Below are 115,343 nucleotides of genomic sequence, written 5' to 3'. Positions count from 1 at the left end.
CAAATGATTATCGGTATGTTGATGAATGCAAGAGTGATCGTTCTGCATTTAAAGCAATGAAAATTTTAGATAAATTGAATAAAATCAAATACCTTAACAAGGAACTTTCAAATTCGGCTATGTAGTTCTTTAAAATAATCGAAAGCTTTAAGAACTCTACTGCCATACCAAGAAAACATTTCTCCGTCAACAAAAACGACTCTTACATTTTTAAAATGTTCTCTTATTTCAAATATATGTTTGTTTCTAAACGGATAGGGCTCTGAAGACAGTAAAATAAGATCAGGAGACTCTTGTTGTTCACTTATTTCTTTCAAATTTATTTGGGGATATCTTGATATGTGTGCAAATATATTTTGAAAATTATTTAGGTCTAATAAATGATTAATGAAGTTGTCATTTCCAGCAACCATCCATGGATCCCGCCATATGAAGTAAATTACTTTTTTTTGAGGTACCCCTGATATAAACTTTTTAAACGTTTCTATTTTAGTATTTAGTCTGTTAATTATTTTACGGCTAGCTATGTCGCAAGCAAATATTTTACCATATTGATTAATTAAGTTTTTGAGGTCATTTAATGAATAGATGTTTGAAACATGTGTGGTGGTAATATAATTGCATAATTTAACAATTTCTTCAGTGTTTTCTTCTTTATTACAGATAATTATATCTGGGTTTAATGATTTGATTTTCTCTAACTTTATATTTTTTGTACCCCCAACGACAGCGACTGTTTTTTTTATATGTTCTGGATGTACACAAAATTTAGTCACTCCAACTAAAAAATTCTCTAAGCCAAGATCAATAAGTAACTCTGTTTGACTTGGGACTAATGAAATTATTCTTCTTATGGGCTTTGAAATAGTAATATTTTGACCAATTTGATCTATTATTTTTATCACTTTTATCTTTTTTATTAAGTTATTTAAAGATTAAGTTTAATATTTTCTTTTCTAAATAGAATAAACCCGAGATGCTTTTAGGAAGTGTGTCATATTTCAAATATCTGTAAGCGAGATAGGTGCCATGAGTAAAAATTAGTAAAAAAGTAAACTAATACTATATCGATAAAAAGAGTTCCATTTGTTGTTGCAGAAGTTTGGCTTTGTCTCTGGCTTTTTTTGCAAAATCAATATTATGACCAGCATATATAACATCTCTTGAAGAGTTGATTAATAATCCAATTTGTTCATTGAGTCCAAACTTACAAACTTCTTTTAAGTTTCCTCCTTGAGCTCCAACACCAGGAACTAATAAAAAATTATCAGGTATTATCTTTCTTATTTCTTTTATATATTCAGTTTTTGTAGCGCCAACTACATACATAAGATTTTGAGAATTTTCCCAGCTTTTTGATGTTTCTAATACTTGTTTGTATAATTCTTTAGTATCAATTTTTTTCGTTTGAAAATCAAAAGCACCCTCATTTGAGGTCAAGGCTAATAGTATCGTATGTTTCTTCTTAAAATTAAGAAATGGTTCTATCGAGTCTTTACCCATATAGGGAGCTACAGTAATACTATCAAATGCGAGGTCTTCAAAAAAAGCTTTGGCATACATTGCTGAGGTATTACCAATATCACCTCTTTTAGCATCGGCAATAGTGAAAATAGTAGGATATTTATCGTTAAGATATTTTATTGTCTTTTCAAGAGCGTTCCACCCTTTCAATCCATAGGCTTCATAGAATGCAGTATTAGGTTTGTAAGCTACACACAATTCATTAGTTGCATCTATAATTTCTTTATTAAAAGCAAATATTGGATCTTCTTCATTAAGAAGGTGTGGTGGGATTCTACTTAAATCTACATCCAGCCCTATACACAAAAAAGTTTTTTTTCTTTTAATTTCAGCTACAAGTTGTTGCGTTGTCATAAGTTTTAATAAAAGTTAGACAAAAATAATCAAATTTGAGAGTTTATTTTATATTTGTTTTTAATGTTTCAATATATAATTAGTAAGTTATTTTATGGTATTCTTACTCTTTTTGGAGTAGCTACTGTTATTTTTTTTCTTTTTCATATCCTTCCAGGAGATCCTGCACGAATGATGTTAGATCAACGTGAGAATACTGAGCAATTGAAAAATATTCGAAAAAAGTATGGGTTTGATCAGCCTTTTCTTAAACAATATGTTTATTACATAAATGATATTTCTCCTTTATCTGTTCATAGTGCTTCAGATAGTAGCTATTTTTTTTTAGATCCAAAAAAGTATAATTCTTTTTTTGTTATAAATTTTGGAGAGATAAAAGTTGTTTTGAAAGCACCGTACTTGAGACAATCTTTTCAAAAAAATGGTAAAAATGTCTCAGAGGTTCTTGAGGAAACACTACCTAATACTTTTGTGCTGGCTTTTTCAGCAATAACCATAGCAATAATTATCGGAATATTTTTGGGGATTCTATGTGCAATTTTTAAAGATTCAATTTATGATAAATTAGTCGCAGTTTTAAGTACTCTTGGTATGAGTGTTCCATCTTTTTTCTCAGCAATTTTAGTTGCTTGGGTTTTTGGCTTTGTTTTACATGACTTAACTGGTTTAAAAATGACTGGAAGTCTTTATGAAGTTGATGATTTTGGAGAAAATGTTTACATTAATTGGCGTAATTTAATATTACCGTCTTTTGTGTTGGGAATAAGACCTTTGGCTGTTATCATTCAACTGATGAGAAATTCATTATTAGAGGTTCTAAACGAAGATTACATAAGAACAGCGAGAGCAAAAGGACTTTCTGAATTTAAAATAATTAAGAGTCACGCTTTAAAAAATTCTTTAAATCCTGTAATAACTGCAATTTCTGGATGGTTTGCTTCAATGCTAGCAGGAGCTGTATTTGTAGAATATATTTTTAATTGGAACGGCTTAGGAAAGGAAATTGTAAATTCTTTAAATACTTTAGATCTTCCCGTTATAATGGGAAGCGTGCTTACAATAGCCTTATTTTTTGTAATTATTAACATATTTGTTGATGTTATTTATAAATGGCTAGACCCAAGAGTTAATTTTAGATAATATATTTATTTTTTTACGTTTATTTATTGATGTTAATTTTTAAAAATGAAAAGTTTATTATTTTTATTTCTATTACTAACTAGTTGTGGTGTATTTCACCCCATTAAATTCAATAATCTCTCATTAAATGAGAAATTAGTAGATGTGAAACGTGAATCAATCCAATTCTCTGAAGTCTTAAAGGAAGCTGAAAATCAAAAGAAAACATTAATTCATATATATGCAAGCTACTGTCCTTTTAGTCAAAAAAGCCGGGAAGACGTGGTTAAATTACAATCAGAAAGCAACAATTTTAATTATATTTCATTGTCTGTTGATCATTCTTATCATGACTGGAAAAGAGAATTAAAAAATATACCTATTAAAGGAAAGCATTATTATCTGTCAAGTAAAGATAAGGGAGCTTTAGGAAATTTCTTAAAGCTTAAAAAAGTTCCCAGATTTTTGATTTTAGATGAAGAGGATGATATTTTAATCTTTAAATCTTCAAATCTTTCAAGGTTAAAACGGAAATTAAAATAATATTGATTTTATATGATACTTTACTTATACATTTCTTTCATTATTTATAGAGAAAACGTTTTAGAAAATACCTAAAAAAAATGATGTACTTTTGCTTAATAACAAACTTCAATAACAATAAAACTTATAATAGTGAGAAAAAACATTATTGCAGGTAACTGGAAAATGAATAAAAATCTTAGTGAGGCTAAGGAATTAATCAAGGGAATTAAGGAAGGAGTATTGTTAGAAAAGATAAACAATACAAGGATTATTGTTGCACCGAGTTTTGTGAATCTACTTTCTGTTGTAAAAGTTACAGAAGAGTCGATTATCGAAGTGGCCGCTCAGAACGTGCATGAATTAAATAGTGGGGCTTTTACAGGAGAGGTATCAGCAAACATGTTATCGGGAATAGGTGTTAAATCTGTTATAGTTGGACATTCTGAACGAAGAAGTATCTATGCAGAGTCGAATGAGTTACTAGCTAAGAAGATTGATGGAGCGTTAGCTAATAAAATGGAAGTCATATTTTGTTTTGGAGAGTCACTAGAAGATAGAACGTTAGGAAAACAATTTCAAGTAATAGAGGAACAGTTAAAAAGCAGTCTGTTTCACTTACCAGAAGAGGTTTTTGCTAGTATTATTTTAGCGTACGAACCTGTTTGGGCAATTGGTACAGGAGAAACAGCAACGCCAGAACAAGCTCAAGAAATGCATTTGTATATAAGGAATCTATTAAAGAAAAATTACAACGAAAAACTGTCTGATAATATTTCGATATTGTATGGAGGTAGTGTTAAACCCTCAAATGCAAAAGAAATTTTTTCAAAACCTGATGTTGATGGGGGATTAATTGGAGGAGCGTCATTGAATTCAAGTGATTTTTTAAAAATAATTGAATCTATTTAAACTAAAATGGACAACGTTTATACAGAATATAACTTTAAAATAGTGCCCAAAGATCCTGGTACTGAAATTTTAATAGCAGAACTAGGTGCTGTTGGTTTTGAGAGCTTTGTTGAGAATGAAAATGGATGTATTGCTTACATCCAACAGAATCATTGGCAAGAAAATATACTTAATGATATCTATATTTTAAACTCAGGAGAATTCAAAATAGAGTATTCTTTCCAGAAAATAAAGCAAACGAATTGGAATGAAGAGTGGGAGAAAAACTTTAGTCCTATTATTGTAGAAGACAAAATAAGCATAAGAGCTCCTTTTCATGATAGTTTAAATTGCGAATTTGATATAGTTATAGAGCCTAAAATGAGCTTTGGAACAGGTCATCATGAAACAACATATATGATGCTTCAACACCTGTTAAAACAGGATGTTACCAATAAAAAAGTGTTAGATATGGGGTGTGGTACAGGAATTTTAGCGATATTTGCTGAAATGAGAGGGGCAAAACCAATTGACGCTATTGATATAGATTCTTGGTGTTACTTAAATTCTTTAGAAAACGTTGAACGAAATAACTGTAAAAATATTTCAGTTTTTGAAGGAGATTCAAATCTAATTAAAGAAAAAAAATACGATCTAATTATAGCTAACATTAATAGAAATATTTTATTAAATGATATAGGTATTTACTTACAGTGTTTGAATGATGAAGGAAATATATTATTGAGTGGGTTTTACAAAGAAGATGTATCAATCCTAGATGGTGAACTTACAAAAAGAAATTTATCTTTGATCAAACAAATAGAAAGAAATAATTGGGTTGCCTTACATTATAAAAAATAGTATAAGATGAGTACAGTTGAAAAAATTCAAGAAGAATTAGATCTTCTTATGCAGGAGGATAATAAATATGAAATTATTTTATATAATGACGATATTAACACATTTGATTTTGTAATTGATAGTTTGATTAGTGTTTGTGATCATACACTTGAACAGGCGGAACAATGTACAATACTTGTTCATTATAAAGGAAAATGTACTGTTAAAACAGGAGAATATAAAGAGTTGAAGTCAAAGTGTTCTAAGTTATTAGACTTAGGGCTTTCTGCTGAAATAGTTTAAAATGGAGAATGTTTTTAAATATTATGAGTTTTCCAGTTTTTTTGAGGATAAATCAGAAACATTTTTAGAATCTTCAATAAGCTATACTGAATTAAACGAACAATATTTCTTAATTTTTGAGAAAAAAAAAATAGTAGAAAGGGAAGTATATAATTTATATGTTTCAAAATATAAATCAAAGAAAAGTATAGGAGCTGAGAAGCCTGAAATATTAGAATTATTAGTTGAAAATTATGATAAATCTATACCAGAGCATAGAATAATTATAAAAAAATATATGTATTAAGAAAAAAAATATTTTTTTTTGTGACTAAATAAATAATTTTGTGTCAAATAAATGTAATAATTAATAAAAAAACATAGTGAAAACTATAAATTAAAAAAAAAACAGAAATAATTAGTAATAGTTTGTTTTCACTAAATAAGAAATTCCTATTTTAGCGTTATGGATTTCATTACCAAAGGATTCGATTTAAAAACGAATCATCAAATGATACTCATGTTAGAATAAAAGCAATTTTTTTAAAAATATATACAATAGTAGTAGTTAGTTTTTATACTAAGTTTGGTTAGACGAAAAGGCCTTGAATGTTTATTCAAGGTCTTTTTAATTAGTTCAGAAAGTAAAGTAGTCAAAAGAAGCCTTTTTTATTTAGAAACTTGTAAATTTTACTTTATAGAATAATTAAAAACTAAAATTAGTTTTTGTGTGTATTACACAATATTGCTAATAAGCAATATTATAACAAGAAAACACCTTATATTTAATTTAGAAAGATGCTTGAACGATCATTTATTTTGCAATAATTTTAAATCGTGAAATGATATAAATTCTATATTGAGTATTTATTTAGAGTTCTTAATAATTCTGATTTTGAAAGAAGATATTTATACTCTGTATCAATAAATTTTAATTGATTTTCTATTAGTTTTACTTCTCTGTAGTTAACTAAAAAGAGAGAACCTTCTCCTAGGCTAAATTTACGCTCTTCACTTTTTACTAAACTTTCGTAGTCAGTAATAAGTTCATTTAGTATAATATACTGTTGCTCATATGACTCTATTTGTTTTACTGTAGCATTTATTTTGTTTTTTAAATTGACTTTATTCGTAGCAATATCAAAATTTAGTTCCTTGATTTTAAGTTTTATTAATTTTAATTCTCCTCGCTCTTTTCTTAAAAACAAGGGGAAATTCATTTTAATGCCACCTTTATAATTAGACGTGTTAAATGAGTTTATACTTCTGTATTTAGATGAAAGAAAGTTGTATTGAATATCAAGTTTAGGAAGCAAATTGTTTAATCTTAATTTTTTTTCAACGATCATACTTTTCTTTTTTAGTTCGAGTTTAATTAGTTTGGGGTGATATTCTATATTAAATTGATTAGCATTTTTAATTGATGAGTTTAATACTTGATCGATAATTTTAATAGTTTTGTTGTCGGGGTATATTTCTTCTTTTAGTTCAAGAGGTGTATTCCCGACAGTCCATAAAAAATTACTCGTTTCTAATTTTATTTTAATGTAATTAATTTTTGCTTTTTCAAGGTCTAATTTTCTGTTTTTTAAATTAATACTAGCCTCTAGTGTGTCAATGGCTGGTTTATCTCCAGATTCAAAGCTTTTTTTGATATTTAGTAATCTTGTTTGAGCATTTGATAGATAGTTTAGATAGATTTCTTTCGAACGATAAGATTTTAACCATTTAAAATACGTTTTTGTAGCTTCGTAAATAATTTTATTTATTAAAATTTTTTGCTCTTGTTTAGTTTGTAAATTAAATAATTTTGCTTTTTTCAAAGCGGCCATTCTATCATTTATGAGAAGCCCTCTCATAAGAGACATGGACACACCAGCACTTAAAAGTCCTTCTTTAGGCGTTTTTAGTTCTGGATTTAAGTATATTCCATCATTTGTTTCATAATTAGCCTTAATTTCGACTCCATACCATGTAGGAATTTTAAAAGTATTACTTAGTTTATTATAGTATCTAGTTTGTTTGAATAATTTTTTATCAAAATCAATTTCAATTTTAGGGTCAAAACCGCCACGAGCTTTCATTAATTTGACTTCACCTTCAGAGGAGATTAATTTAGCTTGCTTTACAATTGGATGAAATTTTTTTACATATCCTAAGTATTCTTCTAAGGATAGCATGTCTGAATTTTTTTGGGAAAAAAGAGAGAGACTTATAAGGTAAAAAAAGAATAAAAGCTTTTTCATTAATTTACAAGTTTATGTTCTAGAGGGGTTGCTTAATTTATTTTTTATTCGTAGTTATTGGCTTTTTTTGTGGTTGGTAAAAATTAGGTGGAAAACTGTTTATCTGACGCCATAATTCATACCAAATAGGAACATTTTCTAATAAGGCTATTGTCCTAGCACCAGAGCCAATCCTTATAGCAGTTGGCCAAGACGCAGTATTGTCATCAGGAATCAATAGTACTCGAAACATCCCATTACTGCTTATAAAGTTTTCAATAGCTACAACTTTAGCTCCATAGGTACCATAGGATAGATTTGGCCACCCACTAAACACAATCGCTGGCCATCCGTCAAATTGAACTCTTACTTTTTCTTCAAGATGAATAAGAGGAAGGTCAATAGGTCTAACAAACATTTCTACTGCTAAGTCATAATTGGCAGGCATAATACTTACAAGTTCTTCTCCTGCTTTAAAAGTTTCACCTAAGCCAGATTTAATAGCTTTATTAATGAAGCCATCCTGAGGTGCAGTTATAAACATTAAGCTACCTCTTTTTTTATAATTAGCAAAGTTGGTTTCTAATTTAGATACTTGAACTTCTGCATCAAAACTATTTGATTGTGCAGTGAAAAGACTACTTTTAGCTTTAGCAATTTTATCTGCATAAGTTGTCATTAAAGTTGAAATTGCCAGCTCGGCATTTATAACTTTATTTTTTGAGGATAGAAGCTTGTTTTGTTGAGAAATTAATTTAGCATTCGCTTCTAATTGCTTAGCTTTTTTCTCTTCAACATCTTTTACAGCTTTGAGCCCTTCTTTTTGAAGAGATACTGTTCTTTCAAATTGAATTTTAGCAATATCATTTTTTGTTTTTATAGCTTCTAAATCGATACTATCGCTTTTAACAGTCAGAAGAGCCTGGGTAAGTTTATTTTTAACTTGATCTAATTTTAAAATTCGTTCTTGATTTAAGGCTTTTATTTGATTTTGAAGAGCAAAAATTTTGTTTTTATATGCTGTAACGGATAAGGATTTAGCACTAAGCTGAGACCCCGTTCTTTCCGTTAATTTCTTATCAAAATAATCACTTTTTATTTCTGAAATTCTAAGTATAGTGTCACCTTTTTTTACTAAATCTCCCTCTTGAACAAACCATTCTTCAATTCTTCCAGGTATTTGAGACTGTAATGTTTGGGGTCTTTGACTTGGTTTTAATGTAGTTACATTACCTTTCCCTGAAATATTTTGAGTCCAAGGAAGAAATAATATTACAAAAAGAATTAAAATGAAAATAAGTAAAAAATTTTTAAACTTTTTATGATACTCTCTTGTAAAAATCTCTTGGCCCGATTTAAGAGAGGTCAAATCTATATTTTTAGAGATATTATTTTTTGAAATGTTTAGCATAAAGACGTGCTTTAATTTTTTATGTTTCCTTTTTCTAATACAATATTTTTATTGCATTTGTCTTTCCAGTTAGGGTTACTACTAACAACAACTAAACTCCAAGGTTGTTTAGGGCTTGTTAGAAAGTCTATTATTTTTTTTGTTTCATCTCCTTTAAATTGATCAAGTGGGTCTTCCAATATTAAAACTTTTGGTTTTTTAGCTATTGCTCTAGCTAAAACAATTTTTTTTGAAATTGTGAAAGCTATTTGTTGTCCCTCTGGTTTAAGTATTGTATTGAGCCCTTTTGGTTGTGTTTTTATGTAGTCTGTTAGTCCTACTTTGTCAAGTATCGAAAAAATAATTTCATCGGTAATTTCTGTATTTCCAAAAGAAATATTTTCTCTAATAGTTCCTTTAAAAGGAGTTTCTTCTGATAGAGAAAGCCCTAGTTTACCTCTGTATTTTTTAATAAAAAGACTTTCAATGGATAAATTATTGATGAAGATACTTCCCGATGTTGGTAAGTTAACTCCAGAAATTAATTGTAATAAGCTAGATTTACCACTTCCACTTTCACCTTCAATAAGAATTCTATCATTAGGATTTATAGTTAATGAAATTTTATTAAGAATAGGCCTATTGAGTTCTTTTACTACATAGCTTGCTTCATGTAGTTCTATGGTAAGATTATTTTCATTTTCTATTACCTCTCCCTCTTGTGGTTCAAGAGGCTTATCGTTAACTTGACCAATTTTTTCTATTGATGTTAAAACATCATAATAAGATTCTAGTCCTAAGATTAATTTTTCAACAGAGTTAATAATTAATAAAATTATAATTTCAGCTGCTACAAATTGACCAATGTTCATTTTTTGATTTAACACAAGAAACCCCCCCATAAAGAGTAAACCAAAAGTTACTACTACCTTGAATCCAATCATTTTTTTATATTGTAGTACTAATATTTTAAAATGATTTTCCCTTGCGTTTAAATAATCTGCAACAAGGTCGTCACATTTTTGAAGTGCTAAATTAGTTTTACCAGAAACTTTAAAGCTAACAACAGCTCTAGCTACTTCTTGAAGCCAATGTGCAACTTTATATTTGTTTTTTGATTCTTCTAGACTTGTATCTAATCCTTTTTGAGCTGTGTACTTGAAAACGGCAAAAATTAACAAAACCAATAGAAGACCAAAGATTATAAAGAAAGGGTGGTAAAAAGACAAAAGAACAAGTGCAAATATGATTTGTAAAAATGCAGAAGGAACATCTATTAACAATTTAGCAAGACTTTTCTGTATCGTGAGAGTGTCAAAAAAACGATTGGCTAATTCAGGCAGGTAATAGTTGCGTAACTCACTCATTTTAATTTTGGGAAAACGATAGCTTAACTCAATAGAAGCTCTTGTGAAAATCCGTTGTTGAATTGTTTCTATTATTCGGATCTGCATCAGTTTTAAGATGCCAGAAAAAGCGACGCCACCAGTAACAAGTATAATTAAGATTATCCACGAAGCTGAAACTTGTGCTCCTTGAATTAAATTTATAATAGCTTGTATTCCTAATGGTAAAGATAGGGCAACTAAACCCTCAAAGATAGCAAAATAGGCAATCTGTAAAATATCTTTCCTTTCCAATTTAATTAATCCAAGAAACCGTTTCCAAGGAGTAAGTACATTATTTGCCATTTCGTAAAGTGTTAAGGGTTAAATTTGTTAAAAACTCTGTAGGACTTAATAACTCACTACAACTAGTTACTGAAGGGAAATGTAATTTCATGTAGTGCTGATGAAGTGCACTCTCGGTAATAGTTCCTGCTAAACTCAGTGCATATTTATAGGATTTGTCATATAGAGAGATTATTTCTGCTAGTCTTTTTATTACACGTTTATATGCTTTGAAATAACCAACTTTATTTTCGTTGTCTACCTCTTTTGTTAGGTAGCATTTTGAGTTTTCATGGATTATTATCTTATTTAGAATAACCTCGTTAATATGACCATAATTATTATCCTGCTTCGTTTTTCTAGTTACAACATCTATAGCTCGAATTAATTTATTTTTTGAGTCATTGATGCTATATGTTTCTAACACTAATTGATATTCTATCCATCCCCAATACCAAGAAGTTAGATAAATTAAAAGCTCATGCTTACTTTCAAAATATCGGTATATAGAACTTTCATTGGAACCTATTTCTTTTCCAAGCTTTTTGAAGTTAAAGTTTTCAAAACCTATTTTCTCAATTATAACGATGCTGTTTTCTATAATTCTTTTGCCCAAATTAGATGACTCAGGATCTTTAATATAGGTTCCTTCTGGAATGAAAATTTTTATATTAGAAAGTAAACCCTTCATTTTTAAGATTATTTCCTGCAAAATTAATAGTATTACTTTTGATTTTAATCGTATATTGTGTTAAAATAAAGTAAAATTTATACAAAATCTCTCTTTATTAGACGTTTATTAATATTGGTTTGATTGTTATAAAACCATAACTTCTAAAATCTACATGGTCATAATTAAAAATTTTATAAAATTGAATTTGATTTACACTTTTTAATAGGAAAGAAAAAGGTAACGATTACGTTGTATTATAAGTTATTTCGAATAGACCTCTATTTAAAGAAAAATTGTAAATTCGCGAATCAAGATATGATGCAATGTTAGATAAATTACAAATTGTTAAGCAACGTTATGATGAAGTGTCTGATTTGATTATTCAGCCTGATATTATTTCAGATCAAAAACGTTATGTTCAATTAAATAAGGAATATAAAGACCTAGGTAAGGTTGTTGAGAAAGCAAATGAATACGAAGGTTTGTTGGCAAATATAGACGAAGCTAAAGAAATTATTGCTGAAGGAAGTGATGTTGAAATGGTAGAAATGGCTAAAGCAGAAATGGATGAGGCGAAGACTCGTATTCCTCAATTAGAGGATGAAATTAAGTTTTTATTAATTCCTAAAGATCCAGAAGATGCTAAAAATGCTGTAGTTGAATTAAGAGCAGGAACAGGCGGAGATGAGGCGAGTATCTTTGCAGGAGATTTATATAGAATGTATTCAAAGTATTGTGAAAGTAGAGGGTGGAGCGTTTCAATAGTTGATTTCAGTGAGGGTACAAATGGAGGATTTAAAGAAATACAATTTGAAGTTACTGGTGAAGATGTTTACGGGACGTTAAAATTTGAAGCTGGTGTACACCGTGTTCAAAGAGTTCCTCAGACAGAGACGCAAGGACGAGTACATACATCAGCGGCTACATGTATGGTTTTCCCAGAGGCAGAAGAGTTTGATGTAGAGATTAACCCTAAAGACGTAAGAATTGACTATTTCTGTTCTTCAGGTCCTGGAGGACAATCTGTCAATACAACTTACTCGGCTGTTAGGTTAACTCATATACCAACCGGATTGGTAGCTCAGTGTCAAGATCAAAAATCACAACATAAGAATAAAGAAAAGGCATTTAGAGTATTACGCTCACGGTTATATGATCTAGAATTAGCTAAAAAGCAAGCGGAAGACGCGGCTAAAAGAGGTTCAATGGTAACTTCTGGAGATCGTTCCGCAAAAATTAGGACATATAATTATCCTCAGGGCAGAGTAACAGATCATAGAATAGGCTTGACTTTATATGATTTACAAAATATTATAAATGGGGATATTCAGAAGATTATCGAAGAATTAATGCTGGCTGAAAATACATCAAAATTAAAAGAACTTGGCGAAACAATATAAAAAGGAATTGAGTTTTGTTCCTTTTTATATGTTATTTAATTTTAGATGTCAATAAAATTTCATAAATTGCGAAACTATTTGTGTTCTATCTCAAATTAAAAAATATTTTAGAGTTATATATTCTTCTGGAGAACAAACAAATTTTTCGAAGTACATTTTAATTTCTTTTTTATTTAGAATAAAATCTTTTGATTTTACCTATTTAAGGATAATCAAAAGAGACGGACTTTCTGGCTATATGATTTATTATACTGTTGAATGTTTTTAGAACTCAAATAAATAATTATTGTATAATAAAATTATAGACATATGTTAAAAATATTAGTAAAAGAAGGTGAAAATATTGATAGAGCCTTAAAACGTTACAAGAAAAAATTCAGAGATGTAAAAGTTCTGCAACAATTAAGAGAAAGAAAGCAGTATGTTAAACCTTCTGTTTTGAGAAGAGCAGAGGTTAAAAAGGCAGCCTATAAGGAACAACTTTTTAAAGAAGATTAATAAATAAAAAAAACTCAATCAAATTTTGATTGAGTTTTTTTTATTTATTAATCTTTTTAGATTAGGCGGTAAATAAGTTGTCTATTTTTTCTCGCTCTTCAGCTGCAAGAGCTGCGTCTACCAGTATTCTACCACTATGCTCATCTATTGTTATTTTTTTTCGATTGGCAATTTCTAATTGAACTTGAGGAGGTATCGTAAAAAATGAACCGCCTGCAGCACCTCTTTCTATAGAAACTACAGCTAAACCATTTTTAACTTTTTTTCGGATTCTTGAGTATGCTTTTAATAAATGATCATCTATTGACTCAGAAAACTCCTCAGATTTTTGCTTTAATAATTCTTCTTCTTTTTCTGTTTCTTTTAAAATAGCATCTAATTCATTTTTCTTATGAGACAAATGGTTTTCTTGCTGAGTTAACTTTGACTTTGTATTGTTAATAACCTCATTCTTTTGAGTGATTTTAACTTTAAATTCTTTGATGCGTTTCTCAGATAATTGAATTTCAAGTTCCTGATATTCGACTTCCTTTGTTAAAGAGTCAAATTCACGGTTGTTTCTTACATTTTTTTGCTGTTCTTCGTATTTAGAAATCAATGCTTTTGCTTCAGTAATTGCTTGTTTTTTTGCAGAAATATCACTTTCTAAACTCGTTACATCATTGGCAAGATTAGAAAGTCTTGTGTTTAATCCGGCAACTTCATCTTCTAAATCTTCAACTTCTAAAGGTAATTCACCTCGAACGTTTCTAATTTCATCAATTCTTGAGTCAATTAGCTGTAAATCATATAACGCTCTTAATTTTTCTTCTACCGTTATGTCTTTTTTTGCCATCTTTTATAAATAGTATATTGGATTTGTACTTTCTTCACTTAAAATAATCGCAAAAGTACTAAATTTTTTGCTAAGATAATCAACCAATAAATTTTTTGTAAAACGTTCACTTTCGTAATGACCAACATCAATTAGCAAAATTTTTTCTTCTGATTTAAAAAAATCATGGTATTTGAAGTCAGCACTAATATAAGCGTCTGCTTTTGCTTTTATAGCATTGTTGATGGCAAAACTACCTGATCCACCAAGTACTGCAATGTTTTTAATAGACTTCCCAAGTGGTTTTGTATGCCTTACACACTTAGACTTAAAAGTTTTCTTTACAAAATTAAGAAAACTACCTTCATCTAGTGCATTTTGAAGCTCACCTGACATGCCCATTCCTATATTTTGATTTTTATTGTCAAGGGTAACTAATTCGTAGGCAACTTCCTCATAAGGGTGATGTCTGAATAAAGATTCTAAAATAGTATTCTCTTGATAGTCGTTGTATGTAACCGAAATACATGTTTCTGGACTAAAAGTTAGTTCACCTTTTTTACCAACTACAGGGTTTGAAAGATTTCCTCCTTTGAAACTGCCAGTACCTTCAATATTGAATGAACAATGATCATAGTTTCCAATATTTCCAGCCCCGGCTTTAAATAATTTACTCCGTAAAGCAGCTGCATTTTCTCTAGGTACGTACGTTGTAAGCTTTTTAATTAATCCCTTTTTGGGAATTAATGTTTTTAGATTTTTTAATCCAAGCATTTCACACATTTTCCCAGAAACTCCATATTTTACATTATCTAATGCGGTATGGATAGCATAAATAGCTATATCGTTTTTAACTGCACTCAGTACAACTTTTTCTACATAATTATTTCCATTTAATCGTTTTAATCCAGAGAAAATGATAGGATGAAAGCTAATAATTAAGTTGCATTTTTTTTCAATTGCTTCATTTACTGTTTTTTCTAAAGTATCAAGGGTAATTAATATACCTGTGACTATTGTATTAGAGTTCCCAACAAGTAGTCCAACATTATCAAAATCTTCTGCATAGGATAGAGGAGCAAGTTTCTCTATATGGTCAGTGATATCCTTTATTTTCATAATGGTTTTAATGATTTATAGATCACCAAAGTTAAGATTTTTAATTATTTTCGTTGAAATGAAATTAATTCGATTTTTACTTTTTCCGATAGCCGTCTTATTTGATTTAATTACATCAATCAGGAACTTATTTTTTGATTGGGAGTTTTTTAAGCAGCATAGATTTAAATTACCAGTAATAGTTGTGGGAAATTTAAATGTTGGGGGAACAGGGAAATCTCCGCAAGTAGAGTATTTAATTCGTCTTTTAAAAGATGAGTATAAGATTGCAATTTTAAGTAGGGGCTATAAAAGAAAAACAAAAGATTTTCAAATAATAGACATCAATCATTCTTCTGAAGATGTTGGAGATGAACCTTTGCAATTTTATAAAAAATTTGAAGAAGTTGATGTAGCTGTTGATTTTAATAGAGTCAATGGCATCAACCAACTTATAAAAAAAGTTAAACCACAGCTTATTCTACTAGATGATGCATTTCAGCATAGAAAAGTGAAGGGGAGTCTTTATATTCTATTAACAAAATATAATGATTTGTATTCCGATGATTTTGTTTTACCGACAGGTAATTTAAGAGAAAGTAAGAGAGGTGCTAAGAGAGCAGATATTATTATTATTACCAAATGCCCTCAAAATATGACAAAGGAAAAACGATCTTCCATAGTTAATAGGCTTAAATTACTAGATAAACAACAGATCTATTTTTCAAGTATTAAATATGATAAATTCATTTATTCAAATAATAATAAATTGTGTTTAAGTAATCTTAAAAATACAGAGATTATAGTTGTAACAGGCATAGCTAATCCATTGCCACTACTGGATTATTTAAGTCAGAATAATATAAAATATAATCATATAAAATTTCCAGATCATCATAATTTTTCGGAACAAGATTTTAACAAAATAAAAAAAATGCAAAGTAGTTTAAACACAGAAACAAAAATTGTATTGACAACTGAGAAGGATTTTGTTAGATTTGGAGCCTCGTTAAACAATCTCTTCTACTTGCCAATTCAAACAGTTTTTTTAGAGAAGGAAAAGCAGTTTAATGATTCTATCATAAATCACATTAAAAATAAAATCAATTAATTTGGTATCGTTTTTGTGCTAACTCTTTTTAATTTTAAGATTATGAAATCCGTTTTATTTGTTTTCTTTGCTTCTGTTTCATTAACACTTTTTTCACAAAATGAAGATGTAGTCATGAAACTTCATGAACTGCCAAAATGGGAACAGACATTTCAAATTGCTAAAAACAAAGCTAAAAAAGAAAATAAACCAATACTCATCTATTTTTCTGGCTCCGATTGGTGCGGACCTTGTATTAAGTTAGATAAAGAATTATTTCACACCAAAGAGTTTGTCGATTTTTCGAAAAACAAATTTATTTTGTATTTGGCTGATTTTCCGAGAAATAAAGATTTAGTTTCAGAAGAAACTAGAAAAATAAATGCAAAACTAGCTAGAAAGTATAAAAACTCTTTTCCATCGGTCGTAATAATTAATAGGAAAGGAAAGGTGCTAGGTGAAAGAAAAGGAAGCTATTTGTCAAGTTCGTATTATTCATTTTTTGAATCAGTTTTACATTAGCTTTTAAACTCTTTAATTGAGTTTGCCGCTATTTCTTTAATTTCTTGTTCATTTTCTCTCGGGCAAATTAAAAGAATATCATCTTTTTCGATAATTATAAAATTGTCTAGTCCTTTAATAATTACTTTCTTATTGTTCTCTGTTCTAATCATATTGCCATGAGAACTGTTTAATATTGTTTTTGCGCCAACTACAGCATTATTGTTGTCATCTTTGTCAAGTTTATGATAAAGAGATCCCCAAGTACCAATATCATTCCAACCAAAATTAGCAGGAAGAACAAACACATTCTGAGCGTGTTCCATTACACCAAAGTCTATTGATATATTTTGACATTTTTCGTAATTATCCTTTATGAAAGTTTTTTCTAATTCAGTATTGTAAATGTTGGGAACATCAAGAACTTTGACTATTTCAGGGAGGTGTTCATTAAATGCTTTAATAATACTTTTTACAGACCAGACAAATATTCCTGCATTCCATAGAAAATCTCCACTTTTTAAAAATTGTCTCGCCTTTTTTATATCTGGCTTCTCCGTAAAGTTTTTAACTTTCTTAACGGTTAAAGTATCATTTTCGAATTGAATATATCCATAGCCTGTATTTGGAGATTCAGGTTGAATACCGAGTGTCATTAAAATATCTTTTTCTGTACATTCATCAAAAGACATTTGGATATTATCTAAAAAATCAGCCTCATTTTCAATCCAGTGATCGGAAGGAGCAACAAGCATTAAGGCATCTGGATTTTCATTATATATTTTAAGGGCTGCATATAAAATGCATGGAGCAGTATTCCTCATAACAGGTTCTAAAAGAACTTGATCTTTTTTTATTTTAGGTAAATGTTCTAGTACTAAACTTTCGTAATTTGTATTAGTAGCCACTAAAATATTTTGAGAGGGAATTAATTTATTAATTCTGTCGAAAGTATTTTGAATTAGAGACTCTCCAGTACCTAACATATCATGAAATTGTTTGGGGTATTTTTTTGTACTTACTGGCCAAAATCTTGAGCCAATCCCACCTGCCATAATAACTGCATAACAATTACTTTCCATAAGATAATTTAAATTGATTTAATCTTTTTTGGTATTACTTCGGTATTTTGATTGAAAAGATATACTTTATTGTTGTTAAGGTTAATACACTCATAACGAGTTCTCCTTTTTGAGCCCTTTTGATATGTAACATCTTTAAAGTTAAACAGACTACCTTCTGAAAGTCTAAAAACAAAAGTTTTGCCTTTACCAGCAATACCATAGCGCAAAGCTAATGATAAATTTACATCTGTGTCCGTACTTGCTTTAGGATTTTTTAAATATTTAGCAAGATGTGGTAGTATAGATAAAGGATAAATGTCAGGTCGTAGAAAAGGAAGCATTAAATGCTGAAATATAATTTTCCATTCTTTTCCATGAGCTTGAACTTTTCCAAATTTGACATGCGTTACATGATGTGCAATTTCATGAATAAGTGTTAGTAAAAACTGATGAGGATTTAAGTTATTGTTTACTGTAATTTGCATTTTTCCATTACCAAGAGCTCTGAAGTCACCATGTTTTGTTTGGCGCTGATTCACAATTTTAAGAGTAACTTTATGCTCTTCAATAAGAAATTGTACGAGTGGTAAAGCCTTTTTTGGTATATATTTTTCTATAGACAAAAGATTTTTATTTAAGGGGTTGAATTTGATACTTGTAGGACTTTGCCGTTATAGTATCTATTCCCATTGATAGAGAATTCCATTATGTAGTCAGCCATTTCTTCTGCAGACATTGGGGCTTTATATCCAGGAAAAGCTTCTTCTAACATTTCAGTTTGTACAGCTCCTAAAGCAAGTACATTAAAAGCAATTTGTTGTTCTTTATATTCTTCAGCAAGTAGCTCTGAAAGTGTGATTACCGCTCCTTTTGCGGAGCTGTAAGCAGCTAAACCAGGGAATTTGACGCTACCTTGTACTCCTCCCATACTACTAATTGTTACAACGTGACTTTTATCGGGCATAAAAGGAAGAATATTTTTAGTTAATTCAGCAACTGCAAAAACATTTATTTTGTAGACACCTAGAAAATCATCTGAAGAAAGTTCAGAAAAAGGTTTATTGATTAATTTACCAGCATTATTAATCAAAATATCAACCATTTTCAAATTGGAACTAATGTAGTCTACAGCCTTATGGATACTTTTTAAATCAGATAAATCTGTTGAAATAGAGGTTATGTTTTTGAAGTTAAGTGTTTCTGTAGGTTCTATATTTCTTGAGAGTGCCAGAACTTTGTGACCTTGCTTAGCAAGTTTTTTTACCAGTTCAAATCCGACGCCTCTACTCGTGCCAGTGACAACGATATTTTTTTTCATCTGTTAAGTTTTAATTTTTAAGACCCCTTTGTAGGATCCTTCTATGTTTAGAACAAAAAAATTATTTGATTAAACAAGTTTAAGATCAAGAAAATCGTCTTTAGACGTTGTTTTATAATTTGCTTGCTGAATTTTATTAATTTGAATTGAATCTTCTATTTGTATAAATGAAGCTAACGCCTTGTAGGTTCTTAGAATAACAAAAGGCATGGCTAAACCAAAAGAAAAAATGATCAAAGCAAAATTAATAATGGTTAACCTAAAAATATCTCCTGTCCGAACATCAAGTTGGAACCTAGTTTTTATTTCATTTTGGTTTACTTCAATATTGTTTATATAAAACTGTAATAACTCCTTGATAAACCAAAAACTGTAAATGCCAAATGTTGAAGGGAATAAGAAAATAAACTTAATTTGTATCCAGAATAATTGAGCTCCTTCACCTTTGAATTCAAACGAAAGATTGCCAAATCTTAAATGACTGATAATATATTTTCTTAATTCAGTAAAAAACCAAGGAGTGTATATTCCCAGAGTTAAGAAGGTAGTTAAAAGACCTGAAAGAAATTTCCAATAAAGCTCAGATTTTGATCCTAAATAATGAAATTGTATTCCTTTCCAAAGTGTATTTTTTGCTCTGTACTTTAATGTTCCATGAATTACCATAGGAATTATTGAAATAAAAATAAAATAAGAGATAGCAAAAAGAAAAGGATATAACCTATTATTGGGGGCAATAAAAGAAGTGAACAAAAAGAGAAAAGTAATAGCTATTATAACGAGTAATATCAAGTAACTTTTGAAAACATCCTTAGCCGTTCCAACAAAATTAAAGCTATTTTCTTGGAGGATCGTTGAACGACAATGGAATTTTAATAACGCTACTTTTGCCCAAGGATAATATAAACCAAACGTAACTATTGTTAGTAAAATACTTTTAAAATAAAGTAATATAAATTGAGATGTATTACTATAGTATTTCATGGTTTTTTTATTTGTGTTATCTCTTAAATTCATTTTTATTAGAAGTAAATTTAATCTAGTCAGTAAAATTACTGAAATTATTTTTCAGAATCTTGTTTTAAATTTTAGTAAATAAAAAAACCGTCTATTTTAGACGGTTTTTTTATTTACTAAAATTAGATATAAATTAATTAATGTCCCAAAATATATTTGAGTTCATCGTATCTCCGTCCGAAAGCTTTTTTCTTGCTTCATCCCAGTTAGTTCTATTTATTAATTGTTCTTTTTGAGGATATGTTATCCTACTAGGAATTTTATTTAATCCTGGAACAATAGGTTCAAAAGTATCACCATTAAAGGTATCTCCTGGAACGACTAAAGTCTTAGGGAATGCTGATTTTCTGTATTCTGTCCAAGCTTCTAAACCGTCCATGTAAAGTGCAATATACTTTTGTGTTAGCACATTTTCTTCAGATGAAGAAGGTAGTGAACTGATATATGTAGTTGCATCCGATGAAGCGATTCCCCAAAATTCCATAGAAGCTTTTATACCATTCACATAGTGATTTTGATCCCATGACTTAAATTCTGACCTGATAAATTCAATTTCAGAATAGGTAAGAAGTGGTTGATTATAATCAGCTTTTATTATTTGCTCATGAGGTCTTCCTTCATTTTTAACCGCGCGTGCTGCGCTATTACCAAATCCATAAGGCACACCTATAACTTCTGTGGTTTCTTTTGCTTTATCAAAATAATGATCAACTCTAGGATCTTTATCTGTTAGTGTAGCAAAAGGTCCAACATTATTGTATAATAATTCAGTAAAAGGTAAAGCAGGTGCAAAATCTTCTCTTTTATTAACATTAAAAGCAACATGCCATGGCCCTCCTGTTAAGTCGTTCCCACCAAATTTAAAAGTAGCATTATCCATATTACTGGTAAATGCTTTGTTATCAGATTCGTTAAACACGGAGTTAGCTAAAGCTTGATCAGATTTAATTATATGTGATGCTAGTCGAAGTCTTAAAGAGTGTGCAAATTTTGACCAAAGAGTAGGATCTCCCTTATAAATATTATCACTTTTTTCGTAGTCTTCAAAAAAGACTCTTTTACTTAAATCCATCTTATTAGCGGCATCAAGTAGTTCTGCTAGTATATCTTGGTATATAATTTTAGCATCTGTATAAACAGGGCTTGTTATACCTTCTTTTAGTCTTAAAGCTTGAAAAGAAGGGTTGTCTTTTTGCCCAAAACTCCAATATGGAACATCTCCAAACGTATCGACTAGTTTGGTAAAGGTAAAAGCCATCATAATTCTTGCAACCTGTATCTGATTGTTATTATTTCCAAGAATAGCCATGTTTGGAGCAGTTTCTGGATTACTATTTAAATTAATGATTTCTTTCAAATCAGTTAATATTCTATATGGCCACTCCCAAAAGGATTCTATTTGACTTGTTCTTAGTGCATATCTATTTTCATCGGTATAGAATGTTTGTGCCCAATATTGAGAGAAACCTAAAAAACCTCTTCCTCCAGTCCATTGGTCATTCAATTCATAAGCTAAGTCAAATTGAGCGTTGGTTAGTAATGAGTTAGAAGTTGCAACAACAGGTTGATCAGGATTGTCTATATAATCGGTGTCACAAGCATGAAACAAAGTCATAAAAGCAAAACCTAACAGAGTATATTTTATTTTTTTCATCATTTTAATTTTTAGAAAGATAAGTTTAAGTTCATTCCGTATGATCTAACAGAAGGTTGTAATCCTCCTTCTAGACCTTGAATGTTGCCTGAACCAGTTGATACAGTTTCAGGATCAATACCATCATAATCAAGTCCCCATGTATATAAATTTCTACCGAAGAAGCTAATTCTTGCTTTTTCGAAAATTTTTAAGAAATCGCCTTTGAAAGTATATCCTAAAGAAACTTCTCTTAGCTTATAGAAACTGGCATCGAAAACATTTTGAGCATCTGGGCCGCCATAATGATTTGTCGCCCAGGCTTGCGCTCCTATGGTTTTTGTGTTAGGCGCTGTATTGGTAACTGTATATTTACCATTATTATCAAATGTAACGGTACCAGTTACGCCAGGTAAGGTTACGCCTGTTTCACGAATATTATTCGCAGCAGTTTCATATAACATTCCTGAAAACATTCCCCATTGATGAGTTGTAGAAAAGTATTTACCCCCTTGACTAGTTTCAAGCAAGATACCCAAATCAAAATTTTTGTATTTAAACGTGTTTTTTAGTCCTGCTGTAAAATCTGGGTTAACAGATCCTAAAGGAACTAAATCTCTTGTAGCTGCATATTTTCCTGAATCATTGATTACCTTATTACCGTTATTATCGTAGATAAAATTAGTACCCATTATTGTACCATACTGCTCGCCAACTACAGCTGTGATTTGAGTTCTAAAGGGAGCACTTGATAGTAAAATAGAATTTAAACCTTCTTTAAGTTCTACTAATTCATTTTCATTTTTTGCAAAATTCAGATCGACGTCCCACGTAAAGTTATTATTGGTTACAGGTTTAATACCTAATTGTACCTCTATACCTTTATTCGTCATTTTACCAGCATTGATTAGCTGAGAACCATAACCAGTGGAATAAGAAAGGTCAAGTGGTATAATTTGATCAGTAGTTTCATTGTTGTAATACGTGAAATCTATATTTAAACGTCTATTCCAAAAACTTAATTCAGTACCTACTTCCCATGTAGTGGTAGTTTCATTTTTAAGATTAGGATTTAACAATCTATTAGCCGCAGAAACCCTACCTACTGAATTAAAAGGATCTCGTATTAAAAAAGTATTAATAACTCTGTAAGGAGCAGTATCGTTACCCACTTGTGCCCAACCAGCTCTCAATTTACCATAATTAAACCAAGAGGAATCTTCGAATAAAAGATTGTTAAATACCCATGCAAGAGAAGCAGAAGGGTAGAAGTACGAATTATTATCTTCAGGAAGCGTTGATGACCAATCGTTTCTCGCAGTTAAATCTATAAATAGCTGGTTGTCAAAAGATAAATTTAAACTTCCAAAAATACTGTTTACTTTTTTAACACTTTCGTTAGAAGTTCTGGCAAGCGGGCCTCTTCCATTATTGATATTGTAAATATTTGGTATGCCTAAACCTCCTGTTGTAGAAATTGCTCTAGAACTTAAACGGTTGTCTCTTATATTACCTCCAAGTAAAGTAGAAAACTTAAATTTGTCAGATAGTTCTTTGTTGTATGCGGCTGTAAATTCATAATTGTATTCTTTAAAGTCATAGGTTCTTTCTAAATAAGAAGACTGTGATTGAGAACCAATAGCTGTTCTTTCTGAATTTCTAAAATTATAGGTGTCAGCATAAATACTACCTTTTAAAGTTAAATTGTCCGTAACACTATAAGCTAAACTTCCAGCTCCATATATACGAGTTCTTTTGTCTTCAGGTGTATTCTCGTAAATTGTCCAGTATAGGTTGTCCGAGTAATTAGGTTCGGCTTCGTTCCAAGCTTTCCTATTCCAAGTTCTTTGAGTACCATCTAGATTTTTGTAATTTTTGAGTCTCTCATAGTCTAACTGTCTGTGTCCCCATTGAAATAGTTTTTGAGTAACGCTATTGTCAGTGTAGCCTATAACAGGACGTTGTCCTTTCGTTTCAACATAATTTAAGGAAGAAGTAGCTGTTAAATTACTAGCAAGTCTTTGCGTTAAGCTTAATTTGGCAAAATGTTTGCTAATTTTTGTATTAGGTATAATACCAGTTTGTTTTTGATGCCCTAAAGAGAATAAAAAGTTTCCTTTGTCAGTAGCGGTAGTTAAGCTTATCACATTATTGGTAGCAATACCCGTTTGAAAAAAGCTATCGACATCGTTTTCAGGAGCTACCCATGGTCTAGTTTTTAAATAGTCATTAGGAAAACTTTTTTGATCAAATGCATCCCAATGTAAAACATTTAAGTTAGGATCATACTTAGGTCCCCAACTTTCATCTGTAGCATAGTCCACGAGCATGTATTCCGTACCATTTATAGTTTCTGTAGCAAAACCATTTTTACCTCCATTAGACGTTGATACTATACCACCACCACCATATTCTCTTTGAAGTTTAGGTAAGATGGCTACATCGGATAAAGTAATTGTAGAATTTATGTTGATCCCCAGTTTTTTAGAGTTCTTTCCCTTTTTGGTAGTTATTAAAATAACACCGTTTGATGCTCTTGATCCATAAAGTGCAGCAGCCGGACCTTTTAAAACTGTTAAAGACTCAATGTTACTTGGGTCTATGTCATTTATGGTACTACCAAAATCAACACCTCCTGAACCTCTTTGCGTATCATTCGTATTAAAATTTGAATTATCCATAGGAATTCCATCAATAATAAAAAGTGGTTGATTTTCACCTGTGACAGAATTAGTTCCTCGGATAAGGATGCGTTGCGAGCCACCTAGATTTCCTGATGGAGAATTAATTTTTAAACCAGCTACTTTTCCAGAAAGGGCGCTGATAGCATTATCGTTTTGCGCAGCTGTTAAGTCAGAAGATTTTACCTTAGGCGCCGAGTAGGCTAAAGATCTTTCTTGTCTGTTTTGACCAAAGGCTGTAACAACAACTTCATCTAATACATTGTCATTGGCCATTATTACATTCATTTTATTGGAGTTTCCAACAGTTTTTTCAATAGTTTTCATTCCAATGAAACTGAATACTAAAATATCTCCTGAATTTGCTTTTATGGTATAATTACCATCAAAATCAGTTTCTGTTCCTTGAGTAGATCCTTTTTTCAATATAGAAACCCCGGGAAGTGGTCCTGAATCATCTGATACAGTTCCTGAAATCGTTTTTTCTTGTGCAAAAATTACTTGCACACCTAATACTAGGAGCAGTATTAGTGTTCCAATAAACTTTGTTTTCATTGCGTAATTGATTGAATTAATTCTTTCAAAATTCTTAAATTAAACTTTAATAAGCAAAGAAATAAGTTGAGAATTGAGAATTTTAACGCTCCAATTATTTATGTAAAATGCTAGTTTGTTGTAATTGAGTGTTTTATTTGAATGTTGTTTTTTTTTTACTTTTTGTTAGATAAATTGTTGTTTAGTATGTGGAATATTTCTTTATCAATTATTTAATTAGCATTCAACTGTTGTACCAGAAAGAATTTATTTTTTTAAATAAAAGCTTTTTGTTAATTATTATTAATTGATATTTAATTGTTTATATGGTGTGAGTAAGTTTCGTGTTTAACGTAAGAGTTAATTATTTTCTTTAAACACAGTTGTCATAATTATAGCTGTTTTTTCCAAAAAAGAGGAGAGAATAGGTTTTATTGAATTACTTATTTTATAATCAATATTTTGTGTTGTGTTTTTATTTTTGGCAGGCTATGTTGGTTATACAGCTAGTTAATGGCAAAATAGGGATATAAAAATAAGTAAAATATCTTTTCGATCTTTTTTAGTGAAGTTCTATAAAATTAAACAACATATTCTAAAAATGTCAGATATTGAGGTGGAAGGAGTTGGGTAAATAAATGTTGTTATTAATCAAGCTAATAAAGTTTTAAAAAGGGGTTGTTGAAAAAAAGATAAGCGGAAGTGTATTAAAAAAAATGTCAGTTACTTAAAAAATATGGTGACCAACTACAAATAATAAGAAGAAGTAGCTATGGTAAGCTTATTTATTTGTTATCTAGATACTTTCGTAAGATGACTATATTTAGAATGGATAACTTAATCGTACTATTATTTAAATCTTCTAAAATAGCTAATAACTAATAAATTAAATATTTTTAAAAATCATAATAGAAGCTACATGTTTAAAATCTTGTATAAACAGTTATACAAAAAGACTATTCTGAAAGGTTGTAAAGTATTACCCTAGGTGCAGTTTATTATGGTAATGAAAATTATCTCGATTTAAAAATTATATACATTGGTACTTTTTGAAGCATAATTACTTCTATAAAAACCAAAATAAAAAAAATACGGTCTTTTTGGTCTAAATTAAGAATGAGGAGTCAGATACTTTTTACCAATTTATTAGACAGGAAACAGCAATGCTGATTGCTTTGAAAAAAGTTAAATATTATGCTTTACTAGGCAAAAAATAGTTATTTCTAATTGTTTAGGTACTCATACCATAAAAAAATAAATTTAGATAAATTAGACTTGTTGCAATGGTTTATAATCTTAAAAATTTCAGTTTAACTCTTAAATTTAATTATCCGATTTTATAATTATTACTCAATAAAACGACTTCAAAAGCGATATAAAATATATTAAAAAAAGAAAATCGTCTAAAATTATCTTTTAGACGATCTCTATATTTTTATTTATAACAATAACGTTATTTAAATAAAATTAGTTGATTAAATATTTAGTTATCCCATCCAACTCTTTTAAATAACAAGTCGTCATCTCTGCCGGGAGCATTATTGTTGAATAAATATTCATTTTCTGGATAATACCATCTTCTTGGTATAGAAGTACCTGTTACAGGTGTTAAAGAGGGAATACCAGTCCTTCTCCAATCGCTGAAGGCTTCTGGTTGAACAAACATTCCTATATATTTTTGAGTCATTATATGGTTCATGGTAAGGCTTCCGATACCTGGATTAACGGAAGTTTGAGCTACATAAGCATCATATTCTGTAGTAGATAAACCTATCTCTTCAAACGAGGCTCTAATTCCATTTAGGTAAGCTGTATGTTGTTCAGCTGGATTAGTCGAGGTTTCTGCAATTATAAATTGTATTTCTCTATATGAAATCAAATCTTCTCTCTGATTATTGGTGAAATATGGATGACTAGCATTGAAAGTAACACCTAAAACTCCTAATCTATCGGTGTCATTTAGACCTTGCATAATACTTCTTAATGTAGGGTGGAACTCAATATCTCCTTCTCTTTCAGTATTAAATCCATACCAAGGAGCATCATTGCCACTACCAGGATAAGTGAACCCCATATTATCGCTTCTGCTAGTAAAACCCATTTTTGCTTCTGAAAGAGCATTGGCATTATCACCTAAATGCAAGTAATATCTTGCTAAGATACTATGAGCAGCTAATTTCCATTTAGTAATATTTCCACCGTAGATTACATCATCATTTCCAGGAGCTATAGTTCCCGCTGGACTATCAAAAAGTGTAAAAGCGTCTGTCAATAATGTTTTGATAGCAGGGTATACGACACTACTTTGGCTATCGTAAATAGGGCTAGAATTCTCCTGTCCTAGACCAGCTTCAGTGTATGGAATATCTCCAAAAACATCAGTAACCATCATTAAGGTATAGGCTTCGAGGGTTTTTGATATTCCCAAATAGTGATTTAGCCCATTAGTTGATGCTTCGTTTTTTACAGCTTTTAGTTCGATAAAAACTTTTTCATAAAGTTGTGTCCAAGGTTGATTGAATCTTACAGGTTGAATATCATATTTGTTAAAAGATTCCCATTGTCTTTCAACACCTTCTACATGCTGAATAAACATTGTATTAAAGTTTGAAAATAATCCACCTTTAGAGTCAATAAGAGCTAATTCAATTGACGGTAAGGCAACATTAATAGGAATGCTTAGAGGTGCATTAGGATCTGAATTGTCTGTATCTTCAAAATAACTTTCACAAGAAGTTATAATAAAAGTAGATACAAAAAGAATGAATATATTTTTTAAGTTAATATCTTTAAGTTTCATTTTCTCAGTTTTTTAAAAGGTTAAACCCATTTTAAACATATATGATCTAGTTCCAGGGTTGTTGAAGTAGTCAAATCCCTGTCCATTACCATTACCAGTTAAACTAGTCTCAGGATCAACACCATTGTAATCAGTATCGATCCATAGATTTCTTCCTGTAAAAGTAAAGTATGCACTTTCGATTAATATATTTTCAAATAATTTCTTTGGTAATCTGTAAGAAAAAGAAAGTTCTCTTAATCTAATCCAACCGCCATCATCTACAAATTGTTCTCCTACTGATCCAAAGCCTCCAACATTAGAAGTCCAATAGTTGCGATCTCTTACAATGGCTATATTGTTTGGTGAACCATCAGGTAATAGTCCATCTAAAACTATTGGAGTTTCTTCCCTGGTATCAGCCGTTAATTGAGACCTTCCGAAGAAAGATAATGCCCATGCCGTACCATTCCAAACATCTCCCCCCTCTTTCCAGTCTAATAAGAAGCTAAGGGAAAAGTTTTTGTAGCTAAATGTGTTATTCCAACCCATTATAAAATCTGGGGTAGGATTACCTATAACACGTTGCTTATTATCTATACGTTGATAACCTGTATTTGGGTCTATCATAACAGCTCCACCTGGAATAGACAAGCTTGTGTCTGAAGCTGTACCAGCTTCTTCTCTTAGGTAGGCTCCTCCAACAATGGCTCCATAAGGTAAACCTTCAACTAAATAACTACCAGCAGTACCAAAACCAGCTAAGAATAATCTTTCTATTCCAGGGGCAAGTGTTTCTACAATAGTTTCGTTTTTACTCCAGTTAATCGTTGTATCCCAACTGAAATTTTCTGTAGAAATAGGTTTTGCGCCTAATGTAACTTCCCATCCATCACCTGTCATTGTACCAGCATTAACCCAAATATTTGTAAATCCTGATGAAGGGGCAAGTGATGCGTTTAAGATGGCATCCTCTGTTTTATTCTGAAAATAAGCAACGTCCAGGGTTAGTTTATTTCCAAAGAACCTCAAATCAACTCCATACTCTTTCGTAGTTGTTAATTCTGATTTTAAGTTACCATTACCAAGAATATTATTTTGTTCGAATGAAGTAAGTCCGTTAATAGGGAAATTTAGTCCATTACCCCAACCACCATTAATATTATCTCCATCACCTCCGCCATTTTGTGTATTTGTAGTAGAAGTTAAATATTCGAAAGGAGGTGGTGATCCAACCTGTGCCCAAGAAGCTCTTACTTTACCAAACGATAAAACATCGTTTTTAGGTAATACTTCTGTGAAGATAAAAGAACCCGATACAGAAGGATAGAAGAAGCTAATGTCAGAAGGATTATAATCTTTCACAGGTACACGTAATCTAGAATCATAATCTTGTCTTGCTGAAAAGTTAAGATAAGCCATTTTTTTCCATCCAATTTGGGAATTTATAAAAATACCAGTTGTTTTATATTTTACCAAATCTTCAGATGCTAAAATAGTTGACGCATTGCTAATATCTAAGAATCCTGGAAAAGCCAAGTTGTTTCCATCAATACTGTTAGTTTCTCTAGTATAGCTAAAGAAGTTAGTCCCTAGCATATAGTTGAATGAGAAATCACTAGAAAAATCAATGTCACCAGTAATAAAAGCATTCACATCAAATTGTCTGGTGAAATAATCATCTAATAGTATTCTACCGTTTCTATTTGCGTTGGAACCAATTTCAAATGATTGCTTTCTTTTATCGCTTGTAACATCAATACCAGCATTAAATCCAAAATTTAACCATTGACTATAATTGTAAGTTGTTTTGAAATTACCGAAAAACCTACTTACACCTTCGGTGCCAGGAATATTATTAGCAATCCAGTAAGGATTATCATAACCACCTCCACCACGGTAGCTTCTTTGAGATCTGTCTGCAAATTCATAAGCAGCAGTGTTATTTACAGCATCGGTAGTTCCTAAACCATTTGTGTTGTCAAAAGAAGCAGGAGTTCTATAAAGGCCCAATAATAAACCTGAAACATTTGAGCCTTGTTGTATTCTGTTGAAGTTTGATCTAGTAAAGTTCATGGCAGATTCAAAAGATAATTTATCATTAGCTTTCAAAGTACCACCAAGACTAAATGTTTGCCTTTTGTACATCTCATTCGGAACAATTCCTTTTTGTTCTAAGTCAGAAGCAGAGAATCTATAAGTAAGGTTTTGATTACTGCCTGATATTCCTATATTGTTTGTAATAGAAACACCAGTAGTAAAAAAGTCCTCACTATTGAGTTTATTGTAGTTATTGGCTGGTATTCCATTTCCTGATCCCTTAGGTACTAAAAAACCATTTCTATCCCACTTGTATACGCCATTTGAATCAAAAGCCGATAGGGCATAATTTCGAGTATTATCGTAAAATTGATTGTATTGAGGGTTTACAACAGCATTATAGTAATTGATGTCGTTAGAGTATTCCAATTCAGAAAGTTTTGGTCCCCAAGAACCAGATTGTCCAGTTTCGGGACCTATATAAATTGGATTTCCGTTCAGAACCCCTCCTTGAGCGTAGGTATCTTGTAATTTTGTTAATCTAGACACTCTATCGAAAGCTATTTGTGTACTTACATTTAACTTAAAGCTTTGACCTTTAGTACCCTTTTTAGTAGTAATAAGAACAACACCTGCAGAACCAGCAGTTCCATAAACGGCTGTTGCTGCAGCTCCTTTTAATACACTAATATTTTCAATATCTTCTGAATTTAAATCCATAAGTCTGTTCGAAGTAGCTGTACCAGCCGTGTTCGCTTGGGCGTTCAAAGTTTCGTTGTTTACCCTTACTCCATCAATAACGATGAGTGCTTGGTTGTTACCAACCATTGAGGTTGCACCTCTTATTACAATTCTTGATCCACCTCCTGCAGAGCCAGAAGCTCTAGTAATTTGTACACCAGATGATTTACCAGATAAAGCATCTAAAACGTTTGAAGCTCCTGATCTAGTAATAGTTTCAGCCTTAACTTCTTGCGTTGCGTATCCTACAGAACGTTTTTCTTTCTTTATACCAAAGGCTGTAACAACTACTTCATCAAGAATATTATCTCCTTTCATACTTACATTGATAGTGCTTGATGTTCCAACAGCTTTCTCTGTACTTTTCATTCCTACAAAACTAAAAACAAGAATATCACCTGCTTTAGCTTCAATTGAATAGTTTCCGTCAAAATCAGTTTCAGTACCTTGTGTTGTTCCTTTTTTTAAAACTGTAACCCCTGGAAGAGGGCCACTATCGTCTGAAACTGTACCTGAAATTGTTTTTTCTTGTGCATACGATATTTGCATGATTAATGCAAAGAGTAGCAATAGAAATCGATTGTACTTTGTTTTCATTCTATAAAATTATTTAAATTAGTTAGGGTTAAAATTCATAAATAAACGCTAAAAAAACAAGATAAAATTTAAAAAAAAGATATTTTTATTGTTTTTTTTATTATTTTAAGGTTGTTTTTTTGTGATTATAGGTATATTGTTGTTCTTATTGATAGCAGTGAGTTTCCATTAAAAAACTTTTGATTTTTATTACTTCCTAATACGTATTCGATACTTGTTAATGTATTATTCAAAAATTGTGAATAGCCTATTCCCATAGAAAAAATTGTGTTTTTTCTGTTATGCTTATATGTAGCAGTATCAAAAATGGTGTAAAGCAATTTATTTTTATTAATTAAGTGATTGTACTGTGTATTTACTATTCCGTATTTAGATGCTTCAATACTGTTTAGTAGAAATCCATGAATTGAATTAGAACCTCCAATTCTAAAAAGTTCGTTTTCTACGTAGGAGTCGGATATAAGGAAACCAGCTTCAAGTCCTACAGATACACTCTTTTTTTTTGAAAAATCATGAGTGTATTTTAATTTAGAGAGTAGTTTCATTTGATAATCTTTCTGATTGGCAGAATTCCTTGAGCCAAAAAATAAAGAGCTTTTGAAATAGGAATTGTTTGTAAAAATGGATTTTTTAGGTTTTAATAAGGTTTCAAAAGAAACACCAAGAAAGTGGCTTGAGAAAGAAGATATGTTTTTGGAATTCTGATTTAGGAGATAGGAAGATTTTGTTGAACTATAACAAAAGGAGTAAGAGGATTTGTAGGATGATTGATATGAAAGTTCTGAATAGACTTTCGAGGTAATAAAAGTTGAGTCTTGCTTGAAAATGTTAAAATTAATTTTGGGTGTTATGGGAGTATTGAACATAAAAGGATAATTAAGATTGATATTTAAAGAAGTATTGTTCTGATTGGATATCCAGTTGATTACGAAGTCTTCCCCTTTGTCCATTGTATTTAATAATTTTAATATCAGGTTACCGCTGACCTTCAATTTGTTTTTTGAAGGGATAGCAGATAAAAAACCATCAAAGCTACTTTGTTTTTTTTTACTGAGGTATAGAAAAAGAAAAGTAGAATCGTTGCTGAATAGAAATTCAGGTTTTTTGACTTCTCTTACAAAATTTAAAGTTTGTAATTGTTCAGAAATTAAATTTAGCTTCCTTTTATTGACGACCTTCTTTTTCTTAAGAAAAAGATAGTTTTTGAAGTAGGATTTAGGGAATTGTTGGTATCCTTTAACAACTACTTTGTTAATTGACCGAACGTTTTTTCTATGCGTTATTAACGTTGCATTTAAAGTGTCTTGTGTAATATTAATGTCTGTTAGTTTAATTTCAGTAAAAGATTCGCCTTTCGAATCTAATTCTTTTTTTTTGTGTTCAAGGTACTTTTTAAGTTGACAAAATTTTATTTGTATATACGCATTATCTCTTTTTATTTTTGCGACATTTATCTTCTTTCCCAATTGGAAGTAATAGGTAAAGGTAGAGTCTTGCTTGCTTAATTTATATGTAACCTTCAAGTAACCTTTCTTATTTAAGCTTTTTTTTATTTTTTTTACTTCAGAAAACACATTTTCTTTCGTTGAATGTCTTTTTTTGTAACTATAAGTATTAATGATATTTAAGTCTGGTTGAATATTGCTCGTAACTTGTAAAGTGAATTTTTGAGAAAACAAAATACAATGCATCGAAAGGAAAAGAATGGTTATTTGTTTAATTGTTTTTTGTATTAGAATTAGAAGTTAAAATACAATTAATTTAATGAATTAATAGCTTGATCAAAAATAACTTATTCGCATTTGAATAATAAGAAAATTATTGTACATTTGCGGACTCTTTAAGAAAAGAGAATTATTAAGTACAAACGAAAAATAGTAATTAATTAGTATGCCAACTATTCAACAATTAGTTCGTAAAGGAAGAGCCAAAATAACTAAGAAGAGTAAATCGGCTGCCTTGATGTCATGTCCTCAGAGACGTGGAGTTTGTACGCGTGTTTACACTACCACACCAAAAAAACCTAACTCAGCGATGCGTAAAGTAGCGCGTGTTAGATTAACTAATGGTAATGAAATCAACGCGTATATCCCAGGTGAAGGACATAATCTTCAAGAGCACTCGATAGTATTAGTTAGAGGTGGAAGGGTAAAAGATTTACCAGGTGTAAAATATCATATTGTACGTGGAGCATTAGATACTGCAGGAGTTGATGGAAGAACTCAGCGTAGGTCTAAGTATGGTGCAAAACGCCCAAAAGACAAAAAGTAAAATATAATTAGTAACTTTTTTAATGTAAAGACATGAGGAAAAGAAGAGCTAAAAAAAGAGTTTTGTTACCGGATCCAAGATTTAATGATCAGTTAGTAACACGTTTTGTGAATAACTTAATGTGGGACGGTAAAAAATCTGTAGCATTCAAAGTTTTTTACGATGCCATTGATATCGTAAACGAAAAGAAAACTGACGAGGAAAAGTCGGCTTTAGAAATATGGAAAGATGGTTTGTCAAATGTCATGCCACACGTAGAGGTTCGTTCTCGTCGTGTAGGAGGGGCTACATTTCAGATTCCAATGCAAATTCGTCCAGATCGTAAAGTGTCTATGGCGATAAAATGGATGATATCTTACGCAAGAAAGCGTAATGAAAAAACCATGGCGCAAAGATTAGCATCAGAGATTTTAGCGGCCGCTAAAGAAGAAGGTGCAGCAGTTAAGAAAAGAGTGGATACTCACAAGATGGCTGAAGCAAATAAAGCATTTTCACACTTTAGATTTTAATTATCATGAGTAGAAATTTAAAATACACAAGAAATATTGGTATTGCTGCGCACATTGATGCAGGGAAGACTACTACCACTGAGCGTATCCTTTTCTATACAGGAGTTTCGCATAAAATTGGAGAGGTTCATGATGGTGCTTCAACAATGGATTGGATGGAGCAAGAGGCGGAGAGAGGTATAACAATTACTTCTGCAGCTACAACTTGTACATGGCAGTTTCCTACGGAAAACGGAAAACCAACTGCTGATGCTAAAGGATATCATTTCAATATTATTGATACTCCGGGGCACGTTGATTTTACAGTTGAGGTAAATCGTTCTTTACGTGTATTAGACGGTTTAGTGTTTTTGTTTTCTGCAGTTGATGGTGTTGAGCCTCAATCAGAAACTAACTGGCGCTTAGCGGATAATTATAAGGTTCCTCGTATCGGTTTTGTTAATAAAATGGATCGTCAAGGAGCTAACTTTTTGGCTGTTTGTCAACAAGTAAAGGATATGTTAAAGTCAAACGCGGTGCCAATCGTTTTAAATATTGGTGATGAAGCTGACTTTAAGGGTATTGTTGATTTAGTAAAGAACCGTGCTATTGTATGGCATGATGATAACTATGGATCAACGTTTGATATCGTTGATATTCCTGAAGAATTAAAAGAGGAAGCAAGAGAGTTACGTGGTAAGTTAATCGAAGAGGTTGCTGCTTATGACGAAAACTTGTTAGAGAAATATATGGAAGATGAAGATTCTATTACTGAAGAAGAAGTGCATGCTGCACTTAGAGCTGCGGTAATGGACATGTCTATCATTCCTATGGTATGTGGATCTTCATTCAAAAATAAGGGAGTTCAGTTCTTATTAGATGCTGTATGTCGTTATTTACCTTCACCAGTAGATAGAGATAATATCATCGGAACGAACCCTAATACTGGTGACGAGGAAACTCGTAAGCCAGATGCAAAAGCACCATTTTCTGCTTTAGCGTTCAAAATTGCTACAGACCCTTTTGTAGGTCGTTTAGCATTCTTCCGTGCCTATTCGGGGCGTTTAGATGCTGGTTCTTATGTGTTAAATAATCGCTCTGGTAAAAAAGAACGTATATCACGTATTTATCAAATGCATTCTAATAAACAAAACGCTATTGAATATATTGAAGCAGGTGATATTGGAGCAGGTGTAGGTTTTAAAGACATTAAGACAGGTGATACTTTGTCTGATGAAAAGAACCCAATTGTTCTAGAATCTATGGATTTCCCAGATCCTGTAATTGGTATTGCTGTGGAGCCTAAAACAAAGGCAGATGTTGATAAATTAGGAATGTCATTAGCAAAATTAGCTGAGGAGGATCCTACCTTTACAGTTAGAACAGACGAGGCTTCAGGTCAAACTATTATTTCAGGTATGGGTGAATTACACCTTGATATCATCGTTGATCGTTTAAAGCGTGAGTTTAAAGTTGAAGTTAACGAAGGGCAACCGCAAGTTGAGTATAAAGAAGCTATCACAGCTTCTGCAGACCATAGAGAAGTTTACAAAAAACAATCTGGTGGTCGTGGTAAATTTGCTGACATTGTATTTACTATGGAACCTGCTGATGAAGGTACTCAAGGCTTACAATTTGAATCAATAATTAAGGGAGGTAATGTACCTAAAGAATTCGTTCCTTCAGTAGAAAAAGGATTCAAAGAGGCAATGAAAAATGGTCCTTTAGCGGGGTATGAAATGGATTCTATGAAGGTTACTTTAAAGGATGGTTCTTTTCACCCAGTAGATTCTGATCAATTATCATTTGAGCTAGCTGCTAAGATGGGATATAAAGCCGCTGCAAAAGCTGCAAGAGCGGTAATCATGGAGCCATTAATGAAGTTAGAGGTACTAACCCCTGAAGAAAATATGGGAGATATAGTAGGTGACTTAAACAGAAGAAGAGGACAGGTTAACGATATGAGTGATCGTGCTGGTTCTAAGGTGGTTAAAGCGATTGTTCCGTTATCTGAAATGTTTGGATATGTAACAGCTTTAAGAACAATGTCTTCTGGTAGAGCAACTTCTACCATGGAGTTTTCTCACTATGCAGAAACACCATCTAATATCGCGGAGGAAGTAATCGCTAATGCTAAAGGTTAATCAAAATGAGTCAAAAAATAAGAATAAAATTAAAATCTTACGATTACAACTTAGTAGATAAGTCTGCTGAGAAAATCGTAAAGACTGTAAAGAGTACCGGGGCAGTAGTAAACGGACCAATACCTTTACCAACACATAAAAAGATTTTTACTGTATTACGTTCGCCACACGTAAACAAAAAATCAAGAGAACAATTTCAATTATCTGCTTACAAGCGTTTGTTAGATATTTATAGTTCCTCTTCAAAAACTATTGATGCCTTAATGAAACTTGAATTACCAAGTGGAGTTGAAGTTGAAATAAAAGTATAACTAATTTATAACTTTCGGTTTAATTTTGTTAAATCGAAAGTTTTTTTTACTTTTGCGCACTGAATTGATGTTCTGTGCACAAAAAATAGACACTGAGTTATTAATTCAGTTAACATGTCCTGAGGGTTTCGCAAAGGAAAAACGGATTAACACTTACAAAGAGCAAGGTGTTATGCTCTTTTTTTTTTAGTGTATTCCAAGGGAGTATATGAAACTTTAGTTTCAAATAATTAATTATTAATTGACGCGCTGGATTTTAAATTTATCTATCGTCAGAAATCAAACAAATATGTCTGGGTTAATTGGAAGAAAAATAGGAATGACCAGCTTATTCGATGAAAATGGTAAAAATATACCATGTACTGTAATCGAAGCAGGTCCTTGCGTTGTTACCCAAGTCAGAACTGAAGAAGTGGATGGCTATAATGCACTACAATTAGGTTTCGATGACAAAAAAGAAAAAAGTTCTAACAAGGCTTTAGATGGTCACTTTAAAAAAGCAGGAACAACAGCCAAGCGAAGAGTTGTTGAGTTTCAGGATTTTGAGAGTGAGCATAAACTAGGTGACTTACTTACTGTTGAGTTGTTTACTGAGGGAGAATTCGTTGATGTTTCGGGTACTTCTAAAGGTAAAGGATTCCAAGGAGTTGTTAAGCGCCATGGATTTGCAGGGGTTGGGCAGGCTACACATGGTCAGCATAACCGTTTAAGAGCGCCTGGTTCTATTGGTGCAGCTTCATATCCTGCAAGAGTATTCAAAGGAATGCGTATGGCAGGCCGTATGGGGAATGATAAAGTTAAAGTTCAAAATTTAAGAGTGTTAAAAGTAGTGCCAGAAAAGAATCTTTTAGTTGTAAAAGGAGCTGTTCCAGGTCATAAGAACTCTTATGTAACTATCGAAAAATAATGAAAGTAGCAGTATTAGATATTACAGGTAAAGATACTGGTAGAAAAGTTGAACTTTCTAGCGAAGTATTCGGAATAGAGCCAAACGATCACGCTATCTATTTAGATGTAAAGCAATATTTGGCAAACCAAAGACAAGGTACTCATAAGGCTAAGGAAAGAGGTGAGATTACTGGTAGTACAAGAAAGATTAAAAAACAAAAAGGAACAGGTACGGCACGTGCGGGAAGTATTAAGTCTCCTGTTTTTAGAGGTGGAGGTCGTATTTTCGGTCCAAGACCAAGAAACTATTCTTTCAAATTAAATAAAAACTTAAAGCGTTTAGCTCGCAAATCAGCTTTAAGTATTCAAGCAAACGATAATAATTTAGTTGTTGTTGAAGATTTCAATTTTGAAGCTCCAAAAACAAAGGAATTTATTAATGTGTTAAAGGCTTTAGAATTGGATGCTAAGAAATCTTTATTTGTTTTAGGAAATGAAAACAAAAATGTATACTTATCGTCTCGTAATTTGAAAAATTCTAAAGTTGTTGATGCTACAGGGATTAATACATATAGTGTTCTTAACGCTAATAAAATTGTAATCTCTGAAAGCTCTTTAGAAGGAATTGAATCTAATTTAAGTAAATAGGGAAAGAAATGAGTATTTTAATAAAACCTATTATTACGGAAAAAGCGACAAAAGATAGCGAAATATTTAATCGTTATGCTTTCGTTGTAAATAAGCAAGCTAACAAGTTAGAAATCAAAGGTGCTGTAGAATCTACTTACGGTGTAGCAGTGAAATCTGTTAGAACTTTAATTCAACCAGCTGAAAGGAAAACTAAATATACCAAAAAAGGTTTAGTTACAGGATTAACAAGTGGATATAAAAAGGCCATTGTGCAATTAGCAGATGGTGAAGTAATTGATTTTTATAACAATATTTAAGACAATTTAGAATGTCAGTTAGAAAATTAAAACCAATAACACCAGGTCAGCGTTTTAGAGTTGTAAATGGGTTCGACACCATTACTACTGATAAGCCGGAGAAATCTTTAATAGCTTCGAAAAAACGATCTGGAGGTCGAAACAATCAGGGAAGAATGACAACCCGTAACATTGGAGGTGGTCATAAAAAGAAATATCGTATTATCGATTTTAAGAGAGATAAAGACGGTGTGCCTGCTACAGTAAAAACTATCGAATACGATCCAAATCGTACTGCTTTTATTGCTTTGGTAGTTTATGCTGATGGAGAAAAACGATATGTAATTGCTCAAAATGGATTAAAAGTGGGGCAAACTATTGTTTCTGGTAAAGAAGCATCCCCAGACCTAGGTAATGCAATGTATTTGAGTGATATTCCTTTAGGAACTACTATTTCATGTATTGAATTACGTCCAGGGCAAGGCGCTGTTATGGCTCGTTCTGCAGGATCTTTTGCTCAATTAATGGCAAGAGATGGGAAATATGCAACGGTTAAGTTGCCTTCAGGTGAAACAAGATTAATTCTATTAACTTGTAAAGCTACCATTGGGGTAGTATCTAATTCTGATCATCAATTAATTGTATCAGGTAAGGCTGGTAGAAGCAGATGGTTAGGAAGAAGACCAAGAACCAATGCAGTAAGAATGAACCCTGTTGATCATCCAATGGGTGGTGGTGAAGGACGTTCTTCGGGAGGACATCCAAGATCTAGAAACGGTATTCCAGCTAAAGGATTTAAGACTAGATCTAAAACTAAAGCTAGTAATAAGTATATCATAGAACGTAGAAAGAAATAATAAGTCATGGCAAGATCATTAAAAAAAGGACCTTACGTTCACTATAAATTAGAGAAAAAAGTTTTAGCTAACGTTGAAGCTGGAAGCAAATCAGTTATAAAAACTTGGTCTAGAGCAAGTATGATTACTCCTGACTTCGTTGGGCAAACAATTGCCGTTCATAACGGTCGTCAATTTGTTCCAGTATACGTTACTGAAAACATGGTAGGTCATAAATTAGGAGAATTTTCACCAACACGTTCATTTAGAGGACATGCCGGTGCAAAAAATAAAGGTAAAAAATAAGTAGGAAATTATGGGAAGTCGTAAAAAAAACATGGCAACGCAGTTAAAAGAAGCTAAAAAGCAAAGAGCTTTTGCTAAGCTTACTAACTGTCCTACATCACCAAGAAAAATGCGTTTAGTGGCGGATTTAGTAAGAGGAGTTGAGGTTGAAAAAGCTTTACAAATTTTAAAGTTTAGTCCTAAGGAAGCATCTCGTAACCTAGAAAAGTTATTACTATCAGCAATTGCTAACTGGCAAGCTAAGAATGAAGATGCTAGTATTGAGGATGCTGGTTTATTCGTAAAGACTATTTTCGTTGATAGTGCAGGAATGTTAAAAAGATTAAGACCTGCTCCACAAGGGCGTGCTCATAGAATTAGAAAACGTTCTAATCACGTTACCTTAGAGTTAGGAAGTAAAAATAAAAGTAATTAATCAAAGTAGAAATGGGACAAAAAACAAATCCGATAGGAAATCGTCTAGGAATCATCAGAGGTTGGGAGTCTAACTGGTATGGTGGTAATGACTACGGAGATAAAATTGCTGAAGATAATAAGATAAGAAAGTATATTGATGCTAGATTATCTAAAGCTAGTGTTTCGCGTATTATTATTGAGCGTACTTTAAAGCTTGTAACCGTTACTATCACTACGGCTAGACCAGGTATCATTATTGGTAAAGGTGGTCAAGAAGTAGACAAGTTAAAGGAGGAACTTAAGAAAATTACAGGAAAGGAAGTTCAAATCAATATATTTGAGATAAAACGACCTGAATTAGATGCCAATCTTGTAGCTGCTAGTGTAGCACGTCAAATCGAAAACAGAATTTCTTATAAGAGAGCCATAAAAATGGCTATCGCAGCTGCAATCAGAATGAATGCAGAAGGTATTAAAATTCAAATATCTGGTCGTTTAAACGGTGCTGAAATGGCGCGTTCAGAGCATTATAAAGAAGGGAGAATTCCACTTTCTACTTTCAGAGCAGATATCGATTACGCACTTAATGAAGCGCATACTACATACGGAAGAATCGGTGTGAAAGTATGGATTATGAAAGGTGAGGTTTATGGAAAACGTGAGTTATCTCCATTAGTTGGATTATCTAAGCAAAAGGGTAATAGTTCTAATAAAGGAGGAGGAAAACGTCAACCTCGCAGAAGAAAATAATTTTTAAAAGAAATTAGACATGTTACAGCCAAAAAGAGTAAAATTCCGTAGAGTTCAGAAAGGCAAGGGTAATATGAGTGGGAACTCTGGAAGAGGGACACAACTTTCAAATGGAATGTTTGGAATAAAGTCACTCGACCAAAACTTACTTACATCTCGTCAAATTGAAGCAGCTCGTATCGCGGCAACTCGTTATATGAAAAGGGAAGGACAATTATGGATTAAAATTTTTCCAGACAAACCTATAACAAAGAAGCCTTTAGAGGTTCGTATGGGTAAAGGTAAAGGTGCTCCTGATCATTTCGTTGCAGTTGTAAAACCAGGTAGAATATTGTTTGAAGTTGGAGGTGTTCCAATGGAAGTAGCGAAAGAAGCTTTACGTTTAGCAGCTCAAAAGCTACCTGTGAAAACGAAGTTTATCGTCGCAAGAGATTTTGATCATAACGCTTAATTCTAGAAACAATGAAACAATCTGAAATTAAAGAATTATCAACAGCTGATTTACAAGATAAGCTTGGAGCGTTGAAGAAAAATTATACTGATCTTAAGATGGCTCACGCCATAACTCCTTTGGAGAACCCATTAGAGTTACGTAGCTTAAGAAAAACTGTAGCAAGAATTGCTACAGAGTTAACAAAAAGAGAATTACAATAATTCTAGTCAGTTTTAAAGATGGAAAAAAGAAATCTTAGAAAAGAGAGAATAGGTGTTGTATCTAGCAATAAGATGGAGAAATCTATCGTCGTAAGCGAGGTAAAAAGAGTAAAACACCCAATGTACGGAAAATTCGTTTTGAAAACGAAAAAGTATGTTGCACATGACGAGAATAACGATTGCAACGAAGGTGATACTGTAAAAATCATGGAAACACGTCCGTTAAGCAAATCTAAACGTTGGAGATTAGTAGAAATCCTAGAAAGAGCTAAATAATTATGTTACAAACAGAATCAAGATTAAAAGTAGCTGATAATACTGGAGCTAAAGAAGTTTTAGTAATTAGAGTTTTAGGAGGAACAAAGAAGCGTTATGCTAGTGTTGGAGATAAAATTGTTGTAACTGTAAAGTCAGCCACTCCAAACGGTACTGTTAAAAAAGGTCAAGTGTCACGCGCAGTAGTTGTTCGTACCAAGAAAGAGGTTAGACGTAAAGATGGGTCATATATTAGATTTGATGATAATGCTTGTGTACTTTTAAATCCAACAGAGGAAATGAGAGGTACTCGTGTATTTGGTCCTGTAGCCCGTGAATTACGTGAGAAACAGTTTATGAAGATAGTATCATTAGCGCCTGAGGTGCTTTAAAATCATAGATAAGATGAAGAAATTTAAAATCAAATCTGGTGATACTGTTAAAGTTATCGCAGGTGATCATAAAGGATCGGAAGGTAAAGTTTTAACCATACTAAAAGATAAGGATAGGGTTTTAGTTGAAGGAGTTAATATGGTGTCAAAGCACACAAAACCTAGCGCTACCAATCCTCAAGGAGGTATAGTAAAAAAAGAGGCTCCATTGCACATATCTAATGTTTCGTTAATTGAAAATGGTGAAGCAGTTAGAGTTGGCTATAAAGTTGAAGGAGATAAGAAAATTAGATTTTCAAAGAAATCAGATAAAGCAATATAACCATGAGTTACGTACCAAGATTAAAAGAGGAGTACAAGAGCAAAGTTGTAAAAGCTCTTACTGAAGAATTCGGTTATAACAACGTTATGCAAGTTCCTAAATTACAGAAAATTGTAGTTAGTAAAGGTGTAGGTGCTGCTATAGCTGATAAGAAATTAATTGAATATGCTATTGACGAGTTAACTACAATTACTGGACAAAAAGCAGTACCAACTATTTCTAAAAAAGATGTTGCAAACTTTAAATTACGTAAAGGAATGCCGATAGGAGCTAAGGTTACGTTAAGAGGGGATGTAATGTATGAATTTTTAGATCGTTTAATTACTGCTTCATTACCTCGTGTAAGAGATTTTAGTGGTATAGCAAATGGCTTTGATGGTAGAGGTAATTACAATTTAGGAGTTACTGAACAAATCATCTTCCCAGAAATAAATATTGATCAAGTAAAAAAAATCAGTGGAATGGATATTACTTTTGTAACATCAGCTCAAACTGATAAAGAAGCAAAATCATTATTGGCAGAATTAGGTTTACCATTTAAAAAAAATTAAGAAGATGGCTAAAGAATCAATGAAAGCGCGTGAGCGCAAAAGAGCTAAAGCGGTTGAAAAGTATGCTGAAAAAAGAAAAGCTTTAAAGGAAGCTGGAGATTATGAAGGTTTACAAAAATTACCTAAGAATGCATCTCCTGTTAGAATGCATAATCGTTGTAAGTTAACAGGTCGTCCAAAAGGATATATGCGTCAATTTGGTATTTCACGTGTTACTTTCCGTGAAATGGCAAATCAGGGATTAATTCCTGGTGTTAAAAAAGCTAGCTGGTAAAATAACAGATTAGAAATAATTATAAGGACTTAAAGTATTAACTTTAGGTCTTTTTTTTTGCGATATTTATTCGTTAATTCCAGTTTATGCACAGGAATTTGTATTAGTTCAATATGTACTTATTCAAAAAAACAACATAAAAAGACAATAAATTAAGTGTCAAAACGATAATTATTAAAAAGGTTTTTTTTTAAAAAAGTTTATGTATATTTGCACACTGTTTTCATGGGGTAATTACGCCCTGTTGTGAATGCAACTAAAACTAAAGTCGTAAAGGCTTTAAATGAGAACAAAGAATGAATATTAACTGGTTTCAGGTTTAGTAATTACGATATTTCGTAGGAACCACAGAAATTACTGAAAACCAAAACCACAAATTAATTAATTATGTACACAGATCCAATCGCGGATTTTCTAACTCGAGTGAGAAATGCAATTGCTGCAGGTCATCGAGTAGTTGAAGTTCCAGCTTCAAAGCTGAAGAAGGAGATGACAAAAATTTTGTTTGATCAAGGGTACATTTTGAGTTATCAATTTAATGATGATTCTGTTCAGGGATCAATTAAGATAGCTTTAAAGTACGACAGAGGAACAAAAGAATCAGTAATCAGAAAGATTCAAAGAGTGTCAACTCCAGGGTTACGTAAATACGTTGCTTCTAAAGAAATGCCAAGAGTTTTAAATGGCCTAGGTATTGCTATTGTCTCTACATCTAAAGGTGTTATGACAAATAAGAAAGCTCGTCAAGAAAACGTAGGAGGAGAGGTATTATGTTACGTTTATTAAATTAACACTATTGTAAAATGAGTAGAATAGGAAAAAATCCAATCGCATTACCACAAGGTGTTGAAGTTAAAGTAAGCGACAACGTGGTTACCGTTAAAGGTAAATTAGGGGAATTAACACAAGAATTAACCTCTGGTATTACATTGAAAATTGAAGATGGCTCAATTGTACTTGATAGACCATCCGATAGTAAGGAGCATAAAGCTAAACACGGCCTATATCGTTCGTTACTGAAAAATATGATTGAAGGTGTTAGTACTGGATTTACTAAAGAATTAGAATTAGTCGGAGTAGGTTACAGGGCCTCGAATCAGGGACAAAAACTAGATTTAGCTTTGGGTTTCTCTCACAATATTTTGTTAGAGTTAGCTCCAGAAGTGAAAATAGAAACAGTATCTGAAAAGGGGAAAAATCCTATAGTTAAACTAACATCTCATGATAAGCAGTTAGTAGGTCAAGTAGCTGCTAAAATTAGATCTTTCCGTAAGCCAGAACCTTACAAAGGAAAAGGGATTAAGTTTGTAGGAGAGGTATTAAGAAGAAAAGCAGGTAAATCTGCATAATAAATTAAGATAAATATTATTATGGCATTATCAAAGCTTGAAAGAAGACAACGTATTAAGCACAGAATTAGAAAAATAGTTAAAGGGACTGCTGAGAAACCTAGACTGTCTGTGTTTAGAAGTAATAAAGAAATTTATGCTCAATTAATTGATGATGTTACTGGTGTAACATTAGTTTCTGCATCATCAAGAGATAAAGAAGTATCATCTAGCTCTAAAGCAGATTCTGCTACTGCGGTTGGAAAAAGTATCGCAGAAAAAGCTGTAAAAGCTGGAGTAGATTCTGTTGCTTTTGATCGTAACGGTTATTTATACCACGGTAGAGTAAAAGTATTAGCTGACGCTGCAAGAGAAGCTGGTTTAAAATTTTAAGAAATTATATTATGTTAGGATATAAAAACGTAGAAAGAGTAAAACCAAGCGGATTAGAGCTTGTTGATAGATTAGTAGGCGTTCAACGTGTTACTAAGGTAACCAAGGGGGGACGTGCATTTGGTTTTTCTGCTATTGTTGTTGTAGGTGATGGAAATGGAGTTGTAGGTCACGGATTAGGAAAGTCAAAAGATGTTTCATCTGCTATAGCTAAGGCAGTAGAAGAAGCTAAGAAAAATTTAGTTCGTATCCCTCTTTTAGATGGTACTTTACCTCATGAACAAAAAGGAAAGTATGGTGGAGCAAGGGTATTCATTAAGCCTGCATCACACGGTACCGGGGTTATTGCTGGTGGAGCTGTCCGTTCTGTTTTAGAATCAGTAGGTGTGAAAGACGTATTGTCAAAGTCTCAAGGATCTTCAAATCCTCACAATGTTGTAAAAGCTACATTCGATGCACTTTTGCAACTACGTAGTGCTGAAACAATCGCCAAACAGCGTGGAATTTCTTTAGAAAAAGTTTTTAATGGTTAAAATTTAAGACGATGAGTAAAATTAGAGTTACACAAGTAAAAAGTCAAATCGGTCGCCTTAAAAATCAAAAAAGAACTTTAGAGGCATTAGGTTTACGTAAAATTAACCAAACTGTAGAACATGAAGCATCAGCTACAATTTTGGGAATGGTAAATAAAGTTAAACACTTAATTTCTGTTGAAGAAATTAAATAAGATATTATAAGATGAGTTTACATAACTTAAAACCAGCATCAGGATCTACTAAAAGCGGTAAAAGAATTGCTCGTGGAGAAGGCTCTGGTCATGGAGGTACTTCTACAAGAGGTCACAAAGGGGCTAAATCTCGTTCAGGATATTCTCGTAAGGTAGGTTTCGAAGGCGGACAAATGCCCCTTCAAAGACGTGTGCCAAAATTTGGATTCACTAACAGAAATCGTGTAGAATATGTTGGTGTTAATTTAGATAAATTACAAAGTTTAGTCGACAAAGGAAGAGTAACTGATACAGTAAATCTAGAAGTATTAGTAGAGAATCGTTTAGCGCGTAAAAATGACTTAATTAAAATATTAGGGAATGGAGAGTTAAAAGCTAAATTAAATATTACCGTACATAAATTTACTGCATCTGCAAAGGCTGCTATTGAAGCAGCAGGTGGTGAAGCGGTTACCTTATAAGAAAACTGTAAATGATGAATTTTATAAATACTTTAAGAGACATTTTCAAGATTGAAGAGTTAAAGGAAAAAATTCTTTTAACCATTGGTTTAATTGCTGTATACCGATTTATGGCTGCTGTTCCTTTACCCGGAATAGACCCTACTCAGTTAGCAGCGTTAAAAGATCAAGCAGGAGGTGGTCTTTTAGGTTTATTAAACGCATTTACAGGAGGTGCATTTGCAAGAGCATCAGTTATGGCTCTTGGTATTATGCCTTATATTTCCGCTTCTATTGTAGTTCAATTAATGGGTATTGCGGTACCATATTTACAGAAACTTCAAAAAGATGGGGAGAGTGGTAGAAAAAAAATTACACAAATTACAAGGTGGTTAACAATTTTAATCACTTTAGTACAAGGTCCAACATACATTACAGCTATTAAGACCCAATTTGGATTACCTGATTCAGCTTTTTTAGTCTCTGGTGCTACATTTTGGATATCATCTATGATTTTACTTACAGCGGGAACTATTTTTGCTATGTGGTTGGGAGAGCGTATTACTGATAAGGGAGTTGGTAACGGAATATCGTTATTAATTACTGTTGGTATTATTGCAAATTTTCCAGTTGCATTTTTACAAGAAGTTGTTTCTAAAACAGGAAACCCCGGAGGAGGTGGTATCATGATGATACTTATTGAATTAATTATATGGTTTGTGGTAATTTTATTAACCGTGTTATTAGTTACAGCAGTAAGAAAGGTAGCAGTGCAATACGCACGTCGTTCAGCAGTAGCAAGTGTAAAGGATGTTGATTCAGCAAGACAATATATACCTTTAAAACTAAATGCAGCAGGGGTTATGCCTATTATATTTGCTCAAGCTATTATGTTTTTACCTGTAGCTCTTGGACAAAAATATCCTGCATTAAATAGTTTAGCAGATAACTTTGGTTTATGGTACAATATTATATTCGCTGTTTTAATTATTGTTTTTAGTTATTTCTATACGGCGATAACTATACCTACTAATAAGATGGCCGAAGATTTAAAAAGAAGTAATGGTTTTGTTCCTGGATATAAACCAGGAGAGGAAACTGCTAATTATTTAGATTCAGTGTTATCAAAAATAACATTCCCAGGATCTCTGTTTTTAGCAGCCTTATCTATATTGCCTGCAATTATTGTTAAGTTTGGGGTGACTCAAAACTGGGCAATGTTCTATGGAGGAACATCCTTAATCATTATGGTAGGAGTTGCTATTGATACAATTCAACAAATCAATTCATATTTATTGAACAGTCGTTATGACGGTTTAATGAAGTCAGGAAATAGTAGTAATAGAAAATCATTAAAGTAAATATGGCTAAACAAGCAGCAATCCAACAGGATGGAACTATAACAGAGGCTTTATCTAATGCTATGTTCAGGGTAGAATTAGAAAATGGTCATATTGTAACGGCACACATTTCAGGTAAAATGAGAATGCATTATATTAAAATATTACCAGGAGATAAGGTTAAGCTTGAAATGAGTCCTTATGATTTATCTAAGGCAAGAATTACATTCAGATATTAAAAAACAAAACTGATGAAAGTAAGAGCATCACTAAAGAAAAGAAGCGCCGACTGCAAAATTGTTCGCAGAAAAGGCAGATTATACGTAATAAATAAAAAGAATCCTAGATTTAAACAAAGACAAGGGTAGTTATGGCAAGAATCGCAGGTATTGATATTCCAAAGAATAAGAGAGGCGTTATCGCTTTAACATACATCTTTGGTATAGGAAGAAGCAGAGCTAAAGAAGTATTAGCAAATGCAAAAATAGACGAAGGTATCAAAGTTCAAGACTGGACAGACGACCAAATTGCAGCAATTCGTGAACAAGTTGGAACTTACACAATTGAGGGGGAATTACGCTCAGAGGTTCAATTAAGCATTAAACGTTTAATGGACATAGGTTGTCAAAGGGGTATACGCCACAGATTAGGTTTACCTTTAAGAGGCCAGAGAACTAAAAATAACTCTCGTACAAGAAAAGGTAAGAGAAAAACTGTAGCTAACAAGAAAAAATAATTTCTAATTATTTTTACTAATAGTAATGAATTATGGCAAAGTCTAAAGTAACAAAAAAACGTAAAGTTGTTATAGAATCAGTTGGAGAAGCTCACGTAACTGCATCATTTAACAATATCATTATATCTTTAACAAATAAAAAGGGAGATGTAATCTCTTGGTCATCTGCCGGTAAAATGGGGTTCAGAGGATCAAAAAAGAACACACCTTATGCAGCGCAATTAGCTGCAGAAGATTGCGCATCTGTCGCAAAAGAAGCTGGTTTACGTAAAGTTAAAGTATATGTTAAAGGTCCAGGTAATGGAAGAGAATCAGCTATACGATCTATTCACAACTCTGGTATAGAAGTAACAGAAATTATAGATGTAACTCCTATCCCACATAATGGATGTCGTCCTCCAAAAAGGAGAAGAGTATAATAAAATCGTTTATTTTATTTATACTGGTATTTAAATTTAACCTAGCAGGAATAGTACTATCGAAGGAGTTAGCCTTAATTCATGGTACCTGCTTAATTTTATAAGAAATGGCAAGATATACAGGACCAAAAACTAAAATTGCTCGTAAATTTGGAGAAGCAATTTTTGGTGAAGATAAAAGTTTTGAAAAAAGAAATTACCCTCCAGGGCAACACGGTTCTGGAAAAAGAAGAGGTAAAAAATCTGAATATGCTATTCAGTTAAGCGAAAAGCAAAAAGCAAAATATACTTACGGTATTTTGGAGCGCCAATTTAGTAATTTATTTAAGAAGGCATCTTCATCTAAAGGTATTACTGGTGAGGTATTATTACAGTTATGTGAATCGCGTCTAGATAACGTTGTGTATAGATTAGGAATGTCTAATTCTAGAAGAGGTGCTAGGCAATTAGTTTCTCATAGACATATTACTGTTAACGGTAATATCGTAAATATTCCATCATACAGATTACGCGCCGGTGATGTGGTTGCTGTAAGAGAAAAATCAAAGTCCTTAGATACAATCGAAAATGCTTTAGCATCGAACAGTAATGTTTACGAATGGTTGTCTTGGAATGCAGATCAAAAGGCAGGTACTTTTGTCAAAGTTCCAGAAAGACTACAAATTCCTGAAAATATTAAAGAGCAATTAATCGTAGAATTATATTCTAAGTAATAAATTAAACATATTGGGATAAAGCCAAAGGATTAGTTCGAATTTCTTCAACCTTATTAATCGCGCAACTTTATAACAATTAAAACGAAGAAAAATATGGCAATTTTAAACTTTCAGAAACCAGATAAGGTAATAATGATTGAATCTACTGATTTTACTGGTAGATTTGAATTTAGACCACTTGAACCAGGTTTCGGATTAACTGTTGGTAATGCTTTAAGAAGAGTTTTATTATCTTCTTTAGAAGGTTTTGCAATTACTTCATTACGTGTAGATGGAGTGGATCATGAATTTTCTACAATTGAAGGAGTTGTAGAAGATGTAACAGAGATCATATTAAATCTAAAACAAGTTAGATTTAAGAAACAAATTGAAGACTCAGATAGAGAAACTGTTTCTATCGCTATTTCTGGACAAGATCAGTTAAAAGCTGGTGATTTACAGAAATTTATATCTGGATTTCAAGTGTTAAATCCTGATTTGGTTATTTGTAATATGGACAAGTCTGTAACGTTAAATGCAGAATTGGCTATAGAAAAAGGACGTGGATTCGTTCCTGCAGAAGAAAACAAGCGAGCTGGTGCTCCATTGGGCACTATATTTACAGATGCAATATTTACACCTATTAAAAATGTAAAGTATGCTGTAGAAAACTTTCGTGTAGAGCAAAAGACAGATTATGAGAAACTAATATTTGACATAGATACTGATGGATCAATTAATCCTAAAGATGCTTTAACTGAAGCTGCAAAGATTTTGATTCACCATTTTATGTTATTCTCTGATGAGCGTATTACATTGGAAGCCGATGAAATTGCTCAAACAGAAACATACGATGAGGAATCTTTACATATGAGACAGCTATTAAAGACAAAGCTTGTTGATATGGATTTATCGGTTCGTGCCTTAAATTGTTTAAAAGCTGCTGAAGTTGATACTTTAGGAGATTTAGTATCATTTAATAAAAGTGACTTAATGAAGTTTAGAAACTTTGGGAAAAAATCATTAACTGAATTAGAAGAGTTGGTGCATAACAAAGGATTAAATTTTGGAATGGATTTAAGTAAATATAAGTTAGATAGAGATTAACCTTTCATAGTTTGCTCCCCATAAAGGGTTGTAGCAAGATGAAAGACAAACCCAAATGTCATGAGACACGGAAAAAAAATAAACCATTTAGGAAGAAAAACTGCGCATAGAAAGTCTATGTTAGCGAATATGGCATGTTCTTTAATTGAGCATAAACGAATAAATACGACTGAAGCCAAGGCCAAAGCGTTAAGAAAATTTGTTGAGCCATTAATAACTAAATCAAAAGCAGATACGACTCATAATCGTCGTGTTGTTTTTAGTTATTTGAGAAATAAGTTCGCTGTTACAGAACTTTTTAAGGAGGTTTCAGTAAAAGTAGCTGATAGACCGGGAGGTTATGTTCGTATTATTAAATTAGGAAATAGACAAGGAGATAATGCTCCAATGGCTATGGTTGAGTTAGTTGATTATAACGAATTGTATAATCCAAAAGGAACTAAGGCTAAAAAGACTACGCGTCGAAGTCGAAGAGGTGGAAAGAAAGTTTCAGATACTGCACCAGATGTAACGGAAGCAACACCTTCACAAGAAGAAGAATAAAAATGAAAATTTTTATATCATATTAAAAGAAAGGGATAAACATTTAATGTTTGTCCCTTTTTTTAAATAATTTTACAGCGAATTTATTACAACACACTAAATGAAATATCAATCTAGAAAAAAAGCCCTAATTTTATTAGCTGACGGAACAATCTTTTATGGGAATTCTATAGGAATTGAAGGAACTGCTACAGGTGAAATTTGTTTCAATACTGGGATGACCGGTTATCAAGAGATTTTCACAGATCCGTCTTACTTTGGACAACTAATGGTTACGACCAACGCTCATATTGGAAATTATGGAGTTAATGATCATGAAGTAGAGTCAGAAGGTATTAAAATTGCAGGATTAATTTGTAGAAATTTCAGTTTTACTCATTCTAGACCCGATTCAGATGGTAACTTAAAAGACTGGTTTGAAAAGCACAATTTAGTTGCTATCTCAAATGTTGATACAAGAGCACTAGTAGCCTATATAAGAGATAATGGCGCTATGAATGCAATTATTTCTACAGAAATTGAAAATATTGAAAAACTTAAAAAACAATTAGCACAAGTTCCAAGTATGGAAGGTCTAGAATTGGCTTCTAAGGTTTCAACAAAGGAACCTTATTTTGTTGGAGAAGAAGATGCACCAATTAAAATTTCTGCACTTGATATAGGTATTAAGAAAAATATATTGAGAAATCTTGCAAAAAGAGGGGCTTATATCAAAGTGTATCCATACAATTCAAGTTTTGATGATTTAAGTTCATTTAATCCTGATGGGTACTTCATATCTAATGGACCTGGAGATCCAAAACCGTTGTTAGAAGCACAAAACACAGCCAAAAAGATTATGGAAAAGGATTTACCTTTATTTGGTATTTGCTTAGGTCACCAAGTTATTGCATTGGCTAATGGTATTTCAACTTATAAAATGCATAATGGGCATAGAGGAATTAATCATCCAGTGAAAAACCTGGTAACAGGTAAAGGTGAAATAACTTCTCAAAATCATGGTTTTGCTGTTAATAAAGAAGAAGCAGAAACCCATACTGATATTGAAATTACACATATACATTTGAATGATAATACAGTTGCAGGAATAAAGATAAAAAATAAGAATACTTTTTCTGTCCAATATCATCCAGAGGCTAGTCCTGGACCTAACGATGCAGATTACTTATTCGATCAATTTATCGAAAATATTAAAAAAACAAAATAAGAAGAGTTCCCACTAAAAAGTGGGAATTTCAATTTGATAACGTTTTCGCAAAATCATTATTAATTAAAACAATTAAGGGTAGTATTTTGTAAATTGGCTATCTGAAATTACTAACACATAAACAGGATGAGTATTATAATTAACATTCAAGCACGTCAAATTTTTGATTCGAGAGGAAATCCTACAGTAGAGGTAGATGTGACTACAGAAAATGGAATTATTGGCAGAGCAGCAGTTCCATCAGGAGCATCAACTGGAGAACATGAAGCTGTTGAATTACGTGATGGAGGAGGTTTGTATATGGGGAAGGGTGTATTAAAAGCAGTTGAAAATGTAAATACACTAATTGCTCAAGAACTTTTAGGTGTTTCTGTTTTCGAACAAAATATGATTGATAAAATCATGATCGACTTAGACGGTACCGAAAATAAGTCTAATTTAGGAGCAAATGCGATTTTAGGAGTATCGCTTGCAGCCGCGAAGGCAGCAGCTAATGAGTTAGGGCTTCCTTTGTATCGTTATATAGGTGGAGTATCTGCAAATACTTTACCAGTGCCTATGATGAATATTATTAATGGTGGCTCTCACTCGGATGCGCCAATTGCTTTTCAAGAATTTATGATAATGCCTGTTAAGGCTAAGAATTTTACTGAGGCAATGCAAATAGGTTCTGAAATATTTCATAATTTAAAAAAGGTTCTTCATGATAGAAATTTATCAACAGCGGTAGGCGATGAGGGAGGTTTTGCTCCGTCGTTAGAGGGTACTGAAGATGCCATTGAAACGATAGCTTTAGCAACTAAAAATGCTGGATACAAGTTTGGAGACGAAGTAATGATCGCTTTAGATTGTGCATCTGCTGAATTTTACATAAATGGTAAGTATGACTACACGAAGTTTGAAGGAGATAAGGGAGCTATAAGAACCTCAGAAGAGCAAGCTTCTTATTTAGCTGAATTGGTAGAGAAATATCCAATTATTTCTATTGAGGACGGAATGGATGAGAATGACTGGGATGGATGGAAATTATTAACTCAGAAAGTTGGGAAAAAAGCTCAGCTAGTTGGTGATGATTTGTTTGTAACTAATGTAGAAAGGTTATATAGAGGAATTTCAAATGGAATAGCTAATTCGATTCTTATAAAAGTTAATCAAATAGGAACATTAACAGAGACCATTGCCGCCGTAAATATGGCACATAATGCTGGATATACATCTGTAATGAGCCATAGATCTGGTGAAACAGAGGATAATACTATTGCAGACCTAGCTGTAGCTTTAAATACAGGACAAATTAAGACAGGTTCTGCATCTCGTTCTGACAGGATGGCAAAGTATAATCAATTACTTCGAATTGAAGAGCAATTAGGTGATGTAGCTTACTACCCTCAAGAAAAAGCCTTTAAAATTAACAATAAAAACGAAGAAGAGCTTGTTAAATAAAATATTTAGTAAGTTTAACCATATTATTAAAACCTAGGAAAAATTTTTCTAGGTTTTTTTATTTTTGTGATTCTAGAAAATTTAATTTTGATAGAACTTTTTAATAGCAATTATTTTATTGCTGAGCCATTCTGTTTTTTTTGGTAAATATTCTAATTTTTTAGAGTAAAAAACTCTTTCTTACGGCTTTCAGAATTTTATAAAAAATGGTATCTTCGCCTGTGACTACAATTATAAAAAAACTAAGATACAAAATGTCAGATATAGCAAAATTACAAATTGGCGAAAGCACATATGAATTTCCTTTAGTAAAAGGTACAGAAAATGAAACTGCAATAGATTTAAAAAACCTAAGAGGTAATACTGGTGGTTTAGTAACTATTGATCCAGGTTTCAAGAATACGGGTTCTTGCCAAAGTGCTATAACATTTTTAGATGGTGAAAAAGGTATTTTAAGATATAGAGGGTATTCTATCGAAGAATTAGCTGAAAAGGCAGATTTCTTAGAAGTTGCTTATTTATTAATTTTTGGAGAATTACCTACCAAATTACAACTTGACAAATTTTATAATGATATTTTAGATAATGCCATTGTTGATGATGATATTAAAAAAATTATAGATGCATTTCCTAAAAATGCCCATCCTATGGGTATATTATCTTCTTTAACATCAGCATTAACTGCATTTAACCCTTCCTCAGTAAATGTGGATTCAGAAGAAGCAATGTACAATGCAATTGTGAAAATAATGGGTAAATTTCCTGTTTTAGTAGCATGGACTATGCGTAAAAAAACCGGTATGCCATTACACTATGGTTCACGTAAATTAGGATATGTTGAAAATATTCTAACCATGATGTTCCAAAAGCCAAATGATGAGTATGATATAAACCCAATATTATTAAATGCATTAGACAAACTTTTGATATTACATGCTGATCATGAACAAAATTGTTCTACATCAACAGTTAGAATAGTTGGTTCTTCACATGCTGGATTATTTGCTTCTTTATCAGCAGGGATTTCTGCTTTATGGGGGCCACTTCATGGAGGAGCTAATCAGGCTGTTTTAGAGATGCTAGAGGGGATTAGAACAGATGGAGGAGATACTAAAAAATACATGGCAAAAGCGAAGGATAAAGAAGATCCATTTCGTTTGATGGGATTCGGACATCGTGTTTATAAAAATTTCGATCCGAGAGCCAGAATTATAAAAAAGGCAGCAGATGAAGTACTTGGAGACTTAGGTGTTAATGATCCTGTTCTAGACATAGCTAAAGGTTTAGAAAAGGAAGCATTGAGTGATGATTATTTTGTGAATAGAAAATTATACCCAAATGTTGACTTCTATTCAGGTATAATTTATAGAGCGATGGGAATACCTGTGGAGATGTTTACTGTAATGTTTGCACTTGGGCGTTTACCAGGTTGGATAGCGCAATGGAGAGAAATGAGGTTGCGTAAAGAGCCTATTGGAAGACCTCGTCAAGTCTATACAGGAGCTAACGAAAGAGCATTTGTAGATTTAGAAAAAAGATAAAAGTTATTTAAATACTCAAGTATTGTTTATTAAAATCAATTATATTGTCTTCATTAGTTTTACAAACTTAAAATTTTAAAAATGAAGGAAATTAAGATAATTAAAAATCGATCTGATATTGGTGCGGGTACTCGAGGTTCTGACATGGGTATCGATGCGATCGAAATAGCTGCAATAAATGAAGAGAGTAATTATTTTGATAGATATCCGTTTGAAGATGTAATTACTGAAAATGAATCCATTTATAATAAAGAAAATAACTCATTTGCTAAGCGAATAGAAAATGTTTTCAATCAATGTAAACGACTTTCAAATCATGTAAAGGTGAATCTGCAGGAAGGGAAATTTCCCGTGGTTATATCTGGAGATCATTCTTCTGCTTTGGGAACTATTAGTGGAGTAAAGGCTGCGAATCCAACTAAAAGAGTTGGAGTCGTATGGATAGATGCTCACGGAGATCTACATTCACCATATACTTCACCGTCAGGTAATATACACGGGATGCCATTAGCAGCCGCAATAAGTGACGATAATATCGATAGCCAAATTAATGATGTTGATAGAGAAACGGCTGAATTTTGGGAGCGAATGAAAAACATAGCGACTCCTGGTCAAAAAGTATTAGGAGAAGATATTGTATTTTTTGGAGTACGTGACACTGAGCAACCAGAGGACAACCAAATTGAGAAATATGGAATAAAAAATTATATGGTTGCCGAAGTACGTCATAGAGGAGTAGAAGTTTGTGTGAATGAAACGATAGAAAAACTAAATGAATGCGATATTTTATATGTTTCTTTTGATGTAGATGCTATGGATTGTGACATGGTTTCATACGGTACAGGAACTCCAGTTCCAAAAGGATTTGATCAGTTTGAAGTAATAGAGATCATAAAATTACTTTTAGCAAGTAAAAAAGTGGTTTGTGTAGAGTTTGTAGAAGTGAACCCATTACTTGACATGAAAGGAAATAAGATGGCTAAAACAGCTTTTCAAATTCTAAATTCTATTACAGAAGACATAGAAAAATTATAAATTAAAAAAGCACAAGTATCTATAAAGTACTTGTGTCTTTTTTATTTTATTTTCCATTCAAACAATTTATTTTTAATTAGATCCATATAGTCATAGGATTTAAACATTTAGTACAGAAAACAATTAAAATTAGTTTTAGTTAAATCACGATAACAGTTATAATTTTTTTATAAGTTTTTCTTGTTTTACCCTCTTCTAATGGTATTTAAAACTTAATAAGTGACGTTGGATCTGGCTAGAATGTTAGTATAATTAAAATTCCCTTAGCTAATTTCAGTTACGTTTAGATCATAGAAATTATGTTGATTAATAATATCATGACTTGGCTTATTGAGATATTCATAACATCAAATATCTTGTTTCTATTAAATCTACCATTAACTTCAACAATGATGTATCCATAGATTTTAGAAGTACACCTAAAACGATATTTCATTCCATCTAATATTTTTTTTGAAACTTCATAAGGTTTGTCAAAATGATCAAAAGATTTTTTGACTTCATTCCAAACAATATTGTCTTCTTCTGTCAATTGTTTGAAAGGAGACCAATCTCCTATAATAAAATTAGTGTTTTTTTGATGACTCATATTAAATAAGGTTTATAGTTTATCTATTTTTGGCGTTTTTAAGTTTAATATTTCACATTATTTCGAATGGAAAATTTTCTCTATTAACAATTTTTTAAGTATCAAACCAAAGTCGAAAAAAAATGGATGTTTTTTTTAAAAAAAGGTGTTTTTGTTATTTTTTAAGGTGTGAGAGGCCATTAAATTAGAATAAAAGTAAGTAAGGATTTTACTAATTTTCCACTCAAGAATATTTTTCAAATGGTTGTATTAATTTTATTGTATCCGAAATTCGGAAAAATGAAGTAGAATATAATGTGTTTTTTTGAATAAAAATTTATATTTGTAATTGTAAACTTTAGGAGTAGCTAGTTCGCTAGTTTGAGAAATATCCTTAGAACCTGATATGGTTAATACCAGCGTAGGGAAAAGTTGAGATGCTACACTCAGAAAATAGGTCAAATTTAGCCTATTCGACTTCTATAGTTTGCTTAAATATTCATTCAATGATTATCAAAGTAAACGAAACGACAAAAAAAATCTCAGAAGACTTAACTGTAAGAGGACTGGTTAGAGAATTGGAAATCTCCGATAATGGAATTGCAGTTGCCATTAATAACAATATTGTTAAAAAAGATGACTGGAGTAATCATAAACTTCAGAATAACGACAATATTTTAATCATCCGATCTACGCAAGGAGGATAATTTTTTATTAAAATAAATTCGACAAAAACTAATAACCTTATAATGAAGAAAAAAGATACAGCACCAAAGCAAGACGGTGTAACTAGAAATCCGTTTCCGAATTCAAAAAAAATTTATGTTCCCGGAGAAATTCACCCGCATATTAATGTGGCGATGAGAGAGATTGAATTACACGATACAGTGGATTCAATGACTAAAAAAAGAATGCCAAATGAACCTGTAACTGTTTATGATACTTCAGGGCCATATACAGATCCGAATAAAGAGATAAACATTCACAACGGATTAGAACGGATTAGGGAAAAATGGATTTTAGATAGAGGTGATGTTGAAGAATTGGATGAATTTACTTCTCAATATTGTAACGAGCGATTAAATGATAAGAAGTTAGATCACTTACGATTTAACCTGAAGCATAAAGCTAAAAGAGCGAAGGAAGGGAAAAATGTAACGCAGTTACATTATGCAAAACAAGGAATTATTACTCCCGAAATGGAATATGTTGCTATTCGTGAGAATCAACGAATAGATGAAATGACACGTCTTTCAAAACAACATCCAGGGCAAGATTTTGGAGCAAGCATTCCAGAAAAAATAACACCTGAATTTGTAAGAGAAGAAGTGGCAAGAGGAAGAGCAGTAATACCTTCTAACATAAATCACCCTGAAGCAGAGCCTATGATTTTAGGAAGAAATTTCTTGGTGAAAATCAATGCGAATATTGGTAACTCGGCTACAACTTCATCTATTGAGGAAGAAGTAGAGAAAGCTGTTTGGGCTTGTCGTTGGGGAGCGGATAATATAATGGATTTATCTACAGGTAAAAATATTCATGAAACTAGAGAATGGATTGTTCGTAATTCGCCAGTACCAATCGGTACGGTCCCAATCTACCAGGCTTTAGAAAAAGTAAACGGAGTAGCAGAAGACTTAACATGGGAGATTTTTAGAGATACCTTAATTGAACAAGCTGAGCAAGGCGTTGATTATTTTACTATCCACGCCGGAGTAAGATTGGCTTACGTTCCAATGACAGCGAAACGTATTACAGGAATTGTTTCTCGTGGAGGATCTATTATGGCTAAATGGTGTTTGGCACATCACAAAGAAAGTTTCCTATATACTCATTTTGAGGAAATTTGTGAAATTCTTAAATCATACGACGTCGCTTTCTCTTTAGGAGATGGTTTACGTCCCGGTTGTATTGCAGATGCGAATGATGAAGCTCAATTTGCAGAATTAGAAACATTAGGAGAGTTAACGAAAATAGCATGGAAACATGAAGTTCAGTGCTTTATTGAAGGACCTGGTCATGTACCTATGCATATGATCAAAGCAAATATGGACAAGCAATTAGAAGCTTGTGGTGAAGCTCCTTTCTATACTTTGGGGCCTTTAACTACTGATATTGCTCCAGGATATGATCATATCACTTCAGGAATTGGTGCAGCAATAATTGGATGGTACGGAACAGCTATGTTATGTTATGTTACACCGAAAGAGCACTTAGGGTTACCAAACAGAGATGATGTGCGTACTGGGGTTGTTACCTATAAATTAGCAGCACATGCAGCTGATTTGGCAAAAGGCCATCCAGGAGCACAGCATAGAGATGATGCCTTAAGTAAAGCTCGTTTTGAATTCCGTTGGGAAGATCAATTTAACTTGAGTTTAGATCCAGAATTGGCAAGAGAATATCATGATGAAACACTACCAGCTGAGGGAGCTAAAATAGCGCACTTCTGTTCAATGTGTGGACCGAAATTCTGTTCAATGAAAATAAGTCAAGAAGTTCGTGATTATGCAGCCCAGAAAGAATTGGTGGCAGAAGATGCTATTTCAGAAGGAATGAAGGAAAAGTCTGAAGAATTTAAAACAAAAGGTTCGGAAGTTTATCTATAGAATATAAGATTATAATTATGAATTACGAATGTTACTATTTTTAAATTCGTAATTCATAATTTAAAGTGAAACATATGATTATTTTAATCGCCCCAGAAAAAGATGTAGAAAATGAAATCAAAATTTTACATCAACTCTTTGAGGCAGGCTTAACCCATTATCATTTAAGAAAACCATTTAAAGGATATGAGGAGCATTTTGCATATTTGAATGCTATTGGTGAACAATATCATAATAGAATTGTTGTACATTATTTTCATGAATTGCTAAATGAATTCAATTTAAAAGGAGTTCATTTACAGGAACAACCCAGAATTGATTTAAAAAATCGTTTACGAGAGTATGTTGAAAATTTTAGAAGTAAGGGAAAAACAGTGAGTAGTTCTTTTCATGATCCTGAAGTACTTGATTCATGTTTGGAATTTTTTGATTATTATCTATTAAGCCCTGTGTTTTCCTCTATATCTAAAGCAGGATACGAAGGAAGAGGATTTGACGTAAATCATATGAATAGAATAATTATAGGAATGGGAGGAATAAATGAATCGACAATAGCGGATACTTTGAAATTGGGATTTAGTGGGATTGGTGTTTTAGGAGGTGTTTGGAATGCTGAAAGTCCAGTAGAGAGTTTTAATAACATAAAAAGCGTTTTTAGTACAATTATTCATGGCTAACATATGGGTGAAAAACGATACATATTAACAATAGCAGGTTTTGACCCTTCCAGTGGAGCAGGAATTACGTCAGATATCAAAACATTTGAATCTTTTGGATTGTACGGACTATCAGTTTGTACTGCAATTACTGTTCAAAATGACATTGAATTTAAAAGTTGTACTTGGGTAAAAGATACGATAATACTTGAACAAATTGAAACTTTATTTGAAAGGTTTAAAATACCAATCGTTAAAATTGGTATCATTGAGTCATGGGAAATTCTATTAAAAGTTCAGCAAAAGCTTAGAAAGCTAAATCCTGAGATAGTTATTGTATTAGATCCTGTACTCAAAGCAAGTGCAGGTTATGATTTTCATACCAAGAAAAACTACGAAACATTTAATAAAATGTTGTCTTTATGTGATTTTATTACTCCAAATTATGATGAAATAAAGGCGTTGTTTCCTGAAAAAGATATAGAGGAAACTATTGAAAGTATTGCCGAAAGAACAAATATTTATTTGAAAGGAGGTCATAGAAAAGATAAGAAGGGCTGGGATGAGATTTACTATGGCAAAATTGTTAAATTAAATATTCCCCCGATTTCAGAAAAAGTATTTGATAAACATGGAAGTGGTTGCGTATTATCTGCAGCCCTTGCAGCGAACTTTTATAATAACTTGACAATAGAAGATAAAGGGAAGAGTGTAAAACGATATGTAGAAGAATATCTTAATTCAGACGTTTCCCTTTTAGGAAAACATTATTATGGCAGATGAAGTTAATTATTCTTCAATAAAAAAAGAAATTTAAAAAACAAATACAAAAACAACTATACTAAATTACATAAAACGAAATGATAAGTAAATTACAGTACATAACGCAAGGAAGCACTCCGGATGAACATATAGAAAACATTCAGAAGGCATGTTCTTATGGCGCTGAGTGGGTTCAACTTCGATTAAAGAATTTCGATGAAGACACTATTTTGAAAGTAGCGAAAGAAGCAAGAGCGATTACAAGTCATTTTCAAACAAGATTAATTGTAAACGACTTTTATAAAGTTGCAAGGGAAGTAAAGGCAGATGGAGTGCATTTAGGAAAGAGTGATACATGTCCTTTAGTAGCTAAAAAATACTTAGGAGATATGTATACTGTTGGAGGTACAGCCAATACGTTGGAAGATTGCAGAACACTGGTAGATAAAGGTGTTCATTATATTGGACTTGGACCTTTTAGATTTACTGAAACTAAGAAAAACTTGAGTCCAGTTCTAGGATTGGAAGGATACCAAGCAATTATTGAAGAATTAGCAAGAGAAGTTCCCATTATAGCTATTGGAGGAATTACATTAAAAGATGTTTCAGTCTTGTTAAAAACTGGAATTCATGGAATTGCAGTATCTTCTGAAATTACTCAAAGTTTCAGTGCCATTCCTGCGTTCCATACCTTGTTAAATGCTGGCAGTACATTAGAACAAGTGTATAAGATCAGTTAGATAAAATTTATTATAATACCATGACAACATTAAAAATAGCAGATAAAATATTTAACTCTCGATTGTTCACTGGAACTGGAAAGTTTAGTTCTTCTGAATTAATGCGAGAAGCTTTATTAGCTTCAGAAAGTGAGTTGATCACAGTAGCATTAAAGCGAGTAGATGTTCAAAATGAAGAGGACGATATATTGACTCATTTAGGACATTCACGCATTAATTTGTTACCTAATACTTCAGGAGTAAGAACAGCAAAAGAAGCAGTTTTCGCTGCGGAGTTATCGCGAGAAGCACTTGAAACAAATTGGATAAAGTTGGAAATTCACCCAGATCCGAGATATTTACTACCAGACCCAATTGAAACGTTAACCGCCGCAGAAGAATTGGTTAAAAAAGGTTTCGTTGTAATGCCTTATATCCATGCCGATCCTGTATTATGTAAGCGTTTGGAGGAAGTTGGAGTACAATGTGTAATGCCTTTAGGAGCTCCAATTGGTAGTAATAAAGGTTTAAAAACATTAGAGTTCTTAGAAATTATTGTAGAACAATCTAATGTTCCTGTGGTTGTAGATGCAGGTATTGGATCTCCTTCACATGCTGCTCATGCAATGGAATTGGGAGCTGATGCTGTATTAGTAAATACGGCAATAGCTGTATCCCAGAATCCAATAGAAATGGCAAAAGCTTTTAAAATGGCAGTAAAAGCTGGAAGAATGGCTTATGAAGCTAAGCTAGCCCCAATAAAAAAATATGCAGAAGCTAGTAGTCCATTAACGAGTTTTTTGAGTTAGATTAAACGATTCTTTTAAGTATGAATACTACTTTTAGAGATATATTCGAAAGCTATAACTGGGATGATACGCTTTCAAACATAATCAACAAAACTTCAACAGATGTTGAGTATGCTTTGGCGAAAGAAAAAAGAGATTTAGAAGATTTTAAAGCATTAATATCACCAGCTGCAAAACCTTACTTGGAGCAACTAGCTCAAATGAGTAGAATGCTTACCAAAAAACGATTTGGGAATACAATTCAAATGTATGCTCCCATGTATTTAAGTAATGAATGTCAGAATATTTGTACCTATTGTGGATTTAGTTTTACCAATAAAATTCCAAGACGAACCTTAACAGATAATGAAATTCTTGAGGAGGTGAGCTTTTTAAAGCAAAAGGGATATGACCATATTCTACTCGTCACAGGTGAGGCTAATAGGACTGTTGGAGTAGATTATATTAAGAATGCAATTGAACTTATTCGAACGAATTTTTCCAATATTACTATCGAAGTACAACCCTTAGACCAACATGAGTATGAGTCTCTTATTGAAAGTGGTTTATATGCAGTTTTAGTTTACCAAGAAACGTATCACGAACAGGAGTATAAAAAACATCATCCAAAGGGTAAAAAGTCGAATTTCTATTATCGGTTAGACACACCTGATAGGCTAGGAAAAGCGGGGATTCATAAAATTGGATTGGGAGCTTTATTTGGATTGGAAGATTGGAGAGTCGATAGTTTTTACACAGCGTTACACTTGAAATACTTGCAGAAAAACTATTGGAAAACAAAGTATTCTATTTCCTTCCCGAGACTTCGTCCTCATTCTGGCGGTATTGAGCCGAAAGTTGAAATGACAGATAATGATTTAGTTCAGTTGATTTGTGCTTTTCGTTTATTAGATGAAGATTTGGAATTGTCCATGTCGACAAGAGAAAGTGAAATCTTTAGAAATAATATTGTTAATTTAGGAGCTACCTCGATGAGTGCTGAGTCGAAAACAAATCCAGGAGGTTATAGTGTAGAGCCACAATCACTAGAGCAATTCGAAATTTCGGATGAAAGAAGTACAGAAGAGATTGTATTGATGTTGAAAGAGCAAGGTTTGGAAGTTGTTTGGAAAGACTGGGAGCATTTTAGTTAAATTTGTCATAAGCCAAAAGTTAAGAGCAATGTTAAATTCGGAAGAACTTAAACAATACAACCGACATCTAATTTTAGATAAAATAGGAGAAGAAGGACAGCTAAAACTTAAAAGATCAAAAGTTTTAGTAATTGGAGCTGGAGGTTTAGGTTGTTCAATTTTGCAATACTTAACAGCAGCAGGTGTTGGTACAATTGGTATTATTGATCATGATATCGTTGATCAGAGCAATTTGCAGAGGCAAATACTTTACACTATCGATGATATAGGAAAGTCAAAAGCAGAAACTGCCAAGAATCGACTTTTAAGGTTAAATCCGTTTATAGAGTTCAATGTTTACAAAGAACGATTAACGAACGAAAACGCATTTTATCTTTTTCAGATGTACGATGTAATCATTGATGGTAGTGATAATTTTGCAACGAGATATCTTGCAAATGATACGGCCGTTTTAACAAATAAGCCATTAGTTTATGGAGCTATTTTTAAGTTTGAAGGACAAGTAAGTGTATTTAACTTTAAAGGAAGCGCAACCTATCGATGTCTATATCCAACTCCTCCCAAACCAGATGAATCACCAAATTGTTCAGAAATTGGAGTTATTGGTGTTTTGCCTGGAATCATAGGTAGTTTACAAGCTAATGAAACCATAAAAATTATTTGTGATTTAGAAGGAGTTTTAGCAAACAAATTATTAATATTTGATACATTAAGTATGCGTCAAATTACATTAAAGTTTGAAAGAACGAAGAATGCTAAGCTTAACAAATTGGAAGAAGATTATGAGTTTTTTTGCGGGATAAAACCGATTGGAGAAGAAATTAGTTTAACCGATTTAGAATCTCATAAGGAAAAATACAATCTTTTAGATGTTAGAGAACATTGGGAGCGAGAAGAAAAAAATATTGGAGGTTTACATATTCCTCTTAGGGAACTATCCAATCGTTATCAGGAAGTAATTTCTGAGAAACCTTTAGTTGTTTATTGTCAATCTGGAATAAGGAGTAAAGCTGCAATTTCTTTATTGAAAGAGAAGCTGTCTAATGGTATAATTTTGGTGAACTTAAAAAGTGGAATAAGTTAATTTGCTATAACTAAAATTTGATAGTTTACCTTCGTAATCTTTATTCATTAAGAAAAACATAAGGTGCAATTAAAATATTTTTTCTTTTTATGATTCTTTCTTATCGTAAACGTAAATGATAAAAAAATCGAGAAACTAGTTTTCTCGACCTTTTTTACTATTCTTTTGGATATAATGTTTTTAAAGATTTAACATCATTGTTATTGAATTCCCCTGTCATTTCTTCATTAAAAGGACAGGCTAGCATAATAGAGGTATTGTCATAGTAGGATTCATTTGGAGTACCGTCAATATGATTAATACCGACACCAGCATCACCTTCATCTTCAAAATCACCCTTACAACTATTTCTGCCAAACCAATCTGTATGTCTCATTCCTATTGAATGACTAATCTCATGCATCAAAACATGTTGATTCTCTATTTGTGTATGTTGATCTAAATTAAAAATTTGTATTTCGTTGTAAGGTTTTCCTTTATAAGGAAAACCTGCTCGTCCTCCTTTTGAACTATTAAATCTAGACATGTCGTAAACAAAAATATCACCTGCACCCCATAATTTGGTTTCTTCAAAAATAAAAGTTAAAGATAAATTTAAATCGTTAAATTTTGCTACAGCATTTTTTAGAGCCTTTAATCCTTTCTCAGAAAGTTTAAAACTAGATCTACCGCCATTATATCCAGTAATTTTAATTATTTTTCCTTGGGTTACTAAATTATTGGTATAATATTGGTCAGTTCGATTATTTTTTAGATGCGTAAGTTCAATTAATTGGTTTTCAGTTGTCATTATATCGTTTTCGATGACTATTTTTTTTTCGAGTTTATTATTTACTGTTCGAATAAATTCATACCGAATTGTTGATGTATTAAAATTTAATTTGGTAGCAGCATCAATTACTTTTTGGGGAATGTCTGAATTTTGGTTATTATTCTCTATTTTATCATTAGTAGCACATGAAGATATAAAAAGCGTTACAAAAAGCCCATATATTAGAATGGATTTACTTTCTTTCATTTGATTAGTTTTTAGTTTAATTAATCATAATTTATAAAAAACAAATTAATTTTTTTGCTAAAAAATAGAATTAAGGAAAGAGTTTACCATAATATCTCTGATTCTTAGGACACCTTGAAGATGTTGCAATATTTTTAAAAGAAGTAATTTTTCTATTGAAAAGAATTGATAAAAAAGTATTTATGGATAGCATAGTTTATATTGATCAAATTATAGATGACTAATCATCAATAAGAGTAAATACTATATTAGTTTGGTATTGCTTAGCTGGAATAATAAGCGATCTACCAACTAGTTTAATTTGACAATTTATATTTAATATTTTTCCATTACCCTCAATAAATTGATTGTCGTAGTTATTGATTAATAAGTAATCTTCTCCACCACTTAAGTAATTATTATAGATATGTTCGCCATTATTGGTGCGCCTAATATTTATTTCTAGACTAGAGTCCCATTCTATATCTGATTTTTTAACATTAATGTGCCAGCTTCTATGTACATCATTTTGCATATTTTCAGGGAGGAAGTTCACACTAATTTTAATAATTTCGTGAGAAGATTCGAATTCAGAAATTATATCCTCTCCTGGAATTATCGAAATATTATTTGTTTCATTGAAAAGTTCTATTATTCCATATTCAACATTAAGTTGAGCGATCATTGATAGTCTACTAGTAAAAAATAAGCCCCAAAATAATAATAAACTAATTCTTTTCATAAATAAAATAATTTTCAGTCATCAGAAATAGTGTAGGAGATAAATAAGACATGATTTTCTTGAAAACTTAATAAGTCATAGTTTTTAATTTGTATACTATATGACAAAGAGTGTCCATTTTGGGGACCGACATTTGTAAAAGCACCACCAATACCAGTTAAAATTTTTTGAGGAGATTTTTTTAAAGTGATCTGTTCAGAAGGAATCCCAAATTGACCAGATCCGCTACCAACATAACTTCCTGTATTTAATGTAATTTCTGTTCCAGGGGGTGCTGTGCCAGATAATATTTCTACAGAAACATTTCTTGTTACGCCATCTTCTGCTATTGATGAGGAGTAATTTAGCCATTTATCATTATTGTTTTCAGATTTGGAAGTAATAGGATTTCCTGCTTCGGTAATTGTTTCAAGACTTATAATTACAGGCTCTATACTTGGTTGAATTTTTAAAATTGCAATTTCAGGAATTTCAAAAGATAAAGGAACCGTGTTAATCTGTGAAGTCTGAGCTTTGATTACCATAGAAAACAACAATATAAACATAAAAGTTTTACAATTAGTTATCATTTTAATTACTTGACTTTAGTTTAAATTTTTTGTTTTGCATTTTTATGCGTCTTAATTTTTCTGAGACCGAAAAAATAATTTCTTTTATCTCGCCTTCATTAACTGTTATTAGACGATGATTATCATTAAAAGTAAATTTTTTTTCGTAGTTCTTACTAACGATTCCTATTTTATATTTTCCAGGTTTTATCTGACTGAATAAGAATTCGTTTTTATTATTTGTTAGTGTGTATTTTATTTTATCGCCTTGTACTAATTTTATGATCAATTGAGGTAATTTATTTTTGAAAAGAGATGCTTGTGTTTGATTGTTTTTTTTAAAAGTTATTTTACCGCCTATTTTAGAAGGCTTAATAAGTGATAGCTTAACTTGCTTCTCTTCTTTTTTATTAACTGTAACCTCAAGAGGAATATCTTCATTTATTATACTATTGAATTTTAAACTAGATTGATCAACAGATAAATAATGTTTTCCTGTAGCTATGTCTTTAAACTTAAAATTTCCTTCGTCATCTGTTATTGAGGAATATCCATCTAGATTAAAGATAATACCACTTCTATCACTAATAGAGTTTGAATTTATAAATCCTACAACATCACCAATATTTTTATTTTTTGAAATAGGAATATTTAAATTTAAACGATAACCTATTGATAAAAAGAAATCTTTTGAATTAGTGTTTAGCGATGAATAACCAATATTTCCGGCGAAATTTAGATGATGATTTTTATTAAATTTAAACTTTCCTGTTAGGTTGAATAGGCTTCTTCTTTTGTATTGTTCAGACAACTCATAATCATTTCTAAAACCAACTCCTAAATCCCATGAGTTTTTAATTTTATAATTTAGACTTCCTCCATAAAATAATAGGTTTCTTTTGCTTTGTGAGTATCTATTTGTGTTTGAGTACTGTACGTTTGTGTTTAAAATTAAATTATTAGTTATAAAATAAACACCTATAACTGATGAATGTAAAGATGTTTTCCTTTTTTCATCGGATGATACAAGGTTATTGGTTGAAAGTCTGATTGCATTATCAAGAGCTAGAGAAAAGTTATTCTTTTTTATTTTGTACTGGTAATTTAATAAATATTCATGAAAATCAAATTTTATTCTTTCACTCCTATCTTTAACTGATAGGTAGCCAAGTTCAATACTATGTCTGTGACCTCTGTTTGGAACAAAGTAAAGTCTAGAAAAATACCTTTGATTAAATGGAGCTATTTGCTCTATGATTTCATCTAATCGGGGATTTAAAAGGTTGTAATTTATTTCATTAACGAGAGTAAAACGTTTTGAAAAAATCTTTTTAATTGAGGTAAAAATATTACTGCTATTATAAAAATATCCATCAAATTCAGGACTTGTATATAATATATCACTGAGAATTTCGTAATCGTTTATTTTTGCTTTTCCGGTAAACTGTAAACCAATTCGTTTTTTTTTTCCTAGCATAGTCATTGCTGTTTCAAGATAAAGGGAAGAGAAGGTGTTTTTAAAACTTTGAGTAATATTCAAAGTTGTTGTTTTTGAGTTATCGTAGGTTCTGTTTAATACGCCTAATGAAGTATTGTAGTTGTTAAATGGATTTAATTTTATGTACCCTCCTAATTGATCTTTAACTTCTTTGAAGAAAAGTGGAGTATTGTAAAAAAAAGCAAAATGGATTTTTTTAAAATATAATTTTGAATAACCGCCTCTACCTAACCTATTTTGCTCTAATAGCCTTGTGAAATTAAAAGAGAAATCGCCTAAATATAGTTCGTTTTTTTTGTACTTATACTTTATCCAATTTCTTTCTAAATTTTCATAACGAGTAGATTTATCTCCACCTGCTCTTATCGTACCAATGTTGAGGTGATGTTTTTTTTTTATGTCTAAAAACCCATTACCGTTCACATTGTAAATAAGAAATTGGCTTTTTTCCGCCTCATTTTTTAAAAAAGTATAGTTGACAATTGTCGTTATAGGATAATAAAAATAAAGGTCACTTCTACTAGAGGTATTAGGGTAGACTGTAAAGGAGCTTATTTTAGATATCGTATCAATATTTTTACCAGTTACCATAATGTCTGTTAGTTTCGTAGTTGGTTTTGTAAAGTCACCTTCTATATACTGCTCTAAAGAAACCATTTTGGAACTACTAATAGGAATATTAAGACTCTCTGTTCTTCCCTCAGAAAATCTAGACTCAACATTTATATTTTCTTCGGTATTACCTTTGTTCTCAATCAGGTATTTATAAAAGAATTTTTTTCCAGCTCTCACAAAGTTCGGTTTTTCAACTAGGTTTACTTCAATTTTATGGAGCTCTTTAATTTTGACATTTATCTCTTTTGTTTTAATTGTTTTATTGTTATTTTTTATTTTTACTGTTAATTTAGTAATACCACTCCGATAATTAATAGGAACGGATATAATAGAAAAAATCCTGATGTTCTTACTTTCTTTTTTTTTATTTATTGAAGGTTTGGTAATTAATCTCCAATTCTCTGGTAATATCCATTCGGCTTGAATAGATAAATTTTTAGATAATGAATTGGTTAGTTCCATAACAACGACATGATGTTTACCTGGTGTGAAGATGCTAGGAATTTTTATAACTCTTAAATCGGGATCATTCTTCCAAAGACTTAATATGGGGAAAGCAAGAATAATTAGCCTGAATATCATAAGATTTAATCCACCATTTAATTATCTGTAATATCAACGGTTAAATTTATTCCATATATATCTCCCCCATAGTCTGCTACGAGTACACCTTCGTACATCCCGGACGGGACATTGGTTAATTCAATAATGAAATCTTTACAGCCATTAGGGTATACTTTTTTAAACTGAGCTTCAGTTTTTAGAACACTTTCACCATTTTCATCTAATAACTCAAGAATAAGAGAAGGCTTTACCATAAAACGACCTTTATTTTGGAGTTTAACCTTTACTTGATATCGTTTATCATCTAGTTTGATTAGCTTAACATCATTAAATTCTATTTCGGGATCTATTTTTTGTCCAATATTTGTCACTAGTTGAATACCATATCGGATTTTTGAATTTATTTTCACACCTCTTTTTTCCTCCTCGCTAATTGGGTCCTCAACTTCTACCATGATCATACTCCAGAAAGAACCTTGTTTTTTCCCTTCTAGGTTTAATGTTTCAGGTATTTTTAATTGATAAGAAATAACAAAGCGCTCGTTGGGTAATAGAACTTTTTCCGTTGTGTTAAAAGTAACCCATTTTCCCAATGAATATTTACTCTCTCCAACATCTAAATAATTGGTCTTTTCATCACATAGCTGATAAAAGTCTTTTAGATATATGATTACTCTTTCTTCTTTTTCAGACGAGGTGTTTTTGAGGATAATTTCTCCATTGATAATGCTACCTACTTCAATATTATAGATATGAGTTAAGCCATTAAGTATGGTTACATTAGCATAAAAGGTAGCGCTAAATAGAATAAAAAAGAAGTTGATAAAAGATTTTTGAATATTCATAAAAATTTAAGTTAAATGGTTAGTTATTAAGAAGTAGCTTAACTTTAATAAGAATATAAGGTACATGTTTTTTATAATTAAAAAAAGGAGAAGATTCTCCTTTTTTTTAATTATCTGATAATGTATATAAGACGGTAAGAGTCGTTGAATCATTTGCATCTAAATTAGAATAAGCATCAGCATCATCAGACAAAGCAAGTGTATACGTTAGATTGTGTCCTGCAGAAACACCACTTCCAGTATAGGCACTACCAATATCAGTTACTAAATTTTGAGCAGAGGTGCTTAAATCAATTGAAGCAGTAGGTGTTCCCATTGTACCAGCTCCTCCTCCTGCATCAGATGCAGCTACTAAAGAGATTTTAGTTCCTGGTGGAATTGTACCATTACTAACGACTACAGTTACATTCCTAGACGAATCTTCTGTACCATTTACTATTGAAGAATAATTCATCCAAATGCTAGTGTCAGGATCAGGGAATGTAGCAGCTTCACCAGCTTCCGTAGGTGCAGTCACTTCAAGTGTTATAGAAGTACTTGTAGAAGATTCAAGATCTATTAAAGCCACTTCGGGAATTGTAACCGCCAAAGAATGTGAGTCTGTCGCACCGTCTTGAGCTTGAACAAGGTTAAGCCCGCCAATTAATAGTGAGCATGAGATTAAATATTTTAATGTTTTCATAATACATAGGGATTAGGCTAATAAAATTACTTTTAATACTTAAGAGACTGAATTATTTTCGTTTAAACCCAAAAAAAAGGAAGTTAAGTTGTCACTTTTTAAGGGTTACATGAAAAAGTAAACTCATAAAAAGCTATTCATACATGATTGAAAATTATTTTTATTAATCATTATTATTAAAACAGTTTTTCTTAGTGCTTAAATTGTTTATTTTCGTTTTATGGAACAGATTACAAATACTCTGGTTATGGTTCGTCCTGCAAGTTTTCGAATGAATGAACAGACAGCAGTGAACAATTATTATCAACAAAATACTATTTTATTACCAGCAGCAGTTAATGCTAAGGCACAACAAGAATTTGATGATTTTGTAAAAAAATTAAGGTTAGTTGGGGTAAATGTAATTGTCATTAATGATACAGAAATTCCTAGTACACCAGATGCTTTATTTCCAAATAATTGGATTTCTTTTCATGAGAATGGAGATGTAGGCATATACCCAATGTTTGCCGAAAATAGAAGAAAAGAAAGAAGAGAAGATATACTAGGAACCATGGAAGAACAAGGTTTTTTTATAGAGAATGTTATAGATTATTCAAAGGCGGAGGAAGAAGGTTATTTTTTGGAAGGGACAGGTAGTATGATTTTAGACAGACAAAATAGAAAAGCTTATTGTGCTCTTTCACCTCGTGCAGATGAAGAATTATTTATTGAGTTTTGTGAAGATTTTGAATATTTTCCAATTATATTCGTTGCGAATCAAACGGTAAATAATAGAAGAGAAGCTATTTATCATACGAATGTTATGATGTGTATTACGGAGAAGTTTGCTGTTGTTTGTTTAGAAGCAATTGATGATAAAAAAGAAAGGAAAAATCTGGTAAAACATTTAAAGTCAGATGGAAAAGAGATAATTTCGATATCAGAAAAACAAGTAACTCAATTTGCCGGAAATATGTTGCAAGTAAAGGGACACGATAATAAACGGTATTTAGTTATGAGTTCTTCTGCTTTTAATTCCTTGAATATAAATCAACGAGATAGTATTCTTAAATTTTGCGAGATTCTTCATAGTCCTCTCGAAACAATTGAGACTTGTGGTGGAGGAAGTGCTCGTTGCATGATGGCAGAAGTTTTTTTGCCAAAAAAATAATTATAAAGAGCGTAGAAAATAAAAAACTAATTATGCTTTTGATCTATGTGGTAGTAAGCATATCGATTGGGTTTATAACTATGTTTTAGAACTTAAAAGCAGGTTTGAAATAATTTTCTACGATGTTCGGGAGCTATCCGATATTAGTCCTTTGAAAGAAGACGAGGAATTAATTCATAACGAATTTGTAAATGTAGGGATAAAAAGGGCTGTTGAAACATGATTGGTATCAAGTCTTGTTTGTATTTCCTTAACCAGATTAAGGTATGAAAAAGTAAAACCAAGTTGTAAAATGGATCTTTATTTTGGAAGTAGAGATTCTTATGTTCTTGATAATAATTGGTTTGATGGGCTGGTTTTGAATAAAATGATCCTAGAAGGAAGCCATATGATATATAAAAAAGAAAGCTTCTCAAAGTTTATTTGTTCTCAATTACTTTACTCAAAAGATCTTTAAGGGGTTAGTGCATTGTTTTTCGTCAAGTTTAAAGCTATTTTGTAATATTTTTTTAAATGTTAATTTTTTTGAGTAGGGGAAATTAGATTTTAGTTGTTTAATACTAAAACTGATAAATAGTAAAATCATTTTTATAATAAATACTTGATTTTAAGTATTAAAAATAAATAAAAAAATGATTTAACCTGACAATTAAAATTAAAAACAAACAGATGAACAAACTAGTGTTATTCATGTCGGCAGCATTATTAATGACTTCTTGTGTGCCTAAGAAAAAGTATGTAGCCTTAGAGGAAAAGTATAATACGACGAAAGGAACTTTACATAAAACTGAATTAGAAAAGGAGCAGTTAGAGCAAAAGTTTGCCAAAATAGAAAAAAGAGTTGAAAATTATAACAATAAGATTTCTTCTTTACGAGATATCAACTCAAATTTAAAAAAGGAAAATGATAATAAACTTGATATTACAGGTAATACAGTTATATCAAGCTCGATGAAAAAGAAAATGAGAGAAACATTGAAAAATGTAGATGCGGCAGAATTATCAAAAGCTAAAACATTACAAGATTCAATGAGTTTAGCAGTATCTTATAGCTTGAAAAAATCGATAGATACTTCTGATCTAGAGAATTCTGATGATGTAGCTGTTAATATAGATAATACAGTTGTAATGATATCAGTATCAGATAAAATGTTGTTCAATACAGCCAGTTATAGAGTTAATAAAAAAGCTCATAAAATACTAAAAAAATTAGCAGATATTATTAAGTCTGAGCCAAGTATGGAAGTGATGATTGAAGGACATACTGATTCAAGACCAATTAGAAATGAAGTATTGGTTGATAACTGGGATTTAAGTGTAAAAAGAGCAACATCAATAGTAAGAGTACTTGAAAAGAAGTATGGAATTGAGTCGAATAGATTAATTGCAGCAGGTAGGGGTTCTTCTATTCCTTTAGTAGAAAATAATACAAGTAAGAATAGAGCTAGAAACAGACGTACTAAAATCATGATTTTACCGAATTTAGATAAATTTTTTGGTTTAATGGCGAGGGAAGAAGTTTTAGAGCCATAGAAAGAGAATAAGTCAAATAAAAAAAGCCGTTTTTTAAAAAAACGGCTTTTTTTATTTGACTTATTCTATATGAGAGCTGTACTTGAAGATTTGTAATTCTTATAGTACTGCATTAATATAAAAGAGCAGGTTACGGAAGAAGCGATCCCTTCTATTGCCAAAGCGAAAACAACTAAAGGTAAACTTAAATTTTTTCCCCAAAAAGAAGAGTTTTCAAGAATAGTCATAAACGCAGAATCAATAAAGGAAACGTAAATAATTAAACCTAGAATTGTCATGCCAACAGCTAATATGGAAGTACCCGCTCCAATAATTAAATTTTCGAAATATAAGGTTTCTTTATTAGCTATTATATTTGTTTTTATAGCTTTATTTATACCCCATAACACAAAAATAAAGTTTAAAAGACGTAACTCAGAAATATCCTCTAAACCAGAAAATTTCATCATGAAAAAGAAACCAACAATACCAGCAAAAATTAAAAATGCGTTATTCAAAATTATCTTATTTTTAGACATAATCAAATGAGATTTATATTACACAATACTTAAAAATACAAAATAAAAACAGTATTAGGGTTTGTTTTTTGTGTTTTTAATTGTTTTTAGGGGTTTTTATTGTTGATAATTTATATTAAAGAAAGATGCTTAATTAAAACTTACGGTAATCCATAAAATAGTCTTTGTTAGAATAATTAAATTTATTGATGAATTATTATGAAAGTAATTACAGATCTTTTATTGGGTTTCCATATGAGTTTGATTTACATGCATTAAATCAGATCGGAATACTCGCTCATTTAGGATTGCGTGAGTATCATAAGGTATTGGATGTTGGTTGTGGCTCTCTTAGGCTAGGAAGACTTCTTATACCTCTTTTGCTAACTGGAAATTATTACGGAATTGACCCTAACAAAAATCTCATTTTGGAAGGTTTTAAACATGAGTTAGGCTTCGATATACAGAATATTAAAAAACCAAATTTTTCTTATGCTTCTGATTTTTCAGTAGATAAATTTGGTGTTTATTTTTCTTATATAATAGCCCAAAGTATATTTACTCACACTTCTTATGAATTAGCAGTTTATGCTTTAAAACAACTTAAAAAAGTGATGAAGGAGGATACGATATTAGTAGCTTCTTTCATAGAAAATTATAAGTCTTGCGAAAATATAGCTCCAGGATGGAGCTATCCAAAATGTATTTCTTATTCAATAAGTGATATAAAAAAAATATTTAATGAAGCCGGGCTGTATGCTAAACAATTTAATTACCATCATCCAAGACAAAATTGGTGGATTGCTACGAAAACTTGGTCATTAATTAATTCGTTGTAAAATCAATAAAAAATTGAAATATATAGGTGTTTTTAAAATTATGATTCTTGAAATAGATAACTCAAATGGTTTAAAAGGGTAGTAGCTAGGTATAAAGTAAAAAATGGTTGTTGTTTTTTAAAGTAGGGAAATAAGGTATCGTAATTAGCCATACTTGAAAAGATTTTACTTAAATGTATTTAATTTATTGTTATTTGGATGATTATTTTAGGTTTAGAGTTTTAAGAAATTTATTTTAAGAGAATTAATAATTTAAAGTTTAATTAAAAGAATATTGATGCAGTATAGGTATTGTAATTCACTAAAAAGAAATATCTCAGAGATTTCATTAGGAACTTGGGGTTTAGATAAGTATATGTGGGGTAAGTTTGATGAAAAAGAAATATACAAAACATTTGAAGCAGCTCGTATTTTAGGAATTAATTTTATTGATACAGCTCAGGCTTATAAAGGTGTTGAAAGATTGGTAGGAAAAATAATAAAAGACCTTAGCTGGCATGACGCTATAGTAGCTACTAAAATTCCACCGAAAATATACTCCAATAATTTACTAAAAGCCTCACAAGCGTATCCTGCTGAATATATTATTTCTCAGATAGAAAGATCATTAATTTGTTTAGGATTAGAGCAAATCCCGTTACTGCAACTGCATACTTGGAATTCTGATTGGTTTGAAGAGGAAGAATGGATTCATACCCTATTAGATCTAAAAAAACAAGGTAAGATTGGGGCTATTGGTTTATCTTTAGTAGATCATATGGCAAATTCAGGTATAGAAATTATAAAATCTGGATGTATTGATTTTATACAGGTAATGTATAATCTATTTGATCAGTCTGCAAAAGATAAATTATTGGATGTGTGTTTTAAAAATTCAGTTTCTGTTATAGCAAGGTCAGTTTTATATGAAGGTTTTTTTTCAGGAAAAATAGATTTGAATTACGAATTCAACGAGGGTGATTGGAGAAAAAAATATTTTACAGGAATTCATTTTGAAGCATGCTTAGAAAGGTTAAAAATGATATATTCTGATGGAATATCTCCAGACAATATAGCGTCATACGCAATTTGTTTTGCTTTATCCCATCCTTCAATCACAACAGTAATATTAGGTATGAGATCAGTAAAACATGTTTGGGAAAATGCAAGAGTGAGTGGGTCTATGTTGTTGTCTAAAAGTGAGTTAAATAAAACACGTAAATATCATTGGTTAACTGTTTAAGCAATAGGGTGCGGCAGAAGGTTCAGAGTCGATTTCTTCTTTTTCCATAGAGAAAAAATTTTTCCTCCAAGATAAATTTGTTTATGGCGATATTCTTTTTTTAGAGTATTTGGTTGAATTACTCTGTATATACGATAGGGAGTGTTTTGAAGATCTGGATGTGTAATGTCAATTATTAAAGGTTCTAAGTCATACTTTTTTTTACATTTTTTAGCTAAAAGGCTAAGTTGATATTTACGGTTGTATGATTTGGGAATATTGTTTATTTTTTTTGATCCTTTTAGAAATATATCTAATACTTTTTTACCATTTCTCCATCCATAAATCAAATGTTTTTCACTAGAGTCAATATCAATATCCTTAAAATTAGGATAGTGCATATTTAGATTTTTTGCAGAGCTTCTGAGCATAATAGCTTCTTCTAAAGCTTTATGGATATCCTTTATGATTCCTTTACCACAGCTTGAGCCTAAAGTAAGATGATTACCATTTTTATCATAAAGTAGTACGATAATTACAGGTAATAAATCAGTATCTCCTACCTCAAGAATTGATAAATCTAGGTTGTTCTTGCTGATATAATACTGGTGATTTTCTAATATACTTGCACTAATATTTAAAAGATTCTTAGGTCGTAGGGGTAAACGCCATGAGAGCATTACACTTTCTCTCTCAATAACTTCACATAATGCTCTGAATAATAGATTCTCTTTTTCCCAGATTAAACCAGCAGCGATTCCTGACCCTTCTGTTTCTGGAAATTCAGTATGTAGATTTATAAAGCTTTTCCACCTTGGAAATACTAGAGCCGCAGGAATATCATAGGTATAATTAGAAATCATACCAGTTGCGTTTGCCCTTAATTTAAAAATATTAGAACTGTTACTTTCGATATTTTTTATTTCTTCTAAAGTATAAGGAAGTAAAAATTTAAGATGAATTCTATTTCTTGAAGGAATATAGCTTTTAAGAATATACCGAATAGTTAAGTCACTTAATGCTGAATATCTTTCAATTAGTTCCATAGTAGATAAAAAACGAGCTTCATTATCAGTTTCTCCAATTCCGGCTCCATCAATACTTTCATAATTTTGATTGCCAAAAAAATCAGTGAATAGGTATCTGTAAGAAATATGAGAAATTTTCTTATTTTTCCATTCTAATTCTCTTACAGGTATATTCTCAATACGATGACTATTTATTAAATCTAATGGGATTAGTCTTTTTACAAATAAATCAAATGACATAGTCGCTAAAGGCATTTTGATATTTTGTGTAATTTGGATTAGGATGTCGTTTTAACAGAGCAATTCTGTACGTGTTCATTTCTTCAAATAAGCGATATCCAGAACTAGTAAATAAAGCATGCTCAGCTAAAATTTGCATACCGTCGTAAAAACCTTTAATGTGTCTATTTAATCGAAATAACACTTCTTCAGTATCAGTTTTTGGTATATTTTCTTGCTTTTTATCTAAAGGAATTTTTTCTTCCACATTTTCAAAAAATTGGGCAAGTTTCATAAAAACAAAAGTAGCGTGAAATGTACCATAGAGAGGCCTTGGATCCTTTCTAATAGGAGATACATTTAATAAGTCAAATGGGTTTAATAGCAACGGAGTTAATTCATTTATTTTATGAAGAATTGTGTGTGCAGATTCATGAATTAAATGATCTGCAAACGTTATTTTTGACCAAGAATTATCAGGGTTTAATAAGGCTATTCCATGATACCAAATATCTGAGGAACCAACAAATCTTTTCCCATTTAATAGAGTTATACCTTTTAGTGAGTCAATGGTCTCTTTATAAACCGATGGAGCGTATTTTTTTATGTATTTATATCCCTTTTTTATTGTTGAAATAATGGAGGCATATTTTACTGAAAACAATTCATTATATTGTATAATTCTTAATTCTTCGTTACTTGATAAAGGTTCCGAAGCTATGAGATTTAGTTCATTTACCATATTAAATAGAATGTTTCCACTTTGATGCAAAAAAACTTTTTTATCAACGATCCAAAATTTTTTGTCTTTCCGGTATCCATCAAGCTGATTTAAAATTTCTTTTGTTTCTAAAGGAAAAACACCTCCAGAACAGCTCAAAAAACACTCGTCTTTATTCATGTCAATTCTAACCAACCCATTATGGTTAAGGTCTTTTTTGATAATATTATCTAACTGAATAAAACGAATTCCTTTCCCAGAATATGCTAAACGAATAGAAAATGATAACTTATTTTTTATGTTTTTTTGATAAGGAATTAATCGAAAAAAAAGAAGCTCTGGTAATTCAAGAAGTTGATGAGTAATTTCTTTAATTTTTCCATTTTTTAGATTTTTTGAAAAAAATGCTAACCATCTGAACATTTCAGGACCAATGTATTTATAGTTTTCCTCAATTTTTAATTGATTCTCCCAAAAGATAAGGGCTGTTAAACATTCTTCTAAGGTTGTGTGGTCAGTATACTCAGGCATCAGTTGAATTCTGCTGTAGAGAGCGTCATGCACAGCGCTCTTTATATCTCCAATAACAGTAATACCCAATACCTTCATTCCTTCATTAGTTGAAGTTATTATAGCTTTTTCCATAAATTAGTAAATATTAAAAAAGTATTTATTTTTTAAGTTTACAGACTTTCAATTACACTATTTAAGATTTCTATAGCTTTTTCTTTCCCTTCTATATCAATAAGACGTTTTGCTTTTAGTTCAAATTGAACTTCTAATTGATCAGATTCAGAAAAGCTAGTTTCATTAACAAGATAATTCTTTTGCTGATATCTTATTATAGGTTGTGCTTGTTGTTGGTTGTTAAAATCTTGACGATAACGAATCATTGGTTGCGCTTGCTGTTGTTGATTATTAAAGTCTTGACGATAACGAATCATTGGTTGCGCTTGCTGTTGTTGATTGTTAAAGTCTTGACGATAACGAATCATTGGTTGCGCTTGTTGTAGTTCATTGTTAAAATCTTGACGATAACGAATCATTGGTTGCGCTTGTTGTTGTTGATTGTTAAAGTCTTGACGATAACGGATCATTGGTTGCGCTTGTTGTAGTTCATTGTTAAAATCTTGACGATAACGAATCATTGGTTGCGCTTGTTGTAGTTGATTGTTAAAGTCTTGACGATAGCGAATCATTGGTTGCGCTTGTTGTTGTTGATTGTTAAAGTCTTGACGATAACGAATCATTGGTTGCGCTTGTTGTAGTTGATTGTTAAAGTCTTGACGATAGCGAATCATTGGTTGCATAGGTCTATTTGTACCCGTCCATTGATGAAGATTAATTTGGTTAGTTTTCATGTTTAGTCTGGTTATAGTAAAATCAAATATAACAGATTTAGGGTAAAATATGTTTTTTTTTGATAAAATCTGCATTTGAAATTGATCTAGACTATTTAATTTTACACGGAAAACTCTTAAAGTTTAATTTATATGTTGTTTATTTATTGGGTTTTAGGTGTTGTGCTTTTGGGGAGGTAAAAAGTGATATATTTTTGATTAAAATTTCGATAAACTAAAGAGGGTAAACTTTTCTTTTACCTAATTAGTAAAAGAAAAGTTATTTAATAAAAATATAATTTTATTGGATTTTAAATCAACACATGTATACTTTATGTCAAAGCTTCTTTTAAGATACTAATTGGATGTTTAGCAACGCGAGATGTTCCATCAAAAATTTGATGTCTACAGCTTGTTCCAGCAGCAACAATTTCTGTGTTTTTATTTAAGTTTCTGACTTTCGGAAATAAAGTGTCTTCACCAACTTGCATGCTTACCTTGTAATGCTCTTGTTCATACCCAAAAGATCCAGCCATACCGCAACATCCCGTGTTCATAATAGTAACTTTGAAGTTTTTAGGGATATTTAGAATCTTAAAAGAAGAATATGTGCTTGAAAGGGCTTTTTGATGACAATGTCCATGAATTTTCAAATGTTTAGTTTCATTTGTGAACAAAGAGCTGCTAAAATATTTATTTTCATATTCTTGTGCGAGAAATTCCTCAATCGTATAGGTGTTTTTGGCTATTTTTTTTGCAGATTCTTGATCGTCAGCCAATCTAATGTATTCATCTCTAAAAGTTAAAATAGCTGAAGGCTCAATACCTATTAGCGGTGATTTTTCACTGATAATATCTTTAAAAAAAGCAACATTTTTATTAGCTATTTTTTTAGCTTCTTTTAAAAAACCTTTGGAGATATAACTCCTTCCACTTTCTTCATGATTACTGAATTTAATTTGATAACCAAGTTTTTCTAAAACGAATACAGCATCTTTACCTATTTCAGTGTCATAGTAGTTGGTAAATTCATCATTAAAAAGATAGATACTTTTAGTTGAAGAATTTGTTTTATGATTTTTAAGCCAGGCTTTTAAAGATTGATCTGCCAGTTTAGGAACGGTTCTTTTAAGAGCTATTCCCAGCACTTTTTTTGCGACAATGGTATTGGTGAAAAAGTTTGTTACCCGAGGAAAAACAATTCCTAATTTATTATATTTAGCATTATTAGCAAATAGTTTGCTTCTAAAAGAATACCCATTGGTTTCTTGATATTGGTATAAGAATTCAGCTTTCATTGAGGCAATGTCAACATTGCTTGGACATTCACTAGAACAAGCTTTGCAGCTTAAGCACAGATCTAAAATTTGTTTTAATTCCTCTGAATTAAATTTATTTTTCGCTTTATTATTAGTAAGTACTTCTCTTAAAGCATTTGCTCTAGCTCTTGTAGTTTCCTTTTCGTTTTTTGTGGCACGATAACTTGGGCATAAAGTACCTCCTGCCTCAGGAGACTTTCTACAATCACCAGAGCCATTACATTTTTCAGCTAACTTCAGAATACCTTCACTATCAGAAAAGTCCTGAATAGTGGGAATATTTGGCTCAATACGATCAACTTTGTAGCGTAGATTTTCATCCATAGCATAAGCATCTGTTATTTTACCTTTATTAAAAATACTATTTGGATCGAAAACTTTTTTAATTCGCTGTAATAACTCATAATTATTTTGACCAATCATTAAAGGAATAAATTCAGCACGCACTATACCATCTCCATGTTCACCACTAAAAGAACCTTTATATTTCTTAACTAATTTTGCGGTCTCAGTTGTAATTTTTCTGAATAAAACAACATCTTCTTGTTTTTTCAGATTTAGAATTGGGCGCAGGTGTAACTCACCGGCTCCTGCATGAGCATAATAAACAGCTTCTTGTTTATATTTTGTCATAATCTGCGTAAACTCCTCAATGTATTCAGGTAAGTCTTCTAAAGCAACAGCAGTATCTTCAATACAAGCAACAGCCTTCATGTCGCCAATCATATTTCCAAGTAACCCTAAACCTGCTTTACGTAAGTAATGTACTTTATTAATATCGTTTCCATATATCTTTGGGTGATAATAACCAAAATTATTTGTTTTTAAATCTTCAATTAACTTATCAGCTAAAGCTTCTGCACTTTCTATTGAGCTTGCACTAACTTCTAACATCAAAACAGCTTCTGGATCGCCTTGTAAAAAGAACCTATTTTTAGCTTGTTCACGATTATTTTTTGTGCAATCAAGAATTACCTTATCCATTAGTTCACAAGTGTATAGATTGTGTTTCATAGCAGTAACGGTTGCTTTTAAACTATCATTTACACTTTTAAAATGAGGACAAACCATAATGCTATGGCTTGGAGGAAGATCATCTAGTTGAATAGTAATGGCGGTAGAAAAGACAAGTGTCCCTTCGCTTCCAGATAAAAATTTAGCAATATTTATTTTTGTTTCTGAGCCACCGAACAGATCAGAACGTAAAAATTCGTCTACTGCATAACCAGTATTTCTTCTATGGATACTTTCTTTTGGAAATTCTTTAATTATTTCTTTTTGAATACTTGGTTGAGATAGTTCGTTATAGATTACGTTATAGATTTTTCCTTCTAAAGTCTGTTCAAGCCTTTTCTGCTTAAATTCTTGAGAGTTGACTTCTTTGAAGGAAACTTCATTGCCATTACTTAGTAAGCCGTCAATGGCAACAACTTTATCACGTGTTACTCCATATTGAATTGAAGTACTTCCTGAAGAATTATTGCCTACCATGCCACCAATCATACAACGGTTTGATGTAGAGGTGTTTGGTCCAAAAAATAATCCGTAAGGTTTTAAAAATCTATTTAAGTCATCGCGAATAATTCCAGGTTGAACCTTTATAGTTTTAGATATTTCGTCAAAAGCTAAAATACTTGTAAAGTGTTTTGAAACATCTACAATCATACCATCGCCAACACACTGACCTGCAAGTGACGTTCCTGCAGTTCTAGGAATTAAAGTAATACCATTTTCGTTAGCAAACGAAATTATTTTTTTTAGATCGTTTATATTTTTAGGATATGCAACCGCTAGTGGTATTTTTCTGTATACAGAAGCGTCTGTAGCATAAATTTTTTTGTGTAATTCATCAAATAAAACTTCTCCGTCTAATGATTTATCTAAAAAGTTAAGTTTATTGTCCATTGTTACTTTATTGGTAAATTTCTCTTAAAGCAGGTATCAAATGAAATAAATGTATCAGTACCAGCAACACCATTGATTAAGTGAACTTTATCGTATAATATTTTTTGTAAATGTTCATTGTCTTTTGCAAAAATGAGGATAAAAATAGCATAATTACCAGAGACAAAATTGCATTCAACAATTTCTTCTATTTTTTCTAGCTCTTTCATAACACTTTTGGCAAATCTGGCTTCTCTTAATCTTATCCCTGTATAGGATTTTGTTTGATAGCCTAGCTTTTTTTCATCAAGTATGAATTCAGCATTTTTAATAACTTTTTCATTAGTTAGTTTTTTGATTCTCTGATGTATTAATGAGTTGGATACTTTGAGCTCCTCAGCAATTTGAGAGTACGGTTTTCTTGCATCTAATCGAAGCTTAATTAGTATTTGTTGATCGATAAAATCAAATTGATTGTTCATTGTGTAAAATTATTAGGGGAAAAACACATTTATATATTTTAGATTATATTTTAAGTTAATTTAACATAAAATACAATTTTGATCAGTAAAATTACCTATTTATTGCTTTTTAAAAAAGTAAAATGACTTATTTTTGATGCTGGGCTATATTGAATTTATCGTGGAGGAATTCTAAATTTGACAGCCCAGAAACAATATTTTTCATAAAACGATCACATTTATTGTGAGTAAAATTATTAATAATGGATGTAGAAACAATCTTTGATAGATTATGGAACGAATATGCGGATAGAACTCCGTCTGCGCAGAAGATAAATGATTTATTTACGAGCAAAGGAAGTAAGGTTTATAATGACCATGTCGCTTTTAGAACATTTGATGATGAAAGGGTAAACATAGATGTATTGGCAACTCCTTTTTTAGAGGTTGGTTATGTGGAGAGAGGAGATTATACCTTTGAAACTAAAAAATTATATGCAAAGCATTATGAACACAAAACGGATAAAGACGCTCCAAGGGTTTTTATCAGTCAATTAAAAACCAAGGAATTTTCTTCTTTTTTACAAAAACAAGTTTCTAGATTAATAGATAGTGTACCTTCTTCAGAACTTGCACCTGAAAATTTAATTTTTAAAGGTCGTCTATGGGAGCAACCAAGTTTTGATATATACGAAAAGTTACAAAAGGAAAGTGAATATGCTTCTTGGTTATATGTCAACGGGTTTTGTTCTAACCATTTTACCGTTGATGTTAATAGGTTAGATGGTTTTGATACCTTACAAGAAGTAAATGACTTTTTGAAGAAAAATGGATACGAAATGAACACTTCAGGAGGAGAAATTAAAGGTACACCAGAACAATTTTTAGAACAGTCTAGTGTTTTAGCAGATAAGATACCTGTTGATTTTCAGGAGTTAACTAAAGAGATAACTTCTTGTTATTATGAATTTGCTTTTCGTTATACTATGGGTAATGGAGAATTGTATTCAGGTTTTATAGCCAGATCAGCAGATAAGATTTTTGAAAGTACTGACATGAAACTTCAGAAATAATAATATTCTTTTTGAGTTTTTTAAAAGTAAAAAGAGGTTGTAATAAAACAACCTTTTTTTATCTCATTCTCTTGATTTTTTTAATAAAGTCTGAAATAACTAAGTGTTTTTTTGTTCCGTTATCATTATAAAATATGATAAACTGTTCTTTTGTATGGTTACAATTACCATAAGAAATAATATAATTCTTTTTTAAAGAAACTTTAAGGATGTAATCGCCTTGTTTTGATGGTTGTTTAACATCATAATAATTATTTTGCTTTTTTAGTAAATATTTACATTTATAGTTGTTTCCTCCAGTATTTATTTCAATTCTATTTATATTGATGGAAGCGTCTGTTAATGTTTTAAAATTAATAATATAGTTATCATAAGATGCTACATTAGATCGGCCAGGAATAACAGTTTCTTTGATACTTGATATAAGAATTAAATTATTTTTAGATTCTAAGAATTTTGATCTATAATTTTCTGCATTTTTAAAATGTAAAATCTCGCATTTTGAAGAAGAATTAGCTTTAGTAGTTTCAATAATGCTTTTCTGGTCTAGCTCGTAAACATTTGTTGTTGTTTTAAAGTAGGTATCATCTTCATTAATTATTGAGGTTTCGTTTATGAGTTGTGACAAATCGATGTTTTGTTCAATATTTGAACAATTTAAAATGAAAACTATGTAAAAATTAAAGGTTAAGAATTGTGAAATTTTCATAAAAGAGCTTTATTGTTATTATTTGTTTTCTAAATCTTAAGAAGATAAAATTTCAAGAAGAGCTTTTATTGAAAATTAAGGAAGCAAAAATATGATTTGATACACGAATAACCTGCTTAATAATTTGTTAAAATTAGAAAAGAAATGTTAAAGAGCTTTTTTGATTTTTTCAAGATAACTTGAATTGAATAAAAATCCATTGAGTAGGTCTATTTATAATTTGGCACAAACAATAAAAGAGAAGCCCTGAAGACTTCTCTTTTGATGTTCGCGTATGGATAATATTTTATCAACCAAGTTACTTATTTCACAAAAAATTTTTTAGTAATTACTTTTTGTTTGTTACTTAACCTTACTATGTAGACACCAGTCGCATGGTTTGATAAATCCATAAAATCTTCATTTTTTCTGGTTGTAATATCTTTGACAACGGTTCCAATAATATTGTAAATGATAATACTTTTATCGTCACTTAATGGGTTCCATTTAATTGTGAAAAACTTACTATTTTCTGGACTAGAAATAATAGTAATAGAATCATCTTTTAATCCTTCACCTCCTGTTCCTGAAGGTTCTACATCAACATAAATCTCCCAAACTCCTCTTCCAAAAGTAGCAGCCCTTAGTTTATTACTATCATAATGAATTTCTATATCATGAACGATGACATTAGGAAGGTTTTTACCTAGTTTTACCCAGTCGTTTATTGAGTTTCTCCAATAATAAACTCCTAGATCAGTAGCAAGATATAGCTCACCATCACTGGTACCTGTTTTGTAAATAATTTTATGAGCAGGAACGTTTGGTAATGAACCAGACATATTAGTCCAAGTATCTCCTCCGTCTTTTGATTTAAATACACGACCATTAAGGTAACCCGAATAAGCAATATAAACTTCAGATGGATTTGTTGGGTGTACTTCAATACTTTTTACGAAACCCAAAATAGGTAAGTCAATATTAGTCCAAGTTTTACCTCCATTGATCGTTTTTTTTACGATTCCATTCTTTCCTGAAACATAAATAACATTAGGGTTAGAAGGAGCTATTGAAATAAATTCTACAGAACCAATATCTGAATTTAAGTTAGTCCAATTATCACCTCTGTCAGTTGATATATAAACATCTCCAAATCCCCCATAAATAATGTTGGGATTTGTTGGGTGTATTTCTAATTCCCATATGAATGGAGCTCCCGACGGAGTATCTAATTCTTCAGATGGGGTTCTAAATCCGTTTAGTGTTCTGTTAAGACTTCCGTTTTGACTGCACGACCAAGCGATATTTGAATCAGAATAGTCCCATAAACCTTCAACACCATCAGAGCCAGGGTTTTCTCCTTTGAATTTGTTGTTGTCGTATATGGCAATATCATTATCTTGAGCTCCTAAAATCAACTTTCCAGGGTTTTTAGGTGTACCTGAAACATTATAATATTGCGTAATGGCTAACCCAGAAGATAAATCAGCCCAAGGAATATCAGTTGATGCATCACCTTTAAAAACACCTCCATCATTAACTGAAAATACTTCGTTAGAGTTCGGTAAAAACATCATATCATGATGATCAGAATGAACGTAGAAATAAGGATTTCCAGATTGCCAGTAACCATCTAAATATTTATGCCAGTTAGCTCCTCCATCCGTTGATCTCCATCCATCAACACCTCCAGCAATAATTAAATTTTTATTTAAGGGAGAAATTGCTAAAGTCATATTATATCCACCTTGAGAGTCGTATTCATAAATGCTGTTGATATCTACCCAAGAAGTCCCTTGGTTAGTAGATTTTCTGATAACGCCATCAATATCAATACTAAGGAGTAATTCAGGATCATCAGGAGTTTGTGCGATATCTAGCCTGCCAAAACTAGGAAAAGGTATCTTTTTCCAGTTAACTCCATTATCTGTTGATCTGTAAAAGCCATTATTCATTGAAGTAGCATATATTATAGAATTACTGTTAGTTTTGTATTGTATATCATTGAAGTAAGCGTTGGTTTCTGTATAAATATCAGTCCAAGTATCACCTCCGTCAGTTGATTTTTTTATACTATTTCTTGTTGTAGCAAAAATTATATTTGTGTTATTTGGATCAATTAATAATTTACTGATAGAATTGAAATCGGTAATGTTAAATTCTAATCCAGTTAAATTCCAACTTTCTCCAGCGTCGGTAGATTTTATAACTCCAATAGAGTAATTATTAATACCATCCCAGTCTCCTGTAGCGGCGTATAAAAGATTGCTATTTGTTGGAGATATTATAATGTGAGAAATACCGATATTCGGTAAATTATCTGACTTTGGAGCCCATGTTAACCCTCCATTGGAAGTTTTCCAAATACCCCCAGCGGGGGTTCCAACATATATAATTTCAGCATTGTCTTTTTGAAGTGCTAAGGTATTAACTCTTCCCATTCCTGGGTAAAATCCAATGTTTGATTGAGGAGGTGAAGTAGGACCTAAAAGAGACCATGAATCCGTTTTTCCATTTCTTGATGAGGTTGATTTATTTTTTTTATTATTTTCTTTAACCCATTCGTTATAGGTGTGTTTTGGAGATACAAATTTTCCATTTGGAGAAATTCTATCTCCCCAAAAATTGGTCCAACGTTCAAATTGTTTTATTTGTTTTTTACTTTTTCTTGTATTTTTAGAACGTATTCCTTGTAGCCTTTTTTTATTTTTTCGGATAAGATCGAAATAATTACTCTGTTCAGGAGAAGTATTTTTCCAGCTATAATCCTGAGCGAAAAGTACTGTAGGGAAGAGTAAAATAAGTTTTAAACGGAGTAAAGTTTTATTTAGCATTCAATATTTTTTTGATATAACAGTTATTTTCCGAAGTTATTATATCGGAATAACGCAATTTTATTTAATTTTTTTTTATGGTTAAATTTTGATAGAATATAACTGTTTTGTTTTACGATATAAATTAGACCCTAGAAATGGAGAAGACGAAAGTATTTTTTTAATCAAGAATACTTTATTTGGATCTTTTTTTTAGACTCTAAAAGGTTAAAACAATAAATTTCATTATTTTCAGAAAAACTATAATAAATTAATAAAGTGAAAAGAATATTTTTTTTTATTATGCTTGCTTCAAGTATTTGTTCCAAGGCACAAGTTAATTTAGATTACTATCTTCCTAAAAACATATCTTTTAATAAAACTATACCAGTTCCATTAGCTGTAGTAGGTCATGAAGTGGGTGAATGGCATATAACCCATGATAAGCTTGTAAGTTATATGAAGGAATTGGCAAAGGTGTCTGATAGGATATCTATTGAAGAGAGAGGAAAAACTTTTGAGGGAAGACCTTTATTATTACTTAAAATAACTTCCAAAAAAAATCAGTCGAGAATAGAGCAAATAAGGAAGAATCATATAAAGATTACAGACAATGAAAGTTTCGATGTGTCAAAAGAACCAATTATTGTTTATCAAGGCTTTTCAATACATGGAAATGAATCTAGTGGAGCAAATGCTGCTTTAGTTTTAGCGTATTATTTAGCAGCTGCTAAAGGGGAAAATATAGATAATTTATTAGATAATGTTGTTATCTTGTTAGATCCAGTAATGAACCCAGACGGTTTGCAGCGTTTTGCACACTGGGCAAATACAAATAAATCGAATATTATAAATTCAGATTCTAACGATAGAGAATTTCATGAAGTATGGCCAGGTGGTCGAACAAATCACTACTGGTTTGATATGAATCGTGATTGGTTACCAGTACAATTACCTGAAAGTATTGCTAGAGTTAATACTTTTCACGATTGGTTACCAAATATCTTGACAGACCATCATGAAATGAGTACAAATTCAACGTTCTTTTTTCAGCCAGGAATTCCTCAAAGAACGAATTCTTTGACTCCATTGATAAATCAAGAATTAACAAAAAAAATAGGTGAATATCATGCACAAGCTTTGGATAAAATAGGATCTTTATATTATTCTGAAGAAGATTTTGATGATTTTTATTATGGAAAAGGATCAACATTTCCTGATATAAATGGAAGTATTGGGATTTTATTTGAACAAGCAAGCTCAAGAGGGCATTCACAGGAAAGTGAAAATGGAGTACTTACTTTTCCCTATACGATAAGAAATCAATTTATAACATCATTATCTACATTGGATGCTGCCCTTGACATGAGAATAGAGATTTTAAATTACCAGCAAGAATTTTATAAAAAATCAAGGAGCTTATATGAAGATAAAGCAATTGTTTTTGGGGATGCAAAAGATTTAGGTAAAACAAATGAGCTTGCAAAAGTGCTAAAAAAACATAAAATAGAATTACATGAAATTAAAAATGATTTTGAAATAAATGGGAAAAAATTTAAAAAAAATTATAGCTATGCAATTCCTTTAAATCAAAAAAATAACCGATTGGTAAAGGCTATGTTTGATGTAAAGAAAACATTTAAAGATAGTTTGTTTTACGATGTTTCAGCATGGACATTTGATGCTGCTTTTGGTGTAGATTTAGCTCGTAATGTTCCTTTGAATAAAATTGGTAAAGAAGTTAAAGAGCTTTACAAGAAAAAAGGAAGAGTTACCTCGAACAGTATTATTGGGTATTTAATGCCTTGGAATGAGTATTATACTCCTAGGGCATTACATAAAATTTTAGAAAAGGGTTTAAGAGCTAAAGTATCTATGAGAAACTTTAAAAATAACGGAAAATCATATGATTATGGAACAATTTTTATTCCAGTTCAAAATCAAAATTTGAGTCAAAGAGAATTATTTATGGTATTAGATAGGGTTGCACAAGAGAATAATCTATCGATTGCTGGAGTAAATACTGGACAAAATATAGGTATAGATTTAGGAAGTAGAAATTTTAAAGCGATAAAAAAGCCTAAAGTAGCTATGTTGGTAGGAAAAGGTATTAAAAGTTATGATGCTGGAGAAATATGGCATATGTTAGATCAGCGTTTTGATATGAAGTTGACAAAACTGGATACCGATTATATAAAAGACGTTAACTTAGATAAGTATTCTGTTATCATTATTCCCAATAGTACTGGAATCAGTATAGATATAAAAAAAAGTATAGGTGCATGGATCAATAAAGGAGGTGTATTAATAGCATATAAAAATACATTAAACTGGTTAAAAAAAGCAAATTATTTTATGGTAGACTTTAAATATCCTGAACTTAATGAAGTGAAGAATGTAATTTTCGAACAAAGAAAACTATTGGAAGGAGCTCAATTAATAGGAGGAGCAATTTTTAAAGCTAGAATAGATCGATCTCATCCCATAAATTTTGGATATAAGAATAATGAAATAAATTTATTTAGAAATTCAACTATTTTTATGAAACCAGATAAAAAGAGTTATAATAATCCAATACAATACACAAACGAACCTTTGGTAAGTGGATATGTTTCTGTAAAAAATTTAAATATATTAAAGAATACAATACCGTTAAAAATTCAACCTTTAGGAAAGGGAAAGGTAATAGGTTTTACAGACAACACCAATTTTAGAGGATTTTGGTTTGGTACAAATAAGCTTTTGATGAATGCTATATTTTTTAACAATATAATGTAATTATGATTTTTTTGTAACAAAATATAAGTTATCTAGTCTATAATATAAATATAAAAAAAGAAATAACATTGAGTGTGTTCAGAGTTTTGTTAGCCATTATTTTTCCTCCATTAGCTGTTATAGGTAAAGGATGTGGATCTTTAATTATTGTTTTTCTATTAACTCTTTGTGGATGGGTCCCAGGCGTTATTGGAGCATTAGTTATAATTAATTCAGATAAATAAAACACTCACTTGAGCGTTTTATTTATCTGAATATTTCTTCTATAATTTTTCCAGTATTTCCATTTGGGAATTCAATACTTAATAAATTTGAAATAGTAGGAGCGATATCGATTATTTCGTATTTTTTCTTAGATGCTCCTTGTTTTATTCCTTTCCCATAAAAAATAATAGGAACATGGGTGTCGTAGGAATAACCAGATCCGTGTGTTGTTCCTTTTTTAGGGTAAATAATAGTTGACGGATTAGGAACAAGCAATATGTCCCCTGAAAATTTTTGATTATAACCATTTTGAAGAGACTTCATAATTCCTCTTGTAAAAGTGTTATTTAACATTGTTTTAGATGTTGCGACTTTATATATTCCAGGATAGTCTATAGCTGCATTGGAGATAGTATTACAAACATCCTCAAAATTTAGTTTTAATTCCTTTATTTTTTTGGTGTCTAAGAAAATTTGAAAATTTGAAAAATTTGAAATCAAACTTTCAGTACCAAAGTGTACTTTTGTTATATTATTTAAATAGTTTGTGAATTTTTTAGGTTTTAAATAATTTCCAGGAATTTTTATTGATTCAAGGTAAGAGGGAACTTGCGTTGCTGCGTGATCTGCAGTTAAAAATAAAGTATAGTTGTCCTTACCAATTTTTTTGTCTAAAAAATTAAAAAGGCTAGTCAAGTCTTTATCTAAACGTAAATAGGTATCCTCTATTTCTTTTGAGGCTACTCCAAATTGATGACCTACATAATCAGTAGATGAGTAACTAATACTTAGAAAGTCAGTATGTTCAGATTGTCCCAAATTTTCTCCAATGATCGCAGCTTTAACAAAATCAGTAGTAAAAGAATTACCTGCAGGTATTGCTTTTATAATACTATAGTTGTTATTACTTTTTCTTAATTCTGGAATATTATGAGGAAAAGTAGGCTTATCTTGACCTTTAAAAGTTGCTTCGTAATTATTTTCATCTTCAATACTTTCTGTGTAGCTTTTAATGTCGTATAGAGTATTCCACGGAGTACGCAGGTACTCATCGACCTTTTTTAGTTTATTAAAAGTACTAACCCACTTTGGTAAGGCTTTCATATAATATGAAGAGGTTATCCATTCTCCTCTTTTACCCCCATCAAACCAGTAGGCAGCATTAGCCGTATGTCCCACAGGTAAAATTGCTGAACGATCTTTAATGGCAATACCAATTGATTTTCCTTGCATATTTTGAGATAAACGAAGTTGATCCGCAACAGATGTCGTAACTAGCCTATGCGGAGATTTTTTTCCCCCATTTCCATCATTACCAATAGTTTTTTGGTTTTCATCATCAACACAATAGATTGATTTTTTTTGATATTTATCGAACCAATTATTACCTATTATACCATGATTTGATGGGGTGGTTCCTGTGAATACTGAAGCATGGCCTACAGCAGTGTATGTTGGTATGTAGTTATAGTGAGCATTTTCTAAAGAGAATCCATTATTTAAAAGTCTTTTAAATCCTCCATCTCCATATTTCTTATCAAACCGAGTTAAATAATCATAACGCATTTGATCTATGATAATTCCAATGACAAGTTTAGGTTTTTTGGGGTAATGTTCTTGGCTAATTAATTTTGTATTAACAAGGAAAATAATTACAAAAAATATTAAATTACTTTTCTTCATCTTTGATTTAAATTGTTTTGTCAAAAGTAATTAAAACATTTCTTAAAATGAATATCAATAGAAATAGTTAATGGTTTTTTATACTTTAGCAGATAAATAAATCAATTTTAATTAATGAATTATATTGAACACATCGGTAAATATTTTCTGATGTTAAAACAAGTATTTACAAAACCTCAAAGGGCCAGAGTGTTTAAAGAGGCCTTAATGAGAGAAGTTGAAGAGTTAGGTCATAAATCCATTGGAATAATTGCTTTTATATCTTTCTTTATTGGTGGAGTAATAGCCCTCCAAACAGCATTGAATTTAGAAAGTCCTTTCATACCCAAAAGTTTAATTGGTTTTGCCGCAAAACGTTCGGTAATCTTGGAGTTTGCTCCGACATTTTGTTCAATTATTTTAGCAGGAAAAGTAGGGTCTTATATAACATCAAGTATAGGAACTATGCGTGTTACAGAGCAGATAGACGCACTTGAAGTAATGGGTATTAATTCTTTAAATTATCTTGTTTTACCCAAAATTATAGCGACTGTTTTATTTTATCCCTTTTTGATTGTTCTAGGAATGTTTCTAGGTATTTTTGGAGGTTGGATTGCAGGTGTTATTTCAGGACTTTTTTCTGGAACAGATTTTATTTCGGGTGTTCAAATGGAGTTTAACCCTTTTTTAATAACGTATGCTTTGATAAAAACTGTAGTATTCGCTTTTCTTATTGCAACAGTTCCTTCATATCATGGATATTTTGTTAAAGGAGGCTCACTCGAAGTAGGAAAAGCTAGTACACAATCAGTTGTTTGGACAACAGTGGTTATAGTAATATCTAATTATTTTTTAACTCAAATGTTATTGACCTAAAATATGATTGAAATAAAAAAAATACATAAAGGATTTAATGGAGTTGAGGTATTAAAGGGAATAACAACTACTTTTAACCCTGGCGAAACTAGTTTAATAATCGGTCAAAGTGGATCAGGGAAAACGGTATTTTTGAAATCGTTGATAGGATTGCATTCACCAGAATCCGGAACAATTGTTTATAATGGGCGTATCAATACAGAAATGACTATTGATGAAAAAAGAGAATTTAGACAAGAGTTAGGAATGGTTTTTCAAGGAAGTGCATTATTTGATTCTCAAACAGTAGAAGAAAATGTAATGTTTCCACTTAAAATGTTTACAAAAAAGCCAAATGAAGAGATGTTAGATAGGGTAAATTTGGTGCTGAAAAGAGTAAATCTTGAAAATTCTAATGCCAAGTTTCCTGCAGAATTATCAGGAGGAATGCAAAAAAGAGTCGCTATAGCCAGAGCCATTGTGATGAATCCAAGATATTTGTTTTGTGATGAACCTAATTCAGGTTTAGACCCCCAAACAGCCATAGTAATAGATAACTTGATACAGGAAATCACAGATGAATATAAAATTACTACAGTTATCAATACACATGATATGAACTCGGTTATGGAAATAGGGGAAAAAATTGTTTTTCTTAAAAATGGTAAAAAAGCATGGGAAGGAACGAATAAAGAAATTTTTAAAACAGATAATGCCGCAGTCGTAGATTTTGTATACTCATCAGATCTTTTTAAAAAAGTAAGAAAAGCATACTTAAATAATTTGTGATGTAAAATGTTGTTTATTAGTGATGTGTGGATTTGAGTTTTTAAAAAGATAAAATATTCTAAAAAAAAGTTTGTTCAATCAATAAAAGCTTCTATATTTGCACCCGCAAACGCAGATATGCAAAAGCAAAAATGACCGGGTAGCTCAGTTGGTAGAGCATCTCCCTTTTAAGGAGAGGGTCCTGGGTTCGAGCCCCAGCCCGGTCACAAAAGCTTTTATAAAAAGCAAAACGCTCATAGGGGAGATTCCAGAGCGGCCAAATGGGACGGACTGTAACTCCGTTGTCTTACGACTTCGCAGGTTCGAATCCTGCTCTCCCCACAAAAAATCCTGATCATTTAGATCAGGATTTTTTGTTTTATATGGCTTTTCTTAACTCGTTTAATATGTTGGTTAAAGAAAAGAGTTGTGAAAATTAATTATTAACATGATTCAAAATAGGTAATGGGTAAACTTAAAAAAATAAACTTTTATGGGAGGTGATATTATTCTTACATATCTCTTTCTCGTACTGTCAATTGTTTCAATTTGGGTAATAGATATAAAATTATTTAAAGCAATACCAATATGGGGGGTATTTCTGTTTTTTTCGCTTGTGTTTGGAATGATAGGAGGTGTTGCTGAAATAAAGTCATTTTTGTATGCGTTATTTTATGGTTTTTTAGTTTATTGTTTCTATCAAAGAAAAAGTATTTTCAGTTTTTTTGTTGTTTTACTATTCACGATTCCTTTGTTCTTTCATTTTCTGGTAATTGGATTTGATAATTATAAATATGTAGAAGGGATTGTGTTATCAAAAAAATCAGTACCATACAGTTTGTATTTAAATTTGGATAAAACTTTAATAGGTGTGTTCATTTTAGGTTTAGGTTCGGAGAAAAATTGCATTAATTTTTTTTCTTACCTGAAAATATTTTTCTATAGTTTTTTCTTAATGGTAATCGTTTTTTTTGCCCTAACTTTCTTTATAAGGTACTCTGAAATAGATCCAAAAATGCCTGCTTTTATTCTGATTTGGATGTTGAGTAATTTATTTTTTACGTGTATCTCAGAAGAGTTGTTGTTTCGTGGATTTATACAAAAAGAAGTGTTTCTTTTTTTTAACAATAAGAAAGGTATAGGGTTAATTAGTGTTTCTATTGCAGCTATTTTTTTTGGGTTAGCCCATTATAAAGGAGGGGTAAATTACGTGGTCTTATCATCAATAGCTGGAGTTTTTTATGGTTATATCTACTATAGATCGGGAACAATTAAAAGTTCTATATTTTTACACTTCCTGTTTAACTTAACTCATATTTTATTATTTACTTACCCTGCTTTAAGACATTAAAAAAGTACTCGGGAAACCGAGTACTTGGTGTTAAAATAATTAATGAATTCTTTCTTAATTTGGTACAAAAAATGATTTGGTGAATTGACTTTTATTTGTAAATACATGTAAAAAATACCAACCAGATGATAATTCCTCTATATTTATGGTTTTTGATAAGTTATTTTGTTTAATAACATTTCCAGAAGGATTAGAGATTATGTATGTTGCATTTTTAAGGTAATTATCGAAGTTTATACTAATGCTACTAGCATTATATGTTGGATTTGGGTAAATCGATAATTCTGCTTTTTTGTGTGATGTGATGTTATTTGAAATAATTTTATCTTTAACTATTTCGTCGGTATTTCTTGATGAGTTTTCAATAATATTAACGGTATAGTCTTCTACTTCTCCGTCATTGAAGAAGGCACATGCTGTAGCAGGTTGATAATATTTTAATGAAATTCTCATTCTTGTTTCTCCTAAGAAAACATCTCTCGGTGTTGTGATATTAAAAACTAAATTTTTATTAGAAGAGCTGGATGTTGAAGCAACTTTTTCTTCTGCTTCAAATTCATTATTTTGATTATAATCTATCCAGACATTGTAGTATTCTGTGTAATGATCACCACTAAAACCACCTCTAATAATTAGATCATTGGTCGTACCAGCTAGAATAGTTGCTTTTTTATTTGTAAAATCAGAATAACCTGAACTTGAACCTGATTGATTATTCATTTCGCCGTAGGAAACAAAATCGATCCACTCGTATTCTGAATTTCTGGCTTCTGATTTACAATAAGTTTTTGAGGTTGTTTTTATTTCTACACTTGAGCTTTTTTTAGAAACATTACCTGCAAAATCGACAGCTTTCACAAAGAAAGAATACACTTTATCTGAATGTATGTTTTTATCTATGAAATTTGTCTCTTTTGTAGTGGCTATCTTCACGTTATTTCGAAAAACTTCATAATGCTTTACTTTTATGTTATCCTTTGATGCATCCCAGTTTAAAGAAATAGAGATATTAGTTATACCAGTAGCTTCCAAGTTTAACGGAGCCTCTGGTGATACATTGTCTTTCTTTATGGTTTGATAAGATATGTTATCTATCCCAGCTAAATCTTTTCCTTTTTTTGCTGAACGATCTTTTTTGTAAATCCATTGCAATGAATGTTTTCCAGCGGGTATTCTAAATGAAGCTGATGACCAAGGTATTTCACCGCTCCAACGTTTTTGTTCTTTTCCGTCTATTTTAAAGATTAAAAAATCATATCTCTTCTCCGATGAAACCATGTAATCGAACTTTATATTTGTTTCAACAGAAAAATTTTCTAGGAGGGTAAGTGTTGAATTTTGATTATCTTTTATTTTTCCAGAATTTGCAAAATGATTATTTTCCTTTGATATAGAGAATGTGTTTTGCGCATTATTTGAAAAGTTCGCTTGACTAAAGTCTGCTGTTTCGAAGTCTATAGTATTTGTTTCAATTATTTCGTCATTTCCAAGAACTATAATTGAAAATTCTTGTTTTGTACTTTTAGTTCCATCTGTTGCTATGATACTCACTTTGTGAACCCCATTAGAGCTTTCTGTTGGTGTGCCAGATATCGTATAATCACCATTTTTTTCTGAAACAGTCATCCATTCTGGTAAACTTTTAAAAGTAATATTTACAGTATCCTGACGGTTTTCATCTTCTGCACTAACTGTATATTCGTATTTATTTCCAATACGAATCCAGTTTTTTGGTTTCGATGTAAATTCAGGAGCCATATTTGTAGGATATAGATTAAGCATAATAGCATTGTTATCAATCCAGTTATATTTTCCGCCGTGAGAAATCATCTCTGTTAAATAAAAATAGCCATTGTTACTGCCACCCCATCCCCAATTAATGTGAAAATAGTCACCTTGATCGTTGGTGTCATAGCCATCTAAAACAAATAAGTGTCCAGCACTTCCAGCCTCTGGATCTTGAAGGTTTTCACTTCTTCCAGTATATAATACAGGCCTTTTTTTATCTAGTTGCTTTTTAATCATTTTATTCCAATTTTCATCAGAATAACTATATCTGTAAACCATGCGTGCACTTCTGTTATATTTAAAATATCTTTTTAAGGCAGATAGTGCATTCGCAGAATAAGCGCTTGAGCCACCATCAGCTGAAGTACCATAGTTCATTGAGACAGCTACACCACAATGAAAAGATAACAAGGCATTTTCATCATCTGCTCTCATTTTTGACATGTTATCCCAGTCGTATATTTGATTTTCAAAATCTGCAGATATTTCTCCATATTCTTTATGGTTGTATGAGTTTGAACCTTTTCCCCTTTTAGGAAATTCCCAATAACGCATGACTTGTGCCATCGCGGTGGCAACACAACCAACAATTGACTGCCCTTTTTCGTTTTTTGGACAAAATTTTTGAAAACCTCTTGATTGAGTGTAAAAAATATCATCCATTAAAGGAGCGATAATAGTTTTTCTTCTCAAAGATTTTTTATCGCTTAATAGTTTATCCCATCCTGGGTGAGCTATATTTGAATTTCTTCCACTAAGACTATTATTGGAATTCTCATAAACAAAATTTTTATAAGCTGTCATAAGGTCTTCAACAGTTTCATTTTGCAATTGAGTATCAAAATCAGAAGAGTCTGAATATGCTAAAATAGGTTTGGTAGTATTATCGGCAGAAACTATAATGAAACCACCTTCTTTAAATTTTATGACAAAATAAACGAGTTTTGATTGATGGTAGGTTTCGTCAATAGTAGCTATTTCTTTTTTCAAATTTTTAGGGGAATTACGCATATTTTTCACCCACTTTTTTGCAACTTGTATAGCCATTTTTTTACTGACAGGGGTCGCAAATAGACCAATGCAAAGTAGAAGTGAAAGAAAGGTTAAAATAGTAGTTTTTTGTTTCATTTTAAATTGTTTATAATTTGAGTAGACAAAGCTATCTTTTGAAAAGAAGCGATGAAATAAGTAGTTTTACTATGCTTTTGCTGGGTGTTTTTACTAGCTTTTACCGGGTTTTTTTGTGTTTTTTTAAGGGTAAGGAGTTGTTTAAAAACAACAAAATTATCTTTTTCGTTGTTTTTTAAACAAAATAATTCTTTTGAGGTTATATCTCAATGAGGTGTAATTTATAGTCCATGATTGTTACATAATATTTTGATTTTGAGTTTTTTTATTTTGTTTTGATGATGTTTGCTAACTTTATAAGTTATATGTCAAGTTTTTCTATTTAAAACGAATAAAGAGAGGATTGATGCTATATTGTAAATCATTAATTGTGTGCTAAAAATTAACAGCTTAAAAATTATGTAAAAAATGAAAGAATTATTTTTGATACTATTACTTATTCTAAAAACAATACATATTCAAGCACAAGATGTAGGGGTTTTAAAAGGAAGGGTCATTGATTTTAAAACCCGAGAACCGCTACCATTTGTTAATGTTCTGGCTTTAGGAACACAAAGAGGAACAATAACAAATGACTTAGGAGAATTTAGAATTACTAATTTACCGTTAGGTTATCGGAAAGTTAGTGCTTCTTTTTTGGGTTATAAGATTGTAATTTCGTCTGATTATTTAATAACAAAAGAAAAAATACCTTTTATTACAATTGAAATGATTGAGGATGAAAATCAATTGACAGAAGTTGAGGTGAAAGCAAAACTTTTTACAAAAACGTTGGAGAGTCCTTTGTCGCTGAATTCCCTAGGGGTAGCAGAGATAGAGCGCAATCCAGGAGGAAATAGAGATGTTTTAAGGGTAATTCAATCTTTTCCAGGGGTAGCTTCAAACCCTGGATTTAGAAATGATATTATAATTAGAGGTGGAGCTACTTCGGAAAATAAGTTTTATGTTGATGGAATAGAAGTGCCAGTTATTAATCATTTTCAAACTCAGGGGGCGACAGGTGGACCTGTAGGTATAATGAATACAGATTTAATTCGAAAAGTTGATTTTTACTCAAGTGCTTTTCCATCAAATCGAGGCAATACATTAAGCTCTATAATCGCATTTACACAAAAAATAGGCAATCCTGAAAAATTAAATGCTAGAGCAACATTAGGTACATCAGATGCAGGAATTACATTAGATGGGCCAATGGGGAAAAAAACTAGCTTTGTTGCCTCCGTGAGGCAATCGTATTTAAAGTTTTTATTTAAATTGATTAAGTTGCCTTTTTTGCCTACCTACAATGATTTTCAATTTAATATTAAAACTAATCTAAATGAAAAAAACGAACTATCAATTATAGGTTTAGGAGCGATTGATGATTTCGAAATAAATACGGAGGTTAATAATGGAGTCGAAGACGAACAACAGCGAAAAGCCAATCAATATATCCTAAACACAGTTCCTGTGAATGGGCAATGGAGTTATACTTTTGGGTTAAACTATAAGCATTTTGGAGAAAATTCAATGCAGCAGTTAGTTTTTAGTAGAAGTAAATGGAAGAATTTTGCTACAAAGTATTTTTTAAATGATAATTCGAATCCAGATAACCTATTGTTAGATTATGAGTCTATAGAGGTAGATAATAAATTCCGATTTGAAAATACTATAACTAAAGGTAAACAGAGGTTTAATTTTGGAGCAAACTTAGAGTTATCAAATTATTCAAATAATACTTTTCAGAAAATTGTTAACACACAAAATGCAATAGAAAGAAATTTTAATTCGGAAGCGAAATTTTTTAAATATGGTATATTTGGACAGTTTTCAACTTCATTTTTCAACAATAGTTTTGGGCTTTCACTGGGGGTAAGGTTTGACGGAATAGATTATAATAAAAACATGAAAAACTTATTCAATCAGTTTTCTCCTCGAATAGCCACTACTTATAATTTTGGTAATCAATGGTCATGGAATAGTTCGTTAGCTATTTATAAGCAACTTCCTTCTTTTACAATTTTAGGGTTTAGAGATAATAAGGGTGAGTTAATTAATAAAAAAGGGCTAGCGTATATTGAATCGCAACATGCAGTTTCAGGAGTAGAGTTTAGACCAAATGAAGAAACGAAATTGACCTTAGAGGGTTTTTATAAAAAATATAGTGATTACCCTTTTTCAGTAAGAGATCAGATTAGTTTAGCAAATTTGGGAGCAGATTTTGGTGTTGTAGGCAATGAAGAAGTTGTTTCAAGCTCTGAAGGAAGGGCTTATGGGTTTGAAATTTTAGCACAAAAAAAGACCTTTAAGGGGCTGTATGGAATAATTGCATATACTTTCGTTAGAAGTGAGTTCGAAGATAATTTAGGAAATTATGTTCCATCAACTTGGGATAATAAGCATTTACTAACAATTACTACAGGAAAAAAGTTTAATAGAAGTTGGGAGGTAGGTGCTAAATTTAGATTAGTAGGAGGGAGGCCTTATACTCCTTATAATTATGGTGCTTCTTCCGTTATTACAAACTATAATATTAGTAATGGAGGAATTTTAGATTTTTCGCGCTTAAATTCTGAACGATTTGGAACTTACACACAGTTGGATATAAGGGTTGATAAAACATGGTATTTGAAAAAAATGTCAATAAATCTTTTTTTAGATATTCAAAACATATATGCGAAGACAGCCGATAGGCAGCCTTTTTTATTACCAAAGGAAGATTCTAGTGGGGTAAGATATAAAGATCCAAATGATTCCTCAAGATATCTGCTAGAAGAGGTAGAGAATTCTTCTGGAAGAGCGATTCCTAGAATTGGTGTAATTTTAGATTTTTAAAAAAATAATTCACCTTATTTGTTAAATTAAAAAGGTAAATTGTAGGCTTATAAACATTAAAAATCTATTGTGAACTACCTACTACAACTAACTTTAATCTTTTTTTGTGGATTAAACATAATAAACGCACAGACATATCAGTTTGAAACCTTAATTGATGTGGAAAGTACTAATATTAAAAATCAAGATAGAACAGGAACATGTTGGAGTTTTTCAACAACTTCGTTTTTAGAATCTGAGATCATTAGGATTAAAGGAAAAATAATTGATTTATCTGACATGTATACTGTAAGAAATACCTATTTTAATAAATCTGTTAATTATTTATATAGGCAAGGGAAAGCACAGTTTAGTGAGGGTGGATTAGCGCATGATGTCATAAATGCTGTTAAAGAGTACGGTCTGGTACCTGAAGAGACTTTTACTGGTTTGACTATTGATGTAGAAAAGCACAATCATGCAGAGTTGGTGGAAGTATTGAAAAGCACATTAGACGTTTATATAAAAAAACCAGCCAAAAAATTAAGTTCAAAATGGAAACTAACTATTGAAAGTATTCTTGATGTATATTTAGGAAAAAAGAAAAAAGAATTTTATTTCGAGGGAAACTTATATACACCAAAATCATTTACAAAGTATCTTGAAATTAATCCGAGTAATTATATAACACTGAGTTCTTTTGAACATGTTAAAAAATACAGTTCTTTTATATTGAGTATACCTGATAATTTTTCAAACGGATCTTTTTATAATGTTTCATTAGATGAGTTGGTTAATACAACAATAAATGCGTTAAAACAAGGGTATACGATTGCTTTAGATTGTGATATTTCTGAAAAAACTTTTTCATCAAAACACGGACTCGCTGTAATTCCTAAATTTGTCAAAGATCAAGAAAAATCATTAACTACGATAGTTGAAGAAAAAAAAGTGACACCTGCTTATCGGCAGGAGGAATTTGAAAACTTTAATACAACAGATGATCACTTAATGCACATTGTAGGTATTGTTAAAGATCAAGAAGATAATACTTATTTTAAGGTCAAAAATTCATGGGGAGTAGACCAAGGGAATAATGGTTATGTGTATATGTCGATTTCATATTTTCAATTAAAAGCTATATCTGTTTTACTCCATAAAAATGCTATTTCAAAAGTTTTAAAAAAGAAGCTTAAACTTGAAAACGTAGTTGAGAATAATAATTTTTAGAGCTGTTTTAGTCTATTTTTACCAAAGGTATTTGTGATCATTGTACACGTATTTTGTATATTTATCGGTTGTAAAATGTTTTGATAATGGAAGAAAAATCAACAAAAAAAGCAGTAACTGAGGAATCAAAGAGAGCAATAAAGAAAGATGCGAAAGGGTTATTAGAGAACTCTAAAAAATTCTTGATTGAACTCTTAGATTTTAGAGATGATACAGACCAAGAAGCCACAATTGAGTCTATTAAAGGAGATATAGCTTTCAAAGGAGCTACTGCTTGGATATTAATATGTTCAATTTTTGTTGCTTCAATTGGGTTAAACGCTAACTCAACGGCAGTTGTTATTGGAGCGATGCTAATTTCTCCGTTGATGGGGCCAATTTTAGGAATAGGAATGTCTATTGCTATTAATGATATAGATATCTTAAAAAAGTCCTTAATAAATTTGACTACAATGATTGTACTCAGTTTATTAACTGCTTTTTTCTTCTTTTTTTTATTTCCATTGAAAGAAGAAACTTCAGAATTATTAGGACGTGTTCAGCCAGATATTCGTGATGTTTTAATTGCTTTTTTTGGAGGTTTGGCACTAATTATTGCAAAAACTAAAAAAGGTACAATTGCTTCTGTAATATTTGGTGTAGCAATCGCAACAGCATTGATGCCACCTTTGTGTACTGCTGGATATGGTTTAGCAATAGGGAAATTTGATTACTTTTTTGGGGCCATGTACCTATTTACGATTAATGCTATTTTTATTGCCATGGCAACCTTTATTGTTTTGAAATTATTGGGTTTTACGATGATTCGTTATGTTAATTCAGCAAAAAGAAAGAGGATAGCTAGATTAGCATCTTTTATAGCTGTATTGGTAATGGTTCCAGCTATTTTTACCTTTATTAGGGTGTATAAAGAAACCGTAATTATGGCTAATTATAAATTATTTATTAAGGAAAAAGTAGAAGCAAATGACAACCTTTGGTTACAAAGACAAAATATTGATAAAGATAGCAGAGAAATTAAGTTATACTTTAACGGAGAGTTGTCTCCAGCGATTAGATCGAGTTTAAAAAATGAACTAAAGGGGTATGATAAAATCAAAGACTTTTCACTTCATTTTAATGAAAACAGTGCAAAAAGTTTAGATGATTTATCAACGTCACTAAAAAGAGCCTATGCAGATTTAGATAAAAAAGACAATATAATAAATGGCCTTCAAAAAGAAATTGATGACTTAAAGTTAACTATTTCAGGTTTGAATTCAAGAATTGAGCAAAGTGCTTTGGAAAAAAACAAAAACTCTGTTCCATTTAATTCGATAATGAAAGAAGTAAAAATAAGATACAGTAACATTACTTCTATGAGTTTTACAAACAGATTAATTTCTAAAGATTTTATAAAGGTTGATACTTTACCTGAAATTACCATAACTTGGAATAAGAAGTTGCCAGATTCTATTATATTGAAAAAAGAAAAAGAGCTTAAAAAATGGCTTAAAAAAGAATTATCTTTAAGTAATTTAGAGTTGAAAAAATAGTAACTTGTGCATCAGCAGTTATCCTAAAACGATATATTAATTTTATATATATGATAATAAAAAGAATAAAAGAGTTAATGACCTATAAAGGGTATAGTATAGAAGAGTTTTCAAAAAAGATTGGTTTGGATACTGTTGAATTAAATAGTTTATTGAAACATGATAGAGGATTAATTAGTGAAAAATTTTTAAAATCTATTTTAGAATCATGTCCTGAGATTAATTTCGAATGGTTGCTTTTAGGTAAAGGTGAAATGCTTTTATCTACTACAAATGTTAAATATGTAAAAAATCTAGATGAATTATCTCCAGAGGATATTTTAGATTATGTTCTCACGTATTGCAATAAATTTAGAGAGGAACCTAAAATAGAAGCTGTCGTAAACATATTTTCAAATTTTAAGCAACAGAAAATTTTACAAAAAATGTATGATAAAATAGAAAGTTATGAAGAATTATTGGAGGATAAGAAAAGATAGAATTTTATTTATCTTACTTTTAATTCCTTCTAAAAAAGCAATTGATGAGTTTTATTTAAAAACTCACTCATTTTTTGGTCAAGCCTGTTTTCAAGGCTGGCTGTTTTATTTTCTTCTTCAATAACTTTTTCCGCAATTTCTATAATTGTTTTCTTCTCTCTATTTTTTCTCTGCTCTTTTGTGGAATATCTTTTTTTTCTGAATATTCTTTTTAATATTTTAGATATAATAACTTTCCCCATAAATTAAACATCTTTTAAAGTGCTAACAATATCTTTGTCAAAGGCATCTGCATTTTCTTTTACTGTATCTGTCGCTAACATAGCTTTATCATTTCTTTCAGCGTATAATGCTTTCAAAGCTACTCTAGGATAATGAATTGTTTTTATTTTATCAATTAAAGACAATTGTTTTAAAATTATATCATCTTTGTATGTGTAATTTTTAACTAGAAAATAAGTGAAAAAAGTAGCTAACCAAGCACATAATGAAATTATGAGAACGTAACTATTTTCTGAAAAGTCTTTTTGAGTTAAGAATATTAAATGGATTAACCAAAAAAAGGCTACAGTTATACCTGTTAGTGATACAAATTGAAAGCCATAATTACTGCCATTTATGATGTCATCGTATAAAGATTTACAACTAAAAAACATTAGTGCAGACACAAGTCCGAAAATAAAAATCCAAAATCGTAAGCTCGTTCTACCTCGAAAAGAAAGATTTTTTTTTAAAAGGTCTCTTTTATCATTTAATGTTTTAATTTTCTGACTATAATCAGATAGGAGTAATGTGGTTTTTTCATAATAATTTTTGGGTGTTATTACCTCATTTTTTAGATCTTCCAAATGTCTATTTAGTAACGCATTTCTTTCGTTTATTGTCTTGTGGTATTCTAAATCATTTGGCTTAAGAGTAACTGATCGCGCCGGAAAAAATATATGAAACATAGACATAGTCACTAATAAAAAAGTGACCATGCCTGCTAATGAAGTTTTAACGAGTTTCCCTCGGGTCATCGTCATCTTCCCCATCATCGTCTGGATCGACAAGAAAGATTTTATTGATCTTGGTATGTTGTTTTGCGGTTTGCTCATTTTGTTCTATGTCTTTCAACGAGTTATCTGTACAATTTACAAATAATACCATGGCAAAAAAAAGCGTGATAAGTGTCTTTAATTTTTTCATAATTACTTCAAAATTTATATTAAAAATTGAAGTAAATTAATAATAAATAAATACTACTAGCTTATTTCTGACGAAAAATCAGTATTACTACCTAACCTTTTGCAAATTTATTATGTTTATTTAATGGTTGCAATACCTATTAATACTATATGGTAATAAGGGTTATCCCTAAATAGTTTTGCGCCAAAAAAATATTTTGTCTATATCAAGTATGTTAGAAATAAGAGCAAAAAAAACCGAGCTATGCTCGGTTTCCTTGATTTTTGTTAGAAATATCGTAGGTTGTGTTGTTGTTAGTTATTGATTAATAACTCTAAATGTTGTCCTACGATTTGCTGAGTGTTCTCTTTCAGTACAAGAAACTCCATCAGCACATCTATTAGTTAACCTATTTTCTCCATAACCATTAGCGGTTAATCTACTAGGGTTAATCCCTTTTGAAATTAGATAATTTACAACAGCACGAGCTCTTCTTTCAGATAAAGATTGATTGCTAGTTTTTGATCCTCTAGAATCTGTGTGAGATTCAATGGCCACAGCTACTCCGCCTTTTAAAACAGGTAGAAGTCTTGCGTTGATAATTTTCTTTGCACCGCTTGTTAAAACTGCACTTCCTACATTCCAGTTTATAGGAAGGGGTGTGTTCTCTACTAATTTACACTCAACCTCTTTCCAAGAAGTTAATCCTCCTTTAGATACTAGAACCTCTTTAGATATCGTTTTATATTTAGCAGGAACAGTTACTTCTTCTTGTCTCGCTTCTGTATCCACTACTGTTTTCGTTATTGTTTTGTATTCAGCAGGAATGGCTATTTCTTTTACTGTTGGAGGGCTTACCATTACTCTTTTATTGTAAGTTTTTTTTGCGCCTGAAACAGGAATTTTTCTGGTACTTGCGTCATTGGATAGTTTAGTTATTTTAATGGTTTGATAAGATGCTGGAACGGGTTTATAACACCAATATCTACAATCATTTGGATCGCTAGATTCGCAATCAGGGGCTTTTTCGCTCATTTCCCAACGAGCCGATGCAGGCCTTGTTTCTATAGTTTCAGAATCAGGAGCAAAAGAAGCAGGCGATGCTTTTAAGTTATAAGTATCTTCTTTTGAAGTATATGATACTGTTTCGTTTTTCCATACGGCAGGAACAATTTCTAGTCTTTTACTAGCTTCTTTGACTAATACTTTTTCTGTAACAGTTTTAAAAGTTGCAGGATAAGTCACAATTTTTTTATAAGCTGGAGAAACTTCAAGTTTAACTTCTTCATTTTTCCATACTTCTGGAGTTTTACATCTCACATAGCATTTTCCAGGTTCAGGATTACTTGGTAAGTCTTGCGCAAAACTCATAGTAGTTGACGCTAATGCAAGAATTCCAGCAAACAATAATTGATTTTTCATAAGATATTATATTTATGATTAAATGATTTCATTTCTTATGACACCGCAACAGGGGGGTAAGTCACACATGCACAAATATATAAAAATCAAACAATTGTTAAAAAAATGTTAACGTTAATTATAGGTTATTGAAGTATAAACTTTTAATAATTCCATCTGATAATCCTATCTTGGGTACAAAAATTTTTCTGGCACCACTCCATTTCATAGCAGATAGATAAATTTTTGTGGCAGGTATAATTACATCAGCTCTATCAGGATTTAATCCTAGTTCAGAAATCCGTTCTTGAAAGGTCATTTTCTTTAAAAATTGGTATTGAGCATTCAAATATATGTAGGAAATAGGTTTTCCTAATTCACGACCTGACATTTTAAATAATTTATTAATATTTCCACCTGATCCTATTAATGAAATCCTTTTGTAATCTTCAGTGTTGTCTTCAATCCATTTTTGGACTTTCTTAAAAATTAACTTATTTTCTGATTTAGTATTATTAATCAGTCTTACAGTTCCTATCTTAAAGGACTTAGAGTTTATGATTTTTCCTTTGGAAAATAAAGTAAATTCTGTACTACCACCTCCTACATCTACATATAAATAGGTTGAATCAGATTTAATTAATGAGCTTAAGTCTGTTGATGAAATTATAGCAGCTTCTTTTTTCCCATCAATAATATCTATTTTTACGTCAGTCTCTTTTAAAATTGTGTCAACAATATATTTTCCGTTGGAGGCTTCTCTCATTGCAGAAGTAGCGCAAGCTTTGTATTTTGATACACCATTAACTTTCATAATTAATTTAAAGGCTTTCATGGTATCAATCATCCTATCTATATTTTCATCTGAAATTGTTCCAGTAACAAAAGCATCTGCTCCAAGTCTAATTGGCACTCTTACTAGAGAAGATTTTTTAAATTGAGGATCTCTATCATCGTTTTCACTTTCTATAATATTAGCAACTAACAACCTTATAGCGTTAGATCCAATATCGATAGCACCGTATTTTATTATTTTCAAAGTATATTTGTTTTATCTATGATATTTTGGAAAATCGACTAAAATAGTAGTACCTTTTTTGATATTTTTCCAATGTTTTTCATTAAACTGAATTCCGATTAGTCCACAAGTTGGTACATGTGCTATGGGTTTATTTCCAAACTTATTGACAAAGGTGTTAATACCGTGATCATGACTAAAAATAATAGCACTATTAAAACCATCGTCAAGAGCTTTTACCGTTTTAACTAAGTATCCATCACTGAAGCTGTAAAGTTGACGCTTTATTTGTAAGTTTGATAGGGGGTAATCTAGATTTTCACAGAAAATAACAGCTGTATGTAAAGCTCTGTTTGCACTACTAGAAACAAAAACATCTGGCTTTTTAATTTTTTTTGCCAAAATTTTTGAAATTAAATGGGCATCTTTAATGCCTCTTTTTTTTAAGGGCCTATCAATATCTTTTACGCCGTCATATTCCCATGATGACTTTGCGTGCCTAACAATATATATTGTTTTCATTTACGTTTTAGAGTGTGTGTAAATATAAAACTATGGAGCTAAACGTTCAAGTTTCCAAGAGAAATCTTTTTTTAAAGTATATCTAATTCTATCGTGTAAGCGATTGGGACGTCCTTGCCAGAATTCAATTGAAATTGGTTTTACTATAAACCCTCCCCAATGAATAGGTCTAGGTATTTCAGAGTTTTTAAATTTTTTCTCATAGTTTTCAAGGCTTTTTTCAATTTCCTCACGTGAGGAAATTACGTTACTTTGATTCGAAGCCCAAGCACCTAGTTTACTCCCATTCGGTCTAGAATCAAAGTAACCATCTGATAAATTATTCGCAATTTTATTTGCTTTACCTTTAATTATGATTTGTTGCTCTAAGGCTGGCCAGAAAAATGATAGACATACGTTATTGTTTTTAATAATGGCTTTTCCTTTTTCTGATTCGTAATTTGTGTAAAAAATAAAACCTTCCCAAGTATAATTTTTTAAAAGGACAATCCGGCTTTTTGGGAAACCATCTAGACCAATGGTTGAAATATTCATCGCGTTAGTTTCTTCAATCATATCAGAATTATCCGCATTCAAAAACCAGTCTCTGAAAAGTTCTATCGGAGTTTCAGGACAATTTTCCTCGAGTAATTCATTTTTTTCATATGATTTCCTATAATTACTTAAATCTTGAGTCATTACATCATTTTTTAATCCTTGTAAAATTACTTATTTTAAAGCATACAACGTGTATTTAAAATAATGAAATACCGTTGTGTTGATGTTAGAAAATGAAAATATCTTCTAGCGATGTGGTTTTATACCTCAAAAGTTTTTCTAACAGAAGAGTAATTAAGTTATATAATTGGTTACTTTTTGTTTTTGAAAATTTGAATAACAAACAAAAGTGAAATTAGTCTTTTTAAAATTTTATTTTTTTTAATAAACTGTAGAACTTAATTATTCATATTGTTTTTGCACAAAGTCAACCATTTCATCATACTTTTCAATGATATCTTTTAAAAGAGCTATTTGAATTTTAGCACGTGTTAAATTGTTTTTAGAATAGGACGTTTGATAATAAATATCACCGTTTAAATAGTCTGCTAAGAAACGAATTGCTTGTTCGTATGTAATTGTTTTCGCTCCTAAGACTAAGGTCTTAATTTCTTCTTTTGTAATAAACTCTCTTGATGCTCTAGCATAACCTTCTGCAAAAGGTTTAAACAAATTCATATTCAAGCTAGCTTTAGAAATATCCTTTTCCTCTTCAGCGGCAGTGTTCATTCCAGTTCTTACAGCATCACCAAAATCATAACATAAATACCCGGGCATGGTTGTGTCAAGGTCGATAATACAAAAGTCATCGTTTGTAGTATTGAAAAGTATATTACTCAGTTTTGCATCCTGATGAATACTCCTTAAAGGTATCTTTCCTTTATTTCCCAGAGTAACGACTTCTCCCATTTCAGAAGCAAGGTTAAGTAAAAAGTCTATTTCTTCTTGAGTGTTTTGTTTCCTGTTTTCAAAATTGACCATGATTGCTTTTTTAAAATGCTCTATTCGCAAAGGAGTATTATGAAAATCAGGAAGAACTTCAAACAAATTCGGTTCAGGAAGGTCAATCAAAAGTTTTTGATACGTAGCAAAAGCACTACCCAAAGAAAAAGCTTGTTCTTTACTTTCTAAAACTTCAAAGGTTGTTGAGTTTTCGAGGTAATTAAACATTCTCCAATAGTTTCCCTCTGAATCCTCATGGAATCCATTGTTACTTTTGGAAGGTATAACTTTTAAAACAAATTTATTTTTATCATAAACTTTCTTTTTAATATGTTCTGTAATTCGAAAGATGTTTCGAGAAAGTTCTTCTACATTTTTAAAAATAGCATGGTTAATCTTTTGAAGGATATAGCATGATTTGCTTGTTGTTATTTTATAAGTAGTATTAATATAACCAGTAACAATAATTTCCGAAGAAATATAGTTTCCTTCCACTTCAAAAGAATTAATAATCGTACTTAATGTCATTCGAAAAAATATAAATTATCTTGTGAAATTACTTAACCATAAACCTCAACTATTGAGATTCACGGTTTTTGGTTCGTCTTTTGCTAAAAAAAGACTAATTATTCCAGAGTTTTTCAGGGTACTCTCCTGATTTAGTTAATTTTTTTATGTTGTTTTCAACAATAGCTTTATCTTCTTTATACGTCATTCCAAACCATTTCGAATTGGTGGGGAGTACGGTAACTCCACTTTGATTTCTTGCTATTAAGTTATTAATAACAGTCGGTAGGTAAAATTCAGATTTCAATTCAGATCCACGCTCCGTTAAGAACGATTTAAAGTCATTTTCAAATGCCTCAAAAGTAGCCGGAGTTAATCCGAACATATTCATAGAAGTAATATCCTCTGCACCTAAAATAGTCTCTTTATCATCCTCTGTAAAAACAATAGTATCACCTTTTTTTTCAATTTGAGTACGTTCTGTAATAGAGGTTACTTGTTGTTCTGAGTTTACTGTACAGATACCTCTTGAAACACTTCCATTATCAGATAGCGTATTGATCAATTTGTAACCAACCATACTCTGATTTTTTAACTCTGAAGGAGTTAAGATATTTAAATATTTGGCAATTACTTTAAAAGATTCACTGCCGTAGAAGTCATCAGCATTGATAACCGCAAAATTCTGTGTAATATATTTTCTACAGCACCAAATAGCATGACCTGTTCCCCAAGGTTTTTCTCTATTAGGGTTTGTATTAAAATTTTGAGGTAGGTCGTTAGTATCTTGATATACAAAATCTACTTCAATATGGTTTTTGTATTTATGGGTAATTTGATTTTTAAAGTCACTTTCAAATTCTTTACGAATTACAAACACAACTTTGGTAAACCCCGCTCTTTTAGCATCAAAAACAGAGTAGTCGATTATAGTTTCATTAAAATTATTAATTGGGCTTAATTGTTTTAAGCCCCCAAAGCGACTGCCCATACCTGCAGCCATTACTAAAAGTGTTAATCCCATTTATTTTTAATTAAAAGTCTCTCATAATTTCAAGAGGGTTTTCCTTTTTCCATTGCCCATTGGTAAAATCAGGAATTGGAACTGACATACTTTTACTAGCAACGGAAATTTCTGATAATGGGGTAACAGCACTCCACATTACACTGTCATAAGCATTAATATCAAGAGGTAACCCTAAGTTTATACACCTAATCAATCGGTATATCATTACAAAATCCATACCACCATGGCCTTGCTTAAAACCTTGACTGACTTTTTTCAGTTTTTTAATGATTGGATGTGTGTATTTACTTTGATATTTCTTATAATCGTCTTCAGAAAGCCATTGGTGTCCCCAGTAAGCTAATTCTTCTTTGTCAATATACAAGCGACTTGGATATCCATCGTGAGTAGCTTTTGTTCCCACAACCTTGTTGATTCTTGAATATGGACGCCCAGTGTGTACATCGAACTGCAATAAAATAGTTTTTCCTTTAGCAGTTTTAATCATGGTTGAGTTCATGTCTCCACATTTAAAGTCTGTGTAAGGAGATCCGAGTCTTTTTGCTGTTTCACTCAAATTAAGTTCTCTAGAACTCATTGAGGTTAAATGATCAAAAGTATCACCTCTACCAATATTTAGATAAAAACTAATTGGCCCTAAACCATGGGTTGTATAAAAGTTTCCATCTCTTTCAATATGATGCTTTAACCTCCATTGATCTTCGTAATAATCATTACTCAACATGTGTGCCCTTAAATCATGAAGATATGCCCCTTCTGTATGAGTAATATCTCCAAAAACACCGTTTTCAATCATATTTAATACAAAAAGCTCTTCTTCATTATAACAGCAGTTTTCGATCATAATACAGTGCTTCTGATTTTTTTCTGCGGTTTCAATGAGCTCCCAACATTCACTCAAAGTATAAGCTAAAGGAACTTCACAAGCAACATGTTTTCCTTGGTTCATACCATAAATACACATTGGAGCGTGATATTCCCAAGGAGTTGCAATTAATAATAAATCGATGTCATCTTCTTGAGCCAGTTTTTTCCATTCCGTGTCATTTCCAAAATAGGTCTTAGGTTTCTTCTTTTGCCATTGTTTTAAGCGTTCTGCAGCTTTTTGAACTTTATTTTCTTGTAAATCAGAAAGTCCAATAATTTCACAATGCCCTTGAGCAACGAGCCATTCAAACATTTGGAGAAGGGTAGTTCCTCTATTACCTAAACCAATAATTCCAACTTTTACCTTTTTTATTGGCGAAGCTTTAAAACCAAATAAGTTTCCTTTGGTGGTTTTTGATGTAGACTTGATAGCTTCAGATAAGGCATCATGATCGTTCGCGTAAGAAGAAAATGGAAGCGAAATAAATGCCGAAGCTCCAAGTAAGGATTGTATAAAGTTTTTTCTATTCATAAATAGGTGTAGTTATTTATAACTTGTTAACATCAATATAAAAATTAGGATCAACAGTTATGTTATTAGTGTTTGTTTTCAAAGTTTGCCATTCTTGAGTAGGCTTCAGCAGAGTAACCTCTTTTCCAAGATATACTTTTAAAGGCATATTAAAATTCTCAACCACATTCGTCCATCTGTATTTTAACTGCCCTTTTTTTAGTTTGTACTCAAAGTTTGGAATTTTAATTGTTCTTAAATATTGATCAAATAATTTAGTTAGGTCAATTCCTGATTCTTGAATTAAATAATTCTCTACTTGTTCTGTAGTAACTGTTTGATGATAAAAAGTTTTATTCAAGCCTCTTAAAATCTGCCGCCATTTTTCATCGTCATTAATCAATTGGCGAATGATATGAAGCATATTCGATCCCTTATAGTACATATCGCCCGAACCTTCACTATTTACATTGTATTGTCCTATTATTGGGATGTCATTTTGTATAGATCTTCTTGTTCCGATTACATATTCAGCAGCCGCTTTTTTACCGTAATAATAATCCAGAAACAGATTTTCCGAATACGCAGTAAAGCTTTCATGGATCCACATGTCAGCAATGTCTTTGTTTGTAATATTATTAGCGAACCATTCATGCCCTGCTTCATGAATAATGATAAAGTCAAATTTCAATCCCCAGCCAGTTCCTGAAAGATCACTTCCTAAATATCCTTTTCTATATTGATTTCCGTAAGTAACCGAACTCTGGTGTTCCATACCTAAATAAGGAACTTCGACTAATTTAAAACTGTCTTCGTAAAACGGATATTTTCCGAACCAATGCTCAAATGCTTTTAGCATTTTTGGAGCATCTTTAAAATGGACTTTAGCCTTTTCAAGATTATATCTTAATACATAATAGTCTAAATCTAATTTACCACCTTCACCTTGATACTTTTCAGAAAAGTTTACATAGTCACCAATGTTTACATTGACTCCATAGTTATTGATTGGATTATTTACGAACCAATGATATGTAGTGGTGTCATCAGAGTGTTTTTCAACTTTTCTAAGTCTTCCATTTGAAATATCCATTAAGTTACTCGGAACGCGAACGCTAATAGCCATACTATCAACTTCATCATACATATGATCTTTATTTGGCCACCAAACACTTGCACCTAGTCCTTGGCAAGAAGTAGCTACAAAATGTTTTCCATTTTTATCTTTTTTCCAAGAGAAACCTCCGTCCCATGGAGCCCTAATTGCTTCTTTAGGATTTCCTTCATAGTATACGTCAATAGAATGTATCGTTCCAATTTTCTGTTGTTCTTGCAATTCAACGAAGTGAGCATTTCTTTCTGAATAAACGTTCAATTCTTTTCCATTTTGAATCACTTTAAGAATTCTTAAAGGAGGTTGTAAATCTACTTGCAGTCTTGAAGCGGGTTTTAAAACTTTATATTGAATGGTATTTTTACCATGAATGAATTTTTTATCAGGATTAACAGAGATGTTTAAATGGTAGTAAGTTAAATCCCACCATGATCTTTCAGGAGTAATTGTTCCTCTCAGAGAGTCTTGTCGTGTAAACGTTTTTGTATGATGAAAAAGTGATTTTTGTGAAAAACAAGTGATTCCAACCAAGGATGTAAAGTAACTAAGTATGATTTTTTTTAGCATAACCTCAAATATATCTGATAGCTAATATAAGTTTTTAAATGATAATTTATAATCGATTAAATTTTTGAAATGCAATAATTAAAAGCTTTTTTATTAAAATTATAATTTTTAGTATCGGAGTAAAATTGATTAAGTTTAGTAGGTAATTCATAATAAAAATAATTTGAAAAAGTATCGCTTCTTATCATAGAAAAAAGGTAGAAAAGCATATCAAAACATCTATTACTTGCTTTTAAATCATACTTGTAATTTATAAAAAGTTAGAGCTTAATTAGACATTATAATAATTGTACTAAAAATATTTTTTTATTTGGGTTGAGCTTTTGGATATTTGCTTAAAATTATATAGAATGTCAAAGGTTGTATTTATTACAGGAGCATCGTCAGGGATAGGGAAATCCATAGCTAATTATTTGCATGGAAAAAATTACAAAGTATATGGAACAAGTAGAAATCCTAAGAATGTAGACTTCGCTTTTAGTATGGTTGCACTAGATGTAACAAAAGAAGACACAATAAAAATAGCCATAGAAGAAGTTGTTCAGAAAGAAGGGAAGATTGATGTTTTAATTAATAATGCAGGAAAAGGAATTACTGGACCAATTGAAGATACACCAACGGAAGAAATGCGTGATAATTTTGAAACGAATTTCTTTGGTGTGATCAATGTCATAAAAGAAGTACTACCGTTTATGCGAGAGCGAAAGCAAGGACTTATAATAAATACGACTTCCATTGCAGCTTATATGGGATTGCCATTTAGAGGGATTTACTCTGCAAGTAAAGGCGCTTTAGAGTTAATTACAGAGAGTCTGAGTATGGAGGTTAAAGCTTTTGGAGTTAAAGTGGTAAATGTAGCGCCTGGTGATTTTGCAACGAACATTGCAGCAGGAAGGTATCATACGCCAGTTTTTGAGAACTCAGCTTACAAAGAAAAATATGAGGAGAATTTAGCTTTGATGGATAGCCACGTTGATTC

Annotated in this window: 115 protein-coding genes, 2 tRNA genes and 1 riboswitch (2 of these 118 only partly in view); of the genes, 73 read left to right on the top strand and 44 right to left on the bottom strand. The window is 31.3% G+C overall.

Going from position 1 to position 115,343, the window contains the following annotated elements:
- On the top strand, positions 1 to 125 hold the 3' portion of the coding sequence (locus AC2GW8_RS06100) for a Lacal_2735 family protein (RefSeq protein ID WP_440881884.1). 73 nt of this gene lie to the left of the window's left edge; only the last 125 of its 198 coding nucleotides appear in the window; the start codon falls outside the window, past its left edge; it ends in the stop codon at positions 123 to 125.
- On the opposite strand, the gene AC2GW8_RS06095 is transcribed toward AC2GW8_RS06100, so the two are convergent.
- Both AC2GW8_RS06095 and pyrF read right to left on the bottom strand, forming a co-directional pair.
- Positions 108 to 905, bottom strand: a complete 798-nt coding sequence (locus AC2GW8_RS06095; RefSeq protein ID WP_440881883.1) for an ABC transporter substrate-binding protein — start codon at positions 903 to 905, stop codon at positions 108 to 110. The genes AC2GW8_RS06100 and AC2GW8_RS06095 overlap by 18 nt on opposite strands.
- Positions 906 to 1,062: 157 nt before the next feature.
- Entirely contained in the window at positions 1,063 to 1,878 is an 816-nt protein-coding gene (gene pyrF / locus AC2GW8_RS06090) for an orotidine-5'-phosphate decarboxylase (RefSeq protein WP_440881882.1), read from the bottom strand.
- Between the two features lie 63 nt (positions 1,879 to 1,941).
- Here pyrF and AC2GW8_RS06085 point away from each other — a divergent pair, with 63 nt between their 5' ends.
- The 6 genes from AC2GW8_RS06085 to AC2GW8_RS06060 all read left to right on the top strand — a co-directional run bounded on the left by AC2GW8_RS06085 (position 1,942) and on the right by AC2GW8_RS06060 (position 5,839).
- A complete protein-coding gene (locus AC2GW8_RS06085) occupies positions 1,942 to 3,018 on the top strand; it encodes an ABC transporter permease (RefSeq protein WP_440881881.1) in 1,077 nt (358 codons plus the stop codon).
- 45 nt (positions 3,019 to 3,063) lie between these two features.
- Positions 3,064 to 3,540, top strand: coding sequence for a thioredoxin family protein (locus AC2GW8_RS06080; protein WP_440881880.1), 477 nt, complete (start codon positions 3,064 to 3,066; stop codon positions 3,538 to 3,540).
- Positions 3,541 to 3,672: 132 nt separating this feature from the next.
- On the top strand, positions 3,673 to 4,431 hold the full coding sequence (gene tpiA / locus AC2GW8_RS06075) for a triose-phosphate isomerase (protein WP_440881879.1): 759 nt from the start codon (positions 3,673 to 3,675) through the stop codon (positions 4,429 to 4,431).
- Between the two features lie 6 nt (positions 4,432 to 4,437).
- Positions 4,438 to 5,271, top strand: a complete 834-nt coding sequence (gene prmA / locus AC2GW8_RS06070; protein WP_440881878.1) for a 50S ribosomal protein L11 methyltransferase — start codon at positions 4,438 to 4,440, stop codon at positions 5,269 to 5,271.
- Positions 5,272 to 5,277: 6 nt separating this feature from the next.
- Positions 5,278 to 5,553, top strand: coding sequence for an ATP-dependent Clp protease adaptor ClpS (locus tag AC2GW8_RS06065; RefSeq protein WP_440881877.1), 276 nt, complete (start codon positions 5,278 to 5,280; stop codon positions 5,551 to 5,553).
- 1 nt (position 5,554) lies between these two features.
- Positions 5,555 to 5,839 (top strand): hypothetical protein, encoded by a 285-nt coding sequence (locus tag AC2GW8_RS06060; protein WP_440881876.1) that lies wholly within the window; start codon positions 5,555 to 5,557, stop codon positions 5,837 to 5,839.
- Positions 5,840 to 6,386: 547 nt separating this feature from the next.
- Here AC2GW8_RS06060 and AC2GW8_RS06055 read toward each other — a convergent pair.
- From AC2GW8_RS06055 to AC2GW8_RS06040, 4 genes are read right to left on the bottom strand one after another with little or no spacing between them, the layout of a single operon-like run.
- Positions 6,387 to 7,778 (bottom strand): TolC family protein, encoded by a 1,392-nt coding sequence (locus tag AC2GW8_RS06055; protein ID WP_440881875.1) that lies wholly within the window; start codon positions 7,776 to 7,778, stop codon positions 6,387 to 6,389.
- A gap of 37 nt (positions 7,779 to 7,815) precedes the next feature.
- On the bottom strand, positions 7,816 to 9,168 hold the full coding sequence (locus AC2GW8_RS06050; protein WP_440881874.1) for an HlyD family secretion protein: 1,353 nt from the start codon (positions 9,166 to 9,168) through the stop codon (positions 7,816 to 7,818).
- An 11-nt stretch (positions 9,169 to 9,179) separates the two neighbouring features.
- Entirely contained in the window at positions 9,180 to 10,838 is a 1,659-nt protein-coding gene (locus AC2GW8_RS06045) for a peptidase domain-containing ABC transporter (protein ID WP_440881873.1), read from the bottom strand.
- A complete protein-coding gene (locus tag AC2GW8_RS06040) occupies positions 10,828 to 11,508 on the bottom strand; it encodes a TetR/AcrR family transcriptional regulator (RefSeq protein WP_440881872.1) in 681 nt (226 codons plus the stop codon). Before AC2GW8_RS06040 ends, AC2GW8_RS06045 begins: the two co-directional genes overlap by 11 nt.
- 305 nt (positions 11,509 to 11,813) lie before the next feature.
- Between AC2GW8_RS06040 and prfA the strand changes: the two genes are divergently transcribed.
- Complete coding sequence (gene prfA / locus AC2GW8_RS06035) at positions 11,814 to 12,890, top strand: peptide chain release factor 1 (RefSeq protein WP_440881871.1); 1,077 nt, start codon at positions 11,814 to 11,816, stop codon at positions 12,888 to 12,890.
- Between the two features lie 309 nt (positions 12,891 to 13,199).
- The gene (gene rpsU, locus AC2GW8_RS06030) at positions 13,200 to 13,388 is read left to right on the top strand and encodes a 30S ribosomal protein S21 (protein ID WP_440881870.1); all 189 of its coding nucleotides are present in this window, start codon (positions 13,200 to 13,202) and stop codon (positions 13,386 to 13,388) included.
- 61 nt (positions 13,389 to 13,449) lie between these two features.
- Here rpsU and AC2GW8_RS06025 read toward each other — a convergent pair whose 3' ends face one another.
- Both AC2GW8_RS06025 and AC2GW8_RS06020 read right to left on the bottom strand, forming a co-directional pair.
- Positions 13,450 to 14,223: a zinc ribbon domain-containing protein gene (locus AC2GW8_RS06025; protein ID WP_440881869.1), complete on the bottom strand. Its 774-nt coding sequence runs from the start codon at positions 14,221 to 14,223 to the stop codon at positions 13,450 to 13,452.
- Positions 14,224 to 14,226: 3 nt separating this feature from the next.
- Positions 14,227 to 15,321 carry a Nif3-like dinuclear metal center hexameric protein gene (locus tag AC2GW8_RS06020; RefSeq protein WP_440881868.1) on the bottom strand — a complete coding sequence of 365 codons (1,095 nt, stop codon included), beginning with the start codon at positions 15,319 to 15,321 and terminating at the stop codon, positions 14,227 to 14,229.
- A 58-nt stretch (positions 15,322 to 15,379) separates the two neighbouring features.
- On the opposite strand from AC2GW8_RS06020, the gene lpxK reads away from it, so the two are divergent.
- Positions 15,380 to 16,411, top strand: coding sequence for a tetraacyldisaccharide 4'-kinase (gene lpxK, locus AC2GW8_RS06015; RefSeq protein ID WP_440881867.1), 1,032 nt, complete (start codon positions 15,380 to 15,382; stop codon positions 16,409 to 16,411).
- 42 nt (positions 16,412 to 16,453) lie between these two features.
- Positions 16,454 to 16,912: a thioredoxin family protein gene (locus AC2GW8_RS06010; RefSeq protein WP_440881866.1), complete on the top strand. Its 459-nt coding sequence runs from the start codon at positions 16,454 to 16,456 to the stop codon at positions 16,910 to 16,912.
- Here the strand turns inward: AC2GW8_RS06010 and AC2GW8_RS06005 are convergent.
- The 9 genes from AC2GW8_RS06005 to AC2GW8_RS05965 form a co-directional block, all read right to left on the bottom strand.
- Positions 16,909 to 17,973, bottom strand: a complete 1,065-nt coding sequence (locus AC2GW8_RS06005; RefSeq protein ID WP_440881865.1) for a mannose-1-phosphate guanylyltransferase — start codon at positions 17,971 to 17,973, stop codon at positions 16,909 to 16,911. The two genes, AC2GW8_RS06010 and AC2GW8_RS06005, sit on opposite strands and share 4 nt — an antisense overlap.
- An 8-nt stretch (positions 17,974 to 17,981) precedes the next feature.
- Positions 17,982 to 18,578, bottom strand: a complete 597-nt coding sequence (locus AC2GW8_RS06000) for a SprT-like domain-containing protein (protein WP_440881864.1) — start codon at positions 18,576 to 18,578, stop codon at positions 17,982 to 17,984.
- Between the two features lie 11 nt (positions 18,579 to 18,589).
- On the bottom strand, positions 18,590 to 19,273 hold the full coding sequence (locus tag AC2GW8_RS05995; RefSeq protein WP_440881863.1) for an SDR family NAD(P)-dependent oxidoreductase: 684 nt from the start codon (positions 19,271 to 19,273) through the stop codon (positions 18,590 to 18,592).
- Between the two features lie 69 nt (positions 19,274 to 19,342).
- The gene (locus AC2GW8_RS05990; protein ID WP_440881862.1) at positions 19,343 to 20,290 is read right to left on the bottom strand and encodes a DUF898 family protein; all 948 of its coding nucleotides are present in this window, start codon (positions 20,288 to 20,290) and stop codon (positions 19,343 to 19,345) included.
- 133 nt (positions 20,291 to 20,423) lie between these two features.
- Positions 20,424 to 21,944 (bottom strand): SusD/RagB family nutrient-binding outer membrane lipoprotein, encoded by a 1,521-nt coding sequence (locus tag AC2GW8_RS05985; RefSeq protein ID WP_440881861.1) that lies wholly within the window; start codon positions 21,942 to 21,944, stop codon positions 20,424 to 20,426.
- 11 nt (positions 21,945 to 21,955) lie between these two features.
- Positions 21,956 to 25,159, bottom strand: coding sequence for a SusC/RagA family TonB-linked outer membrane protein (locus AC2GW8_RS05980; RefSeq protein WP_440881860.1), 3,204 nt, complete (start codon positions 25,157 to 25,159; stop codon positions 21,956 to 21,958).
- A gap of 1,462 nt (positions 25,160 to 26,621) precedes the next feature.
- Positions 26,622 to 27,938, bottom strand: a complete 1,317-nt coding sequence (locus AC2GW8_RS05975; protein ID WP_440881859.1) for a SusD/RagB family nutrient-binding outer membrane lipoprotein — start codon at positions 27,936 to 27,938, stop codon at positions 26,622 to 26,624.
- A 12-nt stretch (positions 27,939 to 27,950) separates the two neighbouring features.
- Positions 27,951 to 31,295: a SusC/RagA family TonB-linked outer membrane protein gene (locus tag AC2GW8_RS05970; RefSeq protein WP_440881858.1), complete on the bottom strand. Its 3,345-nt coding sequence runs from the start codon at positions 31,293 to 31,295 to the stop codon at positions 27,951 to 27,953.
- Between the two features lie 125 nt (positions 31,296 to 31,420).
- Positions 31,421 to 32,986, bottom strand: a complete 1,566-nt coding sequence (locus AC2GW8_RS05965) for a BamA/TamA family outer membrane protein (RefSeq protein WP_440881857.1) — start codon at positions 32,984 to 32,986, stop codon at positions 31,421 to 31,423.
- Positions 32,987 to 33,185: 199 nt separating this feature from the next.
- Between AC2GW8_RS05965 and rpsL the strand changes: the two genes are divergently transcribed.
- The 36 genes from rpsL to AC2GW8_RS05785 all read left to right on the top strand — a co-directional run bounded on the left by rpsL (position 33,186) and on the right by AC2GW8_RS05785 (position 56,013).
- Positions 33,186 to 33,566, top strand: a complete 381-nt coding sequence (gene rpsL, locus AC2GW8_RS05960) for a 30S ribosomal protein S12 (protein WP_408032894.1) — start codon at positions 33,186 to 33,188, stop codon at positions 33,564 to 33,566.
- Positions 33,567 to 33,598: 32 nt separating this feature from the next.
- A complete protein-coding gene (gene rpsG, locus AC2GW8_RS05955) occupies positions 33,599 to 34,075 on the top strand; it encodes a 30S ribosomal protein S7 (RefSeq protein WP_348704348.1) in 477 nt (158 codons plus the stop codon).
- A gap of 5 nt (positions 34,076 to 34,080) precedes the next feature.
- On the top strand, positions 34,081 to 36,198 hold the full coding sequence (gene fusA / locus AC2GW8_RS05950; protein ID WP_440881856.1) for an elongation factor G: 2,118 nt from the start codon (positions 34,081 to 34,083) through the stop codon (positions 36,196 to 36,198).
- Positions 36,199 to 36,203: 5 nt separating this feature from the next.
- Positions 36,204 to 36,509 (top strand): 30S ribosomal protein S10, encoded by a 306-nt coding sequence (rpsJ, locus tag AC2GW8_RS05945; protein WP_075342599.1) that lies wholly within the window; start codon positions 36,204 to 36,206, stop codon positions 36,507 to 36,509.
- Between the two features lie 289 nt (positions 36,510 to 36,798).
- Complete coding sequence (gene rplC, locus AC2GW8_RS05940) at positions 36,799 to 37,416, top strand: 50S ribosomal protein L3 (protein WP_440881855.1); 618 nt, start codon at positions 36,799 to 36,801, stop codon at positions 37,414 to 37,416.
- Positions 37,416 to 38,045, top strand: coding sequence for a 50S ribosomal protein L4 (rplD, locus tag AC2GW8_RS05935; RefSeq protein WP_440881854.1), 630 nt, complete (start codon positions 37,416 to 37,418; stop codon positions 38,043 to 38,045). The genes rplC and rplD overlap by 1 nt, the downstream gene beginning before the upstream one ends.
- Positions 38,046 to 38,053: 8 nt before the next feature.
- Complete coding sequence (gene rplW, locus AC2GW8_RS05930) at positions 38,054 to 38,344, top strand: 50S ribosomal protein L23 (protein ID WP_440881853.1); 291 nt, start codon at positions 38,054 to 38,056, stop codon at positions 38,342 to 38,344.
- Between the two features lie 11 nt (positions 38,345 to 38,355).
- Complete coding sequence (gene rplB, locus AC2GW8_RS05925; RefSeq protein ID WP_440881852.1) at positions 38,356 to 39,180, top strand: 50S ribosomal protein L2; 825 nt, start codon at positions 38,356 to 38,358, stop codon at positions 39,178 to 39,180.
- Between the two features lie 6 nt (positions 39,181 to 39,186).
- On the top strand, positions 39,187 to 39,465 hold the full coding sequence (gene rpsS / locus AC2GW8_RS05920; protein ID WP_028890729.1) for a 30S ribosomal protein S19: 279 nt from the start codon (positions 39,187 to 39,189) through the stop codon (positions 39,463 to 39,465).
- 10 nt (positions 39,466 to 39,475) lie between these two features.
- On the top strand, positions 39,476 to 39,880 hold the full coding sequence (gene rplV / locus AC2GW8_RS05915) for a 50S ribosomal protein L22 (protein ID WP_440881851.1): 405 nt from the start codon (positions 39,476 to 39,478) through the stop codon (positions 39,878 to 39,880).
- Positions 39,881 to 39,891: 11 nt separating this feature from the next.
- Complete coding sequence (gene rpsC / locus AC2GW8_RS05910; RefSeq protein ID WP_440881850.1) at positions 39,892 to 40,611, top strand: 30S ribosomal protein S3; 720 nt, start codon at positions 39,892 to 39,894, stop codon at positions 40,609 to 40,611.
- A 19-nt stretch (positions 40,612 to 40,630) separates the two neighbouring features.
- Positions 40,631 to 41,062: a 50S ribosomal protein L16 gene (gene rplP, locus AC2GW8_RS05905; RefSeq protein ID WP_440881849.1), complete on the top strand. Its 432-nt coding sequence runs from the start codon at positions 40,631 to 40,633 to the stop codon at positions 41,060 to 41,062.
- Positions 41,063 to 41,073: 11 nt separating this feature from the next.
- Positions 41,074 to 41,265, top strand: a complete 192-nt coding sequence (rpmC, locus tag AC2GW8_RS05900) for a 50S ribosomal protein L29 (protein WP_320417884.1) — start codon at positions 41,074 to 41,076, stop codon at positions 41,263 to 41,265.
- An 18-nt stretch (positions 41,266 to 41,283) separates the two neighbouring features.
- Complete coding sequence (gene rpsQ, locus AC2GW8_RS05895; RefSeq protein WP_093668855.1) at positions 41,284 to 41,541, top strand: 30S ribosomal protein S17; 258 nt, start codon at positions 41,284 to 41,286, stop codon at positions 41,539 to 41,541.
- 2 nt (positions 41,542 to 41,543) lie between these two features.
- Entirely contained in the window at positions 41,544 to 41,912 is a 369-nt protein-coding gene (gene rplN, locus AC2GW8_RS05890; protein WP_093868908.1) for a 50S ribosomal protein L14, read from the top strand.
- A 13-nt stretch (positions 41,913 to 41,925) separates the two neighbouring features.
- The gene (gene rplX / locus AC2GW8_RS05885) at positions 41,926 to 42,234 is read left to right on the top strand and encodes a 50S ribosomal protein L24 (RefSeq protein ID WP_440881848.1); all 309 of its coding nucleotides are present in this window, start codon (positions 41,926 to 41,928) and stop codon (positions 42,232 to 42,234) included.
- Between the two features lie 2 nt (positions 42,235 to 42,236).
- Positions 42,237 to 42,785: a 50S ribosomal protein L5 gene (gene rplE, locus AC2GW8_RS05880; RefSeq protein WP_440881847.1), complete on the top strand. Its 549-nt coding sequence runs from the start codon at positions 42,237 to 42,239 to the stop codon at positions 42,783 to 42,785.
- A 4-nt stretch (positions 42,786 to 42,789) separates the two neighbouring features.
- Positions 42,790 to 43,059, top strand: a complete 270-nt coding sequence (gene rpsN, locus AC2GW8_RS05875) for a 30S ribosomal protein S14 (protein ID WP_440881846.1) — start codon at positions 42,790 to 42,792, stop codon at positions 43,057 to 43,059.
- 387 nt (positions 43,060 to 43,446) lie between these two features.
- Complete coding sequence (rpsH, locus tag AC2GW8_RS05870) at positions 43,447 to 43,845, top strand: 30S ribosomal protein S8 (protein WP_440881845.1); 399 nt, start codon at positions 43,447 to 43,449, stop codon at positions 43,843 to 43,845.
- A gap of 17 nt (positions 43,846 to 43,862) precedes the next feature.
- Entirely contained in the window at positions 43,863 to 44,408 is a 546-nt protein-coding gene (rplF, locus tag AC2GW8_RS05865; RefSeq protein WP_440881844.1) for a 50S ribosomal protein L6, read from the top strand.
- A 21-nt stretch (positions 44,409 to 44,429) separates the two neighbouring features.
- Positions 44,430 to 44,780: a 50S ribosomal protein L18 gene (gene rplR / locus AC2GW8_RS05860; protein ID WP_440881843.1), complete on the top strand. Its 351-nt coding sequence runs from the start codon at positions 44,430 to 44,432 to the stop codon at positions 44,778 to 44,780.
- An 11-nt stretch (positions 44,781 to 44,791) separates the two neighbouring features.
- Positions 44,792 to 45,313 carry a 30S ribosomal protein S5 gene (gene rpsE / locus AC2GW8_RS05855; RefSeq protein ID WP_440881842.1) on the top strand — a complete coding sequence of 174 codons (522 nt, stop codon included), beginning with the start codon at positions 44,792 to 44,794 and terminating at the stop codon, positions 45,311 to 45,313.
- A gap of 11 nt (positions 45,314 to 45,324) precedes the next feature.
- Positions 45,325 to 45,507: a 50S ribosomal protein L30 gene (gene rpmD, locus AC2GW8_RS05850; protein WP_440881841.1), complete on the top strand. Its 183-nt coding sequence runs from the start codon at positions 45,325 to 45,327 to the stop codon at positions 45,505 to 45,507.
- Positions 45,508 to 45,518: 11 nt separating this feature from the next.
- Positions 45,519 to 45,968, top strand: a complete 450-nt coding sequence (rplO, locus tag AC2GW8_RS05845; protein WP_440881840.1) for a 50S ribosomal protein L15 — start codon at positions 45,519 to 45,521, stop codon at positions 45,966 to 45,968.
- Between the two features lie 14 nt (positions 45,969 to 45,982).
- The gene (gene secY / locus AC2GW8_RS05840; RefSeq protein WP_440881839.1) at positions 45,983 to 47,308 is read left to right on the top strand and encodes a preprotein translocase subunit SecY; all 1,326 of its coding nucleotides are present in this window, start codon (positions 45,983 to 45,985) and stop codon (positions 47,306 to 47,308) included.
- A gap of 2 nt (positions 47,309 to 47,310) precedes the next feature.
- The gene (infA, locus tag AC2GW8_RS05835; RefSeq protein ID WP_440881838.1) at positions 47,311 to 47,526 is read left to right on the top strand and encodes a translation initiation factor IF-1; all 216 of its coding nucleotides are present in this window, start codon (positions 47,311 to 47,313) and stop codon (positions 47,524 to 47,526) included.
- A 12-nt stretch (positions 47,527 to 47,538) separates the two neighbouring features.
- Positions 47,539 to 47,655 (top strand): type B 50S ribosomal protein L36, encoded by a 117-nt coding sequence (gene ykgO / locus AC2GW8_RS05830; protein WP_010181906.1) that lies wholly within the window; start codon positions 47,539 to 47,541, stop codon positions 47,653 to 47,655.
- A gap of 2 nt (positions 47,656 to 47,657) precedes the next feature.
- On the top strand, positions 47,658 to 48,023 hold the full coding sequence (rpsM, locus tag AC2GW8_RS05825; protein WP_440881837.1) for a 30S ribosomal protein S13: 366 nt from the start codon (positions 47,658 to 47,660) through the stop codon (positions 48,021 to 48,023).
- Between the two features lie 32 nt (positions 48,024 to 48,055).
- Complete coding sequence (gene rpsK, locus AC2GW8_RS05820) at positions 48,056 to 48,442, top strand: 30S ribosomal protein S11 (RefSeq protein ID WP_348704368.1); 387 nt, start codon at positions 48,056 to 48,058, stop codon at positions 48,440 to 48,442.
- Positions 48,443 to 48,549: 107 nt separating this feature from the next.
- Positions 48,550 to 49,155 (top strand): 30S ribosomal protein S4, encoded by a 606-nt coding sequence (rpsD, locus tag AC2GW8_RS05815; RefSeq protein ID WP_440881836.1) that lies wholly within the window; start codon positions 48,550 to 48,552, stop codon positions 49,153 to 49,155.
- 96 nt (positions 49,156 to 49,251) lie between these two features.
- Positions 49,252 to 50,244: a DNA-directed RNA polymerase subunit alpha gene (locus AC2GW8_RS05810; RefSeq protein ID WP_440881835.1), complete on the top strand. Its 993-nt coding sequence runs from the start codon at positions 49,252 to 49,254 to the stop codon at positions 50,242 to 50,244.
- A 60-nt stretch (positions 50,245 to 50,304) separates the two neighbouring features.
- Positions 50,305 to 50,787, top strand: coding sequence for a 50S ribosomal protein L17 (rplQ, locus tag AC2GW8_RS05805; RefSeq protein WP_440881834.1), 483 nt, complete (start codon positions 50,305 to 50,307; stop codon positions 50,785 to 50,787).
- A gap of 100 nt (positions 50,788 to 50,887) precedes the next feature.
- Positions 50,888 to 51,994, top strand: a complete 1,107-nt coding sequence (carA, locus tag AC2GW8_RS05800; RefSeq protein ID WP_440881833.1) for a glutamine-hydrolyzing carbamoyl-phosphate synthase small subunit — start codon at positions 50,888 to 50,890, stop codon at positions 51,992 to 51,994.
- A 126-nt stretch (positions 51,995 to 52,120) separates the two neighbouring features.
- Positions 52,121 to 53,437 (top strand): phosphopyruvate hydratase, encoded by a 1,317-nt coding sequence (eno, locus tag AC2GW8_RS05795; protein ID WP_440881832.1) that lies wholly within the window; start codon positions 52,121 to 52,123, stop codon positions 53,435 to 53,437.
- Positions 53,438 to 53,691: 254 nt separating this feature from the next.
- A complete protein-coding gene (locus AC2GW8_RS05790; RefSeq protein ID WP_440881831.1) occupies positions 53,692 to 54,978 on the top strand; it encodes a citrate synthase in 1,287 nt (428 codons plus the stop codon).
- 81 nt (positions 54,979 to 55,059) lie between these two features.
- Positions 55,060 to 56,013, top strand: a complete 954-nt coding sequence (locus AC2GW8_RS05785; protein ID WP_440881830.1) for an arginase — start codon at positions 55,060 to 55,062, stop codon at positions 56,011 to 56,013.
- A gap of 283 nt (positions 56,014 to 56,296) precedes the next feature.
- Here AC2GW8_RS05785 and AC2GW8_RS05780 read toward each other — a convergent pair whose 3' ends face one another.
- Complete coding sequence (locus tag AC2GW8_RS05780; protein WP_440881829.1) at positions 56,297 to 56,602, bottom strand: hypothetical protein; 306 nt, start codon at positions 56,600 to 56,602, stop codon at positions 56,297 to 56,299.
- Between the two features lie 329 nt (positions 56,603 to 56,931).
- A riboswitch (TPP riboswitch) is annotated at positions 56,932 to 57,026 on the top strand.
- Between the two features lie 61 nt (positions 57,027 to 57,087).
- On the opposite strand from AC2GW8_RS05780, the gene thiS reads away from it, so the two are divergent.
- The 8 genes from thiS to AC2GW8_RS05740 all read left to right on the top strand — a co-directional run bounded on the left by thiS (position 57,088) and on the right by AC2GW8_RS05740 (position 64,353).
- Entirely contained in the window at positions 57,088 to 57,288 is a 201-nt protein-coding gene (thiS, locus tag AC2GW8_RS05775; protein ID WP_440881828.1) for a sulfur carrier protein ThiS, read from the top strand.
- Between the two features lie 42 nt (positions 57,289 to 57,330).
- The gene (gene thiC, locus AC2GW8_RS05770) at positions 57,331 to 59,190 is read left to right on the top strand and encodes a phosphomethylpyrimidine synthase ThiC (RefSeq protein ID WP_440881827.1); all 1,860 of its coding nucleotides are present in this window, start codon (positions 57,331 to 57,333) and stop codon (positions 59,188 to 59,190) included.
- A 74-nt stretch (positions 59,191 to 59,264) separates the two neighbouring features.
- Entirely contained in the window at positions 59,265 to 59,867 is a 603-nt protein-coding gene (locus AC2GW8_RS05765) for a thiamine phosphate synthase (RefSeq protein WP_440881826.1), read from the top strand.
- A 3-nt stretch (positions 59,868 to 59,870) separates the two neighbouring features.
- Entirely contained in the window at positions 59,871 to 60,629 is a 759-nt protein-coding gene (locus AC2GW8_RS05760; protein ID WP_440881825.1) for a hydroxymethylpyrimidine/phosphomethylpyrimidine kinase, read from the top strand.
- 77 nt (positions 60,630 to 60,706) lie between these two features.
- Positions 60,707 to 61,348, top strand: a complete 642-nt coding sequence (gene thiE, locus AC2GW8_RS05755) for a thiamine phosphate synthase (protein ID WP_440881824.1) — start codon at positions 60,707 to 60,709, stop codon at positions 61,346 to 61,348.
- A gap of 20 nt (positions 61,349 to 61,368) precedes the next feature.
- A complete protein-coding gene (locus tag AC2GW8_RS05750; protein WP_440881823.1) occupies positions 61,369 to 62,136 on the top strand; it encodes a thiazole synthase in 768 nt (255 codons plus the stop codon).
- Between the two features lie 20 nt (positions 62,137 to 62,156).
- A complete protein-coding gene (gene thiH / locus AC2GW8_RS05745; protein ID WP_440881822.1) occupies positions 62,157 to 63,269 on the top strand; it encodes a 2-iminoacetate synthase ThiH in 1,113 nt (370 codons plus the stop codon).
- Positions 63,270 to 63,297: 28 nt separating this feature from the next.
- Positions 63,298 to 64,353, top strand: a complete 1,056-nt coding sequence (locus AC2GW8_RS05740; protein ID WP_440881821.1) for a ThiF family adenylyltransferase — start codon at positions 63,298 to 63,300, stop codon at positions 64,351 to 64,353.
- Positions 64,354 to 64,510: 157 nt separating this feature from the next.
- On the opposite strand, the gene AC2GW8_RS05735 is transcribed toward AC2GW8_RS05740, so the two are convergent.
- From AC2GW8_RS05735 to AC2GW8_RS05710, 6 genes are all read right to left on the bottom strand, one after another.
- Positions 64,511 to 65,371, bottom strand: a complete 861-nt coding sequence (locus AC2GW8_RS05735; protein WP_440881820.1) for a M57 family metalloprotease — start codon at positions 65,369 to 65,371, stop codon at positions 64,511 to 64,513.
- A 220-nt stretch (positions 65,372 to 65,591) separates the two neighbouring features.
- Positions 65,592 to 66,092, bottom strand: a complete 501-nt coding sequence (locus tag AC2GW8_RS05730; protein WP_440881819.1) for a hypothetical protein — start codon at positions 66,090 to 66,092, stop codon at positions 65,592 to 65,594.
- Between the two features lie 14 nt (positions 66,093 to 66,106).
- Entirely contained in the window at positions 66,107 to 66,661 is a 555-nt protein-coding gene (locus AC2GW8_RS05725; protein ID WP_440881818.1) for a hypothetical protein, read from the bottom strand.
- Between the two features lies 1 nt (position 66,662).
- Positions 66,663 to 69,335, bottom strand: coding sequence for a hypothetical protein (locus AC2GW8_RS05720; protein ID WP_440881817.1), 2,673 nt, complete (start codon positions 69,333 to 69,335; stop codon positions 66,663 to 66,665).
- A 17-nt stretch (positions 69,336 to 69,352) separates the two neighbouring features.
- On the bottom strand, positions 69,353 to 70,162 hold the full coding sequence (locus AC2GW8_RS05715; protein ID WP_440881816.1) for a hypothetical protein: 810 nt from the start codon (positions 70,160 to 70,162) through the stop codon (positions 69,353 to 69,355).
- Between the two features lie 106 nt (positions 70,163 to 70,268).
- Positions 70,269 to 70,844 carry a hypothetical protein gene (locus AC2GW8_RS05710; protein WP_440881815.1) on the bottom strand — a complete coding sequence of 192 codons (576 nt, stop codon included), beginning with the start codon at positions 70,842 to 70,844 and terminating at the stop codon, positions 70,269 to 70,271.
- 220 nt (positions 70,845 to 71,064) lie between these two features.
- Between AC2GW8_RS05710 and ctlX the strand changes: the two genes are divergently transcribed.
- From ctlX to AC2GW8_RS05695, 3 genes are all read left to right on the top strand, one after another.
- Positions 71,065 to 71,997, top strand: a complete 933-nt coding sequence (gene ctlX / locus AC2GW8_RS05705; protein WP_440881814.1) for a citrulline utilization hydrolase CtlX — start codon at positions 71,065 to 71,067, stop codon at positions 71,995 to 71,997.
- Between the two features lie 292 nt (positions 71,998 to 72,289).
- On the top strand, positions 72,290 to 72,454 hold the full coding sequence (locus AC2GW8_RS05700) for a hypothetical protein (protein WP_440881813.1): 165 nt from the start codon (positions 72,290 to 72,292) through the stop codon (positions 72,452 to 72,454).
- A gap of 212 nt (positions 72,455 to 72,666) precedes the next feature.
- Positions 72,667 to 73,530 carry an OmpA/MotB family protein gene (locus AC2GW8_RS05695; RefSeq protein WP_440881812.1) on the top strand — a complete coding sequence of 288 codons (864 nt, stop codon included), beginning with the start codon at positions 72,667 to 72,669 and terminating at the stop codon, positions 73,528 to 73,530.
- Between the two features lie 65 nt (positions 73,531 to 73,595).
- Here AC2GW8_RS05695 and AC2GW8_RS05690 read toward each other — a convergent pair whose 3' ends face one another.
- Positions 73,596 to 74,027: a hypothetical protein gene (locus AC2GW8_RS05690; RefSeq protein WP_440881811.1), complete on the bottom strand. Its 432-nt coding sequence runs from the start codon at positions 74,025 to 74,027 to the stop codon at positions 73,596 to 73,598.
- Positions 74,028 to 74,236: 209 nt separating this feature from the next.
- On the opposite strand from AC2GW8_RS05690, the gene AC2GW8_RS05685 reads away from it, so the two are divergent.
- Both AC2GW8_RS05685 and AC2GW8_RS05680 read left to right on the top strand, forming a co-directional pair.
- Positions 74,237 to 74,866: a methyltransferase gene (locus AC2GW8_RS05685; RefSeq protein ID WP_440881810.1), complete on the top strand. Its 630-nt coding sequence runs from the start codon at positions 74,237 to 74,239 to the stop codon at positions 74,864 to 74,866.
- A gap of 277 nt (positions 74,867 to 75,143) precedes the next feature.
- A complete protein-coding gene (locus AC2GW8_RS05680; RefSeq protein WP_440881809.1) occupies positions 75,144 to 76,088 on the top strand; it encodes an aldo/keto reductase in 945 nt (314 codons plus the stop codon).
- Here the strand turns inward: AC2GW8_RS05680 and AC2GW8_RS05675 are convergent.
- The 5 genes from AC2GW8_RS05675 to AC2GW8_RS05655 all read right to left on the bottom strand — a co-directional run bounded on the left by AC2GW8_RS05675 (position 76,085) and on the right by AC2GW8_RS05655 (position 83,060).
- Positions 76,085 to 77,335, bottom strand: a complete 1,251-nt coding sequence (locus tag AC2GW8_RS05675) for a YcaO-like family protein (RefSeq protein WP_440881808.1) — start codon at positions 77,333 to 77,335, stop codon at positions 76,085 to 76,087. The two genes, AC2GW8_RS05680 and AC2GW8_RS05675, sit on opposite strands and share 4 nt — an antisense overlap.
- Positions 77,325 to 78,680: an aKG-HExxH-type peptide beta-hydroxylase gene (locus AC2GW8_RS05670; RefSeq protein ID WP_440881807.1), complete on the bottom strand. Its 1,356-nt coding sequence runs from the start codon at positions 78,678 to 78,680 to the stop codon at positions 77,325 to 77,327. The genes AC2GW8_RS05675 and AC2GW8_RS05670 overlap by 11 nt, the downstream gene beginning before the upstream one ends.
- 38 nt (positions 78,681 to 78,718) lie before the next feature.
- The gene (locus tag AC2GW8_RS05665) at positions 78,719 to 79,396 is read right to left on the bottom strand and encodes a hypothetical protein (RefSeq protein WP_440881806.1); all 678 of its coding nucleotides are present in this window, start codon (positions 79,394 to 79,396) and stop codon (positions 78,719 to 78,721) included.
- A 311-nt stretch (positions 79,397 to 79,707) separates the two neighbouring features.
- Entirely contained in the window at positions 79,708 to 82,599 is a 2,892-nt protein-coding gene (locus tag AC2GW8_RS05660) for an FAD-binding and (Fe-S)-binding domain-containing protein (protein WP_440881805.1), read from the bottom strand.
- A 2-nt stretch (positions 82,600 to 82,601) separates the two neighbouring features.
- Positions 82,602 to 83,060, bottom strand: coding sequence for an Lrp/AsnC ligand binding domain-containing protein (locus AC2GW8_RS05655; protein WP_440881804.1), 459 nt, complete (start codon positions 83,058 to 83,060; stop codon positions 82,602 to 82,604).
- A 242-nt stretch (positions 83,061 to 83,302) separates the two neighbouring features.
- Here AC2GW8_RS05655 and AC2GW8_RS05650 point away from each other — a divergent pair, with 242 nt between their 5' ends.
- Positions 83,303 to 84,112, top strand: a complete 810-nt coding sequence (locus AC2GW8_RS05650) for a DUF1338 domain-containing protein (protein ID WP_440881803.1) — start codon at positions 83,303 to 83,305, stop codon at positions 84,110 to 84,112.
- Between the two features lie 58 nt (positions 84,113 to 84,170).
- On the opposite strand, the gene AC2GW8_RS05645 is transcribed toward AC2GW8_RS05650, so the two are convergent.
- Complete coding sequence (locus AC2GW8_RS05645) at positions 84,171 to 84,821, bottom strand: hypothetical protein (RefSeq protein WP_440881802.1); 651 nt, start codon at positions 84,819 to 84,821, stop codon at positions 84,171 to 84,173.
- 302 nt (positions 84,822 to 85,123) lie between these two features.
- Positions 85,124 to 87,634 (bottom strand): VPS10 domain-containing protein, encoded by a 2,511-nt coding sequence (locus AC2GW8_RS05640; protein WP_440881801.1) that lies wholly within the window; start codon positions 87,632 to 87,634, stop codon positions 85,124 to 85,126.
- A 282-nt stretch (positions 87,635 to 87,916) separates the two neighbouring features.
- Between AC2GW8_RS05640 and AC2GW8_RS05635 the strand changes: the two genes are divergently transcribed.
- Together AC2GW8_RS05635 and AC2GW8_RS05630 are read left to right on the top strand one after the other, a co-directional pair.
- Complete coding sequence (locus AC2GW8_RS05635; RefSeq protein ID WP_440882189.1) at positions 87,917 to 90,391, top strand: M14 family metallopeptidase; 2,475 nt, start codon at positions 87,917 to 87,919, stop codon at positions 90,389 to 90,391.
- 68 nt (positions 90,392 to 90,459) lie between these two features.
- On the top strand, positions 90,460 to 90,615 hold the full coding sequence (locus tag AC2GW8_RS05630; protein WP_440881800.1) for a YqaE/Pmp3 family membrane protein: 156 nt from the start codon (positions 90,460 to 90,462) through the stop codon (positions 90,613 to 90,615).
- A gap of 22 nt (positions 90,616 to 90,637) precedes the next feature.
- Here the strand turns inward: AC2GW8_RS05630 and pafA are convergent, their stop codons facing one another.
- Positions 90,638 to 92,278, bottom strand: coding sequence for an alkaline phosphatase PafA (gene pafA / locus AC2GW8_RS05625; protein ID WP_440881799.1), 1,641 nt, complete (start codon positions 92,276 to 92,278; stop codon positions 90,638 to 90,640).
- Positions 92,279 to 92,392: 114 nt separating this feature from the next.
- Between pafA and AC2GW8_RS05620 the strand changes: the two genes are divergently transcribed.
- From AC2GW8_RS05620 to AC2GW8_RS05600, 5 genes are all read left to right on the top strand, one after another.
- Entirely contained in the window at positions 92,393 to 93,133 is a 741-nt protein-coding gene (locus AC2GW8_RS05620; protein WP_440881798.1) for an MlaE family ABC transporter permease, read from the top strand.
- Between the two features lie 3 nt (positions 93,134 to 93,136).
- Positions 93,137 to 93,901 carry an ABC transporter ATP-binding protein gene (locus AC2GW8_RS05615; protein WP_440881797.1) on the top strand — a complete coding sequence of 255 codons (765 nt, stop codon included), beginning with the start codon at positions 93,137 to 93,139 and terminating at the stop codon, positions 93,899 to 93,901.
- A 133-nt stretch (positions 93,902 to 94,034) separates the two neighbouring features.
- Positions 94,035 to 94,107 (top strand) — tRNA-Lys (locus AC2GW8_RS05610).
- A gap of 32 nt (positions 94,108 to 94,139) precedes the next feature.
- Positions 94,140 to 94,222 (top strand) — tRNA-Tyr (locus AC2GW8_RS05605).
- Between the two features lie 673 nt (positions 94,223 to 94,895).
- On the top strand, positions 94,896 to 95,231 hold the full coding sequence (locus AC2GW8_RS05600) for a CPBP family intramembrane glutamic endopeptidase (RefSeq protein WP_440881796.1): 336 nt from the start codon (positions 94,896 to 94,898) through the stop codon (positions 95,229 to 95,231).
- A 54-nt stretch (positions 95,232 to 95,285) separates the two neighbouring features.
- Here the strand turns inward: AC2GW8_RS05600 and AC2GW8_RS05595 are convergent, their stop codons facing one another.
- The gene (locus tag AC2GW8_RS05595) at positions 95,286 to 98,147 is read right to left on the bottom strand and encodes a C10 family peptidase (RefSeq protein WP_440881795.1); all 2,862 of its coding nucleotides are present in this window, start codon (positions 98,145 to 98,147) and stop codon (positions 95,286 to 95,288) included.
- 408 nt (positions 98,148 to 98,555) lie between these two features.
- Between AC2GW8_RS05595 and AC2GW8_RS05590 the strand changes: the two genes are divergently transcribed.
- From AC2GW8_RS05590 to AC2GW8_RS05575, 4 genes are all read left to right on the top strand, one after another.
- Positions 98,556 to 100,961 carry a TonB-dependent receptor gene (locus AC2GW8_RS05590; RefSeq protein WP_440881794.1) on the top strand — a complete coding sequence of 802 codons (2,406 nt, stop codon included), beginning with the start codon at positions 98,556 to 98,558 and terminating at the stop codon, positions 100,959 to 100,961.
- Positions 100,962 to 101,027: 66 nt separating this feature from the next.
- Positions 101,028 to 102,170 (top strand): C1 family peptidase, encoded by a 1,143-nt coding sequence (locus AC2GW8_RS05585; protein ID WP_440882188.1) that lies wholly within the window; start codon positions 101,028 to 101,030, stop codon positions 102,168 to 102,170.
- An 86-nt stretch (positions 102,171 to 102,256) separates the two neighbouring features.
- On the top strand, positions 102,257 to 103,705 hold the full coding sequence (locus AC2GW8_RS05580; protein WP_440881793.1) for a DUF389 domain-containing protein: 1,449 nt from the start codon (positions 102,257 to 102,259) through the stop codon (positions 103,703 to 103,705).
- A gap of 50 nt (positions 103,706 to 103,755) precedes the next feature.
- A complete protein-coding gene (locus AC2GW8_RS05575) occupies positions 103,756 to 104,184 on the top strand; it encodes a hypothetical protein (protein WP_440881792.1) in 429 nt (142 codons plus the stop codon).
- Positions 104,185 to 104,213: 29 nt separating this feature from the next.
- On the opposite strand, the gene AC2GW8_RS05570 is transcribed toward AC2GW8_RS05575, so the two are convergent.
- From AC2GW8_RS05570 to AC2GW8_RS05525, 10 genes are all read right to left on the bottom strand, one after another.
- Complete coding sequence (locus tag AC2GW8_RS05570) at positions 104,214 to 104,426, bottom strand: hypothetical protein (protein ID WP_440881791.1); 213 nt, start codon at positions 104,424 to 104,426, stop codon at positions 104,214 to 104,216.
- Positions 104,427 to 104,429: 3 nt separating this feature from the next.
- A complete protein-coding gene (locus AC2GW8_RS05565; protein ID WP_440881790.1) occupies positions 104,430 to 105,281 on the bottom strand; it encodes a hypothetical protein in 852 nt (283 codons plus the stop codon).
- 388 nt (positions 105,282 to 105,669) lie between these two features.
- Positions 105,670 to 106,773 carry an OmpA family protein gene (locus AC2GW8_RS05560; RefSeq protein ID WP_440881789.1) on the bottom strand — a complete coding sequence of 368 codons (1,104 nt, stop codon included), beginning with the start codon at positions 106,771 to 106,773 and terminating at the stop codon, positions 105,670 to 105,672.
- Between the two features lie 118 nt (positions 106,774 to 106,891).
- Positions 106,892 to 107,791, bottom strand: a complete 900-nt coding sequence (locus AC2GW8_RS05555; protein WP_440881788.1) for a Ppx/GppA phosphatase family protein — start codon at positions 107,789 to 107,791, stop codon at positions 106,892 to 106,894.
- A 12-nt stretch (positions 107,792 to 107,803) separates the two neighbouring features.
- Positions 107,804 to 108,292 carry a SixA phosphatase family protein gene (locus AC2GW8_RS05550; RefSeq protein WP_440881787.1) on the bottom strand — a complete coding sequence of 163 codons (489 nt, stop codon included), beginning with the start codon at positions 108,290 to 108,292 and terminating at the stop codon, positions 107,804 to 107,806.
- Positions 108,293 to 108,322: 30 nt separating this feature from the next.
- On the bottom strand, positions 108,323 to 108,970 hold the full coding sequence (gene pdxH / locus AC2GW8_RS05545) for a pyridoxamine 5'-phosphate oxidase (RefSeq protein WP_440881786.1): 648 nt from the start codon (positions 108,968 to 108,970) through the stop codon (positions 108,323 to 108,325).
- Between the two features lie 261 nt (positions 108,971 to 109,231).
- Positions 109,232 to 110,299 (bottom strand): phosphotransferase enzyme family protein, encoded by a 1,068-nt coding sequence (locus AC2GW8_RS05540; RefSeq protein ID WP_440881785.1) that lies wholly within the window; start codon positions 110,297 to 110,299, stop codon positions 109,232 to 109,234.
- A 94-nt stretch (positions 110,300 to 110,393) separates the two neighbouring features.
- Entirely contained in the window at positions 110,394 to 111,302 is a 909-nt protein-coding gene (locus tag AC2GW8_RS05535) for a nucleotidyltransferase family protein (RefSeq protein WP_440881784.1), read from the bottom strand.
- 10 nt (positions 111,303 to 111,312) lie between these two features.
- A complete protein-coding gene (locus AC2GW8_RS05530) occupies positions 111,313 to 112,704 on the bottom strand; it encodes a Gfo/Idh/MocA family protein (RefSeq protein WP_440881783.1) in 1,392 nt (463 codons plus the stop codon).
- 16 nt (positions 112,705 to 112,720) lie between these two features.
- Complete coding sequence (locus AC2GW8_RS05525; protein ID WP_440881782.1) at positions 112,721 to 114,364, bottom strand: M1 family metallopeptidase; 1,644 nt, start codon at positions 114,362 to 114,364, stop codon at positions 112,721 to 112,723.
- 350 nt (positions 114,365 to 114,714) lie between these two features.
- On the opposite strand from AC2GW8_RS05525, the gene AC2GW8_RS05520 reads away from it, so the two are divergent.
- Positions 114,715 to 115,343, top strand: the 5' portion of a protein-coding gene (locus AC2GW8_RS05520; protein ID WP_440881781.1) for an SDR family oxidoreductase. Its footprint extends 172 nt past the window's final position; 629 of the gene's 801 nt are visible here — the first part of the coding sequence; its start codon is at positions 114,715 to 114,717; its stop codon lies beyond the right edge, outside the window.

This window comes from Tenacibaculum profundi (assembly GCF_057162725.1).
The sequence above is the reverse complement of the archived record's forward strand: the minus strand, read 5'-3'. Positions and strand labels throughout refer to the sequence as shown.

Excerpts from the sequence above, each read along its gene's own strand:
- AC2GW8_RS05570 (WP_440881791.1), bottom strand. The coding sequence starts at position 104,426 with ATGGGGAAAGTTATTATATCTAAAATATTAAAAAGAATATTCAGAAAA.
- AC2GW8_RS05710 (WP_440881815.1), bottom strand. The coding sequence starts at position 70,844 with ATGAAAACATTAAAATATTTAATCTCATGCTCACTATTAATTGGCGGG.
- thiC (WP_440881827.1), top strand. The coding sequence starts at position 57,331 with ATGAAGAAAAAAGATACAGCACCAAAGCAAGACGGTGTAACTAGAAAT.
- AC2GW8_RS05700 (WP_440881813.1), top strand. The coding sequence starts at position 72,290 with ATGGATCTTTATTTTGGAAGTAGAGATTCTTATGTTCTTGATAATAAT.
- rpsS (WP_028890729.1), top strand. The coding sequence starts at position 39,187 with ATGGCAAGATCATTAAAAAAAGGACCTTACGTTCACTATAAATTAGAG.
- AC2GW8_RS05715 (WP_440881816.1), bottom strand. The coding sequence starts at position 70,162 with ATGAATATTCAAAAATCTTTTATCAACTTCTTTTTTATTCTATTTAGC.
- AC2GW8_RS05990 (WP_440881862.1), bottom strand. The coding sequence starts at position 20,290 with ATGAATTTAAGAGATAACACAAATAAAAAAACCATGAAATACTATAGT.
- AC2GW8_RS06060 (WP_440881876.1), top strand. The coding sequence starts at position 5,555 with ATGGAGAATGTTTTTAAATATTATGAGTTTTCCAGTTTTTTTGAGGAT.
- AC2GW8_RS05780 (WP_440881829.1), bottom strand. The coding sequence starts at position 56,602 with ATGAGTCATCAAAAAAACACTAATTTTATTATAGGAGATTGGTCTCCT.
- rpmC (WP_320417884.1), top strand. The coding sequence starts at position 41,074 with ATGAAACAATCTGAAATTAAAGAATTATCAACAGCTGATTTACAAGAT.
- AC2GW8_RS05590 (WP_440881794.1), top strand. The coding sequence starts at position 98,556 with ATGAAAGAATTATTTTTGATACTATTACTTATTCTAAAAACAATACAT.
- AC2GW8_RS06065 (WP_440881877.1), top strand. The coding sequence starts at position 5,278 with ATGAGTACAGTTGAAAAAATTCAAGAAGAATTAGATCTTCTTATGCAG.
- AC2GW8_RS05720 (WP_440881817.1), bottom strand. The coding sequence starts at position 69,335 with ATGATATTCAGGCTAATTATTCTTGCTTTCCCCATATTAAGTCTTTGG.
- rplN (WP_093868908.1), top strand. The coding sequence starts at position 41,544 with ATGTTACAAACAGAATCAAGATTAAAAGTAGCTGATAATACTGGAGCT.
- AC2GW8_RS05760 (WP_440881825.1), top strand. The coding sequence starts at position 59,871 with ATGGGTGAAAAACGATACATATTAACAATAGCAGGTTTTGACCCTTCC.
- rplX (WP_440881848.1), top strand. The coding sequence starts at position 41,926 with ATGAAGAAATTTAAAATCAAATCTGGTGATACTGTTAAAGTTATCGCA.
- AC2GW8_RS05535 (WP_440881784.1), bottom strand. The coding sequence starts at position 111,302 with ATGGGATTAACACTTTTAGTAATGGCTGCAGGTATGGGCAGTCGCTTT.
- rplB (WP_440881852.1), top strand. The coding sequence starts at position 38,356 with ATGTCAGTTAGAAAATTAAAACCAATAACACCAGGTCAGCGTTTTAGA.
- lpxK (WP_440881867.1), top strand. The coding sequence starts at position 15,380 with ATGAAATTAATTCGATTTTTACTTTTTCCGATAGCCGTCTTATTTGAT.
- AC2GW8_RS05665 (WP_440881806.1), bottom strand. The coding sequence starts at position 79,396 with ATGAAAACTAACCAAATTAATCTTCATCAATGGACGGGTACAAATAGA.
- ykgO (WP_010181906.1), top strand. The coding sequence starts at position 47,539 with ATGAAAGTAAGAGCATCACTAAAGAAAAGAAGCGCCGACTGCAAAATT.
- AC2GW8_RS05660 (WP_440881805.1), bottom strand. The coding sequence starts at position 82,599 with ATGGACAATAAACTTAACTTTTTAGATAAATCATTAGACGGAGAAGTT.
- AC2GW8_RS05985 (WP_440881861.1), bottom strand. The coding sequence starts at position 21,944 with ATGAAAAAAATAAAATATACTCTGTTAGGTTTTGCTTTTATGACTTTG.
- rpsG (WP_348704348.1), top strand. The coding sequence starts at position 33,599 with ATGAGGAAAAGAAGAGCTAAAAAAAGAGTTTTGTTACCGGATCCAAGA.
- thiE (WP_440881824.1), top strand. The coding sequence starts at position 60,707 with ATGATAAGTAAATTACAGTACATAACGCAAGGAAGCACTCCGGATGAA.
- rpsC (WP_440881850.1), top strand. The coding sequence starts at position 39,892 with ATGGGACAAAAAACAAATCCGATAGGAAATCGTCTAGGAATCATCAGA.
- rpsN (WP_440881846.1), top strand. The coding sequence starts at position 42,790 with ATGGCTAAAGAATCAATGAAAGCGCGTGAGCGCAAAAGAGCTAAAGCG.
- rpsL (WP_408032894.1), top strand. The coding sequence starts at position 33,186 with ATGCCAACTATTCAACAATTAGTTCGTAAAGGAAGAGCCAAAATAACT.
- AC2GW8_RS06020 (WP_440881868.1), bottom strand. The coding sequence starts at position 15,321 with ATGAAAATAAAGGATATCACTGACCATATAGAGAAACTTGCTCCTCTA.
- rplD (WP_440881854.1), top strand. The coding sequence starts at position 37,416 with ATGAAAGTAGCAGTATTAGATATTACAGGTAAAGATACTGGTAGAAAA.
- AC2GW8_RS05965 (WP_440881857.1), bottom strand. The coding sequence starts at position 32,986 with ATGCATTGTATTTTGTTTTCTCAAAAATTCACTTTACAAGTTACGAGC.
- AC2GW8_RS05740 (WP_440881821.1), top strand. The coding sequence starts at position 63,298 with ATGTTAAATTCGGAAGAACTTAAACAATACAACCGACATCTAATTTTA.
- rplC (WP_440881855.1), top strand. The coding sequence starts at position 36,799 with ATGTCTGGGTTAATTGGAAGAAAAATAGGAATGACCAGCTTATTCGAT.
- AC2GW8_RS05565 (WP_440881790.1), bottom strand. The coding sequence starts at position 105,281 with ATGAGCAAACCGCAAAACAACATACCAAGATCAATAAAATCTTTCTTG.
- AC2GW8_RS05730 (WP_440881819.1), bottom strand. The coding sequence starts at position 66,092 with ATGAAAAGAATTAGTTTATTATTATTTTGGGGCTTATTTTTTACTAGT.
- rplE (WP_440881847.1), top strand. The coding sequence starts at position 42,237 with ATGAGTTACGTACCAAGATTAAAAGAGGAGTACAAGAGCAAAGTTGTA.
- rpsU (WP_440881870.1), top strand. The coding sequence starts at position 13,200 with ATGTTAAAAATATTAGTAAAAGAAGGTGAAAATATTGATAGAGCCTTA.
- AC2GW8_RS05750 (WP_440881823.1), top strand. The coding sequence starts at position 61,369 with ATGACAACATTAAAAATAGCAGATAAAATATTTAACTCTCGATTGTTC.
- rplW (WP_440881853.1), top strand. The coding sequence starts at position 38,054 with ATGAGTATTTTAATAAAACCTATTATTACGGAAAAAGCGACAAAAGAT.
- AC2GW8_RS05785 (WP_440881830.1), top strand. The coding sequence starts at position 55,060 with ATGAAGGAAATTAAGATAATTAAAAATCGATCTGATATTGGTGCGGGT.
- thiH (WP_440881822.1), top strand. The coding sequence starts at position 62,157 with ATGAATACTACTTTTAGAGATATATTCGAAAGCTATAACTGGGATGAT.
- AC2GW8_RS06045 (WP_440881873.1), bottom strand. The coding sequence starts at position 10,838 with ATGGCAAATAATGTACTTACTCCTTGGAAACGGTTTCTTGGATTAATT.
- AC2GW8_RS05620 (WP_440881798.1), top strand. The coding sequence starts at position 92,393 with ATGAATTATATTGAACACATCGGTAAATATTTTCTGATGTTAAAACAA.
- rpsJ (WP_075342599.1), top strand. The coding sequence starts at position 36,204 with ATGAGTCAAAAAATAAGAATAAAATTAAAATCTTACGATTACAACTTA.
- rpsK (WP_348704368.1), top strand. The coding sequence starts at position 48,056 with ATGGCAAAGTCTAAAGTAACAAAAAAACGTAAAGTTGTTATAGAATCA.
- AC2GW8_RS06010 (WP_440881866.1), top strand. The coding sequence starts at position 16,454 with ATGAAATCCGTTTTATTTGTTTTCTTTGCTTCTGTTTCATTAACACTT.
- AC2GW8_RS05525 (WP_440881782.1), bottom strand. The coding sequence starts at position 114,364 with ATGCTAAAAAAAATCATACTTAGTTACTTTACATCCTTGGTTGGAATC.
- AC2GW8_RS05650 (WP_440881803.1), top strand. The coding sequence starts at position 83,303 with ATGGATGTAGAAACAATCTTTGATAGATTATGGAACGAATATGCGGAT.
- AC2GW8_RS05655 (WP_440881804.1), bottom strand. The coding sequence starts at position 83,060 with ATGAACAATCAATTTGATTTTATCGATCAACAAATACTAATTAAGCTT.
- AC2GW8_RS06005 (WP_440881865.1), bottom strand. The coding sequence starts at position 17,973 with ATGGAAAGTAATTGTTATGCAGTTATTATGGCAGGTGGGATTGGCTCA.
- rpsM (WP_440881837.1), top strand. The coding sequence starts at position 47,658 with ATGGCAAGAATCGCAGGTATTGATATTCCAAAGAATAAGAGAGGCGTT.
- AC2GW8_RS05975 (WP_440881859.1), bottom strand. The coding sequence starts at position 27,938 with ATGAAACTTAAAGATATTAACTTAAAAAATATATTCATTCTTTTTGTA.
- AC2GW8_RS05600 (WP_440881796.1), top strand. The coding sequence starts at position 94,896 with ATGCCTGCTTTTATTCTGATTTGGATGTTGAGTAATTTATTTTTTACG.
- fusA (WP_440881856.1), top strand. The coding sequence starts at position 34,081 with ATGAGTAGAAATTTAAAATACACAAGAAATATTGGTATTGCTGCGCAC.
- AC2GW8_RS05645 (WP_440881802.1), bottom strand. The coding sequence starts at position 84,821 with ATGAAAATTTCACAATTCTTAACCTTTAATTTTTACATAGTTTTCATT.
- AC2GW8_RS06025 (WP_440881869.1), bottom strand. The coding sequence starts at position 14,223 with ATGGCAAAAAAAGACATAACGGTAGAAGAAAAATTAAGAGCGTTATAT.
- rpmD (WP_440881841.1), top strand. The coding sequence starts at position 45,325 with ATGAGTAAAATTAGAGTTACACAAGTAAAAAGTCAAATCGGTCGCCTT.
- AC2GW8_RS05735 (WP_440881820.1), bottom strand. The coding sequence starts at position 65,371 with ATGAAAGAAAGTAAATCCATTCTAATATATGGGCTTTTTGTAACGCTT.
- AC2GW8_RS05595 (WP_440881795.1), bottom strand. The coding sequence starts at position 98,147 with ATGAAACAAAAAACTACTATTTTAACCTTTCTTTCACTTCTACTTTGC.
- rpsD (WP_440881836.1), top strand. The coding sequence starts at position 48,550 with ATGGCAAGATATACAGGACCAAAAACTAAAATTGCTCGTAAATTTGGA.
- rpsQ (WP_093668855.1), top strand. The coding sequence starts at position 41,284 with ATGGAAAAAAGAAATCTTAGAAAAGAGAGAATAGGTGTTGTATCTAGC.
- secY (WP_440881839.1), top strand. The coding sequence starts at position 45,983 with ATGAATTTTATAAATACTTTAAGAGACATTTTCAAGATTGAAGAGTTA.
- AC2GW8_RS05550 (WP_440881787.1), bottom strand. The coding sequence starts at position 108,292 with ATGAAAACAATATATATTGTTAGGCACGCAAAGTCATCATGGGAATAT.
- rplV (WP_440881851.1), top strand. The coding sequence starts at position 39,476 with ATGGGAAGTCGTAAAAAAAACATGGCAACGCAGTTAAAAGAAGCTAAA.
- AC2GW8_RS05980 (WP_440881860.1), bottom strand. The coding sequence starts at position 25,159 with ATGAAAACAAAGTTTATTGGAACACTAATACTGCTCCTAGTATTAGGT.
- AC2GW8_RS05615 (WP_440881797.1), top strand. The coding sequence starts at position 93,137 with ATGATTGAAATAAAAAAAATACATAAAGGATTTAATGGAGTTGAGGTA.
- thiS (WP_440881828.1), top strand. The coding sequence starts at position 57,088 with ATGATTATCAAAGTAAACGAAACGACAAAAAAAATCTCAGAAGACTTA.
- AC2GW8_RS05695 (WP_440881812.1), top strand. The coding sequence starts at position 72,667 with ATGAACAAACTAGTGTTATTCATGTCGGCAGCATTATTAATGACTTCT.
- rplR (WP_440881843.1), top strand. The coding sequence starts at position 44,430 with ATGGCATTATCAAAGCTTGAAAGAAGACAACGTATTAAGCACAGAATT.
- pyrF (WP_440881882.1), bottom strand. The coding sequence starts at position 1,878 with ATGACAACGCAACAACTTGTAGCTGAAATTAAAAGAAAAAAAACTTTT.
- AC2GW8_RS05670 (WP_440881807.1), bottom strand. The coding sequence starts at position 78,680 with ATGGAAAAAGCTATAATAACTTCAACTAATGAAGGAATGAAGGTATTG.
- AC2GW8_RS05970 (WP_440881858.1), bottom strand. The coding sequence starts at position 31,295 with ATGAAAACAAAGTACAATCGATTTCTATTGCTACTCTTTGCATTAATC.
- AC2GW8_RS06055 (WP_440881875.1), bottom strand. The coding sequence starts at position 7,778 with ATGAAAAAGCTTTTATTCTTTTTTTACCTTATAAGTCTCTCTCTTTTT.
- AC2GW8_RS05725 (WP_440881818.1), bottom strand. The coding sequence starts at position 66,661 with ATGATAACTAATTGTAAAACTTTTATGTTTATATTGTTGTTTTCTATG.
- AC2GW8_RS05995 (WP_440881863.1), bottom strand. The coding sequence starts at position 19,273 with ATGAAAAAAAATATCGTTGTCACTGGCACGAGTAGAGGCGTCGGATTT.
- AC2GW8_RS05640 (WP_440881801.1), bottom strand. The coding sequence starts at position 87,634 with ATGCTAAATAAAACTTTACTCCGTTTAAAACTTATTTTACTCTTCCCT.
- ctlX (WP_440881814.1), top strand. The coding sequence starts at position 71,065 with ATGGAACAGATTACAAATACTCTGGTTATGGTTCGTCCTGCAAGTTTT.
- AC2GW8_RS05685 (WP_440881810.1), top strand. The coding sequence starts at position 74,237 with ATGAATTATTATGAAAGTAATTACAGATCTTTTATTGGGTTTCCATAT.
- rplP (WP_440881849.1), top strand. The coding sequence starts at position 40,631 with ATGTTACAGCCAAAAAGAGTAAAATTCCGTAGAGTTCAGAAAGGCAAG.
- rplO (WP_440881840.1), top strand. The coding sequence starts at position 45,519 with ATGAGTTTACATAACTTAAAACCAGCATCAGGATCTACTAAAAGCGGT.
- AC2GW8_RS05635 (WP_440882189.1), top strand. The coding sequence starts at position 87,917 with ATGCTTGCTTCAAGTATTTGTTCCAAGGCACAAGTTAATTTAGATTAC.
- prmA (WP_440881878.1), top strand. The coding sequence starts at position 4,438 with ATGGACAACGTTTATACAGAATATAACTTTAAAATAGTGCCCAAAGAT.
- rplF (WP_440881844.1), top strand. The coding sequence starts at position 43,863 with ATGAGTAGAATAGGAAAAAATCCAATCGCATTACCACAAGGTGTTGAA.
- prfA (WP_440881871.1), top strand. The coding sequence starts at position 11,814 with ATGTTAGATAAATTACAAATTGTTAAGCAACGTTATGATGAAGTGTCT.
- AC2GW8_RS05810 (WP_440881835.1), top strand. The coding sequence starts at position 49,252 with ATGGCAATTTTAAACTTTCAGAAACCAGATAAGGTAATAATGATTGAA.
- pdxH (WP_440881786.1), bottom strand. The coding sequence starts at position 108,970 with ATGACTCAAGATTTAAGTAATTATAGGAAATCATATGAAAAAAATGAA.
- AC2GW8_RS05765 (WP_440881826.1), top strand. The coding sequence starts at position 59,265 with ATGATTATTTTAATCGCCCCAGAAAAAGATGTAGAAAATGAAATCAAA.
- carA (WP_440881833.1), top strand. The coding sequence starts at position 50,888 with ATGAAATATCAATCTAGAAAAAAAGCCCTAATTTTATTAGCTGACGGA.
- AC2GW8_RS05530 (WP_440881783.1), bottom strand. The coding sequence starts at position 112,704 with ATGAATAGAAAAAACTTTATACAATCCTTACTTGGAGCTTCGGCATTT.
- AC2GW8_RS05680 (WP_440881809.1), top strand. The coding sequence starts at position 75,144 with ATGCAGTATAGGTATTGTAATTCACTAAAAAGAAATATCTCAGAGATT.
- pafA (WP_440881799.1), bottom strand. The coding sequence starts at position 92,278 with ATGAAGAAAAGTAATTTAATATTTTTTGTAATTATTTTCCTTGTTAAT.
- rpsE (WP_440881842.1), top strand. The coding sequence starts at position 44,792 with ATGTTAGGATATAAAAACGTAGAAAGAGTAAAACCAAGCGGATTAGAG.
- rplQ (WP_440881834.1), top strand. The coding sequence starts at position 50,305 with ATGAGACACGGAAAAAAAATAAACCATTTAGGAAGAAAAACTGCGCAT.
- AC2GW8_RS05575 (WP_440881792.1), top strand. The coding sequence starts at position 103,756 with ATGATAATAAAAAGAATAAAAGAGTTAATGACCTATAAAGGGTATAGT.
- AC2GW8_RS06080 (WP_440881880.1), top strand. The coding sequence starts at position 3,064 with ATGAAAAGTTTATTATTTTTATTTCTATTACTAACTAGTTGTGGTGTA.
- rpsH (WP_440881845.1), top strand. The coding sequence starts at position 43,447 with ATGTACACAGATCCAATCGCGGATTTTCTAACTCGAGTGAGAAATGCA.
- AC2GW8_RS06050 (WP_440881874.1), bottom strand. The coding sequence starts at position 9,168 with ATGCTAAACATTTCAAAAAATAATATCTCTAAAAATATAGATTTGACC.
- infA (WP_440881838.1), top strand. The coding sequence starts at position 47,311 with ATGGCTAAACAAGCAGCAATCCAACAGGATGGAACTATAACAGAGGCT.
- AC2GW8_RS05580 (WP_440881793.1), top strand. The coding sequence starts at position 102,257 with ATGGAAGAAAAATCAACAAAAAAAGCAGTAACTGAGGAATCAAAGAGA.
- AC2GW8_RS06040 (WP_440881872.1), bottom strand. The coding sequence starts at position 11,508 with ATGAAGGGTTTACTTTCTAATATAAAAATTTTCATTCCAGAAGGAACC.
- AC2GW8_RS05540 (WP_440881785.1), bottom strand. The coding sequence starts at position 110,299 with ATGACATTAAGTACGATTATTAATTCTTTTGAAGTGGAAGGAAACTAT.
- AC2GW8_RS05790 (WP_440881831.1), top strand. The coding sequence starts at position 53,692 with ATGTCAGATATAGCAAAATTACAAATTGGCGAAAGCACATATGAATTT.
- eno (WP_440881832.1), top strand. The coding sequence starts at position 52,121 with ATGAGTATTATAATTAACATTCAAGCACGTCAAATTTTTGATTCGAGA.
- AC2GW8_RS05560 (WP_440881789.1), bottom strand. The coding sequence starts at position 106,773 with ATGAAAAATCAATTATTGTTTGCTGGAATTCTTGCATTAGCGTCAACT.
- AC2GW8_RS06085 (WP_440881881.1), top strand. The coding sequence starts at position 1,942 with ATGTTTCAATATATAATTAGTAAGTTATTTTATGGTATTCTTACTCTT.
- AC2GW8_RS05675 (WP_440881808.1), bottom strand. The coding sequence starts at position 77,335 with ATGTCATTTGATTTATTTGTAAAAAGACTAATCCCATTAGATTTAATA.